This is a genomic window from Synechococcus sp. LTW-G (genome assembly GCF_054459035.1).
The window spans coordinates 277,345-387,158 of sequence record NZ_JBTKYW010000002.1 but is presented as its reverse complement, the minus strand read 5'-3'; the positions used below and the strand labels follow the sequence as shown (position 1 = coordinate 387,158).

Below are 109,814 nucleotides of genomic sequence, written 5' to 3'. Positions count from 1 at the left end.
CAACGCCGTCCTGTTCTGGATCCCGGTGATCGCCTTCGCGATCTTCAAGATCTGGCTGGTCGTGACCCAGCAATTCCTGGTACCGATGTCGCTCTATGGCACCAGGCGCCCGGTGGAAACCCTGCAGGCCGGCATCGACGGGGTCAACCCCAGCTGGTGGACCGTGGTCTGGTTCGTGATCGTCGAGAGCGTCGTCGCTGGCGTCGCCTGGCTCTTCAACGCTGGCGGCCTGCTGGTGCTGGCTCCGGTGCTGATCTGCGTAAGCACCGCCGCCTACCGCCAACTGTTCGGCAGCCAGGACCACACAGGGATCATGAGCAACAACTGATCAGATCAAATCGCGCCGCCTAGCGACGCGCCATTTTGCAGAACGGCTGCGAGGGTTGGAGCTCTGCTCCTCCTCTCCAGCCGTTTCTGGTTTTCGGGTCACCCGTTGCAGCCGCTCATCACTGCTGAAGGCAGTTTTGACGCGGCGATCCTCAAGGGAGTGGAAACTGATCACCCCCATCAGGCCGCCGGGCTCTATCCAGTCGGGAGCTTGCTGGAGCAGGCGATCCAGGACCCCCAGTTCATCGTTGACGGCAATGCGCAGGGCCTGGAAGGTGCGGGTCGCGGGATGAATCCGTCCGCGGCGCGCCTTGGGGGCGTAGCAACCCGCCACCAGGTAGGCCAGGGCATCGGTGCCGGCGAAGGGCCCCTGTTCAGCGAGGTGCTGCTTGATCTTGCGGGCGATGCGGCGGGAGAGCCGCTCCTCTCCGTAGGCGTAGATCAAATCCGCCAGCTCCGTCTCCTCCAAGCGCTCGATCAGCTCCGCCGCGGTCTCACCGGCCTGCGGGTTCATGCGCATGTCCAGGGGACCGTCCTGGCGAAAGCTGAAGCCCCGCTCCGCCACATCCAACTGGGGACTGCTCACCCCAAGATCCGCCATCACCGCCAGAGCTGGCTCCTGGGGCTGGTAGTCCGCAAAGTTGGTCGCGACGATGCTGACCCGGTCTCCAAAGGGCTCCAGCCGCTCCGCCGCGGCCTGGCGGGCAGTGGGGTCCTGGTCCAAGCCCACGAGTCTCAGGCCTGGGTGCGCCTCGAGCAACAGGGCGCTGTGGCCGCCCCCACCGAGGGTGCAATCGATCAGCAGGCCACCGCCCCGCTTCTGCAAAAGGGGTTCCAGCGCAGTGAAACTGGCCAAGACCTGCGCCGCCAGCACAGGCACGTGATCAAAGGCCTGTGCCAGCGGAGGTGTAAGCAACGGGCCCTTCCTTCCTAAGATCCCGCCAGCGAGTCCTCTTCCTCGGCCCCATGACGCAGCTGGAAACGCGCACGGAGCCGATGGTGGTCAACTTCGGGCCCCACCACCCCTCGATGCACGGGGTGCTGCGGCTTGTGGTGACCCTGGACGGTGAGGACGTGGTGGATTGCGAGCCGGTCATCGGCTACCTCCACCGCGGCATGGAAAAAATTGCCGAGAACCGCACGAACGTGATGTTCGTGCCCTACGTCAGTCGCATGGACTATGCGGCTGGGATGTTCTACGAGGCGATCGTGGTCAACGCCCCGGAGCGCCTGGCCGACGTGCCGGTGCCCAAGCGGGCCAGCTACATCCGCGTGTTGATGCTTGAGCTCAACCGCATCGCCAACCACCTGCTCTGGCTTGGCCCCTTCCTGGCGGACGTGGGCGCCCAGACGCCGTTCTTCTACATCTTCCGCGAGCGGGAGATGATCTACGACCTCTGGGAAGCAGCCACGGGTCAGCGTCTGATCAACAACAACTACTTCCGTATTGGTGGTGTGGCAGCTGACCTGCCCTATGGCTGGCTGGACAAGTGCCTGGACTTCTGCGACTGGTTCGGCCCCAAGATCGACGAATACGAAAAGCTGATCACCAACAACCCGATCTTCCGCAAGCGGATTGAGGGTCTCGGCACGATCACTCGCGAGCAGGCGATCAACTGGAGCCTGTCGGGCCCAATGCTGCGCGCCTCCGGGGTGCCCTGGGACCTGCGCAAGGTCGACCACTACGAGTGCTACGACGACTTCGACTGGAACGTGGCCTGGGAGAAGGAAGGCGACTGCTTCGCCCGCTACCGCGTGCGTATCGAGGAGATGCGCCAGTCCCTCAAGATCCTGAGGCAGGCCTGCGAAATGATCCCGGGCGGCCCGACCGAGAACCTGGAAGCCCGCCGCATGGCTGAGGGCAAGGGCAGTGAATTCGCTGGCTTCGACTATCAGATCGTGGCTAAGAAAGTGGCGCCCACCTTCAAGATCCCCAACGGTGAGCTCTACACCCGTCTGGAATCAGGCAAGGGAGAGATCGGTGTGTTCCTGCAGGGCAACAACGATGTGACCCCCTGGCGCTTCAAGATCCGCGCGGCCGACTTCACCAACCTGCAGATCCTTCCCCACATCCTCAAGGGGGCCAAGGTGGCCGACATCATGGCGATCCTGGGCTCGATCGACGTGATCATGGGCTCGGTTGACCGCTAATCGGTTTCTTCAACGGATTCAACGCAGCGGCTATCTGCTGCCTGCCGGACTCACCAGCGCGATCTGGCTGAAGGGCCTGCACCCGGGCCTGCCCGGCTGGAGCTGTCCGCTGCGGGCACTCACGGGTGTTCCCTGCCCCACCTGCTACCTGACCCGCGCCACCGCCGACAGCCTGACGGGCAATCTTGATGGGGCCATGCAGCTCCATGCTTTTGGTCCAGTGGTGGCGGGGGCCCTGGTGGCCTGGTCCATCGCCTCGATCCGCCAACGCCGCCTGCTGCCGTTTGGGATCCCGGCGCTGCCCCTCGGCGCTTGTGCCATCGCCCTCCTGATCTATTGGTTCCTGCGTCTCGCGGTGAGCTTTGGTGGCTGGGCCGGCCCAGAAGCACTCAAGTTCGCAATAGATTCAATCTGATATCTGTCGCATAAGCAATGGCCCGATCAAGGATGATCACCATCGGGAGATCAGTAAGCAATTACCGAACGTAGCCTCCACCTACATCAAGAACTATCATGAATGGCGCGAAGAAAGCAATTATACTGACAAGCATGCAAAACGCTCACATAGAGGAAGAGGGGCAAATACACCTCAACCCATAAAGGTTTACCACCCATTTAACAATTAAACATAGAACCCTCGCCTCTATGATCACCCAAAATCCAAACAACTGGCTACATCTATTCCGACGAGTACGTTTTGGAGAAACAGATAGCGCAGGAGTCATGCATTTCCAGCACGTCCTGCGATGGTGTCATGAATCCTACGAAGAAAGCCTGGAGATCTTTGGAGCGTCTATGCATGAGATATTTCCCACGCCAAGCAACCAACCAGAGGTTGCCCTGCCAATTATTCATTGCAGCTCTGATTTCTGGAGGCCAGCGACCTGCGGAATGGGCCTTGATATCGAGCTGCAGCCATTTCGCATAGACCTAACAAGCTTCGAAGTGAGTTACGAATTCAGGAGCGAAGAAGAAGTCATAGCAAAAGGCCTTACGAGACATGTTGCAATTGAGGCGAGAACACGTAAACGACGCGAGCTTCCCAGAATTATAAACAGATGGCTCGAGTCTTCATCAATACAAAGAGGTGTCAGCCCTTTGTAAGGGCCGCAAAGTTCAACAGTCGACCAAATAACCGGTGGCAGCTATTCTGGGACTTCGCCTTTTTTGCCACTGATAGCCAAAAGCCTTTCACCAAACTCTTCGGCAGCGAATCTATTGTAAAATCTGAATATAACCGTCTTCTTCTCTCGGAAGTCATTTAGATATCGAAACCTAAAGTCAACAACCGCCGTAAAGGGAGAAATTGCTGCGTCCTTCCATACATAGTGCATATTTTCGCCAAGAAGCTCTTTGCAGCGAACATCGGCATCGCATACCTCAACCGAACGCACGTCCGAAGTTCGGACGTCTAGATAGCCTCGCGGGATGTTAGAGGTAATTCGACCTTCACTGTAAACATGCACTTCACATGGCGTAAATGGGCTGTATGAACTGCACAAAGCCTTATGCCTTGTCCTGGCATCGGCCAGCGCCGGCAAGCAAATCGCCATAACTGCAAAGGCGACAGCCATAGAAATTCGTTTTCTCATGCGCTGTAGCTACCGTTGATGATGATACAATACCATGAATTAGACCAACCCCGCACCAAATGCTATCAAGCAACCCCCCTCGTTTCACAGGAGCTCTTCTAACTTTTACTCTTGCAACTGCAATAACTGTTCCCTCATCTGCTGAGATTAATCCCGCAGGCAGCACAGAGCCCCCCACCAGTTCTAGGCCTTCAATTCTTGATGGAATAAGAAAGCCAATATCTTCTAAGATAATCCTGATGCCAGTCATTGATAAATCTAGCTACAGCGGATCACAAGGGGCTTTCAAAGATTTCACAACTGAAGTACTGAATCAAGCAATACGCAATTCGGGAGTCAGCACCCTTCCTTGGTTCAAAGTCAGCAAAGCGCTTGAACAAGAAGTGTATGGCCTTTCTTCACCAGGAGCATCTAGCTCACCCTTCAGGATGGTGATGGGGGTTGGCCTAAAGCAAGACCTGACCAGTGACCTCTACATCTCTGAGATGATCTCCGCAGGGGCAAAGCTAAGAGCCAACTACATAATTCGACCAGTTATTCTCAAATTAACCACATCCTCAAAAGTTGATACCAAACGTCCTACATGCCTGCCAATCTTTGGTTGCGTTAATAAAGGCAGCAGCACAATGCAGGTGTTTGGTGAAGCCGATATCAAGGTCGATGTAATCAGCATCCGACAACAAGACATCATTGCTTCTCGTACATTCAGCGGCCGATCTGTTGAAGTCACCAAAGAGCGCCTTCTCCGCATTGACGCAGTAGTAGGCTCCCAAGCTTTCAGCAGCCCCGACTGCTCAGGAGTGATAAGCGATAAAGATATATGCAATGATTCCAAGCTTAAGCTTGCTTTATACGACACGGTCGACAAGATCGTAGAATTTGTCGACCTAAAAGTAAACTAGCCATTCCCTTCAGGGGTGATATCAGCAAGCAACGCCTTCATAGGGGGTACATTCGCAATATCATCGAAGTCAATGATTAAGGTCGTATAGCCACCAATATCCGGATCTCTAAATACAAGCGTGAATACATGAATGTGCTCGACTCGAGTTGTTAGAAGTGATGCTCGTTTTCTGAGGCTTGAGTTTTCATATGACCATCGGACCAGGTTTTTCAGCTGAAATCGATGGGCTGCGCCAGATTTGACTAACTTGGCTGTAATGAATCTACGAAAGAATGACACATTACAGATATCTTTTTCGACAAAGTCGACTTGACATTGGAGGTCATTAAAACGTTCTGCCCCTAATGCCGGAACAACTGAAGAAAGCTGGAGGGCATGGACGAGAAGTGATGCGGCCAGAACTGTAAAAACCTTTTGCATCCTTCATAAGGATCAATCTCGTTGTACTATAGCCTAGAAGGCATTTGCGTTGGCTTTATGGTGTCTCGCCCTGATATGACTGCACGTTTTACGGTCGCGGCTTTTTTGGCCCTAGTCCAGCTTTTTAGTAGCAACTCAGCACTAGCCGAGGATCAAATATTTGATGCAATCTGTCTCCCGGAAAAAAAGAAGTGCCGAATAAGGGTTAGCACCACAGAATTTAAGTTTGAAGACGGCACAATTCTTCCTGTGCGTCGAGTTGTCTCCTGGGGAAAAGCAGGCAAAGGGACAAGACCAGATATTGGGATGGCCTTGGGGTCTGCAATCTTGACGCCAGTCATGCCTTTAGCGGTGTTTGGGCTGTTCAAGAAAAAACACGAATACATATTTGAGCTAAACCATATCAATGAAAGCGGCGAGCCTCAAACCAGGCTAATCAAGTTTCTAAATAAGAAACCGCAAAACAGATTCACCAGGCATTTAGCCTCGATCACAGGACTTGCAGAGCACTCAATCTCAAAGAGTGCGGTAAACTTATATAAGTTCAATAAAGGGTCATTGGCGGCAAATTTTACAGGCCGAGAGCTTGTGGGAAGCCAAATTCATTTGTTTAATGCTCGATGCGAAGTCAACGTCTCTTATAGCTGCTTGAGTGGAATACCAGTAACTTATCCGCGTGTATTTGAGGTTGTAGATTTTTAGTCTAGTTCACTTGCAAAAGCTTTTAACTTTTGAAAAGTAGCTGCCAATGACATCCCCTCTATAAATAAGTCCTTTCTGAAACTCCACTTGGGCTTGCGTAATAAGGTCATCCCAGCGTGAGCCAGACTCTGGTCCAACCTGAGCGATGGATTCTTCTTTTGAAGAGCGCAACGAAAGAATAGACTTATTGGAGGAGCTCACAAAGATCGGCATTCCTTCAACAATCTGAAGTATCCCAAATGTATAAACTGCACATGCAGCATTCCCCTTGTTATTTGCGATAATCTGGCTAGCCGACTGAATCGCAGAAGTATAAGCTTTTTCATCTGCAGGATTTGAGGAGTAGGCCTGAAGAGAACGCTCAAGGCCAACGATAGAAGCACCTGCAGAGCCCGGCATTGACACCAAGGCGACGAACCCAGCACAGAGAAGCTTAGTCTTCACACATAGAAAGCCAGATGACTCTATATATAGCACAAGCGCCTGCCACTAGTAAACGCGCCCCACTTCGGCAATCCCAGAAACGTCCCGAGCCACAACTAACTGGCCAGAGGATACTTTTTCATAAGCCAAAATCAAAAAAAATGCGCAGATCTTGGCACTATACACTACTCATTAGGCGAACTTTATTCCCCTACAAGGTGGGATTCAGCCCCTTTAGAAACAACGCCAAGGCACCAGAAGAGCGCAGCCAGTTGCAGGGGAAGCAAACTCGCCAGAAGAGCAAAGGGGTGGAATCCCTGGGCAGGGACTGTTGAGAACAGGCCCACACTGACCAAAGCGGAGAGCGGCAGGATCCAACGATGGGCCGATTTCAAGGCCACACCTCAGAACCACTCTTTGCTGTTCTGGATGTAGATCGACTCGAATTCTTCTGGGGTCTTCGTGAGGTAGATGATTCCCTCAATGATTCCAATCACGCCCATCACAAAACCAGCGATGCCACAGGTCAACACTGTGACCAGCAACATGATCAGCCCAGCGGTGTTGTAACCCAGCACAAATTTGTGCACACCGAATGAGCCCAAAAAGATCGCCAGCAGGCCAGCTGCGAGCTTTTTATTGCTGGCTTCGGTGAGGTTGCTCTCGACCATCGGTCCTCCCGCCACAGGCCGCTTCTAGCAAAGCCCGCTGGATCTGTCACGGCAGTGACTGGAGCCAATGGCGCCACCGCTGGCGCTCCCACTTGCCCATGGCATTGCGCTCCAAGGCCTCACAGCAGAGCCACTGACGGGGCCGCTGGGCCGGAGGCAACAGCTCAGCCAAGCGCTGCAGAGCGCGCTCAAGCGCTGGCCAGTCCTGCGGTCCGGCCGGCCGCACCAAGGCCAGCAAGCGGGCGCCCCACAGGGGGTCCTCTTCGGGAAGCAGCAGCAGCGACTCGATCGGCAGACCCGCCTGCTTGAGCTGCTGCAGCAGCACCAGCTCCACCTGCTCAGGGAACACCGTTTCCCCGCCGCTTTGGATCGCACCATCCAGTCGGCCCAGCAGCTGAAGACCACCCGCATCAAGGCGCGCGAGGTCGCCACTGCTCCACCAGCCCTGCTGCAGCGGCAGGGGCTCCCAGGCCTCACCAGACCAGAGGGCCGCCGCCAGGCTCTCGCCGCGGATCTGCAGGGCGCCACTGCTGGGGTCAACCTGCAGCTCGGCATGGGCCAAGGGCTGACCGCAACCGCTCTGTCCCGCCAAAAAAGCCTGCGGCAACTGAGCCGCCACCATCGCCCCCGTCTCCGTACTGCCGTAGCAGGGGGCCAGGCGCAGGCCCTCGCGCCGGCAGGCCTCCGCCAGCGCCTGCGGCAAGGCCGCTCCGCCGACCCAGATCACGGCACAGCCGCGCAGCCAGGCCACAGCGAGGGGATCCTCCAGCAGCCGCTGCAGCTGGGTCGGCACCAGCGAGACCAGCACCGGCCGCTTGCGATCGAGGGGGGCGTTTTCAACAAGGAGCGCCGGGTCCCGCAACCACTGCGGCGGCAAACAGCGCATGGGCACCCGCCACTGCTCGGCCCGCACCAGGGGCATCAGGCCACTGATGTGGTGCAGCGGCAGGGGGTTGAGCAGCTCACAGGCCCCTGGGTCGAGGCCGACGCCCAGGAGCCATTCGGCCGTGGCTGTGGCCGCGCGCTGCAGGCCAGCCAAGGGCTGCAGGCACCAGCGGCGCGCGCCGGCACTGCCGCCGGTTCCCAGCACAACTCCCGGGCCCAGGTCGGCCGGCAGGGCTGCCTCCAACAGGGGCGCCACCATCTGCTGCTCCTGAGGCGCCACCACCGCCGTGGTCAGTCCATCGCGCCAACTCAACCGCAGCTGCTCGGCCAAGGCCGCACGGTCCCCCTGATCCAGCAGCAACTGCAAAGGACTCATGGGGCTGCCGCCTCCCAAACCTGCTGGGGATCGGCGCTGAACAGGGGGCCCTCTGGCTGCCAGGCGGGCGCCAGGCCCGGGGCCACCGGAGTGGGGCCGAGGGCCTGGAGACCGGCCAGGTGATGCAGAAAGCGCCGGCCAATCCCTGTCTCGAAGGCCGTGCTGACCACCAGGCGGGGCAGGCCCCGCTGCAACTGCTGAAGCAGAGGGCGCGGATCACCCTCCGCCAGGGGCCGGTGCACGCGCCAGCCCGTCCAGTCGGTGCCATAGAGCTCCGGGCACTGCCGCAGGGCTTCATCGAGGGCCACTGGAACGCGCTCCGTCAGGCTCCTCAGCCCCTGGACATCAGCGGGAATCAGCGGCTGCTCCAGCCACTGCAAGCGCGACTCGCCCTGCAGGTGCTCCGCCCAACACTGGGCCGTCTGACGGTCCCAGGCGCCGTTGGCATCCAGGCGCAGGTGCCAATTCGCTGGGAGTTGCTCCAGCAACCGATCCAACAGCGCGCGCTCCTGGGCGTCAGCGCCGACCGCCACCTTCCACTTCACAGTCCGGGGAGCCGCGGATGAACGCTCCAGCAAGGCCGCCAGGGCCGGGAGAACCTCCGAACCAGCCGGCAGAAGCTCGGCGGAGATGGGTGCCTGGAGCCAGCCGTCCTCGCCCAGGCCATCCAGCTCAGCCAGGGCCATCCCCAAGCCCAAGGCCAAGGCACTGGGCAGCTCAGGCAGCTGCGCCTCGAGTCCGCTGCGCTCCTGCTCGAGCGGGAATTGCTCGAGGGCCTGCTGCAGCGGAAGCCGCCCTGGCTCAGATTTGATCCAGGCGGCGGGCAGCTCGGGCACCTCCCCCCATCCCAAGCGCCCAGCCGGTCCCTGCAGTCGCAGCAACCAACCCCGACGCTCCAGCCAGCGTCCTTGGGCACTGACCAAGGCACTGGGCAGCCGAAAGCAATAGGGCCGCCACTGCAGTTGCATCAGCCCAAGGCCAAGCCCAGGGCCAGACCCAATCCATTGAGGGCCTGGAAACGGAGTGCCAAAAACTTGCTGCCACTGATGCGCTCCGGTTCGCGGTGGTGCTCCCGCAGCAGACGAATCAGGGCCTGGGCAGGAGGCAAGCCCGCCGCCCCCAGCAGTGCGGTCAAGGGCCAATGGTTCACTAGAACCGGCGCCCACTCAAAGGCCAGGCAACCCGCCACCAACCAGGGCACCAGGGCCGCCGCCCGTCCCGTGCCCAGGCGCACCACGGGAGAGCGTTTGCCATGGGCCGCGTCCTCCTCCACCTGATGGAAGTGGGAGCAGAACAGCACCAAGGTCGTCGCCAAGGCCGGACCACTGCCCAGCTCCAGGGCTGCCCGCCAAGGCACCGCCGCTGCACCCGCTGGGGCGAGGGCCATCAAGCCGGCGGCCGTCGCCAAGGGACCGAAGGCCAACCAGCAAAGGGGCTCTCCCAGACCGCGATAGCCCAGGCGGAACGGGGGACCTTGGTAGAGGTAGCCGAGACCGCAGCAGGCCAGCACCAGGGCCAGCACGGCGCCATGGCTGCGCGCAGCCACCAGGGCCATCAAGAGCAGACCCAGCAACAGAGCTCCATTGGCCAGAAGCGACACCCGATCCCGCCGGCCCGTGAGATTCACCAGGGAATGGGGCTTCCCGTTGGCATCGACGCCCGTATCCGCATCAAAGACGTCATTGGCCAGGTTCTCCCAAGCCAGCAGCAGCACGGCCGCGAGCAGAAACAACAGCAGCTGATCCAGCCGCACCGGGAGCTCCTGCTGCACACGCCAACCGGCGGCCAGCAGGACTGGCATCACGGCCACGGCATACATCGGCCACTTGATCGCAGCCTTCCACAGGCGCCTGCGCTCGGCGGCAGGGGCATGAAGGCTTGCGACGACCTGAGGCTCGTCAGCGGGCAGAGGCAACTCGAGGTGCGGGAAGGCCCATACATTTGAGCAGCCGCATCGGCCCGTTTCGGTTGCAGGCCCCCACCAGCGTCACAACCAGCTTCAGCGATCTGCTGACCGCCGCCCAGGCAGGTGAGCGCCAGCTCGAGGGAGAAGGCGTGCTCAGCCTGGCCGTAGCGATCCCCAGCCGGGATCCGATGGCACTGCTCAGCCAGCTGGAAGAGGGAGAGCGGTTTCGCTTCCTCTGGGACAGCGCCCCCGGGCTGTGCCTCGCCGCTAGCGGACGCTGCAACAGCCTGGAACTCAGCGGGCCCCGGCGCTTCGAATTAGCCCAGCGCTTCAGTGCCGTCAGCCTCAATCGGCTGGCCGCACCGCAACACTGCCCGCCCCTGGCACGGCCCAGGGTGCTGCTGGCGTTCTCGTTTTTTGACAGCCCCCTGCACGAAGGCGAAGGGGTGCCTGGCGTTCAGGCGGTCCTGCCCCGTTGGCAGCTGAGCAAGCAGGGGCGCCACTGCTGGCTGCGGCTGCAGCGCAACCTCGGCGGGGACATCAGCGCCCGCAGCGTCGCCGAAGAACTCTGGGAGCAGGCCGAGCGCCTGGGCGCCCTGCCCTCCGATCCCTGCGCCGACCAGGGGCATGCCCCCGGTCCGGCCATCGCCAGCCGCTCCTCCTGGCAGGAGGGCTATCGCTCTGTGGTGCAGCGCGGCGTGGAACTGGTCGAGGAGGGTCGCCTGCGCAAGTTGGTGCTGGCGGTGCGCCAGCAACTGCTCCTCGATCAACCGCTGGATCCGCTCCAGCTGTTGGCCCAACTCCGGCTGCGCCAACCCGGCAGCTGCCGTTTTCTCTGGCAGCAGGCTGGAGGTCCAGCCCTGCTGGGCGCCTCGCCCGAGCGACTGCTGACGGTGCGCCAGGGACAACTGCGTAGCGACGCCCTGGCCGGCACGGCGCCGGTGGGGCCGACTGCCGAGCTGCTGACCCGCTCCGATAAGGACCGGCGTGAGCACGAACTCGTGGTCGAAGCGATCACCGACGTCCTGCGCGCCGCAGGCCTGACCACCCGCAGACCGCGTCACCCGCGACTGGCCAGGCACGGGCAGATGGTGCATCTGCACACCCCCATCAGTGCGGCGCTCGAGGATCAACAACCGCTCTCCCTGGCGGCCGCCCTGCATCCCACCCCGGCGGTGGCCGGCCTTCCCCGCCGCGAGGCCATGGCTGCCCTGCGCAGCCTGGAGCCATTCGAGCGGGGCTACTACGCCGCACCAATCGGCTGGATCGACAGCGAAGGGGACACCGAACTGCGCGTCGCCATCCGCAGCGGCAGCCTCCAGGGCCGCCGGCTCGAGCTCACCGCTGGCGCTGGCCTGGTGCGCGGGTCCGCGGTTGAGCGCGAGCTAGCGGAAGTCGCCCTGAAACTCGGGGTGCTCCAACAGCAACTCGACTTGCCCCACAGCGAGAGCCTGCGCTGATGCAGCTGGGGGTCGGCACGGTCCTCCTAGCCCTCTGCCTGCTGGCTGCCCTGGGCCTGCGCCAATGGCTGGGCAAAGCCCGACTCGAGCGGGTGATTTTTGAATCCGACACCCCCGCCGGCAAGACCTTCGATCTCGCTCTGCTGATCGCCATCGGCTCCAGCGTGCTGCTGGTGGCTCTGGAAAGTGATCGCCAGCTGGACAGCCTGTTTGGCCCCTGGTTCAGCGGCGCCGAGTGGGTCTTCTCCACCCTCTTCAGCCTGGAGTACCTGCTGCGCCTGCTCTGTAGCCGCACGCCCCTGCTCTACGCCCGCAGCTTTTTTGGCATGGTGGATTTGGTCTCGAGCATTCCGCCCCTCCTGACCATTGGCATCCCCGTCGGTCAGGCCTTTCTGATCATTCGGGTGCTGCGCCTGCTGCGGGTGTTCCGGATCCTCAAGCTGGGGGCCTACCTCAAGGAGGCCGATCAGCTGCGTCAGGCCCTCGTCCAGAGCCGCCGCAAGATCACGGTGTTCCTGCTGACCATCGTTGCGCTGGTGGTGTTGATCGGCACCGCGATGTACGTGATCGAAGGCCCCGAGAGCGGCTTCCGCAGCATCCCGATCGGCATCTACTGGGCCGTCGTGACCATCACGACCGTGGGCTACGGCGATGTCGCTCCAGTCACACCCCTCGGCCGCTGCGTGGCCTCATTGGTGATGCTCCTGGGCTACAGCATCATTGCCGTGCCTACTGGAATCGTTGGGGCGAAATTCCAGCAGATGCAGCGGTTGCAACCGACCCTGGTGCAGCGCAGCTGCGGGCAATGCCACACCACGAGCCACAGGGCTGAAGCTCAGTTCTGCGATCACTGCGGAGCAGGCCTACCCAGCTAGAAGGCGCTCCATCGTCTGATCAGCCAGGGGGATGCCACTCAGCCGCTCCACCTCACGCACCCCGGTGGGGCTGGTGACATTGATCTCGCTCAGGCGTCCATCAATGACGTCAATGCCGACGAAGAACAGCCCCTCCGCCCGCAGGGTTGTGGTCAACTCCGCGCAGATCTGACGTTCCCGCTCCGTCAGTTCCGTCGCCTGGGGCGAGCCACCCACCGCGAGGTTGCTGCGGAACTCCCCGGCCGCAGGCTTTCGGTTCACCGCCCCCAGGGGCTCACCATCCACCAAGAGGATGCGCTTGTCGCCGGCCGTCACCGCCTGAAGAAAGGCCTGGACCATCACCGGCAGGGCCTGTTGGGCCGTGACCAGCTCAAGCAAGGCCTTCAAACCCGGCGCTGCTCCATGGCTGCGCACGACCCCTTGACCGGCTCGCCCACCGAGGGGTTTGAGCACCACATCACCGTGGTCTGCTGCGAAGGCCGCTAGTTGCTCCACATCAGCGCTGACCAGACTGGGGGCCATCAGATGGCTCCAGCGCAGGGCGCCCAGCTTTTCGTTCCAAGCCCGCAGCGAGGCGGGGCGATTCAGGACCCGCACCCCCTGGCGCTCCGCCAGCTCCAACAGGTGGGTGGCGTAGAGGTACGCCTCATCCACCGGTGGGTCCTTGCGCATCCACACCAGCGGAAAGCTGCTGAGGGGAAGCCAGCGGGGCTCATCCGCTTCAAACCACTGGTCCGGGAGGTCCCAACCGCTGGCCGTTGGCCTGATGTCAGCCAAGCGAATCGGCTGGGCCTGCACCAGGGCGTCCTGGCCTTGCACGGAAAGCTGGGCTGGCGTACAGACCCAGACCTGCTGACCGGCGCGCTGGGCCGCCTGCATCAGGGCGACGCTGGAATCTTTGGTTGGACGCAGCCGTGCGATCGGATCGATCACAAACAGCTGCGCGGGCAGACCGCTAGTGAGAGCGCTCAAGCTCAGACTCCCAGCAGGGCATCGAGCTGGCCACTGCGCTCAAGGGCGTAGAGGTCATCACAGCCGCCGACGTGTTCACCGTTAATGAAGGTCTGGGGAACACTGGTGCGTCCACCCGCTTTCTCAGACATGGCCCGGCGGGCGGCCTGATCGCCGTCAATGGCGTATTCGGTGTAGGTCACACCCTTGCGATCCAGGAGCGCCTTGGCGCGAATGCAAAACGGACAGGCGCGCCAGGTGTAGATCTCAACCGTCGGCATGGCGCCACTTCTCAAGCGTTTCGAAATCCTAGAAGCGAGATTTGAGGGCCTTGGACGGGAAGCCGACCCGCCCAAGGCCTGCGCTGATACGGTCAAACCAAGTTCCTTTCGGCCTGGTGCTCGACCTCACCGACTTCAAGCGCGATCTCTCTGAGCTCACTGACCGCCTGGGCAATGCCCAGGACTGTCTTTGACGTCGCTGCACTGAAAGCACGGCAACAGGATCTCGAACAACTGGCCTCCCAGCCGGATTTTTGGGATGACCAAAAGCTGGCGCAGTCCAAGATGCGCCAGCTCGATGAGGTGAAAGCCCAGCTCGAGCAGCTGAGCCAGTGGCAGGGGGCCGTGGCCGACGCCGAGGCCACGGTTGAGATCTATGGGCTCGAGCCCGATGACGAATTACTCAGCGAATCCGACGCAGCGCTGAAGAAGCTGCGGGCGGACCTCGATCGCTGGGAGCTCGAGCGCCTACTCAGCGGCACCTATGACAAAGAGGGGGCCGTGATCAGCATCAATGCCGGCGCCGGCGGCACCGACGCCCAGGACTGGGCGCTGATGCTGATGCGGATGTACACCCGCTGGGCCGAAGACCACGGCATGAAGGTGACCGTGGACGAACTCAGCGACGGGGAAGAGGCGGGGATCAAAAGCTGCACGATTGAAATCGAGGGCCGCTACGCCTACGGCTATCTGCGCAACGAGAAGGGCACCCACCGGCTGGTGCGCATCTCACCGTTCAACGCCAACGACAAGCGCCAAACCAGCTTCGCGGGCGTGGAGGTGATGCCCAAGATCGAGGAGGAGGTGAAGCTGGATATTCCCGAAAAGGACCTGGAGATCACCACCTCACGCTCAGGCGGCGCCGGCGGCCAGAACGTGAACAAGGTGGAGACCGCCGTGCGCATCCTCCACATCCCGACGGGTCTGTTCGTGCGCTGCACCCAGGAGCGCTCCCAGCTCCAGAACAAGGAAAAGGCCATGGCCCTGCTGATGGCCAAGCTGCTGGTGATCGCCCAGGAGCAGCGCGCCGCTGAGATCGCCGACATCCGCGGCGACATCGTCGAAGCGGCTTGGGGCAACCAGATCCGCAACTACGTCTTCCACCCGTACCAAATGGTGAAAGACCTGCGCACCCAGCACGAAACCACCGACGTGCAAGGCGTGATGGATGGCGATCTCGATCCCTTCATCCAGAGCCTGCTGCATGCCGGCGTTGAAGTGGCCGGAGCCAGCAGCGATGACTGATCCCACGACGCAAGAGACCTCCGGCGCGGCCGGTGAGAACCCCAGTTTCACGAAACTGGCGATGCGCAACATGGTGCGCAAGGGCAAGTTGAGCCTGTTCCACTTCGGCCTGACCGCCCTGGGGTTTGTCGGCTTCATCGTCCTGGTGGCCTGGCTGGGCAAACCCCAAGTACCTGGAGCCTGAAGCGATGACGGCCGAACCCGACCTGGATTTGGCCTTTGAGGCCGCGGAGGATCTGCCGGAAGCACTGGTTGAGGCTGCCGCTGAGCTCTGCGATCCGATCCAGGGCATCGAGCCCTGGCATGCACTGATCAACGGCTGGCTGAGCCAGCTCAAGGGCGAACTCCCAGAGCCCCTCCAGGCGCCGGCCTACAGCCTCGGCCTGAGCCTGGTGAACGACGAGGAGATTGCTGCCCTCAACAGCGATTGGCGCGACAAGGAGGGGGCGACGGACGTGCTGGCCTTCGCCGCCCAGGACGACGGCCTGGATGACGCCCCAGCGATCCCCATGCCCGACTTCGACGGGGAGGAAGGATTGCTCGATGCCCTGGAGCTCGGCGACATCGTCATCTCCGTCGAAACCGCTGCGCGGCAGGCCCCGGAACACGGGCACAACCTGCGGGAGGAACTGCTGTTCCTGGCCACCCATGGGTTGCTGCACCTACTGGGCTGGGACCATCCCGACGACGCCAGCCTCGAGGCGATGTTGCAGAGGCAGCAGCAGCTTCTCGCCGGGACCCAGCAGCGGTAGGGTGCGGCCAAAGGGTGCATCAGTCGCCTTTGCCCATGCTTCAACCCCAGGACCCGGATCCAACCTCCAGGCGAGGCCTGCATCAGGCGAGCGAGGCGGGAACTGGTGCTGGCAATAAGGTGCGGCGGCTCGGAGCCTGGCAGGTCGCCAGTGATCTGCCGGCCAGCTTTCGCTATGCCGCCCAGGGCCTGATCTACGGCTTCCGCAGCCAGCGGAATTTCCGCATCCATGTGGTGACGGGGGCCTGTGTCTTTGGCCTGGGCCTCTGGTTGCAGCTGCCCCTGCCCCAACTGGCCGTCCTGGTCTTGACCGTGGCCGCCGTCCTAGTGCTGGAACTGATCAACACCGCCACCGAAGCGGTGGTCGACCTGGCCATCGGCCGGCAATTTCACCCCCTGGCTCGAATCGCCAAGGATTGCGCCGCCGCAGCGGTCTTGGTGGCGGCCCTGAGTTCCTTGGTGATCGCGGCGCTGCTGGTGCTCCCCGCCCTCTTGGTCCGTCTGGGCGTTTGAATGGTGCCCTGGCTGCAGGGCTGATGCTTCTCGTTCTCGACAACTACGACAGCTTCACCTTCAACCTGGTGCAGTACCTGGGTGAACTGGCGGCCGACCACCCCATCACTGAAGACCTGCGGGTTGAGCGCAACGACGCCTTGAGCCTGGAGCAGATCCGTGAGCTCAACCCCGACGCCATCTTGATTTCGCCGGGCCCCGGCGACCCAGATCAATCCGGGGTCTGCCTCGAGGTCCTGAGAGAACTCAGCCCAAGGATCCCCACCTTGGGGGTTTGCCTGGGCCATCAATCCATTGCCCAGGTCTACGGCGGCAAGGTGATCCGAGCCAAGGAGCTGATGCATGGCAAGACCTCACCGGTGCTCCATGAGGGTGCTGGGGTCTTCGCCGGCTTGCCCAACCCCCTAACGGCCACCCGCTACCACAGCCTGATTGCCGAGCGGGAGTCCCTGCCCGACTGCCTCGAGATCACCGCTTGGCTCGAAGACGGCACGATCATGGGCCTGCGCCACAGGGAGTACCCCCATCTGCAGGGGGTGCAGTTCCACCCGGAAAGCGTCCTCACCCAGAGCGGTCATCAGCTCCTTGGAAATTTCCTGGCCCAAGCGGCAGCCGGCTAACGTTCGGCCCAACTCCAGCTGCTCCATGGCCCTGCTGATCCGCACCCTGGCTGCCGCAGCCGTCGCCCTGCCCCTGGCGGCGAGTGCCAACACCGGTGTGACGATCACCAGCTACGGCCACAGCGCCCTGCTGATCCAAGGCGGTGGCGCCAAGGTTCTGGTGAACCCGTTCAAGGCCGTGGCCTGCGCCACAGGACTGGCGGAACCCCGGGTCAGCGCCAATGTGATTCTCGCCAGCAGCCTGCTGCTGGATGAAGGGGCCCCAGTGGCGAAAGGCAAGTTTCTGAGCCAACCGGGCTCCTACCGCCTCGCCGGCCTCAAGATCGAAGGCATCTCCGCACCCCATGACCGCTTTGGCGGTCGGCGCTTCGGCCAGGCCACCCTCTGGCGCTGGAACCAGGGCGGCCTGAGCTTTGCCCACCTCGGTGGCACAGCCGCCCAGCTGAGTCCTGAGGATCGTGTGCTGCTGGGCAAGCCCGACGTGCTGATCGTCGGTGTCGGCGGCGGCGCCAAGGTTTACGACGGGGCGGAAGCCGCGGCGGTGGTGCGTGAGCTAGCCCCCAAGCGGGTGATCCCCGTGCAGTACGTCAGTGGCAAAACCCCTGCGAACTGCGACCAAAGCAGCGTCGAACCCTTCCTGGAGGCCATGAAGGGCACCAGCGTCAAACGGGTCGGCCGGGTGCTGAGCCTGCCGGGCAAGCTCGGCGAGGGCACCCAGATCGACGTCATGCGCTAGGCCGCGAGTCCTTCCAGGGCGGCATAGGCCGCCCAGAACTGCTGCATCTGCGCTGTGGTTCCCAGGCTGACCCGCAGTGAGCCATCGATCAACGGCTTACCGGTCATCGCCCGCACCAGGATTCCCGCCTCCCGCAACCCCTGATCGATCCGTGCTGGATCGTTCTTCGGCCAGACCAGCAGATAGTTCCCACCCTCGATGTGGTGGCGCACTCCAGCTGCTTTGAGCTGCTGGGCCATCCAGATGCGGGCCTGCAACACCTCCTGCACGTAGGCATCCACGTAGGCCTGATCCTTCAGGGCCGCGAAGGCCGCGGTGACCGCAAAGCTGTTGATGTCATAGGGCCCCGTGACGCGGCTGATGCGATCCACAACCGAGGGATGTCCGATGGCAAAGCCGATGCGCAGCCCCGCCAGGCCGGCGGTTTTAGCCAGGGAGCGCAGGACCAACAGATTGGGGTTAGCCGCGAAGTCGGCACTGGGCAGAACGCTGTCACCGGTGAAGGCCTCGTAGAGCTCATCCACCACCACCAGGGTTGCCGGAGCCGCGGCCGCGAGCTCAAGGATCAGCTCCGGAGCCAAGCGAGTTCCCGTGGGGTTGTTGGGGTTGCAGATCAGAAGCAGACGAGGCTGCAGGACCTGCAGGCGCTCGCGAATCGCCTCCAGAGGGAACGCGAAGGACGCACCGACGTAGGGAACGGCCTCAATCACCATCCCCTGCATCTGAGCGCAGGGGGTGTAGTAACCAAAGGTTGGCGAGGTGGTGAGCAACGTCTCACCGCGGTCGCCATAGGCGTGGAAGACGGCATGAATCGCCGCATCAACGCCATTGAATAGACCGACCTGCTCGGGCTGCAGCGGGAGCCCAAGGTTGGCGACCACCGCTTCGCGCAGACCGTCGTACTCCGGATAGATGCCGATGTGATCGGCGGGAATGGAGCGCAGCGCCTCAACAACGCGGGGGCTTGGGCCGACGGTGTTCTCGTTGAAATCCAGCCGCAGGAGCTTTCGGCGTCCCTCCAGGGGGGCGCTGTAGGCATGCAGGCTCTCCACCTCGGGGCGAGCCTGTGGGAAGCCCAACGCATCTAAGGACTGACCTGGGTTTGAGGTCGTTCCGGCAGGGTTGTGCATGGTCATCTGCTGAACGGCACAGAACCAACGTCGAAGAGATTTCCATCCAGCTTGCCTGGATCCGGAATCTGCGCCGAAACTACCGATAACCCTGGCCCAAGGTCGCGTTGCGGCGAGAAGACCGGATTGGTTGCTTGTCGTCTGTTAACTCGTAAACCTGCAGCCATCAAGGAAGCCATCTCAAGCGCCAGACGAGCAATGGAACCGATCGAACTGAACTACACCTTCACCCTTCAAGACGCAAAGCTTGCCATCCGCGAGACAACCCAAAGCGTCATCAAGTTTTTCAAGTGGCTTCCATGGGTTGGAGCATCTCTAGCGGTGAGCCAAATCGTCCTCACCGTTGCAGTCAAAGGAGATTTCAGCGAGGCCGTGATACCCGCCATCTTTGGGCTATTCCTCGCGACACTGCCATGGAGCACCGACTGGATTGCAAGTCAACGTGCTCGCAGGGTGCCAAACCTGAATAGTGACGTCAGCTGGATGATCACGGAGTCGGAACTGCGGACGTCGTCCAAAAACGAGAGCAGTCAGTTCAGCTGGGAAACCATCACGAGAATTGAGGAGCGAGAGCAAGGCTTTCTGCTCTTCCCGATGCCCCAGCTGGCCTATTGGCTTCCCAAACCCGCCTTTGAATCACAGAGAGACATCGCGCGGTTTAGGGAGCTGGTGATGAGCAAGCCGATCGCATTCACATCCGCTCGAGGGTGGCGATTCCCAGGAGGCCAAGACCGAGTTTGAGAGTGTCGGCGGTCAGACGGCAAAGGGCCAGGCGAGACGGCAGGGCCTCTGGCTCAGCCTTGAGCACGGGCACCTGGTCGTAGAAGCGGTTGAAGACCTGGCTCAGTTCAAAGAGATAGGTGCAGAGGCGATTGGGCAGCAACTCCTCCTCCACCTCGGCGATCACCGCATCAAACTTCAGCAGCTCCCGCACCAGGGCCCATTCCTGGGGTTCACTGAACTGAAGCCCCCCTATGGAAGCCGCATCCAGGTCGCCGCCCTTGCGGGCGATACCGGCAATGCGGACCACGGCATAGAGCAGGTAGGGAGCCGTATTGCCCTGCAGGGCCAGCATCCGATCAAAGCTGAACTGGTAATTGGTGATTCGGTTCTGGCTGAGGTCGGCGTACTTCACCGCCGCCAGTCCGACGGTGTTGGCCACGTGAGCGATGAAGGCCTCGTCCTCGCTACGGCCCTCCTCCTCCAGGCGGCGACGCAAGTCCGCCTCTGAGCGCTCCACGGCCTCATCCAAGAGATCCCGCAGCCGCACCGTGTCACCGGCGCGGGTTTTCAGCTTCTTGCCGTCTTCCCCCTGCACCAGACCGAAGGGCACATGCTCCAGACGGGCCCCTTCGGGGAGCCAACCGGCGCGGCGGGCCACCTGAAACACCCCCGCAAAGTGGTTGGCCTGACCGGCATCGGTCACGTACACAACCCGGCGGGCCCCATCGCCCTCCGGGGCTGAGCCGAAGCGATAACGGATCGCCGCCAGGTCAGTGGTGGCGTAGTTGAAGCCGCCATCGCTCTTCTGGACGATCACCGGCAACGGCTTGCCGTCCTTCCCGCTGACCCCCTCGAGGAAGACGCAACCGGCTCCGTCATCCACCACCAACAGCCCCGTGGCTTCCAAGTCGCGGACCACCCCCTCGAGATAGGGGTTGTAGAAGGACTCTCCCCGTTCGCTCAGACGAATGTCCAGGCGGTCATAGATCTTCTGGAACTCACGGCGGCTCTGGTCACAGAGCAGCCCCCAGGCCTTCAGGGAGACCGGATCGCCCCCCTGCAGCTTCACCACCTCCTCCCGTGAGGTGGTCTGGAAGGCCTCGTTCTCGTCGAAGCGTTTTTTGGCCTCGCGGTAGAAGGCCACCAGGTCGCCCAGGTCCACCGCATCGGCGGTCTCCAAGGCTTCGGGGGCCACCTGCTTGAGGTGGGTGATCAGCATCCCGAACTGGGTGCCCCAATCGCCGACGTGGTTCAGCCGCAGGACCGGATGTCCGCGGAACTCCAGAACCCGGGCCAGGGAGTCGCCAATGATCGTGGAGCGCAGGTGCCCAACGTGCATCTCCTTGGCGATGTTCGGGCTGGAGAAGTCCACCACCACCGGCGCGGCCTGCTCCACAGCCGGCACGCCGAGGCGGGCATCCCCGAGGCGCTGCTTCACCTCCGCCGCCAAACGCTCGGGCTGAAGCGTGATGTTGATGAAACCAGGGCCAGCAATCTGCGGCTCCTGGCAGAGGGCCATGAAGCCCTCGTCCGCCTTGAGTTGCTCCACCACCGCCTCGGCAATCTTGCGGGGGGGCTGGCCCAAGGGCTTGGCCAGGGGCAAGGCGCCATTGGCCTGAAAATCACCAAATTCGGGCTTGCTGGCGGGCGCGAGTTGGGGATCGAAGGCCTGGCCCGCCGCCGCTGCCGCAGGGAATGCCCGTTGCATTGCATCGCGCAGCTGGTTCTCCAGGGACTGGGCGATGCGAAGCATGGAGATGCGGGGGAGATCTTCAGATCATCCCTCTCCGCGGGAATGAACTCAGCTGGAGAAGCGCATGCTCAGGTCCAGCCAGCTGCTGCGGGTCACCGGTGCACTGGTGGAAATCAGATCCAGTCCTGTGGCGGCATAGGCCCGAAGCTGCTCCGGCTGCACCCCCGAAGCCTCCAGCACCACAGGGCGGCTGGTCAGAGCCCGCAGCTGGGGGACGAGCTCGAGCAGGGCCTCGGGGCTGAACTCATCGAGCAACACCCCATCGGCTCCGGCCTCAATCGCAGCTTGGGCCTCGGCGGCGGTCTCGGCCTCCACGATCACGCGCGCCGGCCAAGGGGCCGCAGAGCGGACAGCGGCAATCGCCGCAGCGACCCCACCGGCCCAGGCCAGATGGTTCTCCTTCAACATCGCCGCGTCATCCAATCCGAGGCGATGGTTCACCCCGCCGCCGCAGCGCACGGCGTACTTCTCCAGCACCCGCAAACCAGGCGTGGTCTTGCGGGTGTCCGCCAACCGGACGCCGCTGCCCTCCAGCTCCGCCACCAGCCGGGCCGTGGCCGTGGCGATCCCCGACAAGCGCATCGCCAGGTTCAGGGCCGTGCGCTCTGCCGCCACCAAGGCCGCCGCCTCGGCCTCCAGGTTCAACAGGCGTTGGCCAGGGGTGACCGCGTCCCCATCTGCCACCAGCAGCTCCACGCTGGCGCTGTGATCCAGCTCGCGAAAGACAAAGTCCAGGAGCGGGCCGCCGCAAAACACCCCCGGGGCCTTGCTGATCCAGTGGGCCCTGCAACGACCCGGGCGTAGGGCTGGAGCGCTGAGATCGCCGCGGCCAATGTCCTCCTGCAACCAGTCGCGCAGCTGCCGCTGCAGAGCCGGCGTCAGTGGCAGCGGTGCGGCGCTCATCCTGAACTCAGCGTGATGGACCCAGGGGCAGCTTGCCCGAGCTCTTGGTCCTATTTGCCAATGCAGAAGCGCGAGAAGATTCGATCGAGGACCGCCTCAGTCACTTCGGCCCCAGTGATTTCCCCAAGGGAGCGCACCGCAGCCCGCAGGTCGATCGTCCAGAAGTCCCAGGGCAACTGCTGCTCACCGGCCTCAAGGGTGCGCTGCAGGCTGGCCGCTGCTGACACCGCCAGATCCAACTGCCGTCGATTCAGGGCCACCTGCAGCCCCTGCTCACCGCCTTGGCCGCAGCTCTGCAGCAGGCGATCCACGAGAGCCTCATGCCCCTCGCCGGTCAACGCACTGATGCAAACGTCGGCATGGGCGGCAGGCTCCGCCGCGGGCTGATCCGCCTTGTTGGCCACCACCAGATGGGGGATGCCCTGTGGAAGGGAAGCCAGCAGCACCTGGTCCTCCGCCAGCCAACCCTGGGCCCGGTCAAACAGCAGCAGCACCACATCCGCCGCCTGCAGCGCACCGCGGCTGCGTTCGATGCCGATCTGCTCGACGCGATCCTCGGTGTCGCGGATCCCAGCGGTGTCGAGCAGGGTTAGCGGAACCCCCTTGAGCACCAGCTCGCTCTCCACCAGATCGCGGGTGGTGCCGGGCAAGTCGGTCACAATCGCGCGATCGCTGCGGCTGAGCAGGTTCAACAGGCTGCTCTTGCCAACGTTTGGGCGGCCCACGATCGCCACCTTCAGCCCCTCCCGCAGGACCTGACCGCGCTCGCCATCGGCCACCAGCTCCTGCAGCGCGCTACGCACCGCCTGCAGTTCCGAAGCCACCGCCTGACCATCTAGGGGGGGCAGGTCGTCCTCAAAATCGACCCGCGCCTCCAACTCCGCCAGTTGATCGAGCAGGCGCAGGCGCAGGCCACTGATCTGGCGCTCCAGGCCCCCATCGAGGCCCGCCATCGCCAACTGGGCCGCGCGCCGGCTGCGGGCTGTGACCAACTCGCTGATGGCCTCCGCCCGGGTGAGATCCAACCGGCCATTGAGGAAAGCCCGTTGACTGAATTCACCCGGCAAGGCGCGCCGGGCGCCGGCGGCCAGCACCAGCTCCAGGACGCGCTGCACGGAGATCACCCCGCCGTGGCAGTGCAGCTCAACAACGGTCTCGCGGGTGAAGCTGCGGGGAGCCCGCATCAACAGCAGCAGGGCCTCGTCTACCCGCTCGCCGCTGCCCGGGTCGCGCACATGGCCGTAGAGCACGCGGTGGCTCTCCCACACCTGCCGGCCGGGGGCCTCAAACAACCGTTCACCGATGGCCTCCGCCTCTGGCCCGGAGATCCGCACGATCGAGACGCTGCCCTCGCCTGCAGCGACGGCAGTGGCAACGGCGGCGATCGTGTCGGAGGACATGCCTCCAGTGTCTCGTTTCGCTGCGTCAGCTCGCGGAGAAGCCCGGGCAGACCATCAAGTCGATGTGCCCGCCAGGTGGATGGCGCCACTCGCGGAACTCCTCCACCAGGGCCTGGTGGGCGAGCGGGTGATGCTGGTCAAGGGTCTCCAGACGCTCCTGCACCAGATCCAAAGCGTCATCAATGAGCTGCGCGGCCTGTTCAGAGGTCATTGCAACCGGTTGTTCCTATCTCCTCTTCCTACAGAAACTGCCGAGGGGGAGCTGTAGCCCAGCCGACCAGTCCGTAGGGCGTGAGCAAACCCAAACGCAACACGGATTAGCCGATGCCGGCGCGGGCGATGTCGAGCACATCGGCCATCGCGCGGATCTGATCCATGGTGTTGCTCAGCTGATTCGCGCTCTCCAGCTCCACCTTCAGGTCAATGCGTGCAGGGCGGCCCGGATTGGTGCGAACCCGGGCATCGCTGACATTGATGCGGTGGTCGGACAGGCGCGTGAGGATGTCCTTCAGCACACCCACCCGGTCGAGCACCTCAATCCGCAGTTGAACGGGGTAGCGGCGACGCTGGGAATCACTGACCTGGGGATTCCACTGCACCGGCAGACGGCGCTCAGCCGGTACTGAACCGAGGTTGGAGCAATCCTGACGGTGAATGGTGATGCCGTGGTTGCCGAGGGCGACCGTGCCGACAATCGCCTCGCCAGGGAGGGCGCTGCAACAGCCGCCCAAGCGATATTCGAGGCCTTCGAGACCCAGGATCGAGCTGGCGTCGCCATGGCCCGTCAGGGGAGTCGATGGCCCCGAGGTCTGCTCCCCCTGCTGGGTGAGGTTGCGGGCGAGTTCTTCATCGCTGATGACCGGGGCCTCGGCCTCGGTGGCCAGGCGCAGCTCCTCCCGCAGGCGGTTCAGGACTTGATGGAGGGTGACGCCACCAAAGCCAATGGCCGCGAGCAGATCCTCGGTGCCGACGAGGTTGCAACGGCGCGCCACCTTCGCCATCGCCTCGCCATTGAGGAGGGCGTCAAAACCATCACGGCCCAGCTCGCGCTCGAGCATATCGGTGCCGCGCTGGATGTTCTCCTCACGATGGCTCTTCTTGTACCACTGGCGAATGCGATTACGCGCCGTGGGCGTGGCCACGAAGTTGAGCCAATCCAGGCTGGGGTGAGCAGTCTTGGAGGTCAGGATCTGAACGAAGTCGCCGTTCTGCAGCGGCGTTGCCAAAGGGCAGAGCCGATCGTTGATGCGGGCCCCTTGGCAGTGGTTCCCCACCTCGGAGTGAATGCGATAAGCAAAGTCGACTGGAGTTGAGCCATTGCGCAAGCCCACCACGTCTCCACCGGGAGTGAAGACAAACACCTCTTCGTCAAAGAGGTCCTCTTTGATCGAGCGCAGGAAGTCCCCGCTGTCCTCCCCCACGCCATCTTTTTGCCAATCCACCAACTGCCGCAGCCAGTTGAAGCGCTCGGCATCCGATCCGGTGGCGGCGGGGGATCCGCCCTCTTTGTATTTCCAGTGGGCTGCGATGCCGAACTCCGCCACCCGGTGCATCTCGGCCGTGCGGATCTGGACTTCAATCGGCCGATGGCGACCGATGACCGCCGTATGCAGGGACTGGTAGCCATTCGGCTTAGGCAGCCCGATGTAGTCCTTGAAGCGACCAGGAATCGGGCGGAAGGTGTCATGGACCACCGCCAGGGCGCGATAGCAACTCTCGACGTTCGGGCAGATGATCCGCAGCGCCGCCACGTCGTAGATCTCGTGGAAGGCCTTGCGTTGGGTCTGCATCTTGTTCCAGATGCCATAGAGGTGCTTGGGCCGTCCACTGACCTCGCACTCACCCAAACCCACAGAGGACAACTTGCCGCTAAGGATGTCGGCGGTGACCCCCAGGCGCTCCTCGCGATCACTGCGTTTGCTGGAGACCTGCTGCTGCACGTCGCGGAAGGCCTCAGGCTCGAGGATCTTGAAGGCCAGGTCCTCCAACTCCCACTTGAAGCGACCAATGCCCAAGCGGTTAGCTAAGGGGCCGTAGATCTCTCGCGTTTCCCGGGCAATCCGCTGCTGCTTCTCGGGCTTGAGCGCACCGAGGGTGCGCATGTTGTGCAGGCGATCAGCCAGCTTCACCAGCACCACGCGGATGTCACTGGCCATCGCCAGGAACATCCGGCGCAGGTTTTCGGCCTGGGCCTCGGTCTTGTTGGTGAAGTGAATGCCCCCCAGCTTGGTGACCCCTTCCACCAAGCCCCGCACCTCAGAGCCGAAGTGCTGCTCGATCTCCTCTGGCGTGACCTCGGTGTCCTCCACCACGTCATGGAGGAATCCAGCGGCGATCACCCCCGCACTGGCACCGATGTCACGCAGCAGATCAGCGACCGCCACGGGATGGCAGATGTAGGGCTCCCCGCTGGCCCGCACCTGGCCGTCATGGAGCTGAAACGCGAAGTCGAAGGCTGAGGCCAGCAGCGCCTCGGTGTCGGTGGGGCAACTTTCCCCGACCCCAGGGGGAACGTGCTCAATGCAGGTGTGCAGCCACGCCGGCAGCTCAATGCCGTAGTCCGCGGGGCTGTTGATGACGCGCCTGCCGAGCGCCGCTCCTGGGCCCTGGCGTTCAGCAGAAGCCGCTGCCCCACTGGAGGCGGACCGTTCTGCCGTACCGGGCACCGCCTGGAGCATTGCGCTCTGCGATTTCCACCATCGTATGCAGTGGCCCTCACAAACCGACCACAGGTGAGGGTTTGCCCTTCCCGCACCTGCCAGCCTGGGTGGAGTGCTGTTGCCTGACCATGGCCGCCCCAGCCCATCCCGGTGCGGTCCTGGAGCTGCAAGGCCTGCTCGTGCGCTACCCGGGGAGCCAAAGCAACACCCTCGATGGCCTCCATCTCCAGTTGAACGCGGGTGAACGCCTCGCCCTGGTGGGACCCAGCGGCTGCGGCAAAAGCACGGTGGCCCGAGCCGTGCTGCAACTGCTCCCCCAGGGCAGTCGCTGCCAAGGCGGACTGTTGCTCAAGGGCAGGGATCCAAGGACCCTCAGGCGCTCCGAACTGCGTCGGCTGCGGGGAGAGGCGGTCGGCCTGGTCTTCCAAGACCCGATGACCCGGCTGAACCCCCTGATGACGATCGGCGAGCACCTGGCCGACACCCTCAGCGAACACCGCCCGGCCTGGCAGCAGGCCCGAATCCGTGAACGGGCTCGGGCCTTACTCCAGCGGGTCGGCATCACCGAGGAGCGCTACAGCAGTTATCCCCACGAGTTCAGCGGCGGGATGCGACAGCGTCTCGCCATTGCCCTGGCCATGGCCCTGCGCCCCGCCCTGGTCATTGCCGATGAACCCACCACCAGCCTGGATGTGGCCGTGGCCGGGCAAGTCATGCAGGAGCTGTGCGACCTCTGTCGGGAGGCCGGCAGCGCCCTGTTGCTGATCAGCCATGACCTGGCCATGGCCGGGCGCTGGTGCGATCAAATCGCCGTCCTGGATCAGGGCCGACTGGTGGAGCAGGCCCCAGCGACCACCCTGCTCACCCAACCCCAATCGCCCCTGGCCCAACGGCTCGTGGGGGCCGCGCGGGCCCGGGAAGGCGGTGTCACACCTGCCCCATCCAATGCCTCTCCCCTGCTGGAGCTGGAGGGACTGCGCTGCTGGCATCCCCTGCCGGGATTGCCCTGGCAGTCCCGCTGGTACCGGGCCGTGGACGGGGTCAGCCTGCAGCTGCGGCACGGCGAAACCGTGGGCGTCGTTGGCGCCTCCGGTTGCGGAAAGAGCACCCTCTGCCGCGCCCTGATGGGGCTGACGCCGGTCCGGGGCGGCAGCGTGAAACTCAAGGGCGTTGATCTCATGCGCCTGCGGGGTGAAGCCCTGCGCCAGGCCAGGCGGCGCATCCAAATGGTCTTTCAAGACCCGCTGGCCTGCCTGAACCCAGCGATGACCGTGGGGGAGGCCATTGCCGATCCACTGTTGATCCATGGGCTCGCCAGCCCAGCGGCCGCCCGTGAACAGGCCCGGCAGTGGCTGGAGGCCGTTGGCCTGCAGCCGCCCGAGGCCTTTGAGGGGCGCCTGCCCCGCCAGCTCTCCGGCGGTCAGCAACAGCGGGTCGCCATCGCACGGGCCCTGGTGCTGGAACCGCAGGTGCTGCTCTGCGACGAGAGCGTGAGCATGCTCGATGCCGAAGTCCAGGCCGAGGTGCTGCAGCTTCTGCGCTCCCTCCAGGACCGCCTCGGTCTGGGGCTGATCTTTGTCACCCACGACCTGGCGGTGGCCAGTGGCTTCTGCCAGCGGGTCGTGGTGCTCGATGGCGGCAAGATCGTTGAAGAGGGGCCCGGTGATCAGCTGCTCAGCCAGCCCCAGGCCGCCATCACTCGGACGCTGGTGGAGGCGTGTCCACGCCTGCCCGCCGCCTCAGCAGCTTGAGCAGCTTCTCCATCACCTCCGGCAGGGGGGCCTCAAACAGCATTCGGTCCTTACGGATCGGGTGATCCAGACCCAGCTGGAAGGCATGGAGCGCCTGACCGGGCAGGGTCAACGGCAACTTGCGGCAGCGGGAATAAACCGGATCCCCAACGATGGGATGCCCGATGTGGGCGCAATGAACCCGGATCTGGTGGGTGCGGCCGGTGTCGAGCTTGAAGCGCATCAGGGCGTAATCACCCAGGCGCTCCAGCAGGGTCCAGTGAGTGCAGGCATGGCGCCCGGAGCCGTCATGGACCACCGCGTACTTCTTGCGATCGGCGGGATGGCGGCCGATGGCCCCAACGATCGTTCCGTTGTCCCCGGATGGGGCTCCATGGACCACCGCCAGGTATTCCCGGGACGCCACGCGCTTCTGGATCTGCACCTGCAGCTTGACCAGGGCCTCCTGGCTCTTGGCCACGACGATGCAGCCCGTCGTGTCTTTGTCCAGGCGATGAACGATCCCCGGACGCATCTCGCCGCCGATGCCCGGTAGATCGGGGCAGTGATGCAGCAGGCCATTGACCAGGGTCCCATCCTTGTTGCCGGGGGCCGGGTGGACCGTGAGCCCGGCCGGTTTGTTGAGCACGATCAGGTGCTCGTCCTCGTAGAGGACATCCAGGGGGATGGCCTGGGGGATCAGATAGGGAAGGGGCTCCGGCGGCGGCATCCACAACTCCACCGTGTCGTTCAGACGCAGGGGGGTCTTGGCGCGGCCCGTGACTCCGTTGACGCGGACATAGCCCGCGTCGATGAACTTCTGAATCCGGGCCCGGCTCTGCTCGGGGCGTTGAGCCACGAGCCAGCGGTCCAATCGCATGGGCAGAGGTTTGGGGTAAGTGAGCGTCAGCAGCTCCCCTTCACCTTCCCCAAAACCACTCACGGCAACTCCAAGGCGATCGGTCCGAGCATGCCCCGGCGGAAGTCATCGAGGAACCGCTGGGCCATTCGCACCGTGTCGCCACTGGTGTGCCGCTCAGCCGCTCCCGTTAACCAGCCATGGACATCCGGCTTGGGCGCGCCCTCCCCTGGCAGCGTCTCGACCGGGATGCCATAGCGACGCTCCAGCAGGCCGGGCTTGACCCCTGAGGTCTCCGTTGCCTCCAAGGCCGTGAGCATGTGGACAAAGGCCATGGCGGCGGCCTCTCCGTCGTAGGCCGCCTGGCCGATGTCGTCGCACAGCGCCAGACGCAGGGCAGCGAGCTGGTCATCCAGGCGAGGGGGCAACACCCCTGGCGCATCCAGCAGGTCCAAGTCCTGGCCAAGCCGGACCCAGCGCAGGCTGCGGGTCACGCCAGCGCGGCGGGCACTGTCCACCACTTTTTGGCGCACCAAGCGATTGATCAGGGCGGACTTGCCGACGTTGGGGAAACCCAGCATCAACGCCCGCACGGGCCTGGGGCGCATACCGCGATTCCGGCGCCGCTCATTGAGGGAATCCCCGGCTCGAATCGCTGCCTGCTGCAGCTGCTTGACCCCCGTGCCGGCCTTGGCATCACTCCACCAAGGGGTCTGGCCTTGGCCGCGGAACCAGGCGTCCCAAGCCTCCCGCGCCGCCACTGGAATCATGTCGCGGCGGTTCAAAACCAGCAGATGTTGCTTGCCTTGAATCCAACGCTGCAAACGGGGGTGGCCGGTGGCCGTCGGGATGCGGGCATCGCGAACCTCGATCACCAAGTCGACCTTGGCCAGGTTGTCGGTGAGCGCGCGCTCTGCTTTGGCGATGTGGCCCGGATACCACTGAATCGACGGGGCCGCGCTACTCAGCAGCTCACTCACGGCACCACCATCACGGGGCAAGGGGCCAACTGAATCACACGGGAGGCCGTGCTGGGGGCGTCCTCCGCTTCGAGGCTCAGCCCGCGGGTCCCCATCACGATCACATCGGCATTGATTTCATCGGCCACATCACAGATCACAAAAGCCGGCTTGCCTTCACGCTCGAGCACCTCACAACTGACGCCCTGCTCTTGGAAGCGACCGCGGGCGTCCTCCAACAACGCAGCCACAGCAGCGGGATCGTCTTGACCGGGCTCCACCACGGAGAGCAGCACCAAACGGCTGTCGTGCTGCTGAGCCAACTTCAGGGCGAAGGCAGCGGTTTCAGCAGCCTGGCGGCTGCGGTCGATGGGGAAGAGAACGATCTCAAACATGGCCGGCTGGCCGGTGCACCCTCTGTCTAGCGCCGACAGCGCGGGGGGCCAGCAAAGCCATCACAGAGCGCGCTAACGAGGCAACCCTTGACTGGCCCGCTAAATTCGCCCGACCTCTACCCCCTTGTCTCACCCATGGCGAAGCGCTCCCTGGCCAGCCTTTCCGCTGACGAGCTGCGCGGCAAGCGCGTGCTGGTTCGGGTCGACTTCAACGTTCCCCTGAACGACGCCGGCGCCATCACCGATGACACCCGAATCCGCGCTGCCCTTCCCACCATCAATGATCTGGTGGGCAAGGGCGCCAAGGTGATCCTCTCGGCCCACTTCGGTCGTCCCAAGGGTCAGGTGAACGAGGGCATGCGCCTCACCCCCGTGGCCGCTCGCCTGAGCGAACTGCTGGGCAAGGGCGTGGTGAAGACCGACAGCTGCATCGGCCCTGACGCCGAAGCCAAGGTTGCTGCCATGGCCGATGGCGACGTCGTGCTGCTGGAGAACGTCCGCTTCTTCGCCGAAGAAGAGAAGAACGAAGGCGACTTCGCCAAGAAGCTGGCCAGCCTGGCTGACGTGTACGTCAACGACGCCTTCGGTGCCGCTCACCGTGCCCACGCCTCCACCGAGGGCGTGACCCAGTACCTGAGCCCCAGCGTCGCCGGCTACCTGATGGAGAAGGAACTGCAGTACCTGCAGGGCGCCATCGATGAGCCCAAGCGCCCCCTGGCCGCCATCGTGGGTGGCTCCAAGGTGAGCTCCAAGATCGGCGTGCTCGAGGCCCTGCTCGACAAGTGCGACAAGATCCTTGTCGGCGGCGGCATGATCTTCACCTTCTACAAGGCCCGCGGCATGGCCGTCGGCAAGAGCCTGGTGGAAGAGGACAAGCTGGAGCTGGCCAAGGAGCTCGAGGCCAAGGCTGCTGCCAAGGGCGTTCAGTTCCTGCTGCCCACCGACGTGGTGCTGGCTGACAACTTCGCCCCCGACGCCAACAGCCAGGTGGCCAAAGTTGATGCCATCCCCGACGGCTGGATGGGCCTCGACATCGGTCCCGATTCCGTCAAGGTCTTCCAGGACGCACTGGCTGACTGCAAGACCGTGATCTGGAACGGCCCCATGGGCGTGTTCGAGTTCGACGCCTTCGCCGCCGGCACCAACGCCATCGCCACCACCCTGGCTGACATCAGCGGTAAGGGCTGCTGCACGATCATCGGCGGCGGTGACTCCGTGGCTGCTGTCGAGAAAGCTGGCCTGGCCGACAAGATGTCCCACATCTCCACCGGCGGTGGCGCCAGCCTCGAGCTGCTGGAAGGCAAGGTCCTCCCCGGCGTGGCCGCCCTCGACGAAGCCTGATCTCCACTGGCGATTCAGCGACTGGGGCCCCGTGGGGCCCCTTTTTTTGTGCCTCCTCCAGCTACGGGTGCGTCAGGGAGTGGGCCGTCAGCACCACGGCGAATCGCCGCTCCGACTGCAGGCGACTCAGCCCCCCGCCATGGCTGGCAGCGACCCGAGCCGCGATGGCGAGCCCCAGACCGCAGTGGCCGCTGCCGCCCCGGGCCTGGTCCAAGCGCTGAAACGGCATCAAGGCTTGAGCCCACTGCTCGGCAGGAATGCCATCGCCTTGATCCCAGACCTCAATGCGAAAACCATCCGCCGCCTCCGGACGCAGGACCAACCGCAGCGGGGCCTGTCCATGGCTCAGGGCGTTCTCGATCAAATTCCCCACCGCTCGCCCCAGGGCCACCGGCTGCACCCGCGCCTCCATCGGGGTGAGATCCAGCTGCACCTGGTCCGCCTCGAGGGGAGCGGTCAGCTCCGCCAACCACTGATCCAGGGGCAACTGCACGGGCTGCTCCGCATCCCCGCCTCCAGCAAACAACAGGAACTGACTGGTGATGCGCTCGAGCGCATCCAGGTCCGCCTCCGCTGGCCGCTGGTCCGCCAAACGCAAGCGCAGACGGGTCAGGGGGCTTTTCAGGTCATGGGCGATGCCCGCGAGCATCGTTGTGCGCTCACGCTCATTGCTGGCCAGGCGCTCGACCATGGCGTTAAAGCGGCCCGTCAACGAGCGGACCACCCGAGCCCCCCGCTCCGGCAGAGCGGGCTGCTGGCCGGACCGCCCCACGGAACCCAGGGCCTGCTCCAATTGCTGCAGGGGGGTTTGCACCTCGCGCCAGAGGAACAGAAACGAGGCAGAGATGCTCCCGGTCAACAAGGACAACCCCAGCAAGAGGGGATCAGGGGGCCAGCGCTGAGCCGGCCCCACGGGGGTGAACAACCAGATCGGCTCCAGGGGCGACAGCAACTCGACCCACAGGCCGGGCGCCAGACTTTGGGCCGGTAGCACCGGCGGACAGGGCCGCACCCGCTGGCAGAGCTCCTGCTGCAGCAGCCGCGCCTGCCGCTGCAAACGTCCATCGCCACTGACGGGAGGGAAGGGGCCGACCCGCAACGGCAATCCACTCAGACGGGCCAGGGCCTCGGGCGGCAGGCGATCGAGTGCCAACTCCCCGAGCTTCAGGTTGAAGGCCACCTCGGGACCCATCTGGGCAATCTGCGCCCGCTCCAAGCGCTGGGCTAGCAGCGATTGCAGAACCACCAGAGCCAGGGCGGAGATGCCCGCGCCCGCCAGGACGTACTTAACGGGTGCGTGCTTGGCCATCGGGCACAAAGACGTAGCCGTAACCCCAGACCGTCTGCAGGTAGCGGGGCCGTGTGGGATCGGGCTCCACCAGCTTGCGGACCCGGGAGACCTGGACATCCATGCTGCGGCTGTCGGTCTCCGATTCCGGACCCCGGGCCAACTCAATCAGACGCTCCCGGGACAGGGGCCGATGGGGGTGCTGGACAAAAGCCGCGAGCAGGCTGAACTCCCCGCTGGTGATCACAACGGGATGGGCATTGCGCTCCAAGCTGCGGTTGGCCAAATCCAGCCGGTTCTCGCCGAACTCCACCACCTGTCCCTCCGCCAGCGGCGTGCCCGCAGGCAGGGCGACGCGCCGCCGAAGGACCGCCTCAATCCGCGCCGTGAGCTCCCGGGGCAGGAAGGGTTTACCCAAGTAGTCGTCGGCCCCCTGCTCTAGCCCAATGATCCGATCGATGCCGTCCCCTTTGGCCGTCAACATCACCACCGGCAGGTCATCGCCACCATCCCGCAGACGGCGCAGCAGGGTCAGACCGTCCTCCCCAGGAAGCATGACGTCGAGCACCACCAAATCGGGCCGCTGGCTCTCCAGCCGGACCATCAGTTGCTCACCGCTACTGAGGCAACGCACGTCGTAGCCCTGATCGGTCAGATAGGTGCCGACCAAGCGCCGCTGCTCCGCATCGTCATCCACCACCCAGATGCGTTGGGGAGTGCTCCGTGCAGGCACGGCCATGGGGCTGCAGGCGCAACATCTGTCCCGACTGTATGGAGATCAAGCTGCGGAAATCGCGCTAGACAGATCTGGTCACACCTTGCCGAGCGGCCAGGCCGATTGCAGCGAGCAGGGCTCCATAGCCTGATGCCATGAGGCGCCACCGCTCCTGTTTCCTGCTTGCCGCTGGCGCCGGCCTGCTCTTGGCCTTCCCCCTGGGCTTGCAGGCTCAGACGCCGCAGGAACTCAAGGCCTATGAACGGCGCCTGCAAGAGCTCTTCGAGCAACTGGACCGGGACGGCAACCGACGGCTCGATCGCCAGGAGGTGCAAGGGCAGCCCTACCTCCAGCGTCATTTCGACCGCCTCGACCAGAACCGCCGCGGCTACCTGACCCCCGCGGATCTCAAGCCCAGTAACAAGGTGCCGCCCCCGCGCGCCGAGCGGGTCCTGCGTAAGGCCGACCAGAACGGCGATGGCCGCATCGACCAACAGGAAGCCCAGGGCTACCCCTGGCTGCGCAAGCACTTCCAGACCATCGACCAGAACGGCGATGGCAGCCTGGATCGCGGCGAACTCAACACCCTCTCCAAACCAGCCCATGCCAACTGATGTGAGCTGTCTGGGCCTTGGAGCCCTGGGTGCCCCCATGGCCCGCAACCTGCTGCGGGCCGGATGGAGCCTGACGGTCTTCAACCGCACTCCCACTCCCGCCCAGTCCCTGGAGGCGGCGGGTGCCCAGCGGGCGATGACGGTGGCTGAGGCGGCGGCCGCATCGCCGTTGCTGCTGCTCTGCTTAAGCGATGACCAGGCGGTCGACGAGGTGCTGGCCCTAGCGAAGGGCCACCTGCAGCCTGGGGCGCTGGTGATCGACTGCTCCACCATCAGCCCAGGCACCAGCCAACGCCTCGCCGGTGAGCTCGCGACCCAGGGGGTGGACTACATCGATGCTCCGGTGACCGGCGGCACCGAAGGAGCCGAAGCCGGAACCCTACGGGTGTTGATCGGGGCTGAGCTGGACCAGCTCGAGCGGGCTCGGCCGCTCCTGGAGGTCATTGGCGGCAGCCTGCATCACTTCGGCCCCGTGGGAGCAGGGCAACAGGCCAAGGCGGTCAATCAGGTGTTGGTGGCCGGCAGCTATGCCGCTGTCGCTGAAGCCCTGGCCCTCGCCGATCGCCTGGGGCTACCGCAAGACGCCCTGGTGCAGGCCCTAAAGGGCGGCGCCGCTGGCTCCTGGGCCCTGGAGAACAGGAGCCAACAGATGATCAACGACTCCTATCCGTTGGGGTTCAAGTTGGCCTTGCACCGCAAGGACCTCGGCATCGCCCTGGGTGCCGCAGCCGAGGCCCGGCTGGAGCTGCCGATCTGCGAACGGGTGGCCGCCCTAGAGGACGAGCTGATCGAGCAGGGCTGCGGTGAGCTGGATGTCTCCGCGCTGGCCCGTTGGTTTAAAGCGTGAGCTCGGAGCGCTTAGCGACCACCCGGACCTGCTTGGACGCCGCGACGATCCCCTTGGGGTGAACCAACAGCACCGCCCAGGTCTGACTGCCCGGCTGGAAGGGGGCCTGCACGGTCTTGAACAGGCCGCCGCCACCGAGGGCCTCAAGCTGCAGGTCAGGCGCCTGCAACCGCAGCAACTCGCTGACGGTGACGGGCTTGATCGCCCCGGCAACCACCGCACCGTTGAGGGGGTCGTCAAAGATCACGTCGAGGTCGTAGCGCTGCCCGGTCAGCACGGCATCGGGTATCAACAAGCTGACCTTGAGGTTGGGGTCACCACTGCGCAGAATCGAATTGGATTCAATTACGTCCTGGCTGTTGAAGCGATCGCCACTGGATCCCAGCACCAGCTTCTGGGTGGCTTCAAAGCGGAATTTGTAGGGCCCCTGCTTACGGCTACCGGCAACGGTGACGAGGGTGGTGGGCCGTCCGTCCTTGAGGGAGACCCCAGGGCTCACCTGCCAACTGGCATCGGGGAACTGGGCGCGCAAGAAGTCGCGGCGCTGCAACACCAGCGCGGGATCCAGGCCATTCCCGGCCTCGAGCAGGGCCGAGATCTCCGAGGAGGAGCCATTGTTCAGGGCCTCCTGCAGGGCCTGCAGGCTGGGCGCCGCCCGAAGGGGAGCCCCCATGGCCAGACCCGTGAGAGCGAGGGCGGCAGCCAGGAAGGAGCGCAACTGCACGGGAGCTCAACGGGGAGGTGCCCTTAAGTTAGGCGCGCTCATCAGCGATGCCCATGTCACGCCTGTTGATCGCTGCCAGCGGCACCGGCGGGCATCTCTTCCCAGCCCTCGCCGTGGCCCAGGCCCTGCCCTCGGACTGGGAGATCCAGTGGCTCGGGGTTCCCGACCGGCTGGAAACCGAGCTGGTTCCCCAGGACTACCGGCTGCACACCGTCGATGCCGGCGGCCTTCAGGGCCGGGGACTGCGCAAGCTCACCAACCTGCTGCGCCTGCTGGGCGCCACCGTCACGGTGCGGCGCTTGATCCGCCGGGAACGCATCCGCCTGGTCTTCAGCACCGGCGGCTACATCGCTGCACCGGCGATCCTGGCGGCCCGCTGGTGCGGGGTGCCGGTGGTGCTGCATGAATCCAATGGCGTGCCAGGAAAAGTCACGCGCCTGTTCGGGCGGCTCTGCAGCCAGGTCGCAGTCGGCCTACCCCAGGCGGCAGAGCGCCTGCAGGGCTGCCGCCCGCGGGTGACGGGCACCCCGGTACGCCGGGAGTTTCTGCAGGCGACTCCACTCCCGAATTGGGTCCCGGCGGGAGCGGGCCCACTGCTGCTGGTCATGGGCGGCAGCCAGGGTGCCGTGGGACTCAACCGCATGGTCCGGCCCCTGCTGCCCCGACTACTGAACCTGGGCTGCCGGGTGGTCCACCTGAGCGGCAACAACGACCCCGAGAGCGGTCAACTGCAACACCCCCGCTACGCCGAGCGACCCTTCAGCGACGAGGTGGCCGGCTTGCTGCAACACGCCGATCTGGTGATCAGCCGTGCGGGTGCCGGCAGCCTGAGCGAATTGGCGGTCTGCGGGAGTCCAACGATCCTGGTCCCCTACCCCCAAGCAGCGGACAAGCACCAGGACGCCAACGCCGGTGCCGCCGCGGCCGTCGGCGCGGCCGTCATCGTCTGGCAGCACCCCCCAGAACACCCAGCCCTGGAGCGCACCCTCTGGCGTCTGCTCGGTCCCAGGCTGCGGGGCTGCGATCCGGTGATCGACCCACTGCTGCAGTTACACCGGGGCATGGAGCAGCTGGCCGTCCGCGATGCCGAAGCTCTGATCGCAGGACTACTGCAGGAGCTCAGCGCCTAGGGCCCGCAGCAGACGCCTGTTGCCCGAGCGGCTTTGGTAGCCGATCCGCAACCAGGACTCGCCAAGCCCGGCGAAGGATCGGCAATCGCGCACCAGGATGCGATGTCGCCGCTCCAACGCCTCCCGAAGCGGCTGCAGGGAACCCTGCTCAGCGCGCAGCAGCAGGTAATTGACCGCTGACGGGTAAGGGTGAATGCCAGGCAACGCCCGCAGGCGCTGCTGCAGCCACTGGCCCTCCTGCACCACCCAGGCCTGCACGCGGGAGCACCAGCGCTGGTAAGCGCGGGGATCGCTCAGCAGGGCATCGGCCAGCGCTCCAGCCCAGGTATTGATGGGCCAGGGATCCCGCCAGCCGGCCCAGCGCTGCAGCCGCTCGGGCTGGGCCACGGCATAGCCGAGCCGAACCCCAGCAATTCCGTACAGCTTGGTGAGGCTGCGGATGATGATCAGGTTGGGGTGCTCCGCCACCAGCGGAATCAAGGACTGTTGCTCCCCGCCCGGCACCAACGGCAGGAAGGCCTCGTCGCAGATCACCAGGCGATGACGCGCCAGCAGCGGGCTCAAGGACGCGCGGCTCCAGAGCTGTCCGGTGGGGTTATGGGGGTTGGTGATCCAGAGCACCTCCGCAGCGGCGACGGACGGGAAGGGTTGCGGGAATGCGGCGTCCCACTTAAGGGGGAGGGCCAAGGGCCGCTGCTGGCCGCCCCAACACTGAAGAGCGCGCGCGTAGTCAGCGAAGCCGGGCTGGGGCAACAGCGACAGACCACCGCTGGCCGCATCACGGGCAGCCCAGGTGAACAGTTCCGCCGCACCATTGCCAGGCAGCACCAGCTCCGGATCCAAGTCATGCAGCCGCGCGATCTGATGGCGCAGCCGCCAGTGGCTGCGGTCGGGATAGGCCCGCAGATCCACCTGACGCAGGGCCCGCCGGGCCTCCCGCGGCAGGGCGAAGGGCGCCAGGGACGCGCTGGCATCCAGGATCTGATCCGGCCGGCAGCCCAAGCGCCGCGCCGTCGCCTCCAAGTTGCCGCCGTGGGCTTCCATCTCCCCAGCCTGATCGACGGGGGGAGAGATGACCGTTAGAACAGCGCCAGTTCGGCCGCACCAGCCCATGGCTCGCCTGCGTCTCCATCTGGCCGGCTTGGCTTTGGTGCTGGGGAGCGGAGCCGCCCAGGCGGCCGATCACCAAGCGGTGATTCGCACCCTCGATCAACGCTCCTGCGAGCGCTGCATGCTGCAGGACGCCGACCTGGTCCATGCCGACTTGCGGGACGCACAGCTGCAAGGGGCCCAGTTGGAGCGGGCCAACCTCAGCGGAGCGCGCCTGGATGGAGCCGACCTGAGGGAGAGCAACCTGCGCTTCACCAGCCTGGCCGGCGCATCCCTGCGGGGAGCGGATCTCCGGGGCTCAGTGCTAGAGGGGACCGATCTACGCAACAGCGACCTCTCCGGTGCACGCCTGGACCCCGGCGCCCTCGAGGGCAGCCATTGGCAAGGGGCCCGCGGGGTCGGCGCCGCAGTCCACAGCTATGCCGCCCTCCACAACGCCGGCGTTCAAGCGGCGGAAGCCGGCCGCTTTCCAGAGGCCGAGCAGTTCTTCAGCCAGGCGATTGAACGGCTCCCCAACGCCGCTGTGAGCTGGATGGCTCGGGGGGTCAGTCGCGCCGAGCAGGGCCAGTTCAACCTGGCCGCCCAGGACCTGCGCTATGCCGGCCGGCTCTACAGCGAGCTGGGGGCGCTCCAGCAGGCCCAGTCACTGGAGGAGGCAGCAAACACCCTGCTCAAGCCCAGCAAGAAAGCAAAGGGAGGCAATGGCATGGGCAGCGCCCTGCTGGGGGGACTAATGGCCGCCTTCAAGATGGTGGCGCCGATCGCCGCCAAGGCCGCCCTTCCGGGCTCGATTTAGTAGGGCGAGACCAACTGACGGGCTTCTGGCGTCGCGGCTTGGTAGCCGTAGCCAAAGTTGCCGCCGTTGTCGTCGCGGATGATGCGCGGCGAAACCAAGATCACCAGCTCTCGCTTCTCACGCCTGTTGATCGAATCCCGGAAGAATTGACCGACAAAGGGAATATCTCCGAGCACGGGCCACTTGCGCACCACGGCCTGGTCGTAATCAGAAATCACACCCGTCAGGATCAAGGTCTGGCCATCGCGCACACGCACCTCGCCGGTGTCCAAGCGACGGGTCGTCAAGGTGTTCACGGTGCCGCAGCCTTCAATGCGCACGTCCGTCGCAATCACCGCCGAGATCTCCGGTGACATCGAGAAGGTGACAAAGCCGTTGTCATCAATGCGGGAGACCCGCGCACCAAAGGTCAAACCTGCCGTTCCAAACTCCGGCTGACAGCTATTCGGGGCACCGTTTTGCCCGGCCTGCACGGTGTAGCTGACAATCTCCTGGGCCCCAACCGTCACAAAGGACTCGTTAGCAAAGGGACGACCAATGGAAGCCGTGTTGAGTGCAGCGGTGCCCGAACCGCCAACGGTGACCGCCGCACCGGAAGCGATCGGCTCGGAATTCTCGTTAATGATCAGGGTCGGCGAAGCCAGAACCTTGGTCGTGTTCGACTCAATCAGACCTCGGACGAAATCGAAGTAGTTATTTTGTGGGTAAGCCACTCCTGGATTAACTGGCGCCGGGCTACTAGCCGTGATTGGCTGAGTTGCGACAGTTGCCAATTCACCTGTGGCCGTCACTGTCTCAGTCTTGGCGCTTTCAGCACCACCTGCAATCGTGCTGAATTGATCCCCTTGCGGCGGCAGCAAGCCACCAAAGGCACCTAAGAATTCACCCCGATCACTGACAACGAAGTTGCTGCCGGAGCGGAAGGCAAAGGAGTTCGAAAGGCTGGTGTCATTGTTCAAGGTGACATCCAGAATCTTCACCGACAGCGCCACCTGCCGCTGGCGCAGATCGATCTGCCGGAGGTAGTTCTCAGCGACGGAAACCAACTGCGAATCACCTACCAAGGTGATGGTGCGCAGGCGTGAATCGGTCGTCCCAATCAAGCCACGCAGGGGACCGGTGGAGGCGCCATAGGTCTCCGTGGTGGTGATCTGCTCCTTCTTGGTCTGCTGGGTTTGCTCGCCACCAGCCACCTGGTTCGCCACGGGCTGCCCCGAGGTCACCGCATTGGTGATCGTTGTGACCTGGGTGATGCGCGCCCCCAGGCTGGCCAAGTACTTGGCGGCCGACTCAGCTGAGGCCTGGTTGAGGCGATAGACCTTGGACATCTGGGTGCCGAAGGTCTTGCCCATGACCGAGGGACCCGCCAGCAACAGATTCCCTTCCATCCGCCCCTGCAAACCAGAGGCCAGCAGCACCGAGTTCAAGGCCTTGCTGTAGGCCTCACCGCGGAAAGACAGCGAAACCGTCGGGCCTGCGCTGGTCTGAGCACCCGGTCGCTCCTCATCGTCGACATAGACAAAGCCGTAGCCACCCATCTGACTGAGGGCCATCAGGGCGTCTTTTGCCGGTGCGTTGCGCAGGGTCATCGTCACCGGCGGGCCGCTGAGGTTGAGATAACTGCGGTTGCGCAGCACCATCGTTCCCACGGCCATATCGCCCAGGGGCGGCGCCACCGCCCTGGGTTGCAGGGGCGGGGCATAGCGCGGCTGGGGCACCGAGCCGGGCTGATTGAGGTTGAAGGTGCCGGTCTTCGAGACCAACTCGCTGGGGGCGCTGAAGCTCAGGATCAGGTTGCGGCCATCGGCACTGACCACCGGCTTGGAGGCCGGTGCCCCCGGCATCGGCACCACCTCCAGCTCAAACTCGCGGCCACTCCCCCGGATGCTCACGCGCTTCAGGCCGGCCTCCGGCAGGGTCAATGTTTGCGGGCCGACCTTCAGGGAGGCGGATTGACTCAGCTGCAATTGCCCCTGCCACCCGGCCGCGGTTTGGCGTTGCCGCAGCAGCGGAGCCGCACCGGTGCCCTCGACCACCACGTCCACGCTGTTGGCGCCACGGCGCAACTGCAGCAGCAGCGCCCCGCCGGACGGCGCGACGGACGGCGCGGGAGCAGAGGCGCTGGACTGCGGCAGCGCCAGCGCTGGAGCCGTCATCGCGGCAGCAGCCATCAGGGCTGAGATGCCAGTGCGCCGCCAACCCACGCTGCCCTTTGCCAGTTGGGCGGATGGTATCGATGCTCAGCCGGGCTTTCCAGGCTTCTGACTTGGGCTGTGATCTCTCGCATAGAGGCCCAGATTCAGCCGCAATTCGGTGGGCTCCAGCACCACCCGGCCATCCTTGTCTTTGCTGCTGTTGCCACTTTTGAGCGAGAGATCGCTCTGGACCACCAAGAGGCTCAGGCGCTCCAGACGCCGCAGAAAATCCAACAGCTGCGGGCCACTGCCGCGGGCGCGCAGCAACACCGAGGTCTTCTTCAAACCAGGGGCCAACAACGGATCCGCCGGCAGGGTCTCAGCCGCGGTCTTGTTGCTTTTTTTGCTGGTGGGCGGTGCGACGGCCTGAACCGGTTCATAGCCATCCAGCAGCACGCCGGTCTGGGCCGCCTGTTCACTGAGCTGGGCCAAGAACGTCTGCAGCTCGCCGCTGCCCGCGATCAACCCCAGGATCTGGGCATTCCTGCGGTCAGCTTGCTCCCGCTGCTGCTCCAGGCTCTCGAGCTGACGGCGCAGCAAGGGCAAGCGCTGCTGTTGCTCCTCCAGCACCAGCAGCTCCTGCTGATCCGCCTGCAAGCGCTGCATACGGGGCCAGGCCACCAGGCCCCCCAGGGCTGCAGCCAGCAGCACCCCCAGAAGGACCGGTGCACCGAGCAACACCTGCTCTCGCCGCAGTTGGAGGCTCATGGCAGCACCCCCTTGGACTGCAGCAAACGCAGACGCTGCACCAAACCGTCGGCCTGCAGGGCCTGCAGCACCGCCAACTGTTGATCCGGAGCCAGGGCCGCGAAGCGAACGGAGAGCTCCCAGTCCACCGGTCCCCCGCTAGCGCCATCGCGCTGGAGCTTCACCACCTGAACCGACTCGGCATCAAACAAAGGCGATTGGGACAGCAGCAGACTCAGCCCATTGACCCGTCGGAATGCCTGGGGATCAACGGCGACCCCTTTGAGCAGCAAGCCGTTGTTCTGGGAGCGCACCTCCGTGAGCTGCACACCGGCCGGGGTGACCGCGGACAACTGAGCCAGCAAGGCCGAGCCGGAGGACACCCCCACCAGACCCTTGGCCAAGCCCTCGCTGCTGCGCTGCAGCTGAGCCTTGGCCCGCCGCACCCGTCCGACCCGCGTCTCCAGGGTCTGCACCTGCAGCTTGATGCCGGCGAGGTTCGCCAGGGCAGCGTTCACCTGCTGCTGGCGCCACCCCAGCGCCACCAGCAACAGCAGCATCAAGGCAAGGACGCCACCGCCAATGGCCGAGCCCTTGAGCAACAGCGGGCGGGCCGGAAGCATGGACCCACCTGGCTCAGCCACGCCGCTGGCGCGCCGCCGCTCCTGCAGCAGATCGAGGGGGCCAAGACGAGGGCTCATCGCTCCAGCTCCGCCGCGGCCAGCCCCCAGAGCAGACCCAGAGACCACTGCGCTGGGTCGCTCCGCAAGGGATCCAGGCCATTGAGCTCCAGCGGAAGACAACTCTGCAGGGTCTCCAGCGCCGAAGCCGGCAGGGCCGCTGAGACCACGACATCCATCGAGCGCGGCTGAGGAGCCTGGGATTGCCAATAGCTCAGGCATTGGTTGAGCTCGCTTTGCAAGGCCTCCAGCTCCGCCAACGGCGGCAGTCGCCACTGCCAGATCGGAGCCCCCCGCTCCAGGCGCAGCAACCAGCTCTGCTCAGGCTCCAGGCCCAACAACCAACCCTTCTGGCCCTCGACGCAGCGCAGTGCACAGACCGGAGCAGCCTCGAGGGCATCGAGACCGAGGCCCGCATCGGCAAAGACCTCGATCCAGTCCTCCAGCAAGGCTGATTCGACCGCCACCGAGACACGGCTGCCCGGGGAGGAGGGCAGAGGGGAGCTCAGCAGATCCACCGCGGTCTCCGGGGGCCAAGGCAAACGCAGGGCCTCCAGCTCCTTCGGCATCGCCATTCGCTCGGGAGCGCTGCCCTGTAGAAGGCGTAGTTCGCAGGCGCTGCCCGGCAGCACGGCCCAGATCCGGGCCCCGGGGTAGCCGCACTGCACCAACCAATCTCCCAATAGATCCGCCAGGGCCGAACCAGACACGGGACGTCCGCCCGTGCAGAGCCCCGGCGGCAGGGACAACTGATCGACCCAGCTCAGGCGCCCTCCGCTCAGGACCATGGCCGTGATCGCTTGATCCTGCAGCTCGAGGTAGACCCGCTGCGGAAACAGCCAGGCTTGCAAGGGGCCGAGGCGCTCTTGAACTCCTGCGAGCACCACTCGCCTTCCGCTTGCTCTATCCGCAAGCTATCGAGATTTCAGCTCCAGGGCACCCCAGAGCCGACGGCTTCGCTGATGTTGCGGAAACCGTGGCGATCGAGCTGCTGGCTCAAGCCCTCGAGAATCTCCGGAACCAGGCCAGGCCCGCCGTAGATCCATCCGGTGTAGAGCTGCACCAGGGACGCACCGGCGGTGATCCGCTCCCAGGCGGACGCGGCGGAGTCGATGCCACCCACCCCGATCAAGGGCAGGCTTGGGCCAGCGGTGACCCGCAGCCGGCGCATCACCTCCAGGGCCCGCTGGCGCAGGGGTGCACCACTCAGTCCCCCCGCCTCCTCCGCCAAGGTCTTGCCGGTTTGGGCCAGGCGCCTGCCCTCCAGGCCCAGGCGATCCAGGCTGGTGTTCACGGCAATCACCCCAGCCAAGCCCTCCTCGTAGGCCAAGCGGGCAATCGAATCGATGGCGTCGTCCTCCAGGTCCGGGGCGATCTTCACCAGCAACGGGGGGCAGGCCGGCAGACGCCGCAGCCGCTCCACCAGGCGACGCAGCTGGACTTCGTCCTGGAGTTCCCGTAACCCCGGAGTGTTGGGGGAGCTGACATTGATCACGGCGTAGTCCGCCAGGGGAGCCAACAACTCCAACGACGAGGCGTAGTCGTCCGGGGCGAGATCCAGGGGGGTGACCTTGGACTTGCCCAAATTGATCCCCAAGACCGCCGGTCGCTGCCCGGCCGCCGGCAGAGCCTGGCGCTCCAGGGTGCGGCGCGCCGCCTCGGCCCCTTGGTTGTTGAACCCCATGCGGTTCAAGGCGGCCCGCTCCTCGGCCAAACGGAACAGCCGGGGCCGGGGGTTCCCGGGCTGCGCATGCCAGGTGATCGTGCCCAGTTCGGCAAAGCCAAAACCAAACAGATGCCAGATGCCCGCGGCTACGGCGTTCTTGTCAAAGCCGGCGGCCAGACCAACAGGATTGAGGAAGCGGCAGCCAAAAAGGGTTTGCTCCAGCCGCAGGTCCTTGCGCTGCAGCTCTGCCCCTAGGCCCGCCAGGGAACTACTCACCAGGGGCCAGTTGCGGCGCAGGGAGGCCTGCCCCAGGGCCTGCAGTGTGAGTTGGCTCAGCTGCTCAGCATCGGCACCGTCATCACGGCTGAGCAGGGGACCCACAAAACGCTGGTAGAGCGATCCCGTGCCGACCTCAGCCATCTACTCGCTCCTCGCCTTGGGGCTCCCCTGATCCTGACGCGTCACGGCGAAGACGCCAGCGCCCCTCGTCCAGGGGAAGGACCTGCCAATCGCGCCAGCGCCAGGGACCATCGCGTCCCTCCAGGGTCTTGAGGGGCTTCTCGACCAACTGCGCCAGCTCCATCAGGCTCAACCCGTAGTCGCCCTCGGCCAACCGATCCGCCAACTCCAAGCGGGTCAGCAGCTGCTGCAGGGCCGGAGGGGCCAGATCAAGGGCCGGGGCCGCCTCCACCACCTCCCCGGCCGCCAGCTGGATCGGGTTGCCCTTGGAAAAGGCCACGGCGATGACATCGCAGCGGTCGTTGTCGGGATCACCGCTGTGGCCCTTCACGTAGGTCAGGGGCAAGCCCTGGATCCGCGCGCCGTCGAGGGCCTCCCAGAGGTCGCGATTGAGAACAGGGCTCCCGGAGGCCGTGCGCCAGCCCTTGCGCTTCCAACCGTTGATCCACTTGCTGAAGCCGTCGATCAGGTACTTGGAGTCCGTGCGGATGCTCAGGTCCGGGTGACGCGGCAGAACCGCCAAGCGCTCCAGCAGGGTCAGCGCCGCCGTCAGCTCCATGCGGTTGTTGGTGGTGTTGGCCTCCGCCCCACCGAATTCCTGAACGCTGCCATCGTCAAAACGCAGCAACGCTCCCCAGCCGCCAGGGCCGGGATTTCCGCTACAAGCGCCGTCGCAGGCGGCGGCAACCACCTTGGGCGTATCACTGACCACTGGGCTTGTCCCCCAACATCCGGTACAACACAGCTCTCGTCAGGAGCCCAGGAGACATCCCATGCAGCGAAGCTACCTCCCGTGGGCCGGCCTCGCTCTGCTGAGCGCAGGCCTGGTGGGCAGCCAAGCCGCCGCAGGGGTCTTCCAAAGCCAGCCGCTCGAGCAGGAGCGTCTGGCCGTGCTGGGGCAACCGGTGGGCAACCAGGACTGGAAGCTGCTGGTGCTCGAGCAGCTCAAACCCCAACCGAAGTGCTGGGAAGAACGCCGGGACGGCCTGATTGATCCGGCTCTCAACCGCTTCAACTTCAGCGGGATCTGCAGCCGCTACCTCGACAGCAATGGCTATTCCCTGCGGGTCGGCGAGGACGACGTCTCGCCCCGTTATCGCCTGAGGCTCGAGAGCCAAGGGAACACCCTGGTGCTGCTGGCGATGTCCGGCAGCCACCCGACCGAACTCGTCGTGGGGCGTGGGGCGATCCCCCTGCGGGACCGCAGCGGATTTGTCGCCCTCAAGCTGGAGCCGGGCTGGCAGCTCGAACGGCGGATGTACGGCGAGCGCAGCTTGAGCCATGTCTATTTCGCCAACCCCAAACCCCTCGATGGCTTGATCGCCCAGGCGGAACGGCGCCAGGACCGTCCAGCAGTGGCCATGAGCAGCAGCACCGGCCCCATCGCCCTCCAGGTGATCCCTTACGCCGGGCAGACGCCACGATTCTGATCAGGGACAGTTGAGACAGCGGTCCGAACCGGCGGCCTGGTCTTTTTCTCTGGCGGTAAGGTTTTGGCGTGTGAGGAGTGCGGAACACCACTTCCGGGGTCGAAACGAGGAAAGACTCCCAGAAGCGTTCCGGCTCAAAGCCCTGCCTTCGGCGGGGCTTTTTTATTGCTCAGCCGCCGCTACACACAAAAAAGCCGGCCCCCGAAAGGGCCGGCTTCGTTGAAGGAGTGGACTGCCGAAGCAGCCCACGGCGGGATCACTTGAGGGAGACCTTGCCGCCGGCCTCTTCGATGGCCTTCTTCATGGCTTCGGCATCAGCCTTGGCCACGCCTTCCTTGACGTTGCAGGGAGCGCCTTCGACAAGAGCCTTGGCTTCGCCCAGACCCAGGCCGGTGGCCTCGCGGACGGCCTTCAGGACCTTGATCTTGGCAGCCGCGTCGAAGCCCTCGAGGTGGACGTCGAACTCGGTCTTCTCTTCAGCAGCTTCAGCAGCACCGCCAGCGGCGGGGGCAGCCATGACGACGCCAGCGGAAGCGGCGGCGGACACACCGAAGGCCTCTTCGATCTGCTTGACAAGCTCAGAGGCTTCCAGCAGGGAGAGGGACTTCAGCTGCTCGAGGATTTGGTCGGTAGTAGCAGACATGGTTGGGAATCAGCAACAGATCTGTGTAAACAGTCGGATCGGAGAGCTCAGCAGAGCAGGCCTCAGTCGGCCTTGCCCTCGCCATCGGCGTGCTGCTTGAGCGCCCGAGCAAGACCGGAAGGAACTTCGTTGATGCCCACAGCCACCTTGGTGGCCACGGCGTTGATCGCACCTGCGATCTGCGCCATGAGCACCTCCTTGGAGGGCAGATCCCCGATGGCCTTGATTTCGGATTGGGAGAGGAGCTTGCCTTCGAAAAGGCCTCCTTTCGTCTCCGATTTCTTGGTCTCCTTCTGGAAGGTCTGAACGGCCTTCACAGCACCACCCACGTCGCCCTTGACGAGCACGAAGGCGTTGGTGCCGGTGAGGAGGGAATCGAGTTCCGACCAAGCGCTATTGCCATCAATGGCACGGCGCATCAAGGTGTTTTTGGTCACCTTGCAGACACCGTTGCTGGCCTGCAGACGAGTCCGCAGATCAGACATTTCCTTGATGGACAGACCCTTGTAGTCAAGGACCAGCGCCATTTCGGCCTCGCCAAGGAGCTGCTTCAGCTCTTCGACGATCTGTTGCTTGTTCTCCAGAGTGCGGCCCATGGTTAAGGATCGGATCAGGGGAACAAGCCGGGAACGCAACCCCAGTACCGGGCGGTACTCGAGGGCTGCGGCTCGCTTCACCCAACCCGAACTCCCGAGGGAGCCCTGGTGAGAAAAACTGTCGCGGACACCTCGGCAGGGTTTAAGGACTCAGGTTCTGCGAGCAGAACAGGAATTCGACCTGCTGTCTTGGGTAGGGCGCGTAACCCTTCTGGCATTAGCCAGAGAAAGAACATACAACAAAGCCCCCGCCGGAGCGGGGGCTTTGCGCAGAGGGACGGGGACGATCAGCCCTCTTGCTTGATGTCCTGCAGTGCAGACACATCCACTTCCACGGAAGGACCCATGGTGGAGGTGATGTACAGGCTCTTCCAGTAGCGACCCTTCGCACCGCTGGGCTTGTTGCGGTCGATGGTCTCCTGCAGCGCCTTCAGGTTGTCCAGCAACTTGGCAGCGTCAAAGCTGGCCTTGCCGAAACGCACGTGGACGATGCCGGTGCGGTCAGCGCGGAACTCCAGTTTGCCGGCCTTGAACTCGCTGATGGCCGAGGCCAGGTCGGTGGTGACCGTGCCGGCCTTGGGGTTCGGCATCAGACCACGGGGGCCGAGGACACGACCGAGCTTGGCGACCTTGGGCATCATGTCCGGGGTCGCGATCAGCAGATCGAACTCCATCTCACCCTTGGAGATGGTTTCGACCAGATCGTCGTCACCAGCCAGATCAGCACCAGCGGCCTTGGCCTCAGCGACCTTTTCACCGCGAGCGATCACAGCGATGCGAATGCTCTGACCGGTGCCGTGGGGCAAGGCCACGGTGGTGCGCAGCTGCTGGTCGGTGTACTTGGGGTCGATGCCGAGGCGAGCGTGGGCTTCAACGGTCTCATCGAACTTGGCGGTGGCGTTGGCCTTGACCAGGTCGACAGCCTCTTGCGGGGCGTAGACGCGTTCTTCAACCTTGCCGACGGCGGCGGAGTAGCGCTTGGAGAGTTTGGGCATGTCAGGAATGGGGTGCAGACGAGCTCAGGAGCTCTCCCCCGCTAAGGAACAAAAGGAATGGATGAGCCGGGATGAACCCGAGACTCAGTCCTTCACAGCCACGCCCATGTTGCGGGCGGTGCCTTCGATGATGCGCATGGCCGACTCAACGCTGGTGCAGTTGAGGTCGGGCAGCTTGGTCTTGGCGATCTCTTCGAGCTGTGCGCGGCTGATGGCCCCGACAGAACCCTTGGAAGAGGTGGCGGCACCCTTGGCGATTCCGGCTGCCTTCACGATCAGCACGGAAGCGGGAGGGGTCTTGGTGATGAAGGTGAAGCTGCGGTCTTCAAAGACCGAGATCTCCACCGGAATCACGTATCCGGCTTTGTCCTGCGTCCGAGCGTTGTACTCCTTGCAGAACGCCATGATGTTGACGCCGTGCTGACCGAGGGCAGGGCCCACCGGCGGCGCGGGGTTTGCTTTGCCGGCGTCGAGCGCCAGCTTGATCACAGCTACAACTTTTTTTGCCATCGTCCTGGCGTCTTGAGCAATCTGCGGATCCGCGACCTTAGGGCAGCGTGTGCGGCGGACTCCGAAAACCGAAGCACCGCCTTAGGCCGCCCTCCGCAGGGAGACGGCCGCACGGGAATCAGCTTTGTTTGCTGATCTGGGAGAACTCGAGTTCCACCGGGGTTTCCCGGCCAAAGATCGAGAGCAGAGCCTTGAGCTTGTTGCGATCGCCCGACACCTCGATGACTTCGCCTTGGAAGTCTTTGAAGGGACCAGCGGTCACCAAGATTTGATCGCCTTCGGTCAGATCGACCTTCACCACAGGCTTCTTCTCGGCAGCCCGCTTGAAGATGCGATCCACCTCCTGACGGCTCAGGGGGCGAGGCTTGATGTGACCGCGGACCTTGCCGGTGGCACGGCGATCTTCCGCACCCACGAAGTTGATCACGTTTGGGGTGCTCCGCACCGCCATCATCGTGTCCTCATCGAGGACCATCCGAACCAAGACGTAGCCGGGGAAGACCTTCTCTTCGGTGCTGGTGCGGCTGCCGTCCTTCTTGAGTTTGACCGCGGGGGTCTGGGGGATCTCGATCTCGAGGATGCGTTTGTCCACGCCGAGGGTGACGGCCCGCTGCTCGAGGGTGGCCTTGACTTTTTTCTCGCAGCTGGAGGCCACCTGAACGGCGTACCAGCGGGCAATCAGAGCCCGGCCTTCCGAGTCAGCGGCGGGAGCTGCGGGTTCGGCGTCGGCAGCCAGATCCGCCGCGGCGAATTCTTCAGTGGTCAAGTCGACGTCGGACACGGGCAAAGGAAGGAGAGGGCGAAAGATTCAGCGGGTCAGCGGAACACCTGGGAGCTTCCCCAGCTGTAGAAGCGATCGACGGCAGCAATCGCAAAAGCCGAAATGGTGACCATCAAGATCACCGCGACTGATTCACCAAACAGCTGCTGACGGCTCGGCCAGACCACCTTGCGCAATTCAGCGACGGTGTCTGCCACGAAACCGGTCTTCACCGGTTCGGTGGCGGCGGCCTCGTCGGACTTGACTTGTGGTTCGGTCTGGGATTCCACGGATGAAGATTCCACAGGGGAAATCAGGGCCAAGCCTCATGGGCAGAGCATGAAGCCTGCTGAGCCTTCAGCGGGCCGCGCGGCGTGTTGAGCCCACGCGCCGGCAAACAAACACACTAACGGATGTCCTATTCAGGGCCTGAGATGGGTTTGAAGCAGAGGGCCTGCTCGCCTTCGCCCAGACTGACCTGAACGGCCGCCGCACCCAGGAAGCGCTCCTCGAGCAACTCGGTGGCCAAGGGGTTCTCGATCTGGCGCCGCAGCAACCGGCGCAGGGGCCGCGCTCCGTATTCCGGCTCGTAGCCCTGCTCCGCCAGCCAGGCCACGACTGGCTCGTCCACCTGAAGCGCCAGTCCCTGCTCTTGGAGCAACTGCGCCAACTCGAGCACCTGCAGGCGCACGATCCGTTGCAGGTCGGCCGGCCCCAAGGGCTGGAAGCGGATCACCTCATCGATGCGGTTGAGGAATTCCGGCCGGAACTGGCTGGCCAGGGCTCGCTCCACCTGCTCCTCAAGCGCCGAGGCGTCGGCCTGGCCGCGGGCGGCATCCAAGATCGCTCGACTGGCCAGGTTGCTGGTCATCACCACCACGGTGTGGCGGAAGTCGACCGTGCGGCCCTGGGAATCGGTCAGACGTCCGTCATCAAGGACCTGCAGCAGGACGTTGAAGACATCGGGGTGGGCCTTCTCCACCTCATCAAGGAGCAACACGGCATAGGGACGCCGGCGGACGGCTTCGGTGAGCTGACCGCCCTCCTCGTAGCCGACATAACCCGGAGGAGCCCCGAGCAGGCGGGCCACGGCATTGCGCTCCATGAACTCGCTCATGTCCAGGCGCACCAAGGCCTCTTCCTCATCAAAGAGGGACGCCGCTAGGGCCTTGGCCAGTTCGGTCTTGCCCACACCGGTGGGGCCGAGGAAGAGGAACGAGCCCACGGGACGGCGCGGATCCTTCATGCCCGCACGGGCGCGGCGAATCGCCGCGGCCACGGCACCGACGGGCTCCCCTTGTCCGATCACCCGCTGGGCCAGGCGCTGCTCAAGCTCCAGCAGCTTCTGGCGCTCACCCGCCAGCAGGCGCTGAACGGGAATCCCGGTCCAGCGGGCCACCACATCAGCGATGTCCCCCTCTTCCACCTGTTCCCGCAGCAGGGACTGCCCGCTCTGCTGACTGGCCTGGAGTTGCTCCTCCAACTCATGACGGCGCTGCTGAACCCCGTGGAGCTGGTCGTACTGGAGCCGGGCGGCCTCTTCGAGGTCACCATCTCGTTCGGCCTCGGCGATCTGCAGGCGCAGGGCCTCGTCATCGGCCAGGAGCTGGCGCAGCTCCGCCAACTGCTCCCGCTCGGCGGACCAGCGCTCCTGCAGGGCATGCAGGGTCTCGCTGACCTGCCGGCGCTGCTGCTGCAGCGCCACCCGTTCGGCCTCTGGGGCGCTCTCCGCCGAAAGCAGGGCCAACTCAACGCGGCGTAGATCGCTCTCGGCCTCCTCCACCAGACGTGGCTTGGAGGTGACCTCCATCCGCAGCTGGGCAGCGGCCTCATCGATCAGGTCGATGGCTGAATCCGGCAGGCAGCGATCGGAGATGTAGCGATCGGCAAGCCGAGCCGAGGCCACGACAGCGCCATCGGTGATGGCCACCCCGTGGTGCAACTCGTAGCGCTCCTTCAGGCCCCGCAGGATCAGGGTGCTCTCCTCAAGGCTGGGCTCCTTGATCAGGACCTGCTGGAAGCGCCGGTTCAGGGCGGGATCCTTCTCAACGGTGCGGCTGTACTCCTCAGGGGTGGTGGCACCGATGCAACGCAGGTCGCCCCGGGCCAAGGCCGGCTTGAGGATGCTGCCGGCGTCGCTGTTGGAGCGCTCCGGGCCCACCACGTTGTGGAGCTCGTCGATGAACAGGATCACGCCGCCCGCCTCAGCGCCTTCGGCGTCCCGCACCTCCTTGAGCACGCTGCGCAGGCGCTCCTCGAATTGGCCGCGGAACTTGGCGCCAGCGATCAGGGCGCCCAGGTCCAGGGAGACCAGCCGCTGGCCCTTGAGGGCATCCGGCACTTCGCCGGCGACGATCCGCTGGGCCAGCAGCTCAGCGATGGCGGTCTTGCCCACGCCCGGCTCGCCGATCAAGACCGGGTTGTTCTTGCCGCGGCGCGACAGCACCTGCATCAGACGCCGGATTTCGGTGTCGCGACCAATGACTGGATCCAAGTCACCCGCCCGGGCGGCGGCGGTGAGATCCCGTCCGAACTGCTCGAGGGCCGTGGGCTCCTGCTCAAGCTTCAGGCCGTTCTCATCAGTGGGGGCGGGCTCGACGACTGTCCTGCTGGGAGCGGGACGCGCCGGAGCAGGCGGCTCAACCACCGCTTGCGGCGCAGGCCTGGGAACGGAGCGACGCAGGTCCTCCTGGGTCAACCCCTGCTGTTGCAGGAGGGCGCCGGCAATGCGGCGGTCATCCAGCAGGGCCGCCAACAGATGGGGGACATCGATGAAGCGGGAGCCCCACTGGCCCCGCTGGCGATCGGCCCCCTCCAGAAGCAGTTCCAGGTCCTCGCCGACGAACAGGTCCCTGGCACTGCTGGTGGGCTGATCCGCGCAGAAGTCATCCAGCTGATCGAGCAGACGCGAGGCATCGAGGGGTAGGGGATCCACCCAGGCGGCGTAGCGCTCGTCATTCAGCAGCACCTGCAGCAGGTGCTCCACGTTCATCTCGCCGTGGCGCCAGCGGCGGGCCTGCTCCTGGCAGGCCAGCAGGAGGTCCCAGCCGGCATCGCTGAAGCGATCAGGAACCGTGGTGAGGCTGGCGGGGCCAGCGGCGTAGGAATCAGGCCGCATGGGCGCGAGAGCTCATCTCAATCAGTTCAACCTTGTAGCCGTCGGGGTCCTCGACGAAGGCAATCACGGTGGTGCCGTTCTTCATCGGGCCCGGTTCGCGCACGACCTTTCCCCCCTTGGCGCGGATCTGGTCGCAGACGCCAACGATGTCGTCCACACCCAGGGCGATGTGGCCATAGCCGCTACCGATGTCGTAGCTGCTGGTGTCCCAGTTGTGGGTGAGCTCCAGCACGGTGTGGTCGCTCTCGTCTCCGTAGCCCACAAAAGCCAGGGTGAACCGCCCCCCGGGATAGTCCTTCCGGCGCAACAGCCGCATCCCAAGAATGTCGGTGTAGAACGCGATCGAGCGCTCCAGGTCGCCGACCCGCAGCATGGTGTGGAGAAGGCGCATCCGGACTGTTCTTGACGGCCGCATTCTGACCAAAGTCAGCGGATTGGTGCCAACGGTCACCAAGGCCCCCGGCAGGGCGACCCATAAGATCCCTGCAAGGACTCATGTTGTGCGTTAGGCCGCTGTGATCGACACCCTCGACCTCGTCATCGACACCATCGTGGCCCGGGAGGTTCTCGATTCCCGTGGCACACCGACCGTGGAAGCCGAGGTGATGCTGGAGGGCGGAGCCAGTGGCCGCGCCATCGTTCCCAGCGGCGCCAGCACCGGTGCCCACGAAGCCTGTGAACTGCGGGACGGCGGCAGCCGCTACTGCGGCAAGGGTGTGCTGCAGGCCGTCAGCAACGTTGAAGAAAAAATTGCTCCGGCCCTCTGCGGCCTGAGTGCCCTGGACCAGGGCACCGTTGATGCCGCGATGCTCGAGCTCGACGGCAGCGACAACAAGAGCGCCCTGGGCGCCAACGCAATCCTGGCGGTGAGCCTGGCGAGCGCCCGCGCCGCCGCCAATGGCGTTGGCCTGCCCCTCTACCGCTATCTGGGCGGCCCGATGGCCAACCTGCTGCCGGTGCCGTTGATGAACGTGATCAACGGTGGCGCCCACGCCGCCAACAGCCTGGACTTCCAGGAATTCATGCTGGTGCCCCACGGCGCACCCACCTTCCGCGAGGCCCTGCGGATGGGCACCGAGGTGTTCCACACCCTCAAGGGTCTGCTGAAGGACAAGGGCCTGAGCACCGCCGTCGGCGACGAGGGCGGCTTTGCCCCTGACCTGGGCAACATCGAAGCCGGCGACATGCTGGTTCAGGCGATCGAAAAGGCTGGCTACCGCCCTGGCGATCAGATCTCCCTGGCCCTGGACGTGGCCAGCACCGAGTTCTTCAAGGACGGCCGCTACGCCTTCGACGGCGGCAGCTACACCAGCGCCGAGATGGTCGACCAGCTGGCGGCTCTGGTGAACCGCTTCCCCATCACCTCGATCGAGGACGGCGTTGCCGAAGACGACTGGGAGGGCTGGGCCCTGCTGACCGAGAAGCTCGGCAAGACCGTCCAACTCGTCGGCGATGACCTGTTCGTGACCAACAGTGCCCGCCTGCAGCGCGGCATCGATCTGGGCGTGGCCAACTCGATCCTGATCAAGGTCAACCAGATCGGCACCCTGACCGAGACACTGCAGGCGATCGATCTGGCGGGCCGTGCCGGCTACACCAGCGTGATCTCCCACCGCTCCGGCGAGACCGAAGACACCACCATCGCCGACTTGGCCGTGGCTACCCGCGCCGGCCAGATCAAGACCGGTTCCCTCAGCCGCAGTGAGCGCGTGGCCAAGTACAACCAGCTGCTGCGCATCGAGGACGAACTGGGCAGCCAGGCCGTCTACGCCGGCGCAGAAGACCGCGGCCCCCGCGGCAAGGCCTGAGGCGAACTGGAGCCAGGCTCCAACCGAACCAAGATCCCGGGACCTGGATCAGCCAGCCCGGGATTTTTTTATGGGCGGCGCTTAGGAATTGCCGAGCTTGTCGATGCGGGCGTCGCGCTTCAGGCGGGCCTGCAGCTTCAACCAGCTGAGACCCACCGGAACCCCGGCCACAACAGGAATGATCGTCAGCAGCGGCCGGGCGCTGGAGGCGAGCAGGGCCGCAGCGACGGCAAAGGCACCCAGCAGGACCGACTGTCCTGCACTCTGCTGGCTGAGGGCCAACCGACGCAGCAGACGGTCGGTCTCGCCGGCACGGATCTGAACCTGAAGATCGCCCTGTTCAATGCGGCTGAGGCTGTCCTCCAGGCGTTGGGGCAGACCGAGGGCACGGCTGCCCACCTCCACCGCCTGGCGACCCAACTGGTTGAAGAGATCGTTGGGGCCGTTGCCGCTGGCGGTCATGAGGGGAAGCAGATAGGGGCGGGCGATGGCGACGAGGCTAAAGCTGGGATCCAGGCTGCGGCCGACCCCCTCAAAGGTGGAGAGGGCCCGCATCACAAAGATCAGCTCTGGGGGCAGACGGAAGGGCTGCCCGTAGACCAACTCGTAGAGGTCGCCGGAGAGTTTGTCGAGGATGTTGGCGGAGAACGGAGGGGTCAGGGCCTCCGCGAGCATCACCCGCACGAGGCGACGGACCGGACCGGGATCGATGTCAGGGGCGATCACCCCAGCGGCTTGCAGCTCACGCACCAAGCCCGAGGCATCGCGGGCTGCCGCCGCCGTGACCATCCGCCCCAGGCGACTGCGCAGGCGCTGAGACAAGGTCCCGACCATGCCGAAGTCGTAGTAGATAAGGGCCCCATCACGGGCCACAGCCAAGTTGCCGGGGTGGGGATCGGCGTGGAAGAAGCCAAAGCGCACCAGCTGCTGCAGGTAACTGGCAGCGCCTTTCTCGGCGACCGCTGAAGGGTCGATGCCGGCCTCGATCAGGGCCTGACGGTCGTTGATCTTGATCCCGGGGACGTAGTCAAGGCAGAGCACCCGCCGGGTGGTGAGTTCCCAGACCACCGCTGGGATGCGGATGCCCGGATCATCGAGAAATTGCTGGCGGAAGCGCGCGGCGTGCTCGGCCTCCAGACGGAAGTCGAGCTCACGCAGGAGCACACGACGACATTCCTGAGCGATGGAGACCCAATCGCGACCAACGCCCCACTGGGGATGGCGCTGCAGCACCGCCGCGACCTGTTGCATGACCTCGAGGTCGAGGCGGAACAGACGCTCCAGCCCGGGGCGTTGGATCTTGAAGACCACCTGCCGGCCACTGCGAAGGCTGGCGCGATGGACCTGGGCCAGGCTGGCGGCCCCGAGGGGTTGCTCCTCGATATCGATGATCTCGGCGCAACGCTCCCCCAGCTCCTGCTCCAGCAGCGACTGGGCCGTGTCGAAGGAGAAGGCCGGGACGCTGTCCTGCAGCCGGGAGAGTTCTTCAACCCAGCTGGCCGGCAGCACATCCGGCCTGGCCGACAGGAGCTGACCGAGCTTGATGAAGGCTGAGCCCAGTTCCAACAACTGGGCCGTGAGCCAACGGGCACGACGCTTCTGACGACGCTCCTGCCCCTCCTCACTGACGCCCCCTGGATAGCTCCAGGACTGGGCATCCCACCAGAGGAAGGCCAACAACTGCAGAACGGCACCCCAGATCCGTAGGGAGCGAAGGGCGCTCGCCAGGGCCGGGCCAAGGCGACGCATCAAGCGGGCTCCTCGAGGCGGCGGGCAAGCCGCGTGACCTGGGCACGCAGCTGATCAATCTGCGTCTGGGGATCTGCCGCTGGTGAAGACGAAGCCATCGGGGACTCCGCTGCCGGCACCTCCTGATCTCCGTGCTCCAGCCGCTGGGCTTCGAGCTCCACCTCTTCTTTAAACAGGTCCCATTCCTGACGCAATCGCTCGGGGGCGTCCTGGGCCAAGACCGCCAGGCCAGCTGCGGCATCCGCCAAACCACTTCCCAGGCGGGCGCTGAGACGATTGAGGGCCGCCTGCACCAGGGTCTGAGGCTCACTCATGGCCGGCCGCTTGAGAGTCACCCAAATCGTGGCAGATCAGAGCTACTGAAGGGGGGGCAAATCCAAGAGGGGAACCGATTCCTGTGGCCTGGGTGCAGGCGCCTGGACCTGAGGCTTCGGCGTGGGCTTGGGTTTAGGCACCTCAACGACAGGCTTGGGCTCCAGCGCAGCGGGCTCTTCAGTTGGAGCCACTGGTTTGGGAGCGGCTTCTGCGGCGGCTTCACGCTCGGCTTTGGCCTCGGCCTCAGCCTTGGCCTTCGCGGCGGCATCGGCCTGCTCCTGGGCCTTGCGCCAGAGCTCGAGCTGCTGGGGATCGAGATCGGAGCGCAGTTCAGACGGCTGCTCCCCGTAGCGCAGGCGCATGTCCTTGAGCGTCAACCCAGGGGTCTGCTTCTGCTCAAAGCGGGGACTCAGGCGAATGACATCGCCGAGGTTGATCGCGGCCAGGCGCTGCGTGATGCCATAGGCCAAGGCAAAGCTCACCCCAGCGACCAAGGGGCCCATCCAGATCCTGGGGAGACCATTGGGAGCCTGCTTCTGGGGTGCTCCGGCCTTGGCCATCTCAGCAGGGACGTTGGTGGCTGATGGTAGGCCTGCTCTTAGGTCGTGTAATCGGCGTTGATGCGCACGTACTGATCGGAGAGGTCACAGCCCCAGGCGCGTCCACTTCCAGGGCCAGCACCGACCGAAAGGCGAATCGCAACGGTGTCATCCAAGAGGTAGGCACCGGCAGCCCGATCGCGCATGTAGGCCGAGGCGGCCGGCCGATCAAAGGCCATGGGTTGGCCAACTGCCATCAGCTGATGCTCCCCGAGCCAGAGCGCGACGGCAGCAGGCTCGAAGGGGACTCCCGCACGACCCGCGGCAGCGACAATCCGGCCCCAGTTGGGGTCACGGCCATGGACGGCCGTCTTGACCAGGGAGGAGCCACAGACCGTGCGGGCGATGGCCAGCGCATCGGCCTCCGTGGCGGCCCCCTCCACCTGGACCTCCAGTAGGCAGGTGGCCCCTTCACCATCGCGGGCGATGGCCTTGGCCAGGTGTTGAGAGACGGCGGTCACACCCTCCTCCAGGGCCGCGTAATGGGCGGGATCCAGGGGAGCGCCAGCGGCAAAGGCCAGGTAGGTGTCGTTCGTGCTGGTGTCGCCATCGACCGTGATGGCATTGAAGGAGCGCTGCACCGCGCGGGAGACCATTCCCTGCCAGACCTCAGCGGGGACGCCGGCATCACAGCTGAGATAGCCCAGCATCGTGGCCATGTTCGGGTGGATCATTCCCGAGCCTTTCGCCATCCCACCGATGCGAACGGTCTGGCCGCCGAGCTCCGCCTCCAGAGCGATCTGCTTATCGATCAGGTCGGTGGTGAGGATCGCCTGGGCTGCCGCAGGGCCTCCCTCCGACGAAAGGCCTTCCACCACCGGATCGATGGCCTGCAGCAGGGTCTCCATGGGGATCGGGACACCAATCACCCCGGTGGAGCAGATCAGAACCTCGTCCGCCGCAAGCCCCAGGCGGTCAGCCACGGCCTGGGTGGCACGGATGCTGTCAATCAGACCGAGGTCACCGGTGCAGGCATTGGCCTGACCTGAGTTACTGAGCACCGCACGGGCAACACCACCACTGGCCGCCAGGCGATCGGCGCAGAGATCCACGCAGGCCGCTCGCACCAAGGAGGTCGTGAAGGTGCCCGCACAGACCGCGCCCTCGGGAGCCAGCACAAGCGAGAGGTCCGGCTTCCCCGAGGCCTTCAGGCCCGCCGTGATCCCCGACGCCTGAAAACCCGCAGGTGCGGTCACACCACCATCAATCAACCGCCAGGCGTAGGTCACAGCTGGTGAGCCGCATCAACTCCTGCAATTCTGAGTGCAGGCAGATCAGTGACACCCCATGGGTCAGGGGCCCCGCTGGCAAGGGCAACAACGCCGCATTGGCCTGACCGGCGGCATCGCCACGGGCAAAAGCACGGTGGGGCGCCTCCTTGCTGCGAAAGGAGTACCTGTCCTGGATGCCGACCAGTACGCCCGAGAGGCCCTGGCGCCTGGCAGCCCCGGTGCTACAGCAGTACTGGAACGCTTCGGCGACGCGGTTCGAACCAGCGGCACAGGCCCCGAGTACCCAACGATCGATCGCGGAGCCCTTGGCTCGATTGTCTTCAACAACGCCGCTGAGAAGCGCTGGCTCGAACAACTCGTGCATCCGCTCGTGCGCCAACGCTTTGATCAGGTGCTCGATGCACTCCAAACTGAGCCGGAAGTGGTGTTGATGATTCCCCTGCTCTTTGAAGCGGGGCTCCAAGAGCTCTGCAGCGAGATATGGCTGGTGCATTGCGACGAAGCTCAACAACTTGAACGCCTCATACAACGCGATCAGCTGAACGCCGTCGAGGCCGAGGCGCGGATCAATGCTCAGTGGCCCATGGCCAAGAAAAGGCCCTTAAGCGACGCCCTCATTGAGAACAACAGCTCAGAAGATCACTGCCTCGAACAGGTCAATGAACTACTGATGAAGTTCCGCTCTTAGCGCTTGCAAAAACTCAGCCTTCTTGGTTTGTGATCAATGTCACATCGACAGTAGATCCAGATCAAAGGGTTGATCACACGAGCAGAGAACACTTGGTTCATCAGCCAATCAGGCCGATTCAACCACTCTCTCCTCCACCATCATGTTCAACTCCTCCACCAAGCGCGCCGCACTCGCCGCCGTTGCACTCACCATGGGCGTCGGCGCCGCAGCAGAAGCCATTAACGCTCAATCCGCCCATGCACTCAGCGCACAACAACTCCAGCAAGCTGGACAAGCCATTCAATTCATCCGCGGCAAAGGCTGCACCGTCACCCCAGAAAGCAACGCTTTCCTGATCTCCTGCTCCACCAAAGTTGTTGCCGACCTCGTTCAGCCTGAACTCAATGCCAGCGAACTCAAGCTCTACAACAGACGCGGCAAGAGCTATGCACGGATCAAACTAGGCAGCAACGGAGCGCCAAGGAAACATTAAGAAATTCCTGCAGCCCTCGGTCGATCTTGCCGCCGCTTGTCAGAATGAAAAAAGACATAATCAACAACCAAATGCAGCGCCCTGTTGCTCTTGGCTCATTGACGCTCATTAGTCTGCTGAGCACGGCCTACTTCACTGCACCCGCAGGCGCTCAGAATGACCCGAGAAGGCCATCGGCCATTCAGATTATTGGCCCAAACGGCCCAGGGACAGGATTCTATGGAAATGAATATTTCATCCGAGAATACAGATTTGGCCAATCCAGAGACTTCATACCTCTTGTCGAAGTTCGGATCAATGGCGGAAGACCTGTAAATGAAGCTGATTGGAGCGGCATCAATCGTAGCGCAAACCCCACAAACAATGGATACTACTGCGGATTTGTCACGGCTCACACCAATGGTCAAACACCTGTAAACGTCAACCTTTTGTCAATAAGCGGGGTAGTTGGCGGGCGGCCAATAGTGGTGGACGACCCCGGGAAATGCACTTGCATGAAATACAAAGCCATACCCAATTTCAAGCCACAAAACAGCTTTCCATTTAATCCAAAGCCAATAATCAACAAACTACAAAAGCGGCCCAAGCTATACTAACCTGGGACCAAACAAGTAGCCGACCAAACTCAACTAGCTACTACGGAGAGAAAATCGCCCCATACGGCTTCTACCTCTCCCACTGTGGATAGCCATCATTCAAATCCCAATAAACACTAGCTCCCCTCAAAAGGAGCTTTTTTATTGCAGAAGGCTGATACACCCCTGACACTTACTCTCGTCGCAACCAAGCTGAGCAGAGATAAATAGATCAGCCATGGCACTCCAGAAGTTCCAGCCCAGCTTGATCACTCCTGCACTGGCGGCCTTCGCTGTGATCGGCAGCCTGCAAACGCCGGTTCAAAGCCAAACCGTCGAGTACTGGAACACCAGCGCGGGAGAGCTGCAGCTCACTGATAAGGGAGCTCACAACTACTCGGGAACCTTCAACGGGAACAAGCTTTATGGGACAAGAAGCAATCGAGGCAATTTTATCGGGCACTGGATCAACAACAAACGAGATACACCAAGGTGCCCATATCCGATCGATGGCTCCTACTACTGGGGGCCAGTCCAACTGAACTTCACCACGAATCGCTTTAGTGGGAAGTTTGGAGTTTGCAACTATCCGCCTGGAGCGAATTGGACCGGCTCACTAAAGATGACCGGCTGGGGGAATAGTGGATTAGATATGACGGGATTCTTTAATCCTGACTACAGCAAGACCTATGTGACCAACTTGGGCCCCCTAAAGTTCAGGAAGGCGAGTGGAGGCCATGCCACAGGTGACTATGGCAATGGCTACGGTACGATTCAAGTTACCAGCTCCTACTGGAGGCCAAGCCCTCGCCAAGAGAGTGAAGTTCACGGTACTTTTAGCAATCGAGAGGGGAGGAAAGGCCAGTTTGTCTTTAACTTTGAGTCAGCCTGCACCTTCCAAGGTGAGTGGTGGTTTCAGGGACAAGAGAGAAATAAGCAACCCTGGCGCGGCATTTGCAGCAGCGGGAAACCCAGACCCAGGGGCGGCTGGTCCTGCAAAGCGATGACCGCGAGCTGCTCTGCGCAAGCAGCCGGGCTCTTGGTCGAAGAGTATTGCGTCAAAAACCCAACAGCCATTGGCTGCCCTTTCAAACAAAACCGCTAACCCAGGCAGCCGTCCCTAGACCCATGATCACACCCAAGTGGTGATCAATCATTCAACTTCTGACGCAGGATTTTTTTGGCCCGTCTCAGAGCAGCTTTACCGCCAGTCTTCTTCATCAGCTGACCAACAAAGAACCACTGCAGCTTGGTCTTACTGCCGCGGGAGGCTTCCACTTCCTCAGGTGAGCAGTCAGAAGCTCTTCGCCAATCACGGTGATTGCAGTAGGGTCACTGATCATGCTCAGACCCCACTCATCGACGATCTTGGCCGGTGAGCCACCCTTCTCCAGCAACTCAGGCAGGAATTCCTTGGCGATCTTTCCGCTGATCTTCTGGAGCGACTTCATGTTTCGCATGCGGCGTTGCTGATCTCTTTGGTCGTCGCTGATCGATTTCCCTCTCCGGGACCCAAGCCACACCACGCCCCCTCAACAGGGGGCTTTTTAATGCTCTTGCAGCAGAAACGCTCAAACAAGACTCCCAAAGTTCATCCTGTGAGCAAAGTCACAAGCACTTGAGATCTTGATCAATAACAAGCTCGCGCAAATGGAGAACACTTGGTTCATCAGCCAATCAGGCCGATTCAACCACTCTCTCCTCCACCATCATGTTCAACTCCTCCACCAAGCGCGCCGCACTCGCCGCCGTTGCACTCACCATGGGCGTCGGCGCCGCAGCAGAAGCCATTAACGCTCAATCCGCCCATGCACTCAGCGCACAACAACTCCAGCAAGCTGGACAAGCCATTCAATTCATCCGCGGCAAAGGCTGCACCGTCACCCCAGAAAGCAACGCTTTCCTGATCTCCTGCTCCACCAAAGTTGTTGCCGACCTCGTTCAGCCTGAACTCAATGCCAGCGAACTCAAGCTCTACAACAGACGCGGCAAGAGCTATGCACGGATCAAACTAGGCAGCAACGGTCGAGCTCAGACCACGCGCATCAACAACGTCTATGTCAACCCCCGGGGCCCCCTGAACCTCAAAATCATGCCCGACAACATCAACAGCCGGCGCATTGAGCTCAAAGGCACCGATCAAGGCTTCCAGTTCATTACCAACTTCGAAAGTGACGGCACCGAGTTCCAAGTAGAAGACAAGTACTTCGGGAGCTGGTGTGACAACTGCTTCCCCGATGTTCACTGGAACAATGGTCGCATTGCCGCCAACCTTCCCCTCTCGCCCTCCATGCAACTGCGCTCAGATTCACGCGTTGCCGTCAGCGGCGAATGGCTACTCCGCGGCAATCTCAATATCATTCCCGATACAACCGTGAACAACAGCCTCTCTACTGGCATGAGCAATATTCTCCAGGGCAATCTCGGAACGATCAACACACTCATCACCTCGCAGCTCAACGGGCTCGCCAGACGCTTGCCCAACAACATCGCCAACAACATCAGCTACGGCTTCAGTAACGGCAATATCCAAGTCCGGGTCCCTGTTCGCTGAACCCTCACCTCAACCCCTCTGCAAAGCCCCCTCCAGCAGGGGGCTTTTTCATGCTCAAACGCCCCCTCAAGCCACCCAGATCCCTGGCCAAAACTGGCCTGTGATCAACATCACAGCTCCCTGCGACCCAGCTCAAATCCTTCGCCAGCCGCCCAGGCCACCTTGGGTTCATGACCAGCCGGGGATCACCCCCCACTCCTCACACTCCTCCTCCGTCATGACCCGCTCCGCTTCCCTCCTCGCCGCTCTTGCCCTGACCTCCGGCGCCGCCCTCAACCTCTCCACCGGCGCTGCTGCAATGACCATCGCCTGGGATTGCTTCGATCGCACCTCCAATGCACTCGTCGCACGCAGCGCTGTTGACCTCACCAGCCCTGCCATCAGCTGCCTACAAGCCGCTGGCGCCGGCAACAATCAAGCCCAAAACGAGCCAACCGAGCAGTCTGCTGATCTGGCCACCAACGACATCACCGGCGACTCCTCCGATCCAGGCGCCACTGAATTCAGCGATGACTTCACCGCTGACGCTGGCGCCGCTGACCCTGGCTATTCAGAAGATCCCTCCGTCCAAGACGACACCTCTGCAGGCTCCGGCTTCGCCAACGCTGGTTCCAGCACCGGAGATGCCCTCGGCCAAGCCGTTGGCAGTCACCTCGGCAAACTCCTCGGGCAAGGCATCTCTGACCTCTTTGGTCGTCGCTGATCCTCTCCCCTCTCTCACACTCACAACCACCCACTCGCCCCCTCAATCGGGGGCTTTTTTGTGATTGCTTCACCGACTGGGTGGGCGCATGTTTTTGCCCGGGGGCCTGACCCATTCCGTACGCGGCAGGGGGTCAGGCTCTGTATCCGTAATCCCCGCCAAGCCTCCCCTGTAGCTGTAGTTATATACGTAATCGCGCTCTCGACCCAGATTGCCGCGGTGTGAACGCTTGTAGAAATAGCGGTTAATCCAAACAACGCTCAAGAAGAGCGCCGCTTCCATCAGCTCTTGGTCCCTGCTCAGCCCTTGAGCTTCTGGCTCAGGATCTGATTGGCGAGTTTCGGATCAGCCTTGCCGCCGGTTTTCTTCATCAGCTGACCAACAAAGAAGCCCTGGAGTTTGTTCTTACCGCCGCGGAAGGCTTCCACCTCCTCAGGGTGAGCAGCCAGGAGCTCTTCAACGATCGCGGTAATTGCAGCAGGGTCGCTGATCATGCCCAAACCCCGCTCATCGACGATCTTGGCCGGTGAGCCACCCTTCTCCAACAACTCGGGAAGGATTTCCTTGGCGATCTTGCCGCTGATCTTGCCGCCGTCGATCAGCTTCACCATCTCGGCCACCTGCTCCGGGCGGAAGGCCAGTTCGGAGTAGCTCAATCGGTTGGCATTGACGTAGGCCGCAATGTCACCGGTGATCCAGTTCGCCACACCCTTGGGGTCGGCTCCGGCAGCCACAGCTGCCTCAAAAAATTCCGCCATCGGACGCTCGTCCGTCAGCACACGGGCGTCGTACTGGGACAGACCGAGGTCTTCGGCGTAGCGGTGGCGCTTGGCAGCCGGCAGCTCGGGCAGCTCAGAGCGCCAGCCCTCGCGCAGTTCTGCACTGACCTCGATCGGGCCCAGATCGGGATCGGGGAAGTAGCGGTAATCGCTGGCCCCCTCCTTGCTTCGCATGCTCTTGGTGAGCTGCTTGCCCTCATCCCAAAGGCGGGTCTCCTGAACGATCGGTTCGCCGGTTTCGTAGGCCTTGATCTGACGCTGAATCTCGTACTCACAGGCCTTCTGAATGGCCGAGAAGGAGTTCATGTTCTTGATCTCCACCTTCGTGCCGAAAGGCGCATCCGGCCCGCGGCGCACGGAGATGTTGACGTCACAGCGCAGGGAGCCCTCCTGCATGTTGCCGTCGCTGACGCCCAGGTAGCGCATGATCCGGCGGATCTCGGAGGCATACTCCGCCGCCTCCCGGCCGGTGCGCAGATCGGGCTTGCTCACGATCTCAGCGAGGGCCACACCAGCGCGGTTGTAATCCACCAACGAGTGGGTTGAACCGGCGAGACGATCGCTACCAGCGTGAACCAATTTGCCGGCGTCCTCCTCCATGTGGAGACGCTCAATCCCGATCTTCTTGAGGTAGGTGTCTTTGCCTTTCTCAGCCACCTCAACTTCAATCCAACCGTCCTCGGCGATCGGTTCGTCGTATTGAGAGATCTGGTAGTTCTTGGGCAGGTCCGGATAGAAATATTGCTTGCGATCGAATTTGCTGTGCTCAGCAATATTCAGATTGAGGGCCATGGAGGCCTTCACGGCGTACTCCAGCACCTTCTGATTCAGGACCGGAAGGGTTCCCGGCAGGCCACACACCACCGGATCGATATGGGTATTGGGATCGTCCCCAAAGGTGGTGGAGGCGCCGGTGAAGATCTTGCTGTTGGTCCCCAGTTGCACATGGGTCTCCAAGCCGATCACTGCTTCCCAGGCGGCCTCAGCTGCCATGTCCCAACTCCGTCAATCGCCTGATCCTATGGAAGGGCCGCTGGTCAGCCCAACGCATCACCTGAAACACTGGCAGTTCGGGTTGGATCGGCCATGACAGCCGCCCAGGGCAAAGGAGTTCTGATCCTCGGTGGCGGCCTCATGGGTCTCGCCCTGGCCCATCAGCTCGCTCGGGCGGGACGCTCCGTTGAAGTGCTCAGCCGCCACCGCAGCGAAGCCGCTGGTTTTGTAGCCGCCGGGATGCTCGCGCCCCATGCAGAAGGGCTCAGCGGTGATCTGCTGCGCCTTGGCCAAGAGAGCCTGCGGCGGATCCCCGGCTGGGTGGATCAGATCCAATCCGACAGCGGTCTCTCCTGCGGCCTGCGGGACTGCGGAATCGTGGTGCCCTTCGCCTCAGAGGCGGAGCGCGACATCTATCCCACCGCTCCCTGGGGCCAAGCCCTCGATCGAGCAGGCCTCGAGCGTGAAATCCCGGGCATCGGGCCGGGCTGGCGGGCCGGACTGCTGTTCCAGCAGGACGGTCAAATCGACAACCGCCGTCAACTGATGCGCGCCCTGGAGCGCTCCTGTGTCGACCTAGGCGTCCGCTTCCAGGAGGGCGTTGAAGTCCTCGAGCTGCTCCAGCAGGACCAGACACTGCAGGGCATCCGCGTCCGCAACGCCGAGGGGGACCTCCAGACCATCGATGCCCAAGAGGCCGTGCTCTGCTGCGGTGCCTGGAGTGCCGACCTGCTGCCCGAGCTACCGATCTATCCGGTGAAAGGGCAGATGCTCTCGCTGCAGGGCCCCAAAGAGGCCCTGCCCCGCGTGATCTTTGGCCCGGGCACCTATCTGGTCCCTCGGGAAGACGGCCTGCTGGTGGTCGGAGCAACCAGCGAACGGGATGCCGGATTCACCACCGGGCTGACCCCCTTTGGTCAAAGGCAACTCCAGGCGGGCATCGCGGCGCTCCTCCCTGAGGCCCAACACTGGCCACCGATGGAGCGCTGGTGGGGCTTCCGGCCCTGCACCCCCGACGAAGGTCCCCTGCTGGGAGCTAGCTCCATCTCAGGCCTCTGGCTGGCGGCGGGACACCACCGCAATGGGGTGCTGCTGGCAGCCATCACTGCGCAGCTGCTACAGAAATGCCTTCTTGGCGAAGAGCTAACGCCTGAGGAAGAACGGCTTCTCACAGCCTTCAGCTGGGCACGCTTTTCCTGAAGCGAACAACCCCAGGCACAAAAAAACCGGGGGCTTGCGCTCCCCGGTCTCGAGAAAGTTGGAGGGATCAGCCCTCGACGCGCCAGCCCTGATCGGAGGGGGTCCAATCGCTGAGCTCAGACGCCTGGAACCAGAGACCGATCTCGAACTGAGCGGTTTCAGGGGCGTCGGAGCCGTGGATCACGTTGCGGCCGATGTTGACGGCCAGATCACCGCGAATGGTGCCGGGCTCAGCCTCCAGAGGCTTGGTGGCGCCGATCAGCTTGCGGGCGCTGGCGATCACGCCGTCGCCTTCCCAGACCATCGCCACCACGGGGCCCGAGGTGATGAAGTCCACCAGGCCAGCGAAGAAGGGGCGCTCGCGGTGCACGCCGTAGTGGCTCTCAGCCAGCTCACGGCTGGGGGTGAGCTGCTTGAGGCCCACCAACTTGAAGCCCTTGCGCTCGAAGCGGCCGAGGATCTCACCCACCAAACCGCGCTGAACACCATCGGGCTTGATGGCAATAAAGGTGCGCTCGGCAGCCATGACAAAAAAACATCTGATCCGGCCCATCGTCCGTGGCCGCCCTACCGCTTGGCAAGCACAGCTGGCACCCCGGGCGTGAGTCCTTAGATTTCTGCCATTGCCCCGCCGCCGGCTTGATGGTCTCCGCTGAAAACACCAGCTGGAGCGCAGCTGACAGCGCAGCCCTCTACGGCATTGACCGCTGGGGTGATCCCTATTTCTCGGTCAATGCCCGCGGCCACATCAGCGTGCAACCCAAGGGGGAGCGGGGCGGCAGCCTTGATCTTCTGGATCTCGTCCAGGGACTTGAAGGCCGCAGCCTGGGGCTTCCCCTGCTGATCCGCTTCGACGACATCCTCGAAGACCGGCTAGAGCGACTGCACGGGGCCTTTGAGCGCGCCATCGCCCAATACGGCTACGCCGGCCGCTACCAGGGGGTCTTCCCCGTGAAGTGCAACCAGCAGCGCCATGTCGTCGAAGAGCTGGTGACCTGCGGCAAGCGCTGGCACTTCGGGTTGGAGGCCGGCAGCAAAGCGGAACTGCTGATCGCCCTGTCTTTGGTGGATGACCCCGAGGCGTTGCTGATCTGCAACGGCTACAAGGACCAGCGCTACATCGAGACGGCGATCCTGGCCCGCCGGCTTGGTCGCCAACCGGTTGTCGTAATCGAACAAGCCGACGAGGTCGATCGCATCATCCAGTCCAGCCAGGAGCTGGGTGCTGCCCCGTTCATTGGAATCCGCGCCAAGCTCTCCAGCCGCAGCACCGGCCGCTGGGGAAGCTCCGTTGGCGCCAAGGCGAAATTTGGCTTGGCCATCCCCGAGCTGCTGGCCACGGTCGAGGCCCTGAAGAAGGCCGATCTGCTGAACGACCTGAAGCTGCTCCACTTCCATGTGGGCAGTCAGATCAACGACATCGCCGTTCTCAAGGATGCCCTGCAGGAGGCCGGACAGATCTATGTCGAGCTGACCAAACTTGGCGCCCCAATGGGCTTCCTCGATGTGGGGGGCGGCTTGGGGGTGGATTACGACGGCAGCCGCACGGCCACCTCAGCCTCAACGAACTACTCGCTGCAGAACTACGCCAACGACGTCGTCGCCACTGTTCGTGAATGCTGCGAACCCCACGGAGTCCCGGTTCCCACTCTTGTCAGCGAGAGCGGGCGGGCCATTGCCAGCCACTTCTCGGTGCTGGTGTTCAACGTGCTGGGCCAAAGCACCGTGCCCAGCGGCTGTCCTGCGGCCAATGGAGAGGAAGCCCTAACGGTGCGGAACCTGCGCCAGACCCTCGCTGAGATCGAAGCCGTCGATGGCCAGGGCGATCCCGATCTCTCCAAGCTGCAGGAGACCTGGAACGACGCCCTCAAATTCAAAGACGACGCGCTGAGTGCCTTCCGCCTCGGCTACCTCAGCCTGACGGAACGCTCCGTGGCCGAGCAGCTCACCTGGGCCTGCGCCCAGGCGATTGCACAAAAACTGCCCAGCAACGCAACGATCCCCGAGGAGCTGAGCAACCTCAGGGCCGAGCTGGCCGCCACCTTCTACGCCAACTTGTCGGTCTTTCGCTCCGCTCCCGACAGCTGGGCGATTGAGCAACTCTTCCCGCTGCTGCCGATTCACCGGCTGAACGAACAACCGGAGCAGCTGGGGCACTTCGCTGACCTCACCTGCGACTCCGACGGGAAACTGGCGCGCTTCATCGCCCAGGGACAGAGCAAACCCCTGTTGGAGCTCCATGCACTGAAGCCCGATGAGCCCTACTTCATCGGCATGTTCCTCGGCGGGGCCTATCAAGAGGTCATGGGAAACCTGCACAACCTCTTTGGCGCCACCAATGCGGTCCACATCCGTCTCTCCCCAGGAGGCGGCTACCAGGTCGATCACGTCGTGCGCGGAGACACCAATGCCGAGGTGCTTGAGGCCATGGAGCACGATCCAGAAGTGCTGCTGGAGCGACTGCGGGTGACCAGCGAGTCAGCCATCCAAAAGGGAACCCTCAAAATCCAGGAGGCCCGCCGTCTGATGGATCACCTGGAGACGAGCCTGAGGCAAACGACCTACCTGCAGAGCTAATCGCTCAAACAGCGCAGCTGGGATGGGCGAACAGGAGCCAACTTTAGTTAGAAGAAAACGCCTGCTGGAGCATCGATGTCAAAGCCGAAAGTAGGGCACAAGCAAACTGCTCTCCAAACGTCTGGCCAGTGCAAGCTGGACCTGTCGGCGCGCCCATATCAGGCGGATACATGTCTCCACCATCGTCATACTGATTGACGTCGCCTTCAGCTATTTCAGGTTCATCCGTACCACCCAGGTCCCAATCCTCAGATTCACCATCAAGACCCCAGTCCTCAGATTCCGAATCGTCGCCGCCAGGATCGCTCCCATCAGCTAAGTCATCACACCAACCAGCCTCGGGATTCCAAATTTCCCCCTCAGCGCATTCCCCGGCGTCAGTCTCAGCCGTTTCAGGATCACCTGCAAATCCATTGGGATCTTGCTCAAGATCAGTGCCATCGTCAGGTGATTGAGAAGAACCCTGGAGCGTCTCGACGCAGCCGCTGAAGTCCTGAGCCTGCATACACTGCTCCACGACTTGGGGGTCAAGCTCAGCGACGAAACCCAGAGAAGCAGAAGCGTGAAGATCCAGTCCCCGCTGCCACGCATTCCAGGCGGGAACGAGAGGAAAGGCTGGAACATCAGTCCGACCTCCTGACAGCGCGGAAGCAAGCAGGGTTGGCGCTGAAGCAAAGCGAGTCTCAAATTCAGCGGGAATTCGAGAAGACTTCTGAAGGGGTATCTTTTTGAGCTTCTTGTAATCAATGATTCTTTTTAAAGAAGATTTTGAGGCGCCACTGAGAGCCTCTCTGACTTGCGAGGAAACACTCACAAGCCTTAGGGGAAGGCGTGACGGCGGCGCCTTAAACATCGACTGATTGCGTCCATCGACAAACAAAATCAAAGCATTATTCGCCGAAATCCGAAGCATTCTCCTCTTCCCAGTCGATGTCCGAACAGAAGGAGTGCTTGCAACTAGACCGAATCTGGCACGATTACCGCCACTAGCTCGGATTAACTGAGAAAAACTAGAATACAATGGAAGATTGTAATTATCAGCAGAGCGAGTGAGGCGCGACGGCTTTTGATCCTTGAAATACCTAGAGAAGGCTTTCGGCGAAACGACTCCCGAGTAGATACACCTTGAAAGGCTTCCTCCAGAGGACTGGTAAGGCGTCAGTTTCGAGGTGAGACTGGCTGCAACAGAGGAGGGATTGCGCCCATACAGCCTTGCCCGGAAGCCACGCACAAGATTGCCATCTCTCCTAAACGAGCGACAGGCAAGGATTGGCTTTCTCAGAGATATAAAAGATGTCCTTGATGGCTTAGATGGCTTAGATGACTCGGACTGAGGCTTGTTGCTTGGGTTAAGCGGGAATGTTGTTATGGGTGGCTTGATCAGCCAAGGATTAGTGCCTGGTTTGGGATTCGGCTTTGGCTTGGTGTTTGGGTTTGGGTTTGGATTAACCGGGTACTTTGTTACAGGCGGCTTGAGGAGCAAAGGACTAGAGTTCGGCTTTGGCTTGACAAAGGGCTTGAGGGGGTAGCTCAGCTTTGGAGCTTGATCCGAAGACTTCTTCTGTACTGTCTTAGTCTGAACTTTCTTTTTCTTTGCTTTGGTTTTTACGGCTTTTTTCTTCTTTTGCGTCGATGAAGGTGATTGATTCTTCGTCGAGTTCGGCGCCACATAAAGCGGCTTAAACGTGGGAAGGGCCTGCTGAGCAAGCAATGGAGACGTTGCTAGGCCGGCAAAAGCGGGGCCTGCCCCAAGCCCAACTGCGACAAGCAAACCTGCCAACTGTCCGTAGGGATGCATGTGACCAATGGCTCATCTCTCCCTCATCTAGCGACCGGGCTGGAATTAGGGCAACGCCGTTGCATTAAAAAGTCAGAACCAGAAAGAGCCCGAGGCGGTATCGCTCAAACAGCGCAGCTGGGATGGGCGATCAGCTCATGGGCCATGTCCAGGGGCGTGTCCTGGGGCTCCAACCAGGTGGAGCAGCGCAGGGGTTCATCCCCGTCGCGGCAACCCTCCAGCTGCAGACGACTGCCCATCAGCACCAACTGGAAACTCCAGTGGTGGCGGCCATGAATTTCGAAGGAACTCGCCATCGGTTCTCTCCCGCATCGGTCCTTGCCTGCAGGATTCCCCTCCTGGCGCTCCCCTGGCAACGTCAGGAGAACGGTTCCGGAGCTGTCTGGATCAGCCCAGGGCTGCCATCAGCTCGCCTTTGGCCTGCTCCAACGCGGCATCCAGGGCTGCACCGTCGCGGCCACCGGCTTGCGCCAGGTTGGGCCGGCCGCCGCCGCCGCCGCCGCAGGCCTTGGCCACTGCACCGATGAACTTGCCGGCCTGCTGACCCTTGGCGATAACCGCCTTGCCGAAGGCCGCCACCAGGATCACCTTGCCGAGATCCGAGGGATCCGGAAGGCCGCCTAAGACCACGGCAGCGCCCTCGCCCAGCTGATCCACCAGCCCCTGGGCAGCGCTCTGCAGGCCGCCGCCTTCGACGCCATCCAGACGGCTGATCAGCACCTGGAAGTCGCCGATCGCTTCGGCTTGGCTCGCCAAAGCCGCAGATTTCGCGAGTGCCAGCTCCTCACGGGCCGAGGCCAGGGCCTTCTGGCTGGCCTTCAGTTCACTCTGAAGAGTCAGGACGCGATCAACGATCTCCGCCGGCTGGGCCTTGAAGCGCTCGCCGAGTTGCTTCACCACCGCATCGCGTTCATTCAGGTAAGCGAGCACAGCAGCACCCGCCACGGCCTCGATGCGGCGGATGCCGGCGGCCACGCCGCTTTCGCTGACGATCTTGAACAGGCCAATCTCAGCGGTGTTGCTGACGTGGGTGCCGCCGCAGAGCTCCATCGAGACCCCGGGAACATCGACGACCCGAACCACATCGGCGTACTTCTCCCCGAACATCGCCACCGCACCAGCAGCCTTGGCCTTCTCGATCGCCATCTCCTGCACCTCAAGGCTGTGGGCCTCGGTGATCCAGCCGTTGATCAGGGTCTCGATCTGCTCGAGTTCAGCGGCCGTAATCGCCCGGGGGCAGTGGAAGTCAAAGCGCAGGCGATCGAAATCCACCAGGGAGCCTGCCTGGCCAATCCCCTGATCAACCACCTGCTTCAGCGCCGACTGCAACAGGTGGGTGGCCGTGTGGTTCGCCTGAGCCCGCCGGCGGCAGGTCCGATCCACCTGGCCATGGACCACATCACCCACGCTGACGCTGCCGCGCTCCACCCGGCCGCTATGGACGAAGACGCTGCGGTTGCGGCTCACCGCCTCAATCACGACGATCAAGCCGTCACCGCTCAAGACCCCGCGGTCGCCCACCTGACCGCCGCCTTCGCCGTAGAAGGGCGTGGTGTCGAGCACCAGCTGAACACTGTCGCCAGCCTCTGCCCGCTCCGCCGGCTCACCGTTGACCACGAGCGCCTGAACGCTGCTGCTGTGGTCCAGCAACTCGTACCCCCGGAAGCGGGTGGCCTCCAGATCGGCGGCCATCTGATCAATGGCGTCCTGCAGGGTCAAGTCAATGCTCACCGCCGCGGCCTTCGCCCGCTGGCGCTGGGCCTCCATCGCCTGCTCAAAGCCATCCAGATCGACCGCCAGACCATGCTCCTCGGCGATCTCCTGGGTCAACTCCAGGGGGAAGCCGTAGGTGTCGTACAGCTCAAAGGCCTGCTCTCCTGAGATCTGCTTGGGCTTGGCCGCCAGGACATCCGCCAGCAGCTTCTCGCCCCGCTCCAGGGTTTCCAGGAAGCGTGCTTCTTCGCGCTTGAGCTCCGAGAGGATCACCTCCTTGCGCTCCAGCAGCTGGGGATAGGCCGACTGCATCAGGGCAATCGACGCCTCACCCATCGCCGTCAGGAAGGGCTTGTCGATCCCCAGGAGACGTCCGTGGCGGACCACGCGACGGAGCAGGCGGCGCAGGATGTAACCGCGCCCCAGGTTGCTGGCGGTGACGCCATCACAGATCAGCTGGGTCACCGCCCGGCTGTGGTCCCCGATCACCTTCAGGGACGTCTGACCCTTGGCATCGAGTTGGCGGTAGTCGACCCCAGCGAGAGCGGCCGCCGTCTCAATCAGCGGATAGATCAGGTCGGTCTCGTAGTTGTTCGGAACCTTCTGCAGGATCTGGGCCATCCGCTCGAGACCCATCCCGGTGTCGATGTTGCGGTTCTCCAGCGGCGTGAGGTTGCCCTCCGCGTCGCGGTTGTACTGCATGAACACCAAGTTGTAGAACTCGATGAAGCGGCTGTCGTCCTCGAGGTCGATGCCCTCATCGCCCAGTTCGGGCTTGAAGTCGTAATAGATCTCCGAGCAGGGACCGCACGGGCCCGTGGGGCCCGAGGCCCAGAAGTTGTCGGCCTCATCCATGCGGATGATCCGCTTGGGGTTCACCCCCACCACATCGCGCCAGATCGCCTCGGCTTCGTCGTCCTCACGGAAGACGCTGACCACCAGGTTCTTGGGGCTGATGCCGAAGACCGTGGTGCTCAGCTCCCAGGCCCACTGGATCGCTTGCTCCTTGAAGTAGTCACCAAAGGAGAAGTTCCCGAGCATCTCGAAGAACGTGTGGTGCCGGGCCGTGCGGCCCACGTTTTCGATGTCGTTGGTGCGAATGCACTTCTGGCTGCTGGTCGCACGGGCTGACGGGCGGGGCTGCTGCCCCAGGAAGACCGGCTTAAACGGCAGCATCCCGGCGATGGTCAGCAGAACCGTTGGGTCCTCCGGCACCAGGGAGGCACTGGCCATCGGCTTGTGGCCCCGCTGCTCGTAGAAGTCGAGAAAGGCCGCACGGATCTCAGCACCAGTGCGGGGAGCGGCGGCCATGGCGAAGCAAAACGAGCCTGAACCGGGCATGATCGCGCAGCATGAGCGCCGCCTCCCCCGCCACCGCTGAGCACAGCCGGGCCGAACTGCGGCTGCGCTCCATCGCCTGGGCCCTCGGTGCGGGTTTCAGCGCCCTGACCCTGGGCCTGCCCCTGGGACTGGAGTCAGCCCTCAGGGCCGGTGGCTGCGGCTTTTTCTATGGCCTACTGGCCTTCCACCTGCAGCGGGTGGACCCCGATGACGGCCACCTGCAGGCGGGCCTGGTCGGGGCCGTCTGCGGCATCCACAGCCTGGGCCTTCCAGCCCTTTTGCCCTGGCCGCTGGAGGAACCTTGGCCCGAGAGCTTGGCTCAGGTCGCTCCAACTGTGATGATGGGGTTCATTCGTGCTTGGTTGCCGCTGATCGGCGCCGCGCTGGTGTTGCACGGATCGATGGCCCTATCGCGACTTGTCGTGACTCGGGTTGAACCGATCCAGCGGCGCCCCTGATCCCCAGGCCCCGCCCCCATGAGCCTGCTGCATGCCACCTGGCTGCCCGTCGTCCCGGCGGGAAGCTTCGCCAAAGGCAAGGCGCCCACAGCCGGCCTGTTGATCTGGGCGGACACCTGGCGCGTGGCCGAACCGCTGAGTCCGGCGGCTGAGGCACCGTTCCACCCCCTCAGCCTGGATCTCGACGATCTGGCCACCTGGCTGGACGAGAACAACTTCTGGTCCGAGGACCTGCGCCAGGCCACCGTCACCCTGACCCTGCCGAGCCGGCAGCAACTGAGCAAAGGACAAAAAAGCAGCGAATCAAGTGCCTGGAGCGGTCTGCCGCTGCAGTCGGGAGAACCGCTGCCGAAGGATCTGAGCTGGTGGCCCTGGCAAGTCGAGGGTTGGTTCCTCAAACCGGGCCCCGCTGCCGCCTGGCTCAATCAACTGCCCCTCTCGGGGGCCTACGAGGCCGGACTGGGTGATGACCTGCTCTGGTGGTGCCACGTCCAGCGCTGGTGCCTCAGCCTGATCGCCCGGGGCCGGTGGCTACCCGAGAGCGCGGATGGCAAGGCCAGTTGGCGCCCCCTGCTGAACCGGGAGGACGACCGCCGCAGGCTCGAGGAGCTGGCCTCGCGCATGCCCCAGGTGGTGGCGGCCTCCAGCCCAGATCCCCAGTTGGCCTGCGGCCGTCCCCGCTCGAACCGACTACTCGTGGCGAGCATCGTCGAAAAATTGGTGGACGGCCAGCTACGCGAAGCCTTCCAACCCGGCGCAGCCGGCCTCGATCCACTGCTGGCGGCCTGGGAAGAGGGCCTGGCGAGCCGCGACGGGAAACTCAAGCTCGATGAGGAGGAGCAAGAGCGCCTCGGCGGCGCCAGCAACCACTGGCGCGAGACCGTCGCCGGCAAGGTGGCTCCCGCCCGTGCCTGCCTGGAGCTGTTCACCCCGCCGGAAGGGGAGGAACTCTGGGAACTGAAATTCGGCCTCCAGGCGGAAGCCGACCCCAGCCTGCGGGTGCCCGCCGGGCTGGTCTGGGCGGCTGGCGACAGCAACCTGGCCCTGGGTGAGATCCAACTGGAGCAGCCTGGAGCGCTGCTGCTGGAGGGCCTGGGCCGCGCCCTGCTGGCCTTTGAGCCGCTGGAGCGAGGCCTGGATGCCGCCACCCCTGAGGCGATGCAGCTCACCCCCGCGGAAGCCTTCGTCCTGGTGCGGACCGCCGCTGCCCGCCTGCGGGATGTGGGTGTCGGGGTGGTGCTCCCCGCGAGCCTCTCCGGTGGCCTCGCCAGCCGCCTGGGCCTGGCCATCACCGCCGAGCTGCCCGAGAAGTCCCGCGGCTTCACCCTCGGGGAAACCCTGGAGTGGCGCTGGGAATTCATGATCGGTGGGGTCACGTTGAACCTCAAGGACCTCGAGAAGCTCTCGGCCAAGCGCAGCCCGCTGGTGCAGCACAAGGGGGCCTGGATCGAACTGCGGCCCCTGGACCTCAAGAACGCCGAGAAGTTCTGCTCCGCTGAGCCCCCCTTCAGCCTCGATGACGCCCTGCGGATCACGGGCAATGAAGGGGAGACCCTCTCCCGCTTGCCGGTCCATGCCTTCACGGCCGGGCCCCGCCTGCAGGCGGTGCTGGAGCAGTACCACCAGCAGAAAGCCCCCGATCCCCTGCCTGCGCCCCCTGGGTTCGCCGGACAACTGCGGCCCTATCAGGAGCGCGGTCTGGGCTGGCTGGCCTTCCTGCATCGCTTCGATCAGGGTGCCTGCCTGGCCGACGACATGGGCCTTGGCAAAACGATCCAGCTGCTGGCCTTCCTGCAGCACCTCAAGGCCGAAGAGGAGCTCAAACGCCCGGTGCTCCTGGTCGCTCCCACCTCGGTGCTGACCAACTGGAAGCGGGAAGCCGCGGCCTTCACCCCGGATCTGACGGTCAACGAGCACTACGGACCCCGCCGCCCCTCCAGCCCCGAGGCCCTGAAAAAAGCGCTGAAGGGTGTGGACCTGGTGCTGACCACCTACGGCCTGCTGCAACGGGACAGCGAACTGCTGGACAAGGTCGATTGGCAGGGGGTCGTGATCGATGAAGCCCAAGCCATCAAGAACCACGCCGCCAAGCAATCCATGGCGGCACGGGACATGGGGCGCCCCGGCAAGGGTCCCCGCTTCCGCATCGCCCTGACCGGCACACCGGTGGAGAACCGGGTGAGCGAGCTCTGGGCCCTGATGGACTTCCTCAATCCCAAGGTGCTCGGCGATGAGCCCTTCTTCCGCCAGCGCTACCGGATGCCGATCGAGCGCTACGGCGACATGTCCTCGCTGCGGGACCTCAAGGGCCGCGTCGGCCCCTTCATCCTGCGCCGCCTGAAGACCGATAAATCGATCATTTCCGACCTGCCCGAGAAGGTGGAACTGAGCGAATGGGTGGGCCTGGCCCCCGAGCAGAAGAAGCTCTACTCCAAGACCGTGGACGAGAGCCTCGATGCGATCGCCCGGTCGCCCCTCGGCCAGAAACATGGTCAGGTGCTGGCGCTACTCACCAAGCTCAAGCAGATCTGCAACCACCCGGCCCTGGCCCTCAAGCAGGACCCAGCCGACGCCGATGCCAGCTTCTTCAAGGAGTTCGCCGCCCGCAGCGCCAAGGTGCAGCGGCTGGAGGAAATCCTCGAGGAAGTGATGGAAGCGGGCGATCGGGCCCTGCTGTTCACCCAATTCGCCGAATGGGGCCATCTGCTCAAGGCCCACCTGGAGCACAAGTGGCGCCAGGAGGTGCCCTTCCTCTACGGCAGCACCAGCAAGACCGAACGCCAGGCCATGGTCGATCGCTTCCAGGACGACCCCCGCGGCCCGCAACTCTTCCTGCTTTCCCTCAAGGCCGGCGGCGTCGGCCTGAACCTGACCCGGGCCAGCCACGTCTTCCACATCGACCGCTGGTGGAACCCCGCCGTGGAAAACCAGGCCACCGACCGTGCCTACCGGATCGGACAACAGAACCGGGTGATGGTCCACAAGTTCATCACCAGTGGCTCCGTCGAGGAGCGCATCGACCGCATGATCAAGGAGAAGTCCAAGCTCGCCGAAGACATCGTTGGCTCCGGTGAAGATTGGCTCGGCGGCATGGATGTGAGCCAACTCAAAGAACTCGTCACCCTCAGCGAGGACTGATCCCATGACCCTCTCCAGCAACGGCATCACCACCCAGCTCGGCGATGAGGGCCTGAGCCAGCAGTCCTGGTGGGTTGAGCAGTGGATGGAGCTGATCAATGGCTACCGCTTCAAGAAACGCCTAGAGCGGGCCTGGGCCTATGCCCGCGAGGGCAACGTCCTCTCCATTCGCTTCGAGGGGCGCCGGGTGCACGCCCGGGTGCAGGGCAGCGGCGAAGACCCCTACAAGGTGAAGCTCTGGCTCGATGTCCTCAACGATGAGGACTGGAACTACGTGCTTGAGGCCCTCGGGCAAAAGGCCCGCTGGTCCGCCCAGCTGCTGGCCGGGGTGATGCCCCAGGACATCGAGCGCGCCTTTGCCGCCAGCGGCAAGCGGCTCTTCCCCTTCAAGTTGCAGGAGGTGCGCAGCGAGTGCACCTGCCCCGACAAGGTCAACCCCTGCAAGCACGTCAGCGCCGTCTACTACCTGATGGGGGAGCGCTTCAGCGAAGACCCCTTCGTCCTCTTCCAGCTGCGGGGCCGGACCCGCGCCCAGCTGCTCAGCGACCTGGCGGTCAAGCGCCGGGCCCTGCTGGCCAAGAAAGCCAAGGAGGCCAAGGCCAACCCCGACGCAGAGCAGGCCAACGCGCCCCAACTGCACCCGGCTCCGATCTCCATCCGCGAACCCAAGCGCTGGTGGCGCTACGGAGCCGCCCTCGACCCCGGCCTGGTGGTCATCACCCCGGCCATGGAGGGGGACACCGGCCTGGATGAAGCCGGAGCCATCCCCCTGGCGGAGGACGGCCGCTTCCCGGAGGCCGGCAAGCAATTCGTCGAACACCTCAAGGCCCAGGGCGCCAGCTTCAGCGCCACGGCCATGGCCACCGCCATGGCCGCCGGCAGCAAGCAAGAGGATTGAGGTGTCCCTGAGCGATCAGCGACCACAACTCGAGCAGGCGCCTGCCCCCTGGCTCACCCCCGGCAAACGCCAACTGGCCGAGCAACTCCTGCAATCCCACCACCAGGCCTTTGGCCGGCCTCTGGCACCGTCGGCCCAGGAGCTCTTCTCAGCCGATCTCGTCGTCCTGGCCCATGACGGCAGCAGCGACCCCTGCCTGACCTACGCCAATGCCGCAGCCCTGCAGCTCTGGGAGCGCCCCTGGAGCGTCATGGTCGGCATGCCCTCGCGACTGACCGCCGAACCGCAGGAGCGCCAAAGCCGCGCGCTCGCGCTGCAGCAGGCCTTGAACCAGCAAGCGATCGAGGGGTACAGCGGCATCCGCATCAGCAGCAGCGGCCGGCGCTTTCAGATCCAGAACGCCCGGCTCTGGTGCCTCCAGGACGCCGATGGTCGACCCTGCGGTCAAGCCGCGGCCTTCAGCGACTGGTGGTGGCTCTAAGGAACGGTTCGGCTCCTACGAAAACCAAGGTGTAGCAACCGAACCCGAGGGGTGATGGCCGTACTGAAAGGGTCGGTTTGCGCCCTCTTGGTTGTCATTCAGCGGAGCCACATTGGCGTTGCGGGTCATCACCCCGCCCAGTCAAGTCTTGGAGGAACAGCCATGCTGACCCTGCGCCAATCACCCTTTGATCTGTTCGAACAACTCGAGCAGCAACTGCACACCGCCGAGCGCGTGCCCGCCGCCGAAGTGCGTGAAACCGAGGCTGGCTTCGCCATCACCCTGGAACTGCCGGGCGTGAAGCGCGACTCGATCGATGTCAAAGCCACCGATCGCACCCTCGTCATCAGCGCCGAGCGCCTCGCCCCCGAGGAGGCCGCTGATGCCCAAGCGCCGCTCCTGAGCGAATTCCGCTATGGCACCTGGAGCCGCAGCTTCCGCTTCCCCTCCGGCATCGACCGGGAGGGCCTTGAAGCCCACTACCGCGATGGCCTTCTACTGGTCACCGCGCCGAAGGCCCAAACCATGACCACCGTCTCAGTGAAGGTGGAGGGCTAGGCGACCAGAACGATCACACCAACCAGAGAGAGACGGGACACAGCCCTGGCCGCAAGCCAGGGCTTTTTTGTGACTGGAGGGGACGGCTCGATCAGCCAGCTCTCCAGAGAAGCTCCGTAGAGTTCACCAGCCCCCCTGGTGATCCCATGGCTGTCGTTGCAAGCACGCCCCGGCTCAGCCTGCAGTGCGAGGCCATCGCCAAGGACACCAGCACCATCCGCTCGTTGGACTGGGACCGCAGCCGCTTCGACATCGAGTTCGGCCTGCGCAACGGCACCACCTACAACAGCTTTCTGGTGCGCGGTGAGCGCACCGCCCTGATCGACACCAGCCACCTCAAGTTCGAAGGGATCTGGCTCGAGCTCCTCAAGAAGCAAATCGATCCCAAGGCCATCGACGTGCTGATCGTCAGCCACACCGAACCGGACCACTCCGGCCTAGTCGGCCACGTCATTGACCTCAACCCGGACATTGAGGTCGTCGGCTCCAAGGTCGCCATCCAGTTCCTCGAGAACCAGGTGCATCGCCCCTTCAAAAGCCGCGCCGTCAAAAGCGGCGAGGAGCTGGACCTGGGCACCAACCCCGAGAGCGGCATTCAGCACCGCTTCGAGTTCCTCAGTGCCCCCAACCTGCACTGGCCAGACACGATCTTTTCCTTCGACCACGGCACCGGGATCCTCTACACCTGCGATGCCTTCGGCATGCACTACTGCTCCGAGGACGCCTTCGATGTGGACCCCGGCGCCCTCGCTCCCGACTTCCGCTTCTATTACGACTGCCTGATGGGCCCCAACGCCCGCAGCGTCCTCCAGGCCATGAAGCGCATGGATGGCCTCGAGGGCACCATCAACACCATCGCCACCGGGCACGGACCGCTGCTGCGCCACCACCTCAACCTCTGGATGGGGGACTACAAGGACTGGAGCAGCGACCGCAGCAAAGGCGAGGCCTACGCCGCCGTCTGTTACCTGAGCCAATACGGCTTCTGCGACCGCCTCAGCCAGGCCATCGCCCGTGGCATTGGCAAAGCCGAAGCCCAGGTGCAACTGGTGGACCTGCGAGCCACCGACGCCCAGGAACTCAGCGCCCTGATCGGCGAGGCCAGCGCCGTCGTGGTTCCCACCTGGCCGGCCAATCCCGACCCGGAGCTGCAGGCCTCCATCGGAACCCTGCTGGCGGCCCTCAAACCCAAGCAGTGGATCGGCAGCTACGACGCCTACGGCGGCAACGACGAACCGATTGATGCGGTCGCCACGCAGCTACGCAGCATGGGCCAGAAGGAAGCCTTCGAACCCCTGCGGGTGCGCCAGGTTCCCGATGGCAACGACTACCAGCGCTGCGAAGAAGCCGGCACGGACCTCGGTCAACTCCTGACCCGAGCCAAGACCATCGCCGCGATGAAGTCCCTCGATGGCGACTTGGACAAGGCCCTCGGGCGCCTCTCTGGCGGTCTCTATGTGGTGACCGCACGCCAGGACGAGCGGGCCTCAGCGATGGTGGCCAGCTGGGTCAGCCAGGCCAGCTTTGATCCCCCCGGCATCACCGTGGCCGTGGCCAAGGACCGCGCCATCGAAGCGCTGCTGCAGGTGGGTGATCGCTTCGTGCTGAACATCCTGCGGGAGGACAACTACCAGGACCTGATGCGGCACTTCCTCAAGCGCTTCCCGCCGGGTGCGGATCGCTTTGCCGGGGTCAACACCCTCGATGGCGTGGCCAACGGCGGACCGGTCCTGGGCGATGCCCTGGCCTTCCTCGGCTGCCGCGTCAGCCAGCGGATGGAGGGCCCGGACCACTGGATCATCTACGGCGAGGTCGAGCAGGGGAACGTCTCTGACACCGAGGCACGCACGGCCGTTCACCACCGCAAAGTGGGGAACCACTACTGATGGCCGTCGCCACTGCAGAACGGCAGGTCATTCAGCTGCCGATCGAACCCGGCCTGGTTTGCCTGAGGGGCCTCAGCCCCAAGCGCCTGCGCTTCGAGGTGGAGTACGGCCTCGAGCGCGGCACCAGCGCCAACAGCTTCCTCTTCCTGCCCAGCAGCGAAGCCGCAGCTCTGCTGGTCCACCCCCCCGGTGCCTCCTTCGCCGAGCCCTACCTGGAGCAACTGGCGGAGCTGGTCCCCAGCGACAGCGAACTCCAGGTGGTCGTCAGCCACGTCAACCCCAACCGGATTGCCCTGCTGCACGAGCTAGCCCGCCGCTGGCAGAAGCTCCGGCTGATCGCCTCCAACCCGGGCGCCAAGTTGCTGCAGGACCTCTGGGCCCAGCGCAAACCCACAGAACAGGAAGCGCCCGCCCTGCCGGAGCTGCCGCCCCTGACCGTGGTCCGCGGTGAAGACAGCCTTGAGCGCACGGACGGCTACAGGATCAACCTGCTCTCCGCTCCGACCCCGCGCTGGCCCGGGGCGCTGATGGCCTTCGAGGAGACCACCGGCCTGCTGATGAGCGGCAAGTTCTTCTCCGCCCACCTCTGCAGCCAGGAGTGGGCCGAAGCCAACCGCAGCAGCACCGAAGAAGACCGCCGCTACTTCTATGACTGCCTGATGGCTCCGATGGCCCGGCAGGTGGAAGCGGTGCTCAACCGCATCGATGAGCTCTCCATCCGCTGCATCGCCCCGGGACACGGCCCAGCCATCGCCGAAAGCTGGCGCAGCCTGCTGGTGGACTACCGGCGCTGGGGTGAATCCCAAGAGCGCTCCAGCCTCTCGGTGGCGCTGCTCTTTGCCAGCGCCTACGGCAACACCGCCGCCATCGCCGACGCCCTGGCCCAAGGGGTCTCCCGCACCGGCGTGCGGGTCGAGAGCGTCAACTGCGAATTCACCCCAGCCGAAAAACTGCTGGAGACCATCCGCAGTTGCGATGCCCTGCTGATCGGCTCCCCCACCCTCGGTGGGCATGCCCCAACGCCGATCGTCTCCGCCCTCGGCACGGTGCTGGCAGAGGGTGATCGCTCCAAGCCGGTTGGTGTCTTCGGCAGCTTCGGCTGGAGCGGTGAAGCCATCGATCTGCTCGAGAGCAAGTTGCGCGACGGCGGCTTCAGCTTCGCCTTTGAGCCGGTGCGGGTGAAGTTCAGCCCCGATGCGGCCACGATCAAGACCCTGGAGGAAACCGGAACGGGCCTGGGCCGCAGCCTGATCACAGCGCAACGCAAGGCCCAACGCCGCAGCTCCACCAGTGGTGGCCTCAGCGAAAGCCGCAGCAACCCAGCCGTCCTCGCCCTGGGCCGGGTCGTGGGATCCCTCTGCGTCCTGACGACGCGCAAGGGCGCTGGCGAAAGTCAACTCAGCGGCGCCATGGTGGCCAGCTGGGTCAGCCAGGCGAGCTTCAGCCCGCCGGGCCTGACGGTGGCCGTCGCCAAGGACCGGGCCGTGGAGGCCCTGCTGCACGTCGGTGATTCCTTCGCCCTCAACGTCCTGGCCTCCGGGCGCGAGAGCGGACCGATGAAGCAATTCCTGCAGCCCTTCGCCCCGGGGGCCGATCGTTTTGCAGGCCTGGAGCTCGAGCAGAGCCCTGGCGGTCAACCGATCCTTCCCGAGGCCCTGGCCTGGCTCGACTGCAGCGTCAAACAGCGCATGGAATGCGGCGACCACTGGCTGATCTATGCCCAGGTGGGATCCGGAGCACTGCTGGATGCGGAGGCCACCACCGCCGTTCACCAACGCCGCAGCGGCGCCAACTACTGAGCGCCCTGCAAGATCTCGTGATCTGCAGCGGAAGAAAACCTGAATTCAGGGGGGCTCAGCCAGACAAGGGCTGAAATGAAGATCTGATGCCACTGCCGCTGGATGGGAGCCCTGCCCAAAGCCAGTCCGACTTCTCAGCGCTGGATCGTTCGCTATCGCGGCTTCGTACTGATCCCCCAGAAGGATCTCTCTTGGATGGTCAGGCCCGAACGCAGCCCCATGAAGCTGCTGCCCTTTCGGGCCCCAGCCAGTTCAGTGGAAGACGTCAAGGCGCTGATCGACTGGCGCCTTGACCAGAACGCCAGTTAGGCGGCCTGCGGCGGGGGCGGGGTAGAACCACCAGCCTGGAACGGCAGCACCACGGTGGCCCAATGCTCAGGGCGGGCAGGACGCGTGCGGCGCGGGCGGCGAACACCGAAGGGAACCCGCACAACGTTGGTGCCCTCGACCCGCAGGGTCTGACCGGTCACGGCTGCTTGATGGAGGCTGCCCTGCAGAGAAGGCAACTTCACTGCCGGCTGATCTTCGAGGGTCGTTGTTTTGGTCTCGTCGCTCATGGGCCCCCTGGACTACAGCGATGACTGCAGTTGCAGCAGATTTTGAGAGGAAATCAAGGGACGATGCAGAAAGAAATTCTGCACTTTTCCCTTTGCCAAAGAATTTAAACCCTAATCAAGCTGCTGTTGAGGTGGAAACGGCCATTTCCTCAACCGATGGGCAGGTGCAGACCAGGTTGCGATCACCGAAGGCGTTATCAATGCGAGCCACCGCCGGCCAAAGCTTGCCCTGCTGCTGCGCCTCTCCCTGGGGGTAGGCCGCCTGCTGACGGCTATAGGGACGATCCCAAACATCCGCCGTCACCGCTGACAACGTATGCGGCGCACGTTTAAGGGGATTGTTCTCAGGATCCATCGCCCCAGACTCAATCGCTGCAGCCTCTGCGCGGATGGCGGCCATCGCATCACAGAAGCGCTGCAGCTCCGCCAAACCCTCGCTTTCGGTGGGCTCCACCATCACCGTTCCCGCCACCGGCCAACTGACCGTCGGGGCATGGAAGCCGTAGTCCATCAGGCGCTTGGCGAGATCATCCACCTCCAATCCGGCACTGCGCTTGAGCGGCCGCAAATCAAAGATGCATTCATGGGCAACCCGTCCGGATTGGCCGCGATAAAGCACCGGGAAGTGATCCTCCAGTTGATGGGCCAACCAATTGGCGGCCAGGAGGGAAACGGCACTGGCCTGGCGCAGGCCCGCGCCGCCCATCATCCGGATGTACATCCAGCTGATCGGAAGAATGCTGGCGCTGCCCCAGGGGGCCGCACTCACCGGTCCGATGGCCTGATCACCCCCACAGGCCTCCGCAGACGGATGACCCGGCAGGAAGGGCAACAGGTGAGAGGCCACAGCGATCGGCCCCACCCCCGGACCGCCACCGCCGTGGGGGATGCAGAAGGTCTTGTGGAGGTTCAGGTGGCAGACATCCGCTCCATAGATCCCGGGCTTCGCCAGGCCCACCTGGGCATTGAGGTTGGCGCCATCGAGATACACCTGTCCGCCGTGCTGATGCACCAAGGCGCAGATCTCGCGGATGCCCTCCTCGAAGACGCCATGGGTGGAGGGGTAGGTGACCATCAGGGCCGCCAGCTCGTCCTTGTGGGTTTCGACCTTGGCCTGCAGATCCGCCCGGTCGATGTTCCCCTGGTCGTCGCAGGCCACGGCCACCACCGTCAAACCAGCCATGACGGCGCTGGCGGGGTTCGTCCCATGGGCACTGGTGGGAATCAAGCAGATCCGGCGCTGCTGGTCGCCGCGGCTGCGGTGATAAGCGCGAATCACCAGTAGGCCGGCGTATTCCCCTTGAGAGCCGGCATTGGGCTGCAGGGACACCCCGGCGAAGCCCGTGATTGCCGACAGCCAATGCTCGAGGTCCGCCACCAAACGGCGATAGCCCGCGCTCTGGTGCGCCGGCGCGAAGGGATGCAGTCCCGCAAACCCTGGCCAGCTGACCGGCAGCAGCTCTGCCGCTGCATTGAGCTTCATCGTGCAGCTCCCCAGCGGGATCATCCCGTGGACCAAGGAGAAGTCCTTGGAGACGAGCCGCTGGATGTAGCGCAGCAACTCCGTCTCGCTGCGGTAGCGATGGAAAACCGGCTGCTGCAGCCATGGGCGCGAGCGACGGGGCACCAAGGTTCCCCAGAGGCGCTCCTCGATCGGCTGTCCCTGGCTCTCCTGCAACAGGGCGTGCTCGAGTTGGACCAGATCCGGGGCCCGTTGCGGCAGGGCCGCCAGGGCGGAGAGCAGGCGCTGCAGCTCCTCGAGGTCGCTCAGCTCATCGAGGCAGATGGCAAACCCGTCGGCCTCAGGCCGCAGGTTGAAGCCCGCCGCCGCCGCCCGCGCGATCACGTCCGCCGCATCCGGGCAGTGCACCCGCAGGGTGTCGAGGCCCGGGGCCGCCTCGGGGGGATAGCCCAGGGCTTCGAGGCCACGCCGCAAGAGCTCCCTCAGCAGCACCAGACGCCGGGCGATCGCCGTCAGGCCATCGGGGCCGTGGTGCACCGCGTAGAAGCTGGCCATCACCGCCAGCAGAACCTGGGCAGTGCAGATGTTGCTGGTGGCCTTGTCGCGGCGGATGTGCTGCTCACGGGTCTGCAGCGCCAGGCGCAACGCCGGATGCCCCTCGGCATCGACGGATTGACCGACCAAACGGCCTGGAATCTTGCGCTGGTGGGTAGGAGTCGTGGCAAAGAAGGCCGCATGGGGGCCGCCATAGCCCAAGGGAATGCCCAGCCGCTGGGTGCTCCCGACGGCAATCTCCACACCGAGCTCGGCCACCGGTGCCATCAGCACCTGGGCCAAGGGATCCACAGCCGCCGTCACGATCACGCCTGCGGCCCGGGCAGCGGCGATCACTTCACCCGGGTGCCAGAGCGCCCCCGAGGTCCCCGGCAGCTGCAGCAGCAGACCAAAGGCGTCGCTGAGCACCTCGGGCCGCTCCAGGAGTTCCTGGGGATTGACCCGCTCCAGTTCGAGCTCCAGCGGTTCCGCCCGGGTCTCAAGGACCGCCCAGGTCTGCGGGAAGACCGCCTCATCCACCAGGAATCGGCGGGCCCTGCGGTTGCGGCAAGCCCCCAGGCTCAGGGCCATGGCCTCCGCCGCCGCCGTGGCCTCATCCAGCAACGAGGCGTTGGCGATCGGCAGGCCGGTGAGCTCGCTGATCAGGGTCTGGAAATTCAGGAGTGCCTCCAGGCGCCCCTGGCTGATTTCCGCTTGGTAGGGGGTGTAAGCGGTGTACCAGGCCGGGTTTTCAAAGACATGGCGCTGAATCAGCGCCGGGGTGATGCAGCCGTAGTACCCGAGGCCAATCAGGGAACGGCGGACCTCGTTCGCCGCCGCAATCTGCTGCAGTTCGGCTAGGGCCTGGGACTCCTGGCAACCCGCCGGCAACCCCTCCAAGGCCTGGGCAGGCTCCAGACGAATCGGCTCGGGGACCACCTGGCGCACCAAGGCCTCCAGGTCAGGCAGGCCGAGATCTCGCAGCATCGACTGCTGCTCAGCGGGCGTGGGCCCGATGTGGCGCTGAACGAAGGCGCTCAACTCCATCAGTGACCGTCGACCTTGGCGCCGTAGCTCGCGGCATCCATCAGAGCCTCGATCTGGGCCGGAGCGCTCGGACGCACCAACAGCAACCAACCCTCGCCATAGGGGTCGTTCTGCAGCTCCTCGGGGCTCGCCAGGACCGCCTCATTGCGGGCCTCCACGGTGCCATCGATCGGGGAGAGCATGTCCTCCACGGCCTTCACCGACTCCACCGAACCGAAGCTGGAGCCCTGGCTGAGGCTGTCCCCCACCTCGGGCAACTCCACAAAGACGATGTCCCCCAGCTGATCGACCGCAAAGGCGCTGATGCCAACGCGCACCAGCTCCCCTTCGGACTTCACGTACTCGTGGCTGTCGGAATAGCGGCAGTCATCGGGATAGTGCAGACCCATGGGCCGCGCCGCAGCGAAAGTGGATATCAGTCTGTCGAATTTGCCGAGGCGCGGCTGTTCCCAGGGCCACCCTTGTAATGGGATTCAGCTAACGCCAGCAGGGCCCGCTCCAAGGCGAGCTCCGCATGGGCCTGGGTGGTGCCACCCTGGGCATAGAGGACGTAGGGCTCCCGCAGGGGGCCATCGGCGGAGAACTCACTGGTGCTGCCATCGATAAAGGTCCCGCCCGCCATCACCAACTCACTGGCGTAGCCGGGCATCGGTGCTGGGATCGGATCGAGGTAAGAGCCCACAGGGGAACAGGTCTGAAAGGCGCGGCAGACGGCCTTCAGCGGTTCGGGGGAACCCAGGCGCACCGCCTGAATCACATCGCTGCGCACCCCTCCCACCAGGGGCTTAACCGCATACCCCAAGCCGTCAAAAACCGCTGCGGTCAACTCAGCGCAGAGCAGCGCCTCGGTCACCATCTGCGGCGCCAAAAACAGTCCTTGGAAGAGCAGGCGATGCAGGTCAAAGCCTGTTCCCCCTTCACTACCGATGCCCGGGGCGGTCAGCCGGCAGCAGGCCTGCTCCACCAGCTCCTCGCGCCCGGCGACGTAGCCGCCCGTCGGGGCAATCGTGCCGCCGAGGTTCTTGATCAAGGAGCCCGCCATCAGGTCCGCTCCGACGGCCGTGGGCTCCTGCAGCTCAACGAGCTCGCCGTAGCAGTTGTCGACGAACACCAGGCAGCCGGGCTGAACCGCCTTGACCCGCTCCACCAATCGAGCGATCTGCGCCACGGTCAAGGACGGGCGCCAGCTGTAGCCGCAGCTGCGCTGGATCAGGACCATGCGGGTGGGCACAGCCAGTGCCCCAGCGATTCCCGCCTCATCGACGCTCCCATCGGGAAGGAGATCCAGCTCGTCGTAGGCCACCCCGAACTCCGCCAGGGACCCCTGTCCCTCGCCCCGGATGCCAATGACCTCTTCCAGGGTGTCGTAGGGACGCCCCGTCAGGGCCAAGAGCCGATCACCGGGCCTCAACACCCCATAGAGGGCAGCGGCGATGGCATGGGTGCCGCTCACAAATTGCAGGCGCACCGCGGCCGCCTCGGCCTGCAGCACCCGGGCAAAGACCCGGTCGAGCACCTCCCTGCCCAGGTCCCCATGGCCGTAGCCACTAACGGAGGCGAAATGGTGCACCCCCAGCCGCTCGGCCGCGAAGGCATCGAGAACTCGCTGCAACCGGGGCTTGATGCCAGCCCGACGCTCCTGGGCCACCGGCGCCGTGCGCTCCAGGGCAACGGCCAACTGATCAGCAGCCCAGGCCTGGTGAGGAGAGGTCATGGCCATCCACAGGTGAACCCATGCTGCTCCCGCGTGACGGTGGGCCAGCCGTCTAGATTTTTCAAACTGATGTCTTGGCTACAGCCGACTGACATCCCAGGCCATTGGTGCGCAGGCTCCCTTGCTGGAGCACCACAGCGACCCGACGCCTGCGCCCCTTCAAGGAGTTCATCTTGGTCCAAGCCCCCGACACCGCTGCGGCGGCCCACCCTTCTCAGCGCGAGGGGGCGGACCAAGCCAGCGGATCCAATGGGTATACCGCCGCCCAAGAGGCTCGGATGCGCGCCGCCCTGGTGGTGCCCCGTGCACAACTTCCCCGTAGTCAGAGGAAATACAAGTCAGGGACCACCGGCTTCATGCTGGCGATCCATGTTGGTGCTGTCTTTGCGCTGCTGCCCCAGTACTGGAGCTGGCAAGGCGTTGCCGTGCTCGCAGTCCTGTACTGGACCACCGTCATCGGCGTCACCCTGGGCCTGCACCGCCTGGTGGCCCATCGCAGCTTTGTTGCTCCGAAGTGGGTGGAGCGGGTGCTGGTGGTCATGGGCACGCTGGCCTGCCAGAGCGGTCCGATCGAGTGGGTCGGCCTCCACCGCCACCACCACAAGTTCTCCGACCAACCGAACGACCACCACGACGCCGCCCGCGGCCTGTGGTGGGCCCACAGCGACTGGATGCTCCACGAGATCCCAGCGATCAAGGAGATCCACCGCTTCACCGGCGACATGCTCCAGGATCCGCTCTACCGCTGGCTGGATCGCTGGTTCCTCCTGCTCCAGATCCCCCTGGGTGCAGCCCTGTATTGGTACGGCGAAGCGGCCCAAGTCCATGGCGGCGGCCTCGGTCTGGTGCTCTGGGCGATCCCCCTGCGCCTGGTGATCGTTTATCACGTGACCTGGCTGGTGAATTCCGCCACCCACGCCTTCGGCTATCGCAACTTCGACTGCCCGGATCTCTCCCGCAACTGCTGGTGGGTGGCGATCCTGAGCTTTGGCGAGGGCTGGCACAACAACCACCACGCTCACCCCTCCAGCGCCCGTCATGGCCTGCGCTGGTTCGAGTTCGACATCACCTGGCAGCACATCAAGCTGCTGCGCAAGCTGGGCTGGGCCAAGCGGGTGCGCGAAGCCCGCTACAGCGGCTAAGCCTGCAACTGACGGCGGATCGCCTCCGCCAGATCGGACTCCTCCTCCCCTTGGCCCGGCTGCTCCAGCAGTCGGGCTTTTTGGCGTAGGAGCTCCAAAAATTGATCGGCGCTGAGCTCCTGCTCATCCGCCGCCCCCAGCACCGCCAGGGTCCGGCGCAGATCCGCCAGTTCGGCATCCAACTCCTCGGCGCTGTATTCCCGCTGACCGGCCATCACTTCAACGAAGCGCTCCCGTCTCTGTCGCTTCTCCCCGGGGTAGGCCGCGATCAATTGCTCTCTGCAGAGCCGCCAGGGACGGCCGGCGGTCAGCAGCTCCGCCAAGGCGGCACTTAAGCCCGCCGCCTCGGCGACATCAATGCGCAGGTCAAAGGCCCCCGGCGGCTGGCGCAGGCCGACAAAGATCTCGAAGAGCTGGGCTGGGCCCAAGGCCTCATCGGAATCACTCAACAGGGGCAGCGCCGAGGACTGCAGGGCCGCGAGCAACTCCGGCTGATCGCTGATCTGCTGCTCCAGTTCTGGCGAGAGTCCAACCGGGCCCTGGGCCGCCAGCAATTCGTTGATGCGGCCCAGGGCCACAAACAGCTCCGGCCCGGGGGAGGTCAACTTGCGGTTACGCAGGTTGGAGAGCTGGGAATTGTGGACACGGCCGAGCTCGAGGCGCTCCGCCAGGGCGGGCAAAACCCTTTGGCTCCAGCCGTTCCGCTCGTGCCAGACCTTGATCAGATGCCCAAACGCGTCACGACCTGCTTCGAGTTCGTCCCGATAATTCACCCGATACGGATCCGTACTGCTACCATTTTAGCGAGAACATCGCGTCCGTATCGGGAGGAGGGAGATGACTGCCACCATCAGCCGCAGCAGCGTCTGGGCCAACCGCGCCCAAACGCCCATCAACCAGCTCCCCCGCAACTGGGGGGTGATCGGCTTCATGGCCGCCCTGCATGGCCTGGGCCTCGTCGCCCTCCTGCCACGCTTCTGGAGCTGGGAAGCCGCTAGCACCCTGGCCATCCTCTATTGGGTCACGGCCTGCCTGGGGGTCACCATCGGCTACCACCGACTGCTCTCCCATCGGGCTCTGCGGCTGCCCCACTGGCTGGAGCGCTTCTTCGCCACCTGCGGCGCCCTGAGCTGCCAGCACGGCCCCATTGACTGGGTGGGCCTGCACCGCCACCACCACAAGTTTTCGGATACGGATTCAGATCACCACAACAGCCACCAGGGCTTCTGGTGGAGCCACATGGGCTGGATGTTCCGGGATATCCCCGCTGAGCAGGCCGTGCCCCAGTTCACGGGGGACCTGGCCAAGGACCCCTACTACCGCTGGCTGAACCGCTGGTTTCTGGCGCTGCAGCTGCCCCTGGCGGGACTGCTCTTCTGGATTGGCACGGTCAGCGGCGCCGGCGGCTGGGCCCTGGTGCTCTGGGGCATTCCCCTCCGCCTGGTGGTCGTCTACCACTGCACCTGGCTGGTGAACTCCGCCACCCACCGCTGGGGCTACATCCGTCACGACAGCGGCGACGGCTCCCGCAACAACCCCTGGGTCGCTGCCCTGACCTTCGGCGAGGGCTGGCACAACACCCACCACGCCTACCCCCACTCAGCGCGCCACGGCTGGGGCTGGCGCGAACCGGACCTCACCTGGATGCACATCCGGCTGCTGCAACGGCTGGGACTCGCCACCCAGGTGCGCCTGCCTGGGCCGCTGCTAGCACAGGCCGCAAGTGGTGGCGTAGTCTGATCAATCGCCAAATTCGATGATCGTTCGACTGCATCCCCATGGCTAAGCGTGTATCCGTAGTCCTCAGCGAGGACGTCCTGAGCCTGGGCAAGAACGGTGACCTGGTGGACGTTGCCCCCGGTTATGCCCGCAACTTCCTCCTTCCCCAAGGCAAGGCTGTTCCCCTGACCCCCGCGGTCCTGAAGCAGGTGGAGCACCGCCGCGCCAAGGAAGCTGAGCGTCAGGCTGCCCTCAAGCAGGAAGCCCTGGACTTCCGCACCGCCCTCGACACCATCGGCCGCTTCACCGTCAAGAAGCAGACCGGTGGCGATGACGTGCTGTTTGGCACCGTGACCAACGCCGACGTGGCCGAGGCCATCGAGTCCGCCACCAAGAAGGAAGTGGACCGCCGCGACATCATCGTCCCCGAAATCCACCGCACCGGCACCTACAAGGTGCAGGTCAAGCTCCACAGCGCCGTCACCGCCGAGATCAACCTCGAAGTGGTCAGCCACTAAGAACCGTTCAGCGTGGTCTGGGCGAACCGATCGGTTCCCGCCACAATGAGCAACCCCTTCGCCGTCAGGCCCCAACGGGACTGGCGGCTTTTTCGTTGAAGCCCCGGCCAAACAATGGTGAGCGTTCCCCTGAGCCAAAGCGACGCCGATGAGGCCGGCGGCGGTCGCGCGGCGCCCCGGGGCAGACCGCGGGAGGACGAACGCTTCGAGGCGATGCCCGATGGCGTGCCCCCCCAAAACCTCGAGGCCGAGGAAGCCGTGCTGGGCGGGATCCTGCTGGACCCCGATGCCATCGGCCGCGTCGCCGATGTGCTGCAACCGGAGGCCTTCTATCTCTCCGCCCACCGGGAGATCTATCGCACCGCCCTGATGCTCCATGGCCAGGGCAAACCCACGGACCTCACGGCAATGACCGCCTGGCTGGCGGACACCGGAGCCCTGGAGAAGGTGGGTGGTAGCGGCCGGCTGGTGGAGCTGGTGGAGCGCACCCTCTCGACCGCCTCCATCGACCAGGTGGCACGCCTGGTGATGGACAAGTTCCTGCGCCGTCAGCTGATCCGCTCCGGCAACGAGGTGATTCAGCTGGGCTTCGATCAGGGCAAGCCCATGGAGCAGGTGCTGGATGAGGCCGAGCAAAAGATCTTTGCCATCAGCCAGGAGAAGCCCAGCGTTGGCCTCACCCCAACGGCGGAAATCCTGACGGCCACCTTTAACGAGATCGAAAGCCGCTCCCTGGGAACGGCCGTGGCCGGCATCCCGGTCAACTTCTACGACCTCGATGCGATGACCCAGGGGCTGCAGCGCAGCGACCTAATCATCGTGGCCGGCCGCCCCGCCATGGGCAAAACCGCCATCACGCTGAACCTGGCCAAGAACGTGGCCCAGCTCCACAACCTGCCGGTCTGCGTCTTCTCCCTGGAGATGAGCAAGGAGCAGCTCACCTATCGACTGCTGGCGATGGAGGTGGGCATCGAAAGCGGTCGTCTGCGCACCGGTCGGCTGCAGCCGGAGGAATGGCCCCTGCTGGGCCAGGGCATCAGCACCCTGGGGCAGATGCCGATCTACATCGACGACAAGCCGAATGCCGGCGTGCTGGAGATGCGCTCCCTCTGCCGCCGGCTGATGGCCGAAAGCGGCAAGGAGCTCGGGGTCGTGATCATCGACTACCTGCAGCTGATGGAAGGAAGCGGCTCCGATAACCGGGTCCAGGAGCTCTCGCGGATCACCCGAGGCCTCAAACAAATGGCCCGGGAGCTCAACGTGCCGGTGATCGCCCTCTCCCAGCTCAGCCGTGGCGTGGAATCACGGACCAACAAGCGGCCGATGCTCAGCGACCTGCGGGAATCGGGCTCGATCGAGCAGGACGCCGACCTGGTGCTGATGATCTACCGGGACGAGTACTACAACCCCGACACCCCCGATCGCGGCATTACCGAGATCATCGTGACCAAGCACCGCAACGGGCCGGTGGGCACGGTCAAGCTGCTGTTTGAGCCGCAGTTCACCCGTTTCCGCAACCTGGCGGCGCCGTAGCGTCGAAGGATGGTGTCCGCTGACTTCGCCCCGATCGAGCACTTCGACGTGATCGTCGTGGGCGGCGGTCATGCCGGCTGTGAAGCGGCGATCACCGCCGCCCGATTGGGCTGCAGCACCGCACTCTTTTCGCTGAACCTTGATCGGATTGCCTGGCAGCCCTGCAATCCGGCGGTGGGCGGTCCGGCCAAGAGCCAGCTGGTTCACGAGGTGGATGCCCTCGGCGGCGTGATCGGGCGGCTGGCCGACGCCACCGCGCTGCAGAAACGGGTCCTCAACGCCAGCCGCGGTCCAGCGGTCTGGGCCCTGCGCGCCCAAACCGACAAGCGCCAGTACTCCCGGCAGATGCTGCAACTGCTGCAGCACACCCCAAACCTGGCCCTACGCGAGGCCATGGTCACCGGACTGGTGGTCGAGGACGCCGCGATCCAGGGCGTGCGGACCTACTTCGGCAGCACCTACAGCGCCGGGGCCGTGATCCTGACCGCCGGCACCTTCCTCGGCGGACAGATCTGGGTCGGCCATCAATCGATGTCAGCGGGTCGGGCCGGTGAACAGGCGGCCGAGGGTCTGACCGAGGCCCTGCAAGAGCTGGGCTTCCAGACCGATCGCCTGAAGACCGGCACGCCGGCACGGGTGGATCGCCGCAGCATCGCCCTCGATCAACTGGAGGAGCAACCCAGCGACGCCGCCGATCGCTTCTTCTCCTTTGATCCCACCAGCTGGGTCAGCGGTGAGCAGATGAGCTGCCACATCACCCGCACCACCCCGGCCACACACCAACTGATCAAAGACAACCTGCACCTGACGCCGATCTATGGCGGGGTGATCGACAGCAAAGGGCCCCGCTACTGCCCCTCGATCGAGGACAAGATCGTGCGCTTTGCCGACAAGGACAGCCACCAGATCTTCCTGGAGCCCGAAGGCCGAGACACCCCGGAGATCTATGTCCAGGGGTTCTCCACGGGACTGCCGGAGCGGCTGCAGTTGGAACTGCTGCGCACCCTGCCCGGGCTGGAGCAGTGCGTGATGCTGCGGCCGGCCTATGCCGTTGATTACGACTACCTGCCCGCCACCCAGCTCAAGCCCTCCCTCGAGACCAAACGGGTCAAGGGACTCTTCAGCGCCGGGCAACTCAACGGAACCACCGGCTACGAGGAAGCTGCAGCCCAGGGCCTGGTGGCGGGCCTGAATGCCGTGCGTCAGCTGCGCCAGCTGGAGCCGGTGCACTTTCCCAGGGAAGGGAGCTACATCGGCACGATGATCGATGACCTGATCACCAAGGATCTGCGGGAGCCCTACCGGGTGCTGACCAGCCGCAGTGAATACCGGCTGGTGCTGCGCGGAGACAACGCCGACCGCCGGCTGACGCCCCTGGGCCGTGAGCTGGGTTTAATCAACGACCGTCGCTGGGAGATCTACCAGCGCAAACAGGAGGCCATCGAAGCCGAAAAGCAGCGGCTCGAAAGCGTGCGACTCAAGGTCAGCGACCCTGTGGCGGCTGCCGTGGCCGAGGAAACCAAGGCGGCCATCAAAGGATCGATCACCCTGGCCGACCTGCTGCGGCGTCCGGGGTTCCACAGCGCAGATCTCGTGCGCCATGGCCTCGCCGAAGCCGAGCTCCCCCTCGACGTGCGTGAGGGGGCAGAGATCGACATCAAATACAGCGGTTACTTGGCCCGGCAGCAGCAGCAAATCGATCAACTGAAAAAGCAAGCCGAGCGACGGATCCCCGAGGGAATCGATTACGAACAGATCGGCACGCTCTCGCGGGAGGCCCGCGAGAAACTCAGCGCCATCGCACCGAGCAACCTGGGGCAGGCCTCACGGATTCCTGGAGTCAGCCATGCCGATGTGACGGCTCTGATGCTCTGGTTGGAATTAGACAGTCGCCGCAACAACACCCTCGTCAGCACTCCGCCAAGCCGATAGGGTTCACCCACAGCGCTATGCCGCGTGGGCCCGATCCGCTCCATCAACACCTCGACGGCCTACTGGGAGCTCAAGGCCGAGCAGGTGATGGATCGGGTCTTTCAACCGGCCTCCGCGCAGCAGGCCGAGCTCAACGACGCCATTGAGGTCGACGTTCGCGAGACAACGTCGACCGAAGCCAACCGGACCCGCCCAGCCCTGCGCCTGCAGTCCAAGCAGTGGCTCTTGGGCGGCCTGATGCTCTGTGCCCTGGGCTCCGGCCTTGGCCTCTATCAGGGCTGGAGTAGCGCGCAACGGCAACTCCAGATCGAGCGCAACGCCCGCCTGCTCAGCGACCTGCGCAACCTCACCCCAAACGAAGAGCCCGCCACCAGCGAGGCCTTGCCGCCACCGCCGCCAGAGGAGGCCTGGATCACGCAGCTCCCGCCTCTTCCGGCCCTCCCAAGCGAGTCAGAGGCCCCAGCAGAAGCCTTGCCGGAGCTGGTGGGTGTCGTCCAGATCCCCGGCCAACGCGGGTCGGCCATTTTTCAACAGGGCAAGAGCTCCAGCAACGCCCTGATCGGAGAGCAGATCGGCAGCAGCGGCTGGCGGTTGGTCTCGATTCAGAGCGATGGGGCCGTGATCGAACGCAGTGGCGTGCGCCGGCGCGTCAGCATCGGGTCAGGTTTTTAAAGCCAAGCCCCTGAGCAGTTCGGATCAAGCCACTGAGCTTTGGCCCTCGCCCCAGCCCCTCTGGCAAGCCGCGCCTGAGGCCGTGGCCGCGGGCCTCTGTGCCGATGCCGTCAGCGGCGGCCCCCAACTCAGCGGTCCTTGGCGCCTGCTGCTGCTGGGGGATGGCAGCCCCACCCGCCACCTGCAATCCCTAACGGGGCAACCCGTCCAGGTGGAGGTGATCGCCATGCAGGCCGATCAGCAGGTGGCCAGCGAAGCCCCCCTGGAGGTGGAAGAGCTCGAACCACCGCTGGTGCGCAGACAGGTCTGGCTGCGCTGCGGTCCCCTCACCCTGGCCTGGGCTGAGAGCTGGTGGAACCAAGAGCAAGCCGAACAACACCTCCAGGCCCGCAACCAGCCGATCTGGACCAGCCTCACCGCCAACCGCGCCGAGCTCTACCGCGAGGTCGATGGCCTGGCCCGGGTCCAGGCACCATCACTGGAAGAGGGGTTTGGGATCCCAGGCCCCTACTGGAGCCGCCATTACCGCTTCTTTCGCGGAGGCCGGGAACTCACCGTGATCCGTGAGGTGTTCTCACCACTGCTGGAGCGCTGGCTGGGCCCTGCCGAACAAAAACTCCATAACACTTTCTAACAAGTGTTACGAGTTGAACGGAAAAAGGATTGACAGGTTGCGGTCCGGTGTGCTGGCGGGATGATTGACCTAACGCATCGGATGGTCATGACCGTGATTCCGTTCAGGAGCCGCTCTCGCAGACGGCCCCACACCAGCACCAGCCCTCCCCAGCCGACCCTTGTCGAGCAGTGGGCCTCTCTGTTGGAACTGCTGTCGGACGGCTGCGCCTCCATCAGCACCAGCGTCGAGCAAATGGCCGAGGACGTTCCCCGCGATTTGATCGCGCCGGTGAACGCCCAACTGCGCCAGCAGGGCTGCCCCTTCCAAGTGCAGGAACGGAAAGCCGGCACCCGGCGCTCCAAGCACCAGGTTCAGCGGACGCGTCGCCGGGTTGAGCGGGGCAGCGACCTACCCAGACCCGCATCGAACGGCTGAGGATCAACCACCTCCACGCTGCGATCTGAGATCCGTGGGCTGGCCTCCCGCTTCCAGCGGTTCAGCGTGAAGCTCTCGTCTTCTGGCCAAGCGTCGGGGTCGACGGGTTCTTGGGACGAGGCAGGGGCACTGGGTTGCGGCTGAGCCTCAACGCGCACGGGCGCGGGGGCCACTGCGGGGCGAGCAGATCGACCTCGGCGGGAGATCGCATCTAAGGGTTGGCGACGGCTCTGGGGCGCCGAGGGCTCCTCCCAGGACTCCCGCCAGCCGTCGTCATCTTCCAGAAGCCAGTCAATCTTGTCCTCCACCCAACGTCCGACCTGATCCAGGCGAAGGCCCGAGGAGGCACGGCGACCACCTGGACGAGCGCCGGAGACACCGTCCACCAGCTGGCGGCCGGCTGACACCCACTGGTCCATCCGTTGGTCAAGGCCGCGCTCCCCGCGGCGGTAGGCCGGGCGCTCCGGTCGCTCAGGGGACCAGTCGTCGTAGGAGTCGCGCATCCAATCAGGCTAGTGAGGCCTACCCCCGCCCCAGGCGGCGGGCACGCAACCAGCGCTCACGCCCGAGACCCAGCAGGGCGATCGAGACGCCGCTGAGTTGCCAAACCCAAAGAACCGTGGCCATGGGCGGAACTTAGGCGGCGGAGCGCTCGAAGACCAGCTGGAAACGGGCGCTCCAACGGCCGCCTTCAAAATGGTCGCAGCATTGACGGCAGGCCACCCCCTGACGGCGGCGGCGGTAGGGGGACTGCAGGCCGCAACCGGGGCAGCGGGCCAGCCACTTCGCCGGTTGCGCCGGCACCGGAAAGCTATGGCGCACGCTGACCTGGAACTCCTGCTGGGCCCCATTGATCGCCGCCATCCGCGCCCGGAACTGGGGTCCATGGACCTCATCGGCGCGGACCACCCGATGGATCCAGGCGTGGATCATTTCGTGGCAGAGCGTGCTGAGGCAGGCCTCCAGCGGCAGCGGCTCCAGCAAGGGGCGCGAGAGAACGATCTCACTGATGCCGGGCCCGTAGCGGTAGAGACCGGCACTGCGGCGCATCCGCCCGTCACTCCAGCGCACGCTCACCAGGCTGGTGCCATCGGCGCTGGCCAGGGAACCGTCGAAGTGCTCGCGGTTCAGGCGGTGATACAGCGGCAGCAGCGGTGCAAGGGGCACGCCGGAGGAGCTGGACGGCTGCGCCGCATTCTGACGGGGCCGTCAGTCAGACTCGTGGGCCGCATACAACTGTCCCGGGCGCGATGGACCTCAATACGGCCCTGATCTCTCAGATCGGCACCAAAGCCCTGTTGGCTGGCGCCGGGGCCCTCCTCCTCTACTGGACCATCAGCGCCGTGAAGCTGGTGCTGAATGCCCGGGGGATCAATCCGGTCATCAAGCAGTTCTTCACCCAGGTGGCCTCCGGCCGAATCGACGCCGCCTACCTGCTGACCACCAAGAACTACCGCTCCCACGTGAACCGGCAGCAGTTCATTCGCTTCCTGGCCGGCCTGCAGCTGAACAAGTACCGCAACCTCAAGTCCGGCCGGCCCCGGATCCAAGAAGACCAGATCACCCTGACCGTGAAGCTCAAGGCCGAAGACAACGCCGAGCTGCCCCTGGACTTCACCTTCGTGAAAGTCGAGGACGACTGGAAGGTCGATCGCATCCAAAAGATGGCCGCTGCCTGATCACGCCCTGCCGTGAGCAGCACCACCAGCGGGACCCAGGCACGCGCCAGCGAACTGCGTGACCTGCTCAACCAAGCCGCACACGCGTACTACGTCCTCGATGCCCCCGTGATGGAGGACCCGGTCTATGACCGGCTCTATCGCGAACTCCTGGACCTGGAGAACGCGGACGCCAGCCTGATCAGCGCCGATAGCCCAACCCAGCGCGTCGGGGGAGCGCCGGCGGCGGGCTTCAGCAGTGTGCGCCACCGCATCGGCCTGCTCAGCCTCGACAACGCCTTCAACACCGATGAGCTCGAGGCCTGGTACGGCCGCCTACTCAAGGTGCTGGACCGCGAGGCCGGCACCGCCCTGCCGATGGTCGGTGAGCTGAAGATCGACGGCAATGCCCTGGCCCTCAGCTACGAGAACGGGGTGTTGGTGCGGGCCGCCACCCGCGGCGACGGCGAGCAAGGGGAGGAGATCACCGCCAACGTCCGCACGATCGCCTCAGTTCCGCTGCGGTTGCAGCTGGAGAACCCGCCGGCCTGGCTGGAGGTACGCGGCGAAGCCCTGATCCCCGATGGCACCTTTGCGACCATCAACAGCGAGCGTCAGGCCCGCGGCGAAGCCCTCTTTGCCAACCCCCGCAACGCCTGCGCCGGCACCCTGCGGCAGCTTGATCCCAAGGTGGTTGCCGCGCGCAAACTCGACTTCTTCGCCTACACCCTGCACCTGCCAGCGGACTGGAGCGGAAGCCCCGCCAGCCAGTGGGAGTCCCTGGACTGGCTCAAACAGGCCGGCTTCAAGGTCAACCCCAACGCCGCCCTACTGCCGGATCTAGCAGCGGTCGAGGCCTTCTTCGAGCACTGGGACGAGGGCCGCCGCCAGCTGAACTACGCCACCGATGGCGTCGTCGTGAAGCTCAACGACCTGCGCCTTCAAGACGCGGCCGGCTTCACCCAGAAGGCCCCCCGCTGGGCCATCGCCCTGAAGTACCCCGCCGAGGAGGCCCCCAGCAAACTGCTGCGGCTCAGCTGCCAGGTGGGACGCACCGGAGTCATTACCCCGGTGGCTGAGTTTGAACCCGTACCCCTGGCGGGCACGAGCGTCAGCCGCGCCACCCTGCACAACGCCGATCGACTGCTGGAGCTCGATCTCCACGCCGGGGACACGATCGTCGTTCGCAAGGCCGGCGAAATCATTCCCGAGGTCGTGCGGGTCCTGCCGGAGCTGCGCCCGGCTGCCGCTGAGCGGCTTGAGCTACCCCACACCTGCCCGGAGTGCGGCTCCGAGCTCGTCCGCGAAGAAGGGGAAGCCGCCACCCGCTGCGTGAACAGCAGCTGCCCGGCGATCCTGCGCGGCGCCCTGCGCCATTGGGTCAGCAAAGGCGCCCTCGATGTCGATGGCCTGGGCAGCAAGTTGATTGAGCAGTTGGTGGACCGGGGCCTGGTGGGCTCCATCGCAGGCCTCTACCGGTTGGATGGTGCCCTGCTCTGCAGCCTGGAGCGCATGGGCAGCAAGAGCGCCGAGAACCTTGTGGCCGCCTTGGCGGAGTCGAAACAACAGCCCTGGCACCGCCAGCTCTACGGCCTCGGCATCCACCACGTGGGCGAGGTCAACGCCAAGGCCCTGGCCAAGGCCTTCCCCAGTGCAGCGGACCTCGCCACCGCCGCCACCGAGACCCCCGAGGCGATCACCGCCGTCTATGGCATCGGCGCTGAGATCGCCCAGAGCCTGCAGCAGTGGTTCTCCACCGGTGCCAACCAGGAGCTGCTGACCAACCTCGAGCACCTGGGCTTCAGCCTGGCCAGCGGCGACGAGGAACAACCCGAGCCGAGCGGTCCTGCGCCATTGACCGGCCAGACCTTCGTACTCACCGGCACCCTGCCGAGCCTGAGCCGCAGTCAGGCCCAGGCCCTGATCGAGGCCGCGGGCGGCAAGGTGACCGGCTCGGTCAGCAAAAAAACCAGCTATGTCGTGGCGGGCGAGGAAGCCGGCAGCAAGCTGAGCAAAGCCGAGAGTCTCGGGATTCCGGTGCTGGATGAAGCCAGCCTCCAAGCCCTGCTTGCCCCATGAGCCAACCCGCCGTCTACCGCTGGATCAAGACCGAATGCGGCCGCGCCAAGTTCGCCGATCTCGCCGCGCGCCCCGGCCCCCTCGCCAAGCTGCGCCTGGCCTGGTTCGTGCTGATCGCGGCGCTGCGCGACTGGCCGCTGCCGGATCAGTCGGAAGGCTGAGCTGCCTTTAAGGCCCGCTGGGCCGCCCGGCCCACAAGCCAAACCGAGGCGACGGTGGCGGCGATGCCCGCCACGCGCAGGGCCCAGGTGAAGGGATCCGCCTCGCCGCTCAACACCTCGCCGAAGCGGGCCACGTCACCGGCGAGGGCCCCCAGACCGCAGAACAGGATCGTGCCGGGGATGATCCCAATCAGGCCAATCGTGTAGTCGCGCAGGCTCACCTCGCTCAAGCCATAGGCCAGGTTGAGCAATGAGAAGGGAAACGCCGGCGAGAGGCGGGTCAGCAGCACCAGCTTCAGTCCCTCGCGGCTCACCGCCTGCTCCACCGCCTGCAGCTTGGGGAAGGCCTCCAGCCGGCGCATCGCCCAGTCCCGCAGCCAGGTCCGTCCCAGCAGAAAGGCCGCTTCAGCCCCGAGGCAGGCCCCCACGAAGACGATCAGGCTGCCCCACCAGGTGCCGTACAAGGCTCCAGCCAGCATCGAGGCCCAGACCCCCGGCAGCAACAGCGTCACCCAAATCCCATAGAGGGGGATGAACAGCAGCGCCCCCGCAGGGGACTGCAGAAGCGGAAGCCAGCTCTGCCAATCCATCAACCGAGGTCGGCCAGACGCTTGCGGGCCAAATCGGCCTGGGCCTGGGCTTCCGCCAGGTTGGCCTGGCACTCGGCCACCACCTCAGGGGGGGCTTTGGAGGCGAAGTTGGGGTTCGAGAGGCGACCCGAGAGCCCCTTGATCTCCTTCTCGGCCTTAGCGATGTCCTTCTCCAGCCGGCCCCGCAGCGCCTCGAGATCCACCAGTCCGTCGATCGGCAGCAGGACCTGAAGCTCACCGCTCACTCCGGCCAGGGCCTTCGCGGCAGGGTTGGCATCGGCGGCGGCCGGGTCCAGCACCTCCACCCGCTCCGCGCGGGTCAGCGCAGTGATGTCGGCGGTGGCGGCAGTCAGCACCGAGGCCAGTTCAGAGCGACCGGTGACGAAACGCACCGGCACGCCCTGGCTGGGCTTGAGGCCGGCGACAGCGCGCAGGTTGCGGACCACCCGAATCGCCTCAATCAATTCAGCGAACGACGACTCCAGCTCGTCATTCAGGGCCGAGACGTCGAGGGCCGGCCAGGGCTGCAGGGCTAGGAATGTCTCTTCGGGCTCGCCGTTCAGGCCATGCCAGAGCTCCTCGCTCAGGTGGGGCATCAGGGGATGCAGCATCACCAGCAATTCATTCAGTGCCTTGGCCAGCACCTGGCGGGCCGTGCGCTGGTCGGCCAGGGCTTCGGCACTGGGGTTCTCACCCGGGTTCAGGCGGCGCTTGATCAGCTCGACATACCAGTCGCAGACTTCATTCCAGGCGAACTCATAGAGCCCCTTGGCCGCCTCGCCGAGGCCATAGCTGCCGTAGCGCTCGGCGCTGTCGCGGTTCACCCGGGCCAGGCGCGAGAGGATCCAACGGTCCGCCAGCTGCAGGACGGCGGGATCCGGTTCACCCAGGCTGGAGGGGGTCTCCCCACCCAGGTTCATCAGGGCAAAGCGGGTGGCGTTCCAGAGCTTGTTGGCGAAGTTGCGTGAGGCCTCCACCGTGGCGGAGGTGTCTGACTTGCGGTCGTAGTCCAAGCGGATGTCCTGGCCAGCGCCCGCCACCTCACGCACCAGGGCAAAGCGCAAGGCATCGGCGCCATAGCGCTCGATCAGCAGCAGCGGGTCGATGCCATTCCCCGCCGACTTGCTCATCTTGCGGTTGTTCTCATCCCGCACCAGACCGTGGATGTAGACGTCCTGGAAGGGCATCTGGCCGGTGAAGGCGCCGGCCATCATCGTCATCCGGGCCACCCAGAAAAAGATGATGTCGAAGCCCGTCACCAGCACGCTGGTGGGGTACCAGCGCTGCAGGTCAGCCGCCTCGGCATTGGGCCAACCCATCGTTGAGAAGGGCCAGAGACCACTGGAGAACCAGGTGTCGAGGGCATCCGGATCCTGCTCAAGAACAGCACCCGCCCCGAACTGGGCATCCGCCTTGCTCTGGGCTTCGGCCTCATCCCGGGCCACCACATAGGGGGTGGAATCGGTGATCACACCACCGGTCTCGCTGACCACAAACCAGGCGGGAATGCGGTGGCCCCACCAGAGCTGGCGGGAGATGCACCAATCGCGAATGTCCGTGAGCCAATCGCGGTAGACCTTGCTCCAGCGCTCCGGAACAAAGCGGGGATCGGCGTTCTCGAGGGCCTCGCGGCAGCGGGCCGCCAAGGGCTCGGTTTTGACGAACCACTGGGTGGAGAGCAGGGGCTCGACGGGCACCTTGCCGCGATCGGAGAAGGGAACGCTGTGGCGGTAGTCCTCCACCTTCACCAGGAAGCCTTCGGACTCCATCGCCGCAACCACGGCCTTGCGGGCTTCAAAGCGATCCAGCCCCTGGAAGCGACCGGCGGCCTCATTCATCGAGCCGTCCTTGGCCATCACCGTGATCAGCGGCAGGTTGTGGCGCTGGCCGATGGCGAAGTCATTGGGGTCGTGGGCGGGGGTGACCTTCACGCAGCCCGTGCCGAACTCGGCATCGACGTGGTCATCGGCCACGATCGGAATCTCCCGGCCCACCAGCGGCAGGGTCAGGGTCTGACCCACCAGCTCTGCATAGCGGGGGTCCTTGGGATTCACCGCCACACCGGTGTCACCCAGGAGGGTCTCCGGGCGGGTCGTCGCCACCTCCAGGAAGCCCTGGCCGCTGCTCAGGGGATAGCGGAAGTGCCAGAGGTGACCATCCACCTCCTTCATCTCCACCTCCAGGTCGCTCACGGCTGAACCGGAGGCGGGGCACCAATTGACCAAGTACTCGCCCCGGTAGATCAGCCCCTGCTCATGCAGGCGGTTGAAGGCCTCGATCACCGCTTCGCTGCAGCCGGCGTCGAGGGTGAAGCGCTCCCGGCGCCAGTCCACCGAATAACCGAGACGGCGTAGCTGGCCGACGATCGTGCCACCGCTCTGGGCCTTCCATTCCCAGGCCTTCTCCAGGAAGGCCTCGCGGCCGAGGTCCTCCTTGCGCTTGCCGTCGGCCTTGAGCTGCTTCTCCAGGATCGTCTGCACGGCGATCGAGGCGTGGTCGGTGCCGGGCAGGCAGAGCACGTTTTTGCCCTGCAGCCGCTGGAAGCGGACGATCGTGTCGATCAGGGCCGTGTTGAAGGCGTGGCCCATGTGCAGGCTGCCGGTCACATTCGGCGGTGGAATCACCACCGAAAACGGCTCACCGGGGGCCTTGGGATCCGGGTGAAACGCGCCTTGGGTTTCCCAGGCCTGCTGCCACCGCGCCTCGGTGCCTACCGGGTCATAGGTCTTCGGCAGGGCGTCGGTCACGTCAACAGATCAGGCGATCGCCCCATGCTCGCAAAGGGCCGCCGGGGCCTCAGCCCGCCGCCAGGCGCTTGAGATAGGCCTCCCGGCTGCCGGCATTGATCCAACCGGTGGCAATGGTCTTGCTCGCGCTCTGAGTGACCCGGCCCCGGTGGATGTGGGAAGGCCCGGCCGGGAAGATCACGAGCTTGCCCCGCTGGGCCTCCTCGTGGTGCTCCTGCCAATGGAACTCCGTGCCGGCCTCCTCAACGCTGTTGCAGTAGAGGATCCAGGCCAGAACGCGATGCACCGGTTCGGTGGCCTCATCGCTGATGGTCCAATCGCAGTGCCAGCGCTTGAAGCCCTCGCCGGGGGCATAGCGCTGCAGGTTGAAGATCGGGTTCACGAAGAGCTCCTGATCCGGGCAGCAGTCCCGGAAGAGGGGACGCTCCTGCAGGTAGCGCTCCAGGCCGGCCGTCACCCCCCGCAGGATCACCTCCGCGAGCGCAAAGGCCTCGGGGTCGGAGCGATCGATCGCCACCAGGCTGATGTCAGTCGAGACCTTGGCGGGCTCAGCCCCATCGGGCCCAAACGCCACACCGGGACGCTGCAGGTCCTCGCGCCGCTCAAAGAAGGCCATCACCCCATCGGAGAGGGCCTCAAAGCCGGGGTTGCTGTAGCGCGCAATCAGCTCCATCAAGCCTGCTCCAGCCAGGGAATGGCCACAAGTGCGTCCAGACGCTGCCACCGTTCCTGATCAGCGGGCAAGCGCTCCGTCAGCCCAACGCGCTCCAGGGCGCGGGTGATGCGCCCTGGCTCCAGGACCTCATCGGCGGGGCCCTGGGGCAGCACCAGCACCTGCTGCTCCGCGGGATCGGCCATCAGTTGCAGCTCCAGATCCCCCAGCTCCCGCTCGAAGAACACCCGCCGCATCCGTCCGGTCTGAACCGCACCGAGGGCCTCAGCGAAGGTCTTCAGACCCTCCTCATCGCCGCTGCAGCCGCAGTTCAGGGCCATCCAGATCAGCAATTTCGCCCAACTCTCACTGCTCCAGAGGGGCTGGAAGCTCTCTCGGTTTTGGCGCACCAACTCCGCCAGGGCGAAATCCACCAAGGTCGCCTGCAGGGCCAGTGGGTCAGGAGATGCAGTTGTCATGACATCCATCCTCCCCATCGGTGTGCAGACTGCGGTCAAGTGAACGCCGAGCCATGGCCCTCGACTTCAACGACGCCGATCTGGAGTTTGCCGATCTGGTCTACGCCTACCAGAGCTGGGTAATGGCGGTGATCAACGACGAGAAGCTCGGCGGCGAGAAGCTTCTGAGCGACGAGATCACCGATGACGCCCTGAGCGCCATGCGCTTCCTGCCCGGCGAGGTGACCGCTGCGATTGAGACCAGCCTGGCCCGCGTCTACGACGTGGATCCCGACGAACTCGCCTCCCTGCTCTTCCCCGAAGACTGAGCCGCGGGGCCATGGCCTCGGACTACGTCCTGGGGACCCACCAGAGCGAACTGGAGCGCCTGCGCTTTCAGCACGAGCTCTGGTCACCCATCAGCCAAGCCGCCTGGGCTCGAGCCGGCATCCACAGCGGGCAGCACCTGCTCGACCTCGGAGCCGGTCCAGGTTTTGCTGCAGCCGATCTGGCCGCCCTCGTCGGACCCAGCGGCCGAGTCCTGGGCCTGGAGCTCAGCGCTGACTACGCCGCCGAGGCCCAAGCCCTGGCGCGCCGGAGCGGCTTCGATCAGCTGGAGGTCCGTCAACACGACCTGCTGAACGATCCCTGGCCCCAAGAGCAGTTCGATCTCGCCTGGTGCCGCTGGCTGGCGATGTTCCTGCCGGACCTGGAACCGCTCCTGGCGGGCCTGGGGCAATGCATCCGCCCCGGCGGCCAGGTGCTGTTCCACGAGTACGTCCACTGGGACACCTTCGCCCTGCACCCCGGGGCCGAAGCCGTTGCTCGCTTTGGCCAGGCCTGCCAGCGGAGCTTCCGCGCGGCCGGCGGTGATCCGGATGTGAACCGCAGGCTGCCGTCGCTGCTGACGGCGCGGGGCTGGAGCATCGACGAGCTGCTTCCACTGCCCGTGCTCGGTCCCCAAGGCTCGATGGCGGCGCAGTGGCTGGAGCGCTTTGTTGCGGTCTACGGGCTGCAGCTGCAGCGCCTCGGGCTCTGGAGCGCTGCGGACCAAATCGCAGCACTCGGGCAGATCCAGGCGGCCGCCTCGGATCCCGGCAGTTTCTGGGTCGGACCCACGGTGCTGGAGCTGCGGGCGAGACGATTGGGGCCGTAGTGCCCCGCCCCACCGTGCCCTGGACCGCCGCTGAGATTCCCGATCAACGGGGGCGGACCGCCCTGATCACCGGGGCCAACAGCGGCCTGGGACTGGAGAGTGCCCGGGCCCTCGCCGCCAAGGGGGCCCGGGTGCTGCTGGCCTGCCGCAGCCTCGAGAAAGCCAACACCGCCGCCGCGGCCCTGCGCGCAGACACCGGCGGAGAGCTGATCCCGCTGGAACTGGACCTGGCGGATCTGGAGAGCGTGCGGCGGGCCGCCGCCCAGGTGGAGCAGCTGGACCTGCTGCTGAATAACGCCGGAGTGATGGCGCCGCCCCGGACCCTGAGCCGCCAGGGCTTCGAGCTGCAATTCGCGGTCAACCACCTGGGCCACGTCGCCTTGACCCAGGCCCTGCTGCCCCTGCTGAAGCAGAGCCCCAGTGGACGGGTGGTGCATGTGAGTTCCGGTGCGGCCTACTTCGGCCGGATCGCCTTCGATGACCTGCAGGGCGAGACGCGCTACAGGCCCTGGGATGCCTACGGCCAAAGCAAGCTGGCCAACGCCATGACGGCCTTGGAGCTGCAGCGCCAGCTCGAGCAGGAGGGCTCCAGCGTGCTCTCGCTGGTGGCGCACCCGGGCCTGGCCCGCACCAACCTGCAGCCCACCTCCGTGGCCTCCAAAAACGCCAAAGTCGAGGGACTGGCCTACCGCCTGATGGACCCGATCTTCCAGAGCGCCGCCATGGGGGCCCTGCCCCAGCTCTTTGCCGCGACCGCGCCGGAGGCCAAGGCCGGGGTGTTCTACGGACCAGGCGGCTTCGGGAACCTGCGGGGCTATCCCACCAGCTGCCGCATGCCCCCTCAAGCGCTGGACGTCGAGGCCTGCGCACGCCTCAGGTCGGTCAGTGCAGCACTGATAGGGTCGGCCCCAGCGGGCGGTTCCCTGTAGGGAACGCCAGACGACAGCCGCCGCCGATCCCTATGACTTTCGCCCTCAAAGAATGGTGGGGCAAACCCCATCGGGACATCCTCTCGGGCCTGGTGGTGGCCTTCGCGATGATCCCAGAGGCGATCGCCTTCTCCGGAATCGCCGGCGTGGATCCGCGGGTGGGTCTCTTTGGCGCCTTCATGCTCTCGGTGACCTTGGCGGTCTTTGGCGGGCGCACCGCGATGATCACCTCGGCCACGGGCTCCACCGCCCTGCTGATGACCGGGCTGGTGGAGCAGGGCAACGCCCTCGGCGAAGGCATGGGCCTGCAGTACCTGCTGGCGGCCGGGGTCCTGACGGGTGTTCTGCAGATCGCTTGGGGCTATCTACGGCTCGCCCACCAGATGCGCTTCGTGCCGCAACCGGTGATGGCGGGCTTCGTCAATGCCCTGGCAATCCTGATCTTCCTGGCCCAGCTTCCTCAGCTCGGCCTTGATTTCTTCCACCCCGAGAAGGTGGCGGTGACCGCGGGACAGCTGCCGGCGGTCTGGGGCCTGATGGTCCTGACCCTGGTGATCATCTACGTGATGCCGCGCTTCACCAAGGTCCTGCCATCGGCCCTGGTGGCGATCCTGATCTCGACGGGAATCTCGATTCACATGGGCCTGGATGTGCCCACGGTCAGCAGCCTCGGCACCCTGCCCAGCGGCCTTCCTCAATTCGGGATCCCGCAGGTTCCCTTCACCACGGGCACCCTGGGCCTGATCCTTCCGACCGCCCTGGCCATCTCCCTGGTGGGTCTGATGGAGACCTTCTTGACCCAGGACATCCTCGACGACGTCACCGACAGCTCGTCCCACAAAAACCAGGAAGCCCGCGGCCAGGGCATCGGCAACATCGTCAGTTCGTTCTTCGGCGGCATGGCCGGCTGCGCCCTGGTGGGCCAGTCGGTGATGAACGTGGGCTATGGCGGCCGCACCCGCCTCTCCACCCTGACCTCGGGCGTGAGCCTGCTGGCGATGATCCTGCTGGCCAGCCAATGGGTGAATCAGATCCCGATGGCCACCCTGGTGGGGGTAATGGTGATGATCGCCATCAACACCGCCAACTGGGATTCGATCCGCAGCATCCGCCGCATCCCCAAGAGCGACACCTCGGTGATGCTGCTGACGGTGGTGGTGACCGTGCTGACCCACAACCTGGCGGTGGGCCTGCTCTCCGGTGTGGCTCTGGCGGGGATCCTTTTCAGCCGCAAGGTCGCCAAGGTGATCGAGGTCAGCAGTGAGCAGAGCGGCAGCGAGCACCGCATCTACCGCGTTCGCGGTCAACTGTTCTTCGTCAGCAGCATCTACTTCCGCCAGGGCTTTGAGCTGCACGAGCATCCCGCTCGCGTGACCATCGACATGGGTGAGGCCCACATCTGGGACCAAAGCGGCGTGACCGCCCTGGATCAGGTCATCCGCAAGCTCAAGCTTGGCGGCAGCCAGGTCGAGGTGATCAACCTCAACCAAGAGAGCACCGATCTCTTCGCCCGCATCGGCGTGGCAGAAGAAGCCGGCGGCCGCGGCGGGGAGCTGTCCTCAGCCCACTAGTGCAGTGATGCCCGGTGCCGGGTTCGAACCAGCGACATCCTGCTTGTAAGGCAGGCGCTCTACCGCTGAGCTAACCGGGCGGTTACGGCATTCTGCAGGGCAGCATTCACCCCCGGCGATGGCCAGCGGCCAGCAACACGACCGCGCCACCTGTTGGCTGGCCCTGCCCTATGGGCTGCTCTGGTGGCCCTGGCTTGGACCTCTCGGAACGGTCGTCAGCACCCTGGCCTTCCTGATCGGAGGCCTCTGGCTCTCCCCCGATCTCGACACCAACTCCCGGCCCTACCAACGCTGGGGGCCCCTGCGCTGGCTCTGGTGGCCCTACCGCAAGACCCTGCGACATCGCTCGCTCCTGTCCCACACGCCTGTGGTCGGAACCCTGGTGCGGGTGGGCTATGGCCTCGGCATTGTCCTGCTATTGAGCGGCCTGCTGCACCCCTGGGGAGTCCCCTCGAGCAGCGAAGTTCTGATCTGGCTCAAGCAGCAGGATCGGCTGCTCTGGGTGGCCCTGGTTGGCGTCGAGGCCAGCGCCTGGCTGCACCTGCTGCAGGACGGTGATCCCATGCCACGGCTCTGGCGCCGTCGCTAGACCACAGGCAATCGCGAAGCCCCATGGCGCTCCTTGACTTCGATGGCGACTACGGCCGGCACTACGACCAGAGCATTCGCCGGCTGATTCCCGCCTACGACACCCACTTCGAGCTCGCCGCTGCTGCACTCGGGGCCCTCGTGCCAACGGCCTCATCGGCGCTCGTGGTGGGCCCTGGGGCAGGGGAAGAACTGCCTAGCCTGCTTAAGGCCATGCCCGGCGCACACCTGCAGCTGGTGGAGCCGAGCGAGCAGATGCGGGGGTTCTGCGACGCCGTGATCGCGCGCGCCCAAGCGGGCGATCGCATCGCCTGGGCCCCAAACAACCTCAAGGAGGTGCCGGGCTGTTTTCACGCGGTGATCTGCCACAACGTCCTGCACCTGCTTCCTCCGGCTGAGCAAGAGGACTTCCTCCATCAGCT

113 protein-coding genes, 1 tRNA gene and 1 pseudogene (2 of these 115 only partly in view) are annotated in these 109,814 nt (G+C 64.5%); 56 read left to right on the top strand and 59 right to left on the bottom strand.

What is annotated here, in order from left to right; all coding sequences use genetic code 11:
- A protein-coding gene (locus ACXIQ9_RS05960) for a hypothetical protein (protein WP_459016058.1) crosses the window boundary here: on the top strand, positions 1-328 show its final stretch. 443 nt of this gene lie to the left of the window's left edge; the window shows 328 of its 771 coding nt (coding positions 444-771); its start codon lies off the left edge, out of view; it ends in the stop codon at positions 326-328.
- Here the strand turns inward: ACXIQ9_RS05960 and rsmH are convergent, their stop codons facing one another.
- Positions 329-1,207, bottom strand: coding sequence for a 16S rRNA (cytosine(1402)-N(4))-methyltransferase RsmH (gene rsmH / locus ACXIQ9_RS05955; protein ID WP_459016057.1), 879 nt, complete (start codon positions 1,205-1,207; stop codon positions 329-331).
- 86 nt (positions 1,208-1,293) lie between these two features.
- Here rsmH and ACXIQ9_RS05950 point away from each other — a divergent pair, with 86 nt between their 5' ends.
- The 3 genes from ACXIQ9_RS05950 (at position 1,294) to ACXIQ9_RS05940 (ending at position 3,582) form a co-directional block, all read left to right on the top strand.
- Complete coding sequence (locus ACXIQ9_RS05950; RefSeq protein WP_010313409.1) at positions 1,294-2,478, top strand: NAD(P)H-quinone oxidoreductase subunit H; 1,185 nt, start codon at positions 1,294-1,296, stop codon at positions 2,476-2,478.
- Positions 2,468-2,893, top strand: coding sequence for a DUF2752 domain-containing protein (locus ACXIQ9_RS05945; protein WP_459016056.1), 426 nt, complete (start codon positions 2,468-2,470; stop codon positions 2,891-2,893). The genes ACXIQ9_RS05950 and ACXIQ9_RS05945 overlap by 11 nt, the downstream gene beginning before the upstream one ends.
- A gap of 230 nt (positions 2,894-3,123) precedes the next feature.
- On the top strand, positions 3,124-3,582 hold the full coding sequence (locus ACXIQ9_RS05940; RefSeq protein ID WP_459016055.1) for an acyl-CoA thioesterase: 459 nt from the start codon (positions 3,124-3,126) through the stop codon (positions 3,580-3,582).
- Positions 3,583-3,623: 41 nt separating this feature from the next.
- Here the strand turns inward: ACXIQ9_RS05940 and ACXIQ9_RS05935 are convergent, their stop codons facing one another.
- Positions 3,624-4,052: a hypothetical protein gene (locus ACXIQ9_RS05935; protein WP_459016054.1), complete on the bottom strand. Its 429-nt coding sequence runs from the start codon at positions 4,050-4,052 to the stop codon at positions 3,624-3,626.
- A 257-nt stretch (positions 4,053-4,309) separates the two neighbouring features.
- Between ACXIQ9_RS05935 and ACXIQ9_RS05930 the strand changes: the two genes are divergently transcribed.
- Positions 4,310-4,972 (top strand): hypothetical protein, encoded by a 663-nt coding sequence (locus ACXIQ9_RS05930; RefSeq protein ID WP_459016053.1) that lies wholly within the window; start codon positions 4,310-4,312, stop codon positions 4,970-4,972.
- Here ACXIQ9_RS05930 and ACXIQ9_RS05925 read toward each other — a convergent pair.
- A complete protein-coding gene (locus ACXIQ9_RS05925; protein ID WP_459016052.1) occupies positions 4,969-5,394 on the bottom strand; it encodes a hypothetical protein in 426 nt (141 codons plus the stop codon). The genes ACXIQ9_RS05930 and ACXIQ9_RS05925 overlap by 4 nt on opposite strands.
- A gap of 75 nt (positions 5,395-5,469) precedes the next feature.
- On the opposite strand from ACXIQ9_RS05925, the gene ACXIQ9_RS05920 reads away from it, so the two are divergent.
- Complete coding sequence (locus ACXIQ9_RS05920) at positions 5,470-6,096, top strand: hypothetical protein (protein WP_459016051.1); 627 nt, start codon at positions 5,470-5,472, stop codon at positions 6,094-6,096.
- Between the two features lie 6 nt (positions 6,097-6,102).
- Here ACXIQ9_RS05920 and ACXIQ9_RS05915 read toward each other — a convergent pair whose 3' ends face one another.
- The 5 genes from ACXIQ9_RS05915 to menA all read right to left on the bottom strand — a co-directional run bounded on the left by ACXIQ9_RS05915 (position 6,103) and on the right by menA (position 10,270).
- The gene (locus ACXIQ9_RS05915; RefSeq protein ID WP_459016050.1) at positions 6,103-6,540 is read right to left on the bottom strand and encodes a hypothetical protein; all 438 of its coding nucleotides are present in this window, start codon (positions 6,538-6,540) and stop codon (positions 6,103-6,105) included.
- A 383-nt stretch (positions 6,541-6,923) separates the two neighbouring features.
- Positions 6,924-7,190 carry a TM2 domain-containing protein gene (locus ACXIQ9_RS05910; RefSeq protein WP_010313418.1) on the bottom strand — a complete coding sequence of 89 codons (267 nt, stop codon included), beginning with the start codon at positions 7,188-7,190 and terminating at the stop codon, positions 6,924-6,926.
- A 46-nt stretch (positions 7,191-7,236) separates the two neighbouring features.
- Positions 7,237-8,451 carry an AMP-binding protein gene (locus ACXIQ9_RS05905; RefSeq protein ID WP_459016049.1) on the bottom strand — a complete coding sequence of 405 codons (1,215 nt, stop codon included), beginning with the start codon at positions 8,449-8,451 and terminating at the stop codon, positions 7,237-7,239.
- Positions 8,448-9,419, bottom strand: a complete 972-nt coding sequence (gene menC, locus ACXIQ9_RS05900) for an o-succinylbenzoate synthase (protein WP_459016048.1) — start codon at positions 9,417-9,419, stop codon at positions 8,448-8,450. Before menC ends, ACXIQ9_RS05905 begins: the two co-directional genes overlap by 4 nt.
- Complete coding sequence (menA, locus tag ACXIQ9_RS05895; RefSeq protein ID WP_296416575.1) at positions 9,419-10,270, bottom strand: 2-carboxy-1,4-naphthoquinone phytyltransferase; 852 nt, start codon at positions 10,268-10,270, stop codon at positions 9,419-9,421. Before menA ends, menC begins: the two co-directional genes overlap by 1 nt.
- A gap of 122 nt (positions 10,271-10,392) precedes the next feature.
- Between menA and ACXIQ9_RS05890 the strand changes: the two genes are divergently transcribed.
- Positions 10,393-11,817 (top strand): isochorismate synthase, encoded by a 1,425-nt coding sequence (locus tag ACXIQ9_RS05890; protein WP_296416563.1) that lies wholly within the window; start codon positions 10,393-10,395, stop codon positions 11,815-11,817.
- The gene (locus ACXIQ9_RS05885) at positions 11,817-12,692 is read left to right on the top strand and encodes an ion transporter (RefSeq protein WP_459016047.1); all 876 of its coding nucleotides are present in this window, start codon (positions 11,817-11,819) and stop codon (positions 12,690-12,692) included. Before ACXIQ9_RS05890 ends, ACXIQ9_RS05885 begins: the two co-directional genes overlap by 1 nt.
- On the opposite strand, the gene gshB is transcribed toward ACXIQ9_RS05885, so the two are convergent.
- The gene (gshB, locus tag ACXIQ9_RS05880) at positions 12,681-13,664 is read right to left on the bottom strand and encodes a glutathione synthase (protein ID WP_459016046.1); all 984 of its coding nucleotides are present in this window, start codon (positions 13,662-13,664) and stop codon (positions 12,681-12,683) included. The two genes, ACXIQ9_RS05885 and gshB, sit on opposite strands and share 12 nt — an antisense overlap.
- 2 nt (positions 13,665-13,666) lie before the next feature.
- Positions 13,667-13,924 (bottom strand): glutaredoxin 3, encoded by a 258-nt coding sequence (gene grxC, locus ACXIQ9_RS05875; RefSeq protein ID WP_459016045.1) that lies wholly within the window; start codon positions 13,922-13,924, stop codon positions 13,667-13,669.
- A 116-nt stretch (positions 13,925-14,040) separates the two neighbouring features.
- On the opposite strand from grxC, the gene prfB reads away from it, so the two are divergent.
- The 6 genes from prfB to ACXIQ9_RS05845 all read left to right on the top strand — a co-directional run bounded on the left by prfB (position 14,041) and on the right by ACXIQ9_RS05845 (position 17,789).
- Positions 14,041-15,169, top strand: a protein-coding gene (prfB, locus tag ACXIQ9_RS05870) for a peptide chain release factor 2 (protein WP_296416566.1) whose coding sequence is annotated in 2 segments (ribosomal slippage) — positions 14,041-14,115 and positions 14,117-15,169 — 1,128 coding nt in all. Because the reading frame shifts where the segments join, the coding sequence is not laid out codon by codon here.
- A complete protein-coding gene (locus ACXIQ9_RS05865) occupies positions 15,162-15,353 on the top strand; it encodes a DUF3285 domain-containing protein (RefSeq protein ID WP_010313447.1) in 192 nt (63 codons plus the stop codon). The genes prfB and ACXIQ9_RS05865 overlap by 8 nt, the downstream gene beginning before the upstream one ends.
- A 4-nt stretch (positions 15,354-15,357) precedes the next feature.
- Positions 15,358-15,921, top strand: a complete 564-nt coding sequence (gene ybeY / locus ACXIQ9_RS05860) for an rRNA maturation RNase YbeY (RefSeq protein ID WP_296416567.1) — start codon at positions 15,358-15,360, stop codon at positions 15,919-15,921.
- 35 nt (positions 15,922-15,956) lie between these two features.
- Positions 15,957-16,433 (top strand): diacylglycerol kinase family protein, encoded by a 477-nt coding sequence (locus tag ACXIQ9_RS05855; protein ID WP_296419131.1) that lies wholly within the window; start codon positions 15,957-15,959, stop codon positions 16,431-16,433.
- 23 nt (positions 16,434-16,456) lie between these two features.
- Positions 16,457-17,053 carry an anthranilate synthase component II gene (locus ACXIQ9_RS05850; protein ID WP_296419134.1) on the top strand — a complete coding sequence of 199 codons (597 nt, stop codon included), beginning with the start codon at positions 16,457-16,459 and terminating at the stop codon, positions 17,051-17,053.
- 25 nt (positions 17,054-17,078) lie between these two features.
- Positions 17,079-17,789, top strand: a complete 711-nt coding sequence (locus tag ACXIQ9_RS05845) for an MBL fold metallo-hydrolase (protein WP_459016044.1) — start codon at positions 17,079-17,081, stop codon at positions 17,787-17,789.
- On the opposite strand, the gene ACXIQ9_RS05840 is transcribed toward ACXIQ9_RS05845, so the two are convergent.
- A complete protein-coding gene (locus ACXIQ9_RS05840; RefSeq protein WP_459016096.1) occupies positions 17,786-18,919 on the bottom strand; it encodes a pyridoxal phosphate-dependent aminotransferase in 1,134 nt (377 codons plus the stop codon). The two genes, ACXIQ9_RS05845 and ACXIQ9_RS05840, sit on opposite strands and share 4 nt — an antisense overlap.
- Positions 18,920-19,117: 198 nt before the next feature.
- On the opposite strand from ACXIQ9_RS05840, the gene ACXIQ9_RS05835 reads away from it, so the two are divergent.
- Positions 19,118-19,660: a YcxB family protein gene (locus tag ACXIQ9_RS05835; RefSeq protein WP_459016043.1), complete on the top strand. Its 543-nt coding sequence runs from the start codon at positions 19,118-19,120 to the stop codon at positions 19,658-19,660.
- Here the strand turns inward: ACXIQ9_RS05835 and argS are convergent.
- From argS to ACXIQ9_RS05810, 5 genes are all read right to left on the bottom strand, one after another.
- A complete protein-coding gene (gene argS / locus ACXIQ9_RS05830) occupies positions 19,611-21,395 on the bottom strand; it encodes an arginine--tRNA ligase (RefSeq protein ID WP_459016042.1) in 1,785 nt (594 codons plus the stop codon). The genes ACXIQ9_RS05835 and argS overlap by 50 nt on opposite strands.
- Positions 21,396-21,443: 48 nt before the next feature.
- Complete coding sequence (gene nadC / locus ACXIQ9_RS05825; RefSeq protein WP_459016041.1) at positions 21,444-22,298, bottom strand: carboxylating nicotinate-nucleotide diphosphorylase; 855 nt, start codon at positions 22,296-22,298, stop codon at positions 21,444-21,446.
- Positions 22,299-22,348: 50 nt separating this feature from the next.
- Positions 22,349-23,698: a tRNA uridine-5-carboxymethylaminomethyl(34) synthesis GTPase MnmE gene (gene mnmE / locus ACXIQ9_RS05820; RefSeq protein WP_459016040.1), complete on the bottom strand. Its 1,350-nt coding sequence runs from the start codon at positions 23,696-23,698 to the stop codon at positions 22,349-22,351.
- Between the two features lie 25 nt (positions 23,699-23,723).
- Positions 23,724-23,909: a hypothetical protein gene (locus tag ACXIQ9_RS05815; RefSeq protein ID WP_010313466.1), complete on the bottom strand. Its 186-nt coding sequence runs from the start codon at positions 23,907-23,909 to the stop codon at positions 23,724-23,726.
- A gap of 106 nt (positions 23,910-24,015) precedes the next feature.
- The gene (locus tag ACXIQ9_RS05810) at positions 24,016-26,376 is read right to left on the bottom strand and encodes a RelA/SpoT family protein (RefSeq protein WP_459016039.1); all 2,361 of its coding nucleotides are present in this window, start codon (positions 26,374-26,376) and stop codon (positions 24,016-24,018) included.
- Between the two features lie 110 nt (positions 26,377-26,486).
- On the opposite strand from ACXIQ9_RS05810, the gene ACXIQ9_RS05805 reads away from it, so the two are divergent.
- Positions 26,487-28,109 carry an ABC transporter ATP-binding protein gene (locus tag ACXIQ9_RS05805; RefSeq protein WP_459016038.1) on the top strand — a complete coding sequence of 541 codons (1,623 nt, stop codon included), beginning with the start codon at positions 26,487-26,489 and terminating at the stop codon, positions 28,107-28,109.
- On the opposite strand, the gene ACXIQ9_RS05800 is transcribed toward ACXIQ9_RS05805, so the two are convergent.
- From ACXIQ9_RS05800 to ACXIQ9_RS05790, 3 genes are read right to left on the bottom strand one after another with little or no spacing between them, the layout of a single operon-like run.
- Entirely contained in the window at positions 28,054-29,031 is a 978-nt protein-coding gene (locus ACXIQ9_RS05800; protein ID WP_459016037.1) for an RluA family pseudouridine synthase, read from the bottom strand. The genes ACXIQ9_RS05805 and ACXIQ9_RS05800 overlap by 56 nt on opposite strands.
- A complete protein-coding gene (ylqF, locus tag ACXIQ9_RS05795) occupies positions 29,028-29,927 on the bottom strand; it encodes a ribosome biogenesis GTPase YlqF (protein WP_459016036.1) in 900 nt (299 codons plus the stop codon). Before ylqF ends, ACXIQ9_RS05800 begins: the two co-directional genes overlap by 4 nt.
- Entirely contained in the window at positions 29,924-30,301 is a 378-nt protein-coding gene (locus ACXIQ9_RS05790) for a universal stress protein (protein WP_010313477.1), read from the bottom strand. The genes ylqF and ACXIQ9_RS05790 overlap by 4 nt, the downstream gene beginning before the upstream one ends.
- A 135-nt stretch (positions 30,302-30,436) precedes the next feature.
- Between ACXIQ9_RS05790 and ACXIQ9_RS05785 the strand changes: the two genes are divergently transcribed.
- Positions 30,437-31,642 carry a phosphoglycerate kinase gene (locus ACXIQ9_RS05785; protein WP_247476818.1) on the top strand — a complete coding sequence of 402 codons (1,206 nt, stop codon included), beginning with the start codon at positions 30,437-30,439 and terminating at the stop codon, positions 31,640-31,642.
- Between the two features lie 61 nt (positions 31,643-31,703).
- Here the strand turns inward: ACXIQ9_RS05785 and ACXIQ9_RS05780 are convergent, their stop codons facing one another.
- Both ACXIQ9_RS05780 and ACXIQ9_RS05775 read right to left on the bottom strand, forming a co-directional pair.
- Complete coding sequence (locus ACXIQ9_RS05780; protein WP_459016035.1) at positions 31,704-32,951, bottom strand: ATP-binding protein; 1,248 nt, start codon at positions 32,949-32,951, stop codon at positions 31,704-31,706.
- Positions 32,929-33,669, bottom strand: coding sequence for a response regulator (locus ACXIQ9_RS05775; RefSeq protein ID WP_296416242.1), 741 nt, complete (start codon positions 33,667-33,669; stop codon positions 32,929-32,931). Before ACXIQ9_RS05775 ends, ACXIQ9_RS05780 begins: the two co-directional genes overlap by 23 nt.
- Positions 33,670-33,800: 131 nt before the next feature.
- On the opposite strand from ACXIQ9_RS05775, the gene ACXIQ9_RS05770 reads away from it, so the two are divergent.
- Both ACXIQ9_RS05770 and ACXIQ9_RS05765 read left to right on the top strand, forming a co-directional pair.
- Entirely contained in the window at positions 33,801-34,259 is a 459-nt protein-coding gene (locus tag ACXIQ9_RS05770; RefSeq protein WP_459016034.1) for an EF-hand domain-containing protein, read from the top strand.
- Positions 34,249-35,106, top strand: coding sequence for an NAD(P)-dependent oxidoreductase (locus ACXIQ9_RS05765; RefSeq protein WP_459016033.1), 858 nt, complete (start codon positions 34,249-34,251; stop codon positions 35,104-35,106). The genes ACXIQ9_RS05770 and ACXIQ9_RS05765 overlap by 11 nt, the downstream gene beginning before the upstream one ends.
- Here ACXIQ9_RS05765 and ACXIQ9_RS05760 read toward each other — a convergent pair.
- Positions 35,096-35,830, bottom strand: coding sequence for a hypothetical protein (locus tag ACXIQ9_RS05760; RefSeq protein ID WP_296416244.1), 735 nt, complete (start codon positions 35,828-35,830; stop codon positions 35,096-35,098). The genes ACXIQ9_RS05765 and ACXIQ9_RS05760 overlap by 11 nt on opposite strands.
- A 53-nt stretch (positions 35,831-35,883) precedes the next feature.
- On the opposite strand from ACXIQ9_RS05760, the gene ACXIQ9_RS05755 reads away from it, so the two are divergent.
- Positions 35,884-36,960, top strand: coding sequence for a UDP-N-acetylglucosamine--N-acetylmuramyl-(pentapeptide) pyrophosphoryl-undecaprenol N-acetylglucosamine transferase (locus ACXIQ9_RS05755; protein ID WP_459016032.1), 1,077 nt, complete (start codon positions 35,884-35,886; stop codon positions 36,958-36,960).
- On the opposite strand, the gene ACXIQ9_RS05750 is transcribed toward ACXIQ9_RS05755, so the two are convergent.
- Entirely contained in the window at positions 36,937-38,004 is a 1,068-nt protein-coding gene (locus ACXIQ9_RS05750) for a pyridoxal phosphate-dependent aminotransferase (protein ID WP_459016031.1), read from the bottom strand. The genes ACXIQ9_RS05755 and ACXIQ9_RS05750 overlap by 24 nt on opposite strands.
- Positions 38,005-38,071: 67 nt before the next feature.
- Between ACXIQ9_RS05750 and ACXIQ9_RS05745 the strand changes: the two genes are divergently transcribed.
- A complete protein-coding gene (locus tag ACXIQ9_RS05745; RefSeq protein ID WP_459016030.1) occupies positions 38,072-38,866 on the top strand; it encodes a pentapeptide repeat-containing protein in 795 nt (264 codons plus the stop codon).
- Here the strand turns inward: ACXIQ9_RS05745 and ACXIQ9_RS05740 are convergent.
- The 6 genes from ACXIQ9_RS05740 to ACXIQ9_RS05715 are packed head-to-tail and all read right to left on the bottom strand — an operon-like array spanning position 38,863 to position 45,244.
- A complete protein-coding gene (locus tag ACXIQ9_RS05740) occupies positions 38,863-41,070 on the bottom strand; it encodes a type II secretion system protein GspD (RefSeq protein WP_459016029.1) in 2,208 nt (735 codons plus the stop codon). The two genes, ACXIQ9_RS05745 and ACXIQ9_RS05740, sit on opposite strands and share 4 nt — an antisense overlap.
- A gap of 36 nt (positions 41,071-41,106) precedes the next feature.
- Positions 41,107-41,769 (bottom strand): hypothetical protein, encoded by a 663-nt coding sequence (locus tag ACXIQ9_RS05735; RefSeq protein ID WP_459016028.1) that lies wholly within the window; start codon positions 41,767-41,769, stop codon positions 41,107-41,109.
- Complete coding sequence (locus tag ACXIQ9_RS05730; protein WP_459016027.1) at positions 41,766-42,449, bottom strand: PilN domain-containing protein; 684 nt, start codon at positions 42,447-42,449, stop codon at positions 41,766-41,768. The genes ACXIQ9_RS05735 and ACXIQ9_RS05730 overlap by 4 nt, the downstream gene beginning before the upstream one ends.
- Complete coding sequence (locus ACXIQ9_RS05725; protein ID WP_459016026.1) at positions 42,446-43,315, bottom strand: type IV pilus biogenesis protein PilM; 870 nt, start codon at positions 43,313-43,315, stop codon at positions 42,446-42,448. The genes ACXIQ9_RS05730 and ACXIQ9_RS05725 overlap by 4 nt, the downstream gene beginning before the upstream one ends.
- A 38-nt stretch (positions 43,316-43,353) precedes the next feature.
- Positions 43,354-44,514 carry a quinone-dependent dihydroorotate dehydrogenase gene (locus ACXIQ9_RS05720; protein WP_296416250.1) on the bottom strand — a complete coding sequence of 387 codons (1,161 nt, stop codon included), beginning with the start codon at positions 44,512-44,514 and terminating at the stop codon, positions 43,354-43,356.
- Entirely contained in the window at positions 44,507-45,244 is a 738-nt protein-coding gene (locus tag ACXIQ9_RS05715; protein WP_459016025.1) for a ribonuclease H family protein, read from the bottom strand. The genes ACXIQ9_RS05720 and ACXIQ9_RS05715 overlap by 8 nt, the downstream gene beginning before the upstream one ends.
- 82 nt (positions 45,245-45,326) lie before the next feature.
- Between ACXIQ9_RS05715 and ACXIQ9_RS05710 the strand changes: the two genes are divergently transcribed.
- Positions 45,327-45,983 (top strand): DUF3747 domain-containing protein, encoded by a 657-nt coding sequence (locus ACXIQ9_RS05710; protein ID WP_459016024.1) that lies wholly within the window; start codon positions 45,327-45,329, stop codon positions 45,981-45,983.
- 256 nt (positions 45,984-46,239) lie between these two features.
- Here the strand turns inward: ACXIQ9_RS05710 and rplL are convergent, their stop codons facing one another.
- The 8 genes from rplL to gloA all read right to left on the bottom strand — a co-directional run bounded on the left by rplL (position 46,240) and on the right by gloA (position 52,996).
- The gene (gene rplL / locus ACXIQ9_RS05705; RefSeq protein ID WP_010313523.1) at positions 46,240-46,626 is read right to left on the bottom strand and encodes a 50S ribosomal protein L7/L12; all 387 of its coding nucleotides are present in this window, start codon (positions 46,624-46,626) and stop codon (positions 46,240-46,242) included.
- A gap of 62 nt (positions 46,627-46,688) precedes the next feature.
- Positions 46,689-47,222, bottom strand: a complete 534-nt coding sequence (gene rplJ, locus ACXIQ9_RS05700; protein ID WP_010313525.1) for a 50S ribosomal protein L10 — start codon at positions 47,220-47,222, stop codon at positions 46,689-46,691.
- A gap of 287 nt (positions 47,223-47,509) precedes the next feature.
- Positions 47,510-48,217, bottom strand: coding sequence for a 50S ribosomal protein L1 (rplA, locus tag ACXIQ9_RS05695; protein ID WP_247476792.1), 708 nt, complete (start codon positions 48,215-48,217; stop codon positions 47,510-47,512).
- Between the two features lie 84 nt (positions 48,218-48,301).
- Complete coding sequence (gene rplK / locus ACXIQ9_RS05690) at positions 48,302-48,727, bottom strand: 50S ribosomal protein L11 (protein ID WP_010313529.1); 426 nt, start codon at positions 48,725-48,727, stop codon at positions 48,302-48,304.
- Positions 48,728-48,845: 118 nt separating this feature from the next.
- Positions 48,846-49,463, bottom strand: a complete 618-nt coding sequence (gene nusG / locus ACXIQ9_RS05685) for a transcription termination/antitermination protein NusG (RefSeq protein WP_459016095.1) — start codon at positions 49,461-49,463, stop codon at positions 48,846-48,848.
- A gap of 80 nt (positions 49,464-49,543) precedes the next feature.
- The gene (gene secE, locus ACXIQ9_RS05680; RefSeq protein WP_232197212.1) at positions 49,544-49,777 is read right to left on the bottom strand and encodes a preprotein translocase subunit SecE; all 234 of its coding nucleotides are present in this window, start codon (positions 49,775-49,777) and stop codon (positions 49,544-49,546) included.
- Positions 49,778-49,905: 128 nt separating this feature from the next.
- Complete coding sequence (locus ACXIQ9_RS05675) at positions 49,906-52,605, bottom strand: ATP-dependent Clp protease ATP-binding subunit (protein WP_459016023.1); 2,700 nt, start codon at positions 52,603-52,605, stop codon at positions 49,906-49,908.
- Complete coding sequence (gloA, locus tag ACXIQ9_RS05670) at positions 52,595-52,996, bottom strand: lactoylglutathione lyase (protein WP_010313533.1); 402 nt, start codon at positions 52,994-52,996, stop codon at positions 52,595-52,597. The genes ACXIQ9_RS05675 and gloA overlap by 11 nt, the downstream gene beginning before the upstream one ends.
- A gap of 124 nt (positions 52,997-53,120) precedes the next feature.
- Here gloA and eno point away from each other — a divergent pair, with 124 nt between their 5' ends.
- Complete coding sequence (eno, locus tag ACXIQ9_RS05665) at positions 53,121-54,413, top strand: phosphopyruvate hydratase (protein WP_010313534.1); 1,293 nt, start codon at positions 53,121-53,123, stop codon at positions 54,411-54,413.
- Positions 54,414-54,494: 81 nt separating this feature from the next.
- On the opposite strand, the gene ACXIQ9_RS05660 is transcribed toward eno, so the two are convergent.
- From ACXIQ9_RS05660 to argJ, 4 genes are read right to left on the bottom strand one after another with little or no spacing between them, the layout of a single operon-like run.
- Positions 54,495-56,162, bottom strand: coding sequence for an ABC1 kinase family protein (locus ACXIQ9_RS05660; RefSeq protein ID WP_247476790.1), 1,668 nt, complete (start codon positions 56,160-56,162; stop codon positions 54,495-54,497).
- On the bottom strand, positions 56,162-56,476 hold the full coding sequence (locus ACXIQ9_RS05655) for a hypothetical protein (RefSeq protein WP_247476789.1): 315 nt from the start codon (positions 56,474-56,476) through the stop codon (positions 56,162-56,164). The genes ACXIQ9_RS05660 and ACXIQ9_RS05655 overlap by 1 nt, the downstream gene beginning before the upstream one ends.
- Before the next feature lie 42 nt (positions 56,477-56,518).
- A complete protein-coding gene (locus ACXIQ9_RS05650; protein ID WP_459016022.1) occupies positions 56,519-57,037 on the bottom strand; it encodes a hypothetical protein in 519 nt (172 codons plus the stop codon).
- A 38-nt stretch (positions 57,038-57,075) separates the two neighbouring features.
- Positions 57,076-58,305 (bottom strand): bifunctional glutamate N-acetyltransferase/amino-acid acetyltransferase ArgJ, encoded by a 1,230-nt coding sequence (gene argJ, locus ACXIQ9_RS05645; RefSeq protein ID WP_459016021.1) that lies wholly within the window; start codon positions 58,303-58,305, stop codon positions 57,076-57,078.
- 58 nt (positions 58,306-58,363) lie between these two features.
- Between argJ and coaE the strand changes: the two genes are divergently transcribed.
- From coaE to ACXIQ9_RS05625, 4 genes are all read left to right on the top strand, one after another.
- Entirely contained in the window at positions 58,364-58,996 is a 633-nt protein-coding gene (gene coaE / locus ACXIQ9_RS05640) for a dephospho-CoA kinase (protein ID WP_459016020.1), read from the top strand.
- Between the two features lie 193 nt (positions 58,997-59,189).
- Positions 59,190-59,471, top strand: coding sequence for a hypothetical protein (locus tag ACXIQ9_RS05635; protein WP_459016019.1), 282 nt, complete (start codon positions 59,190-59,192; stop codon positions 59,469-59,471).
- Positions 59,472-59,542: 71 nt separating this feature from the next.
- A complete protein-coding gene (locus ACXIQ9_RS05630; protein ID WP_459016018.1) occupies positions 59,543-60,067 on the top strand; it encodes a hypothetical protein in 525 nt (174 codons plus the stop codon).
- A 217-nt stretch (positions 60,068-60,284) separates the two neighbouring features.
- Entirely contained in the window at positions 60,285-61,151 is an 867-nt protein-coding gene (locus ACXIQ9_RS05625; protein WP_459016017.1) for a hypothetical protein, read from the top strand.
- A 44-nt stretch (positions 61,152-61,195) separates the two neighbouring features.
- Here ACXIQ9_RS05625 and ACXIQ9_RS05620 read toward each other — a convergent pair.
- Positions 61,196-61,485 (bottom strand): annotated as a pseudogene (locus tag ACXIQ9_RS05620) (Asp-tRNA(Asn)/Glu-tRNA(Gln) amidotransferase subunit GatB); the annotation flags it as partial.
- Between the two features lie 272 nt (positions 61,486-61,757).
- On the opposite strand from ACXIQ9_RS05620, the gene ACXIQ9_RS05615 reads away from it, so the two are divergent.
- Both ACXIQ9_RS05615 and ACXIQ9_RS05610 read left to right on the top strand, forming a co-directional pair.
- Positions 61,758-62,600, top strand: coding sequence for a hypothetical protein (locus ACXIQ9_RS05615; RefSeq protein ID WP_459016016.1), 843 nt, complete (start codon positions 61,758-61,760; stop codon positions 62,598-62,600).
- A 217-nt stretch (positions 62,601-62,817) separates the two neighbouring features.
- Positions 62,818-63,303 (top strand): hypothetical protein, encoded by a 486-nt coding sequence (locus tag ACXIQ9_RS05610; protein WP_459016015.1) that lies wholly within the window; start codon positions 62,818-62,820, stop codon positions 63,301-63,303.
- A gap of 299 nt (positions 63,304-63,602) precedes the next feature.
- Here ACXIQ9_RS05610 and gatB read toward each other — a convergent pair whose 3' ends face one another.
- Positions 63,603-65,075, bottom strand: coding sequence for an Asp-tRNA(Asn)/Glu-tRNA(Gln) amidotransferase subunit GatB (gatB, locus tag ACXIQ9_RS05605; protein ID WP_296416255.1), 1,473 nt, complete (start codon positions 65,073-65,075; stop codon positions 63,603-63,605).
- Positions 65,076-65,168: 93 nt separating this feature from the next.
- Between gatB and ACXIQ9_RS05600 the strand changes: the two genes are divergently transcribed.
- Entirely contained in the window at positions 65,169-66,275 is a 1,107-nt protein-coding gene (locus ACXIQ9_RS05600) for an FAD-dependent oxidoreductase (RefSeq protein WP_459016014.1), read from the top strand.
- 67 nt (positions 66,276-66,342) lie between these two features.
- Here the strand turns inward: ACXIQ9_RS05600 and ndk are convergent, their stop codons facing one another.
- On the bottom strand, positions 66,343-66,801 hold the full coding sequence (gene ndk / locus ACXIQ9_RS05595; RefSeq protein ID WP_247476780.1) for a nucleoside-diphosphate kinase: 459 nt from the start codon (positions 66,799-66,801) through the stop codon (positions 66,343-66,345).
- A 116-nt stretch (positions 66,802-66,917) separates the two neighbouring features.
- On the opposite strand from ndk, the gene speA reads away from it, so the two are divergent.
- Positions 66,918-68,852 (top strand): biosynthetic arginine decarboxylase, encoded by a 1,935-nt coding sequence (gene speA / locus ACXIQ9_RS05590; RefSeq protein ID WP_459016013.1) that lies wholly within the window; start codon positions 66,918-66,920, stop codon positions 68,850-68,852.
- A 43-nt stretch (positions 68,853-68,895) separates the two neighbouring features.
- Here the strand turns inward: speA and ACXIQ9_RS05585 are convergent, their stop codons facing one another.
- The 3 genes from ACXIQ9_RS05585 to alaS all read right to left on the bottom strand — a co-directional run bounded on the left by ACXIQ9_RS05585 (position 68,896) and on the right by alaS (position 73,704).
- A complete protein-coding gene (locus ACXIQ9_RS05585; protein ID WP_459016012.1) occupies positions 68,896-70,650 on the bottom strand; it encodes a hypothetical protein in 1,755 nt (584 codons plus the stop codon).
- A 104-nt stretch (positions 70,651-70,754) separates the two neighbouring features.
- A complete protein-coding gene (locus tag ACXIQ9_RS05580) occupies positions 70,755-70,946 on the bottom strand; it encodes a hypothetical protein (RefSeq protein ID WP_424163996.1) in 192 nt (63 codons plus the stop codon).
- Positions 70,947-71,037: 91 nt separating this feature from the next.
- Positions 71,038-73,704: an alanine--tRNA ligase gene (alaS, locus tag ACXIQ9_RS05575; protein ID WP_459016011.1), complete on the bottom strand. Its 2,667-nt coding sequence runs from the start codon at positions 73,702-73,704 to the stop codon at positions 71,038-71,040.
- A gap of 11 nt (positions 73,705-73,715) precedes the next feature.
- Between alaS and ACXIQ9_RS05570 the strand changes: the two genes are divergently transcribed.
- The 8 genes from ACXIQ9_RS05570 to ACXIQ9_RS05535 all read left to right on the top strand — a co-directional run bounded on the left by ACXIQ9_RS05570 (position 73,716) and on the right by ACXIQ9_RS05535 (position 83,231).
- Positions 73,716-74,162: a hypothetical protein gene (locus ACXIQ9_RS05570; protein ID WP_247476768.1), complete on the top strand. Its 447-nt coding sequence runs from the start codon at positions 73,716-73,718 to the stop codon at positions 74,160-74,162.
- A gap of 18 nt (positions 74,163-74,180) precedes the next feature.
- Positions 74,181-77,300, top strand: a complete 3,120-nt coding sequence (locus ACXIQ9_RS05565; protein ID WP_459016010.1) for a DEAD/DEAH box helicase — start codon at positions 74,181-74,183, stop codon at positions 77,298-77,300.
- A gap of 4 nt (positions 77,301-77,304) precedes the next feature.
- Positions 77,305-78,198 carry an SWIM zinc finger family protein gene (locus tag ACXIQ9_RS05560; RefSeq protein ID WP_459016009.1) on the top strand — a complete coding sequence of 298 codons (894 nt, stop codon included), beginning with the start codon at positions 77,305-77,307 and terminating at the stop codon, positions 78,196-78,198.
- Position 78,199: 1 nt separating this feature from the next.
- Entirely contained in the window at positions 78,200-78,679 is a 480-nt protein-coding gene (locus tag ACXIQ9_RS05555) for an MEKHLA domain-containing protein (protein WP_459016008.1), read from the top strand.
- Positions 78,680-78,841: 162 nt separating this feature from the next.
- Entirely contained in the window at positions 78,842-79,237 is a 396-nt protein-coding gene (locus tag ACXIQ9_RS05550) for an Hsp20/alpha crystallin family protein (protein WP_185186733.1), read from the top strand.
- A gap of 146 nt (positions 79,238-79,383) precedes the next feature.
- The gene (locus ACXIQ9_RS05545; RefSeq protein WP_459016007.1) at positions 79,384-81,123 is read left to right on the top strand and encodes a diflavin flavoprotein; all 1,740 of its coding nucleotides are present in this window, start codon (positions 79,384-79,386) and stop codon (positions 81,121-81,123) included.
- Entirely contained in the window at positions 81,123-82,922 is a 1,800-nt protein-coding gene (locus ACXIQ9_RS05540; RefSeq protein ID WP_459016006.1) for a flavin reductase, read from the top strand. Before ACXIQ9_RS05545 ends, ACXIQ9_RS05540 begins: the two co-directional genes overlap by 1 nt.
- A gap of 102 nt (positions 82,923-83,024) precedes the next feature.
- Positions 83,025-83,231 carry a hypothetical protein gene (locus ACXIQ9_RS05535; RefSeq protein WP_247476751.1) on the top strand — a complete coding sequence of 69 codons (207 nt, stop codon included), beginning with the start codon at positions 83,025-83,027 and terminating at the stop codon, positions 83,229-83,231.
- Here ACXIQ9_RS05535 and ACXIQ9_RS05530 read toward each other — a convergent pair.
- The 4 genes from ACXIQ9_RS05530 to ACXIQ9_RS05515 form a co-directional block, all read right to left on the bottom strand.
- Positions 83,228-83,479, bottom strand: a complete 252-nt coding sequence (locus tag ACXIQ9_RS05530) for a hypothetical protein (protein WP_010313581.1) — start codon at positions 83,477-83,479, stop codon at positions 83,228-83,230. The two genes, ACXIQ9_RS05535 and ACXIQ9_RS05530, sit on opposite strands and share 4 nt — an antisense overlap.
- 115 nt (positions 83,480-83,594) lie before the next feature.
- Complete coding sequence (gene gcvP / locus ACXIQ9_RS05525; RefSeq protein ID WP_459016005.1) at positions 83,595-86,522, bottom strand: aminomethyl-transferring glycine dehydrogenase; 2,928 nt, start codon at positions 86,520-86,522, stop codon at positions 83,595-83,597.
- Positions 86,522-86,911 (bottom strand): glycine cleavage system protein GcvH, encoded by a 390-nt coding sequence (gene gcvH, locus ACXIQ9_RS05520; RefSeq protein ID WP_010313585.1) that lies wholly within the window; start codon positions 86,909-86,911, stop codon positions 86,522-86,524. Before gcvH ends, gcvP begins: the two co-directional genes overlap by 1 nt.
- Before the next feature lie 26 nt (positions 86,912-86,937).
- Positions 86,938-88,242, bottom strand: coding sequence for a methionine gamma-lyase family protein (locus ACXIQ9_RS05515; protein WP_459016004.1), 1,305 nt, complete (start codon positions 88,240-88,242; stop codon positions 86,938-86,940).
- Positions 88,243-88,514: 272 nt separating this feature from the next.
- Between ACXIQ9_RS05515 and ACXIQ9_RS05510 the strand changes: the two genes are divergently transcribed.
- Positions 88,515-89,378 (top strand): acyl-CoA desaturase, encoded by an 864-nt coding sequence (locus tag ACXIQ9_RS05510; RefSeq protein WP_050778407.1) that lies wholly within the window; start codon positions 88,515-88,517, stop codon positions 89,376-89,378.
- On the opposite strand, the gene ACXIQ9_RS05505 is transcribed toward ACXIQ9_RS05510, so the two are convergent.
- Positions 89,375-90,151 carry a hypothetical protein gene (locus ACXIQ9_RS05505; protein ID WP_459016003.1) on the bottom strand — a complete coding sequence of 259 codons (777 nt, stop codon included), beginning with the start codon at positions 90,149-90,151 and terminating at the stop codon, positions 89,375-89,377. The two genes, ACXIQ9_RS05510 and ACXIQ9_RS05505, sit on opposite strands and share 4 nt — an antisense overlap.
- A 64-nt stretch (positions 90,152-90,215) precedes the next feature.
- Between ACXIQ9_RS05505 and ACXIQ9_RS05500 the strand changes: the two genes are divergently transcribed.
- From ACXIQ9_RS05500 to ACXIQ9_RS05470, 7 genes are all read left to right on the top strand, one after another.
- Positions 90,216-91,118, top strand: coding sequence for an acyl-CoA desaturase (locus tag ACXIQ9_RS05500; RefSeq protein ID WP_459016002.1), 903 nt, complete (start codon positions 90,216-90,218; stop codon positions 91,116-91,118).
- Between the two features lie 38 nt (positions 91,119-91,156).
- Positions 91,157-91,615, top strand: a complete 459-nt coding sequence (rplI, locus tag ACXIQ9_RS05495; RefSeq protein WP_459016001.1) for a 50S ribosomal protein L9 — start codon at positions 91,157-91,159, stop codon at positions 91,613-91,615.
- 114 nt (positions 91,616-91,729) lie between these two features.
- On the top strand, positions 91,730-93,148 hold the full coding sequence (gene dnaB / locus ACXIQ9_RS05490; protein WP_459016000.1) for a replicative DNA helicase: 1,419 nt from the start codon (positions 91,730-91,732) through the stop codon (positions 93,146-93,148).
- Positions 93,149-93,157: 9 nt separating this feature from the next.
- Positions 93,158-95,080 carry a tRNA uridine-5-carboxymethylaminomethyl(34) synthesis enzyme MnmG gene (gene mnmG / locus ACXIQ9_RS05485; RefSeq protein WP_459015999.1) on the top strand — a complete coding sequence of 641 codons (1,923 nt, stop codon included), beginning with the start codon at positions 93,158-93,160 and terminating at the stop codon, positions 95,078-95,080.
- A 24-nt stretch (positions 95,081-95,104) separates the two neighbouring features.
- On the top strand, positions 95,105-95,752 hold the full coding sequence (locus ACXIQ9_RS05480; protein WP_459015998.1) for a hypothetical protein: 648 nt from the start codon (positions 95,105-95,107) through the stop codon (positions 95,750-95,752).
- A 10-nt stretch (positions 95,753-95,762) separates the two neighbouring features.
- On the top strand, positions 95,763-96,386 hold the full coding sequence (locus tag ACXIQ9_RS05475) for a chorismate lyase (RefSeq protein ID WP_459016094.1): 624 nt from the start codon (positions 95,763-95,765) through the stop codon (positions 96,384-96,386).
- A gap of 60 nt (positions 96,387-96,446) precedes the next feature.
- Entirely contained in the window at positions 96,447-96,803 is a 357-nt protein-coding gene (locus tag ACXIQ9_RS05470) for a hypothetical protein (RefSeq protein WP_296416134.1), read from the top strand.
- On the opposite strand, the gene ACXIQ9_RS05465 is transcribed toward ACXIQ9_RS05470, so the two are convergent.
- Together ACXIQ9_RS05465 and ACXIQ9_RS05460 are read right to left on the bottom strand one after the other, a co-directional pair.
- Positions 96,740-97,306 (bottom strand): hypothetical protein, encoded by a 567-nt coding sequence (locus tag ACXIQ9_RS05465; RefSeq protein ID WP_296416133.1) that lies wholly within the window; start codon positions 97,304-97,306, stop codon positions 96,740-96,742. The two genes, ACXIQ9_RS05470 and ACXIQ9_RS05465, sit on opposite strands and share 64 nt — an antisense overlap.
- Before the next feature lie 133 nt (positions 97,307-97,439).
- Complete coding sequence (locus ACXIQ9_RS05460; protein ID WP_459015997.1) at positions 97,440-97,970, bottom strand: SprT family zinc-dependent metalloprotease; 531 nt, start codon at positions 97,968-97,970, stop codon at positions 97,440-97,442.
- 83 nt (positions 97,971-98,053) lie between these two features.
- Between ACXIQ9_RS05460 and ACXIQ9_RS05455 the strand changes: the two genes are divergently transcribed.
- The 3 genes from ACXIQ9_RS05455 to ACXIQ9_RS05445 are packed head-to-tail and all read left to right on the top strand — an operon-like array spanning position 98,054 to position 100,701.
- Positions 98,054-98,482: a DUF4864 domain-containing protein gene (locus ACXIQ9_RS05455; protein WP_010313615.1), complete on the top strand. Its 429-nt coding sequence runs from the start codon at positions 98,054-98,056 to the stop codon at positions 98,480-98,482.
- A gap of 12 nt (positions 98,483-98,494) precedes the next feature.
- Positions 98,495-100,540 carry an NAD-dependent DNA ligase LigA gene (gene ligA, locus ACXIQ9_RS05450; RefSeq protein WP_459015996.1) on the top strand — a complete coding sequence of 682 codons (2,046 nt, stop codon included), beginning with the start codon at positions 98,495-98,497 and terminating at the stop codon, positions 100,538-100,540.
- The gene (locus tag ACXIQ9_RS05445; protein WP_010313630.1) at positions 100,537-100,701 is read left to right on the top strand and encodes a hypothetical protein; all 165 of its coding nucleotides are present in this window, start codon (positions 100,537-100,539) and stop codon (positions 100,699-100,701) included. The genes ligA and ACXIQ9_RS05445 overlap by 4 nt, the downstream gene beginning before the upstream one ends.
- On the opposite strand, the gene ACXIQ9_RS05440 is transcribed toward ACXIQ9_RS05445, so the two are convergent.
- From ACXIQ9_RS05440 to ACXIQ9_RS05425, 4 genes are read right to left on the bottom strand one after another with little or no spacing between them, the layout of a single operon-like run.
- Complete coding sequence (locus ACXIQ9_RS05440) at positions 100,686-101,291, bottom strand: TVP38/TMEM64 family protein (RefSeq protein ID WP_459015995.1); 606 nt, start codon at positions 101,289-101,291, stop codon at positions 100,686-100,688. The genes ACXIQ9_RS05445 and ACXIQ9_RS05440 overlap by 16 nt on opposite strands.
- Entirely contained in the window at positions 101,291-104,038 is a 2,748-nt protein-coding gene (locus ACXIQ9_RS05435) for a valine--tRNA ligase (RefSeq protein ID WP_459015994.1), read from the bottom strand. The genes ACXIQ9_RS05440 and ACXIQ9_RS05435 overlap by 1 nt, the downstream gene beginning before the upstream one ends.
- Before the next feature lie 49 nt (positions 104,039-104,087).
- Positions 104,088-104,711: a 2OG-Fe(II) oxygenase gene (locus ACXIQ9_RS05430; RefSeq protein ID WP_296418623.1), complete on the bottom strand. Its 624-nt coding sequence runs from the start codon at positions 104,709-104,711 to the stop codon at positions 104,088-104,090.
- The gene (locus tag ACXIQ9_RS05425) at positions 104,711-105,178 is read right to left on the bottom strand and encodes a hypothetical protein (RefSeq protein WP_010313640.1); all 468 of its coding nucleotides are present in this window, start codon (positions 105,176-105,178) and stop codon (positions 104,711-104,713) included. Before ACXIQ9_RS05425 ends, ACXIQ9_RS05430 begins: the two co-directional genes overlap by 1 nt.
- A 44-nt stretch (positions 105,179-105,222) precedes the next feature.
- Between ACXIQ9_RS05425 and ACXIQ9_RS05420 the strand changes: the two genes are divergently transcribed.
- The 4 genes from ACXIQ9_RS05420 to ACXIQ9_RS05405 are packed head-to-tail and all read left to right on the top strand — an operon-like array spanning position 105,223 to position 108,804.
- Positions 105,223-105,477, top strand: a complete 255-nt coding sequence (locus tag ACXIQ9_RS05420; protein ID WP_010313641.1) for a hypothetical protein — start codon at positions 105,223-105,225, stop codon at positions 105,475-105,477.
- An 11-nt stretch (positions 105,478-105,488) separates the two neighbouring features.
- Complete coding sequence (locus ACXIQ9_RS05415) at positions 105,489-106,304, top strand: class I SAM-dependent methyltransferase (protein ID WP_459015993.1); 816 nt, start codon at positions 105,489-105,491, stop codon at positions 106,302-106,304.
- 14 nt (positions 106,305-106,318) lie between these two features.
- Entirely contained in the window at positions 106,319-107,233 is a 915-nt protein-coding gene (locus ACXIQ9_RS05410) for an oxidoreductase (RefSeq protein ID WP_459016093.1), read from the top strand.
- Positions 107,234-107,265: 32 nt separating this feature from the next.
- Positions 107,266-108,804 (top strand): SulP family inorganic anion transporter, encoded by a 1,539-nt coding sequence (locus tag ACXIQ9_RS05405; RefSeq protein ID WP_459015992.1) that lies wholly within the window; start codon positions 107,266-107,268, stop codon positions 108,802-108,804.
- Between the two features lie 8 nt (positions 108,805-108,812).
- On the opposite strand, the gene ACXIQ9_RS05400 is transcribed toward ACXIQ9_RS05405, so the two are convergent.
- Positions 108,813-108,884: transfer RNA gene (locus tag ACXIQ9_RS05400), tRNA-Val, on the bottom strand.
- A gap of 38 nt (positions 108,885-108,922) precedes the next feature.
- Between ACXIQ9_RS05400 and ACXIQ9_RS05395 the strand changes: the two genes are divergently transcribed.
- Together ACXIQ9_RS05395 and ACXIQ9_RS05390 are read left to right on the top strand one after the other, a co-directional pair.
- On the top strand, positions 108,923-109,393 hold the full coding sequence (locus ACXIQ9_RS05395; protein ID WP_459015991.1) for a metal-binding protein: 471 nt from the start codon (positions 108,923-108,925) through the stop codon (positions 109,391-109,393).
- 23 nt (positions 109,394-109,416) lie between these two features.
- Positions 109,417-109,814, top strand: partial view of a class I SAM-dependent methyltransferase gene (locus tag ACXIQ9_RS05390; protein WP_459015990.1) — the 5' portion only. Its footprint extends 289 nt past the window's final position; 398 of the gene's 687 nt are visible here — the first part of the coding sequence; the start codon lies at positions 109,417-109,419; its stop codon lies off the right edge, out of view.

Bases quoted from the DNA above. Each gene is read 5' to 3' on its own strand.
- ACXIQ9_RS05675 (WP_459016023.1), bottom strand. From the start codon at position 52,605: ATGCGGCCTGATTCCTACGCCGCTGGCCCCGCCAGCCTCACCACGGTT.
- gloA (WP_010313533.1), bottom strand. From the start codon at position 52,996: ATGCGCCTTCTCCACACCATGCTGCGGGTCGGCGACCTGGAGCGCTCG.
- ACXIQ9_RS05810 (WP_459016039.1), bottom strand. From the start codon at position 26,376: ATGCTCCAGGCGGTGCCCGGTACGGCAGAACGGTCCGCCTCCAGTGGG.
- menC (WP_459016048.1), bottom strand. From the start codon at position 9,419: ATGCAACTGCAGTGGCGGCCCTATTGCTTTCGGCTGCCCAGTGCCTTG.
- ACXIQ9_RS05930 (WP_459016053.1), top strand. From the start codon at position 4,310: ATGCCAGTCATTGATAAATCTAGCTACAGCGGATCACAAGGGGCTTTC.
- rplI (WP_459016001.1), top strand. From the start codon at position 91,157: ATGGCTAAGCGTGTATCCGTAGTCCTCAGCGAGGACGTCCTGAGCCTG.
- gcvP (WP_459016005.1), bottom strand. From the start codon at position 86,522: ATGGAGTTGAGCGCCTTCGTTCAGCGCCACATCGGGCCCACGCCCGCT.
- ACXIQ9_RS05835 (WP_459016043.1), top strand. From the start codon at position 19,118: ATGGAACCGATCGAACTGAACTACACCTTCACCCTTCAAGACGCAAAG.
- ACXIQ9_RS05550 (WP_185186733.1), top strand. From the start codon at position 78,842: ATGCTGACCCTGCGCCAATCACCCTTTGATCTGTTCGAACAACTCGAG.
- ACXIQ9_RS05730 (WP_459016027.1), bottom strand. From the start codon at position 42,449: ATGAGCCCTCGTCTTGGCCCCCTCGATCTGCTGCAGGAGCGGCGGCGC.
- ACXIQ9_RS05770 (WP_459016034.1), top strand. From the start codon at position 33,801: ATGAGGCGCCACCGCTCCTGTTTCCTGCTTGCCGCTGGCGCCGGCCTG.
- ACXIQ9_RS05910 (WP_010313418.1), bottom strand. From the start codon at position 7,190: ATGGTCGAGAGCAACCTCACCGAAGCCAGCAATAAAAAGCTCGCAGCT.
- ACXIQ9_RS05710 (WP_459016024.1), top strand. From the start codon at position 45,327: ATGCAGCGAAGCTACCTCCCGTGGGCCGGCCTCGCTCTGCTGAGCGCA.
- ACXIQ9_RS05535 (WP_247476751.1), top strand. From the start codon at position 83,025: ATGGGAGCCCTGCCCAAAGCCAGTCCGACTTCTCAGCGCTGGATCGTT.
- rplK (WP_010313529.1), bottom strand. From the start codon at position 48,727: ATGGCAAAAAAAGTTGTAGCTGTGATCAAGCTGGCGCTCGACGCCGGC.
- gcvH (WP_010313585.1), bottom strand. From the start codon at position 86,911: ATGGGTCTGCACTATCCCGATGACTGCCGCTATTCCGACAGCCACGAG.
- ACXIQ9_RS05845 (WP_459016044.1), top strand. From the start codon at position 17,079: ATGGCCCTGCTGATCCGCACCCTGGCTGCCGCAGCCGTCGCCCTGCCC.
- ACXIQ9_RS05415 (WP_459015993.1), top strand. From the start codon at position 105,489: ATGGCCTCGGACTACGTCCTGGGGACCCACCAGAGCGAACTGGAGCGC.
- grxC (WP_459016045.1), bottom strand. From the start codon at position 13,924: ATGCCGACGGTTGAGATCTACACCTGGCGCGCCTGTCCGTTTTGCATT.
- ACXIQ9_RS05780 (WP_459016035.1), bottom strand. From the start codon at position 32,951: ATGGCCAAGCACGCACCCGTTAAGTACGTCCTGGCGGGCGCGGGCATC.
- mnmG (WP_459015999.1), top strand. From the start codon at position 93,158: ATGGTGTCCGCTGACTTCGCCCCGATCGAGCACTTCGACGTGATCGTC.
- ACXIQ9_RS05755 (WP_459016032.1), top strand. From the start codon at position 35,884: ATGTCACGCCTGTTGATCGCTGCCAGCGGCACCGGCGGGCATCTCTTC.
- ACXIQ9_RS05650 (WP_459016022.1), bottom strand. From the start codon at position 57,037: ATGGCCAAGGCCGGAGCACCCCAGAAGCAGGCTCCCAATGGTCTCCCC.
- ACXIQ9_RS05655 (WP_247476789.1), bottom strand. From the start codon at position 56,476: ATGAGTGAGCCTCAGACCCTGGTGCAGGCGGCCCTCAATCGTCTCAGC.
- ACXIQ9_RS05920 (WP_459016051.1), top strand. From the start codon at position 5,470: ATGACTGCACGTTTTACGGTCGCGGCTTTTTTGGCCCTAGTCCAGCTT.
- ACXIQ9_RS05750 (WP_459016031.1), bottom strand. From the start codon at position 38,004: ATGGAAGCCCACGGCGGCAACTTGGAGGCGACGGCGCGGCGCTTGGGC.
- ACXIQ9_RS05745 (WP_459016030.1), top strand. From the start codon at position 38,072: ATGGCTCGCCTGCGTCTCCATCTGGCCGGCTTGGCTTTGGTGCTGGGG.
- coaE (WP_459016020.1), top strand. From the start codon at position 58,364: ATGGGTCAGGGGCCCCGCTGGCAAGGGCAACAACGCCGCATTGGCCTG.
- ACXIQ9_RS05720 (WP_296416250.1), bottom strand. From the start codon at position 44,514: ATGGCTGAGGTCGGCACGGGATCGCTCTACCAGCGTTTTGTGGGTCCC.
- ACXIQ9_RS05425 (WP_010313640.1), bottom strand. From the start codon at position 105,178: ATGGATGTCATGACAACTGCATCTCCTGACCCACTGGCCCTGCAGGCG.
- ACXIQ9_RS05855 (WP_296419131.1), top strand. From the start codon at position 15,957: ATGCTTCAACCCCAGGACCCGGATCCAACCTCCAGGCGAGGCCTGCAT.
- ACXIQ9_RS05865 (WP_010313447.1), top strand. From the start codon at position 15,162: ATGACTGATCCCACGACGCAAGAGACCTCCGGCGCGGCCGGTGAGAAC.
- argS (WP_459016042.1), bottom strand. From the start codon at position 21,395: ATGCTTCGCATCGCCCAGTCCCTGGAGAACCAGCTGCGCGATGCAATG.
- ACXIQ9_RS05570 (WP_247476768.1), top strand. From the start codon at position 73,716: ATGAGCGCCGCCTCCCCCGCCACCGCTGAGCACAGCCGGGCCGAACTG.
- ACXIQ9_RS05420 (WP_010313641.1), top strand. From the start codon at position 105,223: ATGGCCCTCGACTTCAACGACGCCGATCTGGAGTTTGCCGATCTGGTC.
- ACXIQ9_RS05615 (WP_459016016.1), top strand. From the start codon at position 61,758: ATGTTCAACTCCTCCACCAAGCGCGCCGCACTCGCCGCCGTTGCACTC.
- rplJ (WP_010313525.1), bottom strand. From the start codon at position 47,222: ATGGGCCGCACTCTGGAGAACAAGCAACAGATCGTCGAAGAGCTGAAG.
- ACXIQ9_RS05775 (WP_296416242.1), bottom strand. From the start codon at position 33,669: ATGGCCGTGCCTGCACGGAGCACTCCCCAACGCATCTGGGTGGTGGAT.
- rplA (WP_247476792.1), bottom strand. From the start codon at position 48,217: ATGCCCAAACTCTCCAAGCGCTACTCCGCCGCCGTCGGCAAGGTTGAA.
- ACXIQ9_RS05500 (WP_459016002.1), top strand. From the start codon at position 90,216: ATGACTGCCACCATCAGCCGCAGCAGCGTCTGGGCCAACCGCGCCCAA.
- ACXIQ9_RS05765 (WP_459016033.1), top strand. From the start codon at position 34,249: ATGCCAACTGATGTGAGCTGTCTGGGCCTTGGAGCCCTGGGTGCCCCC.
- alaS (WP_459016011.1), bottom strand. From the start codon at position 73,704: ATGCCCGGTTCAGGCTCGTTTTGCTTCGCCATGGCCGCCGCTCCCCGC.
- ACXIQ9_RS05950 (WP_010313409.1), top strand. From the start codon at position 1,294: ATGACGCAGCTGGAAACGCGCACGGAGCCGATGGTGGTCAACTTCGGG.
- dnaB (WP_459016000.1), top strand. From the start codon at position 91,730: ATGGTGAGCGTTCCCCTGAGCCAAAGCGACGCCGATGAGGCCGGCGGC.
- ACXIQ9_RS05465 (WP_296416133.1), bottom strand. From the start codon at position 97,306: ATGCGCGACTCCTACGACGACTGGTCCCCTGAGCGACCGGAGCGCCCG.
- ACXIQ9_RS05560 (WP_459016009.1), top strand. From the start codon at position 77,305: ATGACCCTCTCCAGCAACGGCATCACCACCCAGCTCGGCGATGAGGGC.
- ACXIQ9_RS05850 (WP_296419134.1), top strand. From the start codon at position 16,457: ATGCTTCTCGTTCTCGACAACTACGACAGCTTCACCTTCAACCTGGTG.
- speA (WP_459016013.1), top strand. From the start codon at position 66,918: ATGGTCTCCGCTGAAAACACCAGCTGGAGCGCAGCTGACAGCGCAGCC.
- ACXIQ9_RS05600 (WP_459016014.1), top strand. From the start codon at position 65,169: ATGACAGCCGCCCAGGGCAAAGGAGTTCTGATCCTCGGTGGCGGCCTC.
- ybeY (WP_296416567.1), top strand. From the start codon at position 15,358: ATGACGGCCGAACCCGACCTGGATTTGGCCTTTGAGGCCGCGGAGGAT.
- ACXIQ9_RS05630 (WP_459016018.1), top strand. From the start codon at position 59,543: ATGCAGCGCCCTGTTGCTCTTGGCTCATTGACGCTCATTAGTCTGCTG.
- rplL (WP_010313523.1), bottom strand. From the start codon at position 46,626: ATGTCTGCTACTACCGACCAAATCCTCGAGCAGCTGAAGTCCCTCTCC.
- ACXIQ9_RS05840 (WP_459016096.1), bottom strand. From the start codon at position 18,919: ATGCACAACCCTGCCGGAACGACCTCAAACCCAGGTCAGTCCTTAGAT.
- ACXIQ9_RS05610 (WP_459016015.1), top strand. From the start codon at position 62,818: ATGACCCGCTCCGCTTCCCTCCTCGCCGCTCTTGCCCTGACCTCCGGC.
- ACXIQ9_RS05905 (WP_459016049.1), bottom strand. From the start codon at position 8,451: ATGAGTCCTTTGCAGTTGCTGCTGGATCAGGGGGACCGTGCGGCCTTG.
- ACXIQ9_RS05455 (WP_010313615.1), top strand. From the start codon at position 98,054: ATGGACCTCAATACGGCCCTGATCTCTCAGATCGGCACCAAAGCCCTG.
- ACXIQ9_RS05815 (WP_010313466.1), bottom strand. From the start codon at position 23,909: ATGACCTCTGAACAGGCCGCGCAGCTCATTGATGACGCTTTGGATCTG.
- ACXIQ9_RS05790 (WP_010313477.1), bottom strand. From the start codon at position 30,301: ATGTTTGAGATCGTTCTCTTCCCCATCGACCGCAGCCGCCAGGCTGCT.
- mnmE (WP_459016040.1), bottom strand. From the start codon at position 23,698: ATGTCCTCCGACACGATCGCCGCCGTTGCCACTGCCGTCGCTGCAGGC.
- ACXIQ9_RS05805 (WP_459016038.1), top strand. From the start codon at position 26,487: ATGGCCGCCCCAGCCCATCCCGGTGCGGTCCTGGAGCTGCAAGGCCTG.
- nadC (WP_459016041.1), bottom strand. From the start codon at position 22,298: ATGAGCGCCGCACCGCTGCCACTGACGCCGGCTCTGCAGCGGCAGCTG.
- ACXIQ9_RS05785 (WP_247476818.1), top strand. From the start codon at position 30,437: ATGGCGAAGCGCTCCCTGGCCAGCCTTTCCGCTGACGAGCTGCGCGGC.
- ACXIQ9_RS05660 (WP_247476790.1), bottom strand. From the start codon at position 56,162: ATGCGTCGCCTTGGCCCGGCCCTGGCGAGCGCCCTTCGCTCCCTACGG.
- ACXIQ9_RS05440 (WP_459015995.1), bottom strand. From the start codon at position 101,291: ATGGATTGGCAGAGCTGGCTTCCGCTTCTGCAGTCCCCTGCGGGGGCG.
- ACXIQ9_RS05940 (WP_459016055.1), top strand. From the start codon at position 3,124: ATGATCACCCAAAATCCAAACAACTGGCTACATCTATTCCGACGAGTA.
- ACXIQ9_RS05470 (WP_296416134.1), top strand. From the start codon at position 96,447: ATGATTGACCTAACGCATCGGATGGTCATGACCGTGATTCCGTTCAGG.
- ACXIQ9_RS05430 (WP_296418623.1), bottom strand. From the start codon at position 104,711: ATGGAGCTGATTGCGCGCTACAGCAACCCCGGCTTTGAGGCCCTCTCC.
- ACXIQ9_RS05625 (WP_459016017.1), top strand. From the start codon at position 60,285: ATGGCACTCCAGAAGTTCCAGCCCAGCTTGATCACTCCTGCACTGGCG.
- ACXIQ9_RS05540 (WP_459016006.1), top strand. From the start codon at position 81,123: ATGGCCGTCGCCACTGCAGAACGGCAGGTCATTCAGCTGCCGATCGAA.
- ACXIQ9_RS05445 (WP_010313630.1), top strand. From the start codon at position 100,537: ATGAGCCAACCCGCCGTCTACCGCTGGATCAAGACCGAATGCGGCCGC.
- ACXIQ9_RS05735 (WP_459016028.1), bottom strand. From the start codon at position 41,769: ATGAGCCTCCAACTGCGGCGAGAGCAGGTGTTGCTCGGTGCACCGGTC.
- ACXIQ9_RS05530 (WP_010313581.1), bottom strand. From the start codon at position 83,479: ATGAGCGACGAGACCAAAACAACGACCCTCGAAGATCAGCCGGCAGTG.
- ACXIQ9_RS05515 (WP_459016004.1), bottom strand. From the start codon at position 88,242: ATGGCCATGACCTCTCCTCACCAGGCCTGGGCTGCTGATCAGTTGGCC.
- ACXIQ9_RS05885 (WP_459016047.1), top strand. From the start codon at position 11,817: ATGCAGCTGGGGGTCGGCACGGTCCTCCTAGCCCTCTGCCTGCTGGCT.
- ACXIQ9_RS05580 (WP_424163996.1), bottom strand. From the start codon at position 70,946: ATGGCGAGTTCCTTCGAAATTCATGGCCGCCACCACTGGAGTTTCCAG.
- ACXIQ9_RS05565 (WP_459016010.1), top strand. From the start codon at position 74,181: ATGAGCCTGCTGCATGCCACCTGGCTGCCCGTCGTCCCGGCGGGAAGC.
- menA (WP_296416575.1), bottom strand. From the start codon at position 10,270: ATGTATGCCGTGGCCGTGATGCCAGTCCTGCTGGCCGCCGGTTGGCGT.
- ACXIQ9_RS05510 (WP_050778407.1), top strand. From the start codon at position 88,515: ATGCGCGCCGCCCTGGTGGTGCCCCGTGCACAACTTCCCCGTAGTCAG.
- ACXIQ9_RS05925 (WP_459016052.1), bottom strand. From the start codon at position 5,394: ATGCAAAAGGTTTTTACAGTTCTGGCCGCATCACTTCTCGTCCATGCC.
- ndk (WP_247476780.1), bottom strand. From the start codon at position 66,801: ATGGCTGCCGAGCGCACCTTTATTGCCATCAAGCCCGATGGTGTTCAG.
- ACXIQ9_RS05405 (WP_459015992.1), top strand. From the start codon at position 107,266: ATGACTTTCGCCCTCAAAGAATGGTGGGGCAAACCCCATCGGGACATC.
- ACXIQ9_RS05395 (WP_459015991.1), top strand. From the start codon at position 108,923: ATGGCCAGCGGCCAGCAACACGACCGCGCCACCTGTTGGCTGGCCCTG.
- gatB (WP_296416255.1), bottom strand. From the start codon at position 65,075: ATGGCAGCTGAGGCCGCCTGGGAAGCAGTGATCGGCTTGGAGACCCAT.
- ACXIQ9_RS05935 (WP_459016054.1), bottom strand. From the start codon at position 4,052: ATGGCTGTCGCCTTTGCAGTTATGGCGATTTGCTTGCCGGCGCTGGCC.
- ACXIQ9_RS05545 (WP_459016007.1), top strand. From the start codon at position 79,384: ATGGCTGTCGTTGCAAGCACGCCCCGGCTCAGCCTGCAGTGCGAGGCC.
- ACXIQ9_RS05635 (WP_459016019.1), top strand. From the start codon at position 59,190: ATGGGCGTCGGCGCCGCAGCAGAAGCCATTAACGCTCAATCCGCCCAT.
- ACXIQ9_RS05585 (WP_459016012.1), bottom strand. From the start codon at position 70,650: ATGCATCCCTACGGACAGTTGGCAGGTTTGCTTGTCGCAGTTGGGCTT.